Annotated in this window: 78 protein-coding genes; 34 read left to right on the forward strand and 44 right to left on the reverse strand. The window is 66.3% G+C overall.

Annotation, left to right across the window (positions count from 1 at the left end; all coding sequences use genetic code 11):
• Positions 1–245 precede the first annotated feature (245 nt).
• From BMY53_RS25730 to BMY53_RS23335, 4 genes are all read right to left on the reverse strand, one after another.
• Positions 246–1,136, reverse strand: coding sequence for a hypothetical protein (locus tag BMY53_RS25730; RefSeq protein ID WP_143074211.1), 891 nt, complete (start codon positions 1,134–1,136; stop codon positions 246–248).
• 531 nt (positions 1,137–1,667) lie between these two features.
• On the reverse strand, positions 1,668–3,569 hold the full coding sequence (locus tag BMY53_RS23325) for a bifunctional diguanylate cyclase/phosphodiesterase (RefSeq protein ID WP_092949234.1): 1,902 nt from the start codon (positions 3,567–3,569) through the stop codon (positions 1,668–1,670).
• Between the two features lie 26 nt (positions 3,570–3,595).
• Positions 3,596–4,018 (reverse strand): response regulator, encoded by a 423-nt coding sequence (locus BMY53_RS23330; protein ID WP_092949236.1) that lies wholly within the window; start codon positions 4,016–4,018, stop codon positions 3,596–3,598.
• 232 nt (positions 4,019–4,250) lie between these two features.
• Positions 4,251–4,916, reverse strand: coding sequence for an isochorismatase family protein (locus tag BMY53_RS23335; RefSeq protein ID WP_092949238.1), 666 nt, complete (start codon positions 4,914–4,916; stop codon positions 4,251–4,253).
• 326 nt (positions 4,917–5,242) lie between these two features.
• On the opposite strand from BMY53_RS23335, the gene BMY53_RS23340 reads away from it, so the two are divergent.
• Positions 5,243–5,863: a hypothetical protein gene (locus BMY53_RS23340; RefSeq protein ID WP_092949240.1), complete on the forward strand. Its 621-nt coding sequence runs from the start codon at positions 5,243–5,245 to the stop codon at positions 5,861–5,863.
• A 136-nt stretch (positions 5,864–5,999) separates the two neighbouring features.
• Here BMY53_RS23340 and BMY53_RS26765 read toward each other — a convergent pair whose 3' ends face one another.
• The 3 genes from BMY53_RS26765 to BMY53_RS23355 are packed head-to-tail and all read right to left on the reverse strand — an operon-like array spanning position 6,000 to position 8,589.
• On the reverse strand, positions 6,000–7,502 hold the full coding sequence (locus BMY53_RS26765) for a PA domain-containing protein (protein WP_143074212.1): 1,503 nt from the start codon (positions 7,500–7,502) through the stop codon (positions 6,000–6,002).
• A 5-nt stretch (positions 7,503–7,507) separates the two neighbouring features.
• A complete protein-coding gene (locus tag BMY53_RS23350; protein ID WP_092949244.1) occupies positions 7,508–7,918 on the reverse strand; it encodes a post-PEP-CTERM-1 domain-containing protein in 411 nt (136 codons plus the stop codon).
• A gap of 26 nt (positions 7,919–7,944) precedes the next feature.
• Positions 7,945–8,589 (reverse strand): choice-of-anchor J family PEP-CTERM protein, encoded by a 645-nt coding sequence (locus BMY53_RS23355; protein ID WP_092949246.1) that lies wholly within the window; start codon positions 8,587–8,589, stop codon positions 7,945–7,947.
• 492 nt (positions 8,590–9,081) lie between these two features.
• Here BMY53_RS23355 and BMY53_RS23360 point away from each other — a divergent pair, with 492 nt between their 5' ends.
• On the forward strand, positions 9,082–9,639 hold the full coding sequence (locus BMY53_RS23360; protein ID WP_092949373.1) for a Csu type fimbrial protein: 558 nt from the start codon (positions 9,082–9,084) through the stop codon (positions 9,637–9,639).
• A 300-nt stretch (positions 9,640–9,939) separates the two neighbouring features.
• Here BMY53_RS23360 and BMY53_RS23365 read toward each other — a convergent pair whose 3' ends face one another.
• The 8 genes from BMY53_RS23365 to BMY53_RS23400 all read right to left on the reverse strand — a co-directional run bounded on the left by BMY53_RS23365 (position 9,940) and on the right by BMY53_RS23400 (position 19,921).
• On the reverse strand, positions 9,940–11,070 hold the full coding sequence (locus BMY53_RS23365; RefSeq protein ID WP_092949248.1) for an acyl-CoA dehydrogenase family protein: 1,131 nt from the start codon (positions 11,068–11,070) through the stop codon (positions 9,940–9,942).
• 105 nt (positions 11,071–11,175) lie between these two features.
• Complete coding sequence (locus tag BMY53_RS23370) at positions 11,176–11,844, reverse strand: SDR family oxidoreductase (RefSeq protein ID WP_092949250.1); 669 nt, start codon at positions 11,842–11,844, stop codon at positions 11,176–11,178.
• Between the two features lies 1 nt (position 11,845).
• Positions 11,846–13,024 carry an acetyl-CoA C-acyltransferase gene (locus BMY53_RS23375; protein ID WP_092949252.1) on the reverse strand — a complete coding sequence of 393 codons (1,179 nt, stop codon included), beginning with the start codon at positions 13,022–13,024 and terminating at the stop codon, positions 11,846–11,848.
• A 36-nt stretch (positions 13,025–13,060) separates the two neighbouring features.
• Positions 13,061–14,908: a bifunctional isocitrate dehydrogenase kinase/phosphatase gene (gene aceK / locus BMY53_RS23380; RefSeq protein WP_092949254.1), complete on the reverse strand. Its 1,848-nt coding sequence runs from the start codon at positions 14,906–14,908 to the stop codon at positions 13,061–13,063.
• A gap of 30 nt (positions 14,909–14,938) precedes the next feature.
• Positions 14,939–15,637, reverse strand: coding sequence for a carbonate dehydratase (can, locus tag BMY53_RS23385; protein WP_092949256.1), 699 nt, complete (start codon positions 15,635–15,637; stop codon positions 14,939–14,941).
• Positions 15,638–15,665: 28 nt separating this feature from the next.
• Complete coding sequence (locus BMY53_RS23390; protein ID WP_092949258.1) at positions 15,666–16,844, reverse strand: isovaleryl-CoA dehydrogenase; 1,179 nt, start codon at positions 16,842–16,844, stop codon at positions 15,666–15,668.
• 290 nt (positions 16,845–17,134) lie between these two features.
• Positions 17,135–17,602 carry a cyanophycin metabolism-associated DUF1854 family protein gene (locus BMY53_RS23395; protein WP_092949260.1) on the reverse strand — a complete coding sequence of 156 codons (468 nt, stop codon included), beginning with the start codon at positions 17,600–17,602 and terminating at the stop codon, positions 17,135–17,137.
• Positions 17,603–17,626: 24 nt separating this feature from the next.
• Entirely contained in the window at positions 17,627–19,921 is a 2,295-nt protein-coding gene (locus BMY53_RS23400; protein ID WP_092949262.1) for a cyanophycin metabolism-associated ABC transporter, read from the reverse strand.
• A gap of 183 nt (positions 19,922–20,104) precedes the next feature.
• Between BMY53_RS23400 and cphA (BMY53_RS23405) the strand changes: the two genes are divergently transcribed.
• From cphA (BMY53_RS23405) to BMY53_RS23415, 3 genes are read left to right on the forward strand one after another with little or no spacing between them, the layout of a single operon-like run.
• Positions 20,105–22,282 (forward strand): cyanophycin synthetase, encoded by a 2,178-nt coding sequence (gene cphA, locus BMY53_RS23405; protein ID WP_092949264.1) that lies wholly within the window; start codon positions 20,105–20,107, stop codon positions 22,280–22,282.
• A 26-nt stretch (positions 22,283–22,308) separates the two neighbouring features.
• A complete protein-coding gene (gene cphA / locus BMY53_RS23410) occupies positions 22,309–24,897 on the forward strand; it encodes a cyanophycin synthetase (protein WP_092949266.1) in 2,589 nt (862 codons plus the stop codon).
• Positions 24,894–27,098, forward strand: coding sequence for an FUSC family protein (locus BMY53_RS23415; RefSeq protein WP_143074213.1), 2,205 nt, complete (start codon positions 24,894–24,896; stop codon positions 27,096–27,098). Before cphA (BMY53_RS23410) ends, BMY53_RS23415 begins: the two co-directional genes overlap by 4 nt.
• A gap of 130 nt (positions 27,099–27,228) precedes the next feature.
• On the opposite strand, the gene BMY53_RS23420 is transcribed toward BMY53_RS23415, so the two are convergent.
• The 3 genes from BMY53_RS23420 to BMY53_RS23430 form a co-directional block, all read right to left on the reverse strand.
• Complete coding sequence (locus tag BMY53_RS23420) at positions 27,229–27,696, reverse strand: Hsp20/alpha crystallin family protein (RefSeq protein WP_092949270.1); 468 nt, start codon at positions 27,694–27,696, stop codon at positions 27,229–27,231.
• Between the two features lie 48 nt (positions 27,697–27,744).
• The gene (locus BMY53_RS23425) at positions 27,745–28,218 is read right to left on the reverse strand and encodes an Hsp20/alpha crystallin family protein (protein ID WP_092949272.1); all 474 of its coding nucleotides are present in this window, start codon (positions 28,216–28,218) and stop codon (positions 27,745–27,747) included.
• A gap of 216 nt (positions 28,219–28,434) precedes the next feature.
• Positions 28,435–30,375 carry a diguanylate cyclase domain-containing protein gene (locus tag BMY53_RS23430; RefSeq protein ID WP_177201020.1) on the reverse strand — a complete coding sequence of 647 codons (1,941 nt, stop codon included), beginning with the start codon at positions 30,373–30,375 and terminating at the stop codon, positions 28,435–28,437.
• Between the two features lie 180 nt (positions 30,376–30,555).
• Here BMY53_RS23430 and BMY53_RS23435 point away from each other — a divergent pair, with 180 nt between their 5' ends.
• Complete coding sequence (locus BMY53_RS23435; protein WP_092949375.1) at positions 30,556–31,782, forward strand: low temperature requirement protein A; 1,227 nt, start codon at positions 30,556–30,558, stop codon at positions 31,780–31,782.
• Positions 31,783–31,823: 41 nt separating this feature from the next.
• Here the strand turns inward: BMY53_RS23435 and BMY53_RS23440 are convergent, their stop codons facing one another.
• From BMY53_RS23440 to BMY53_RS23455, 4 genes are all read right to left on the reverse strand, one after another.
• The gene (locus tag BMY53_RS23440; RefSeq protein WP_092949276.1) at positions 31,824–33,236 is read right to left on the reverse strand and encodes an efflux transporter outer membrane subunit; all 1,413 of its coding nucleotides are present in this window, start codon (positions 33,234–33,236) and stop codon (positions 31,824–31,826) included.
• A 37-nt stretch (positions 33,237–33,273) separates the two neighbouring features.
• The gene (locus BMY53_RS23445; RefSeq protein WP_092949278.1) at positions 33,274–36,534 is read right to left on the reverse strand and encodes an efflux RND transporter permease subunit; all 3,261 of its coding nucleotides are present in this window, start codon (positions 36,532–36,534) and stop codon (positions 33,274–33,276) included.
• 92 nt (positions 36,535–36,626) lie between these two features.
• The gene (locus tag BMY53_RS23450; protein WP_092949280.1) at positions 36,627–37,859 is read right to left on the reverse strand and encodes an efflux RND transporter periplasmic adaptor subunit; all 1,233 of its coding nucleotides are present in this window, start codon (positions 37,857–37,859) and stop codon (positions 36,627–36,629) included.
• 135 nt (positions 37,860–37,994) lie between these two features.
• Positions 37,995–38,852 (reverse strand): alpha/beta hydrolase fold domain-containing protein, encoded by an 858-nt coding sequence (locus tag BMY53_RS23455; RefSeq protein WP_092949282.1) that lies wholly within the window; start codon positions 38,850–38,852, stop codon positions 37,995–37,997.
• A 316-nt stretch (positions 38,853–39,168) separates the two neighbouring features.
• Between BMY53_RS23455 and BMY53_RS23460 the strand changes: the two genes are divergently transcribed.
• Positions 39,169–40,179, forward strand: coding sequence for a LysR family transcriptional regulator (locus BMY53_RS23460; protein WP_092949284.1), 1,011 nt, complete (start codon positions 39,169–39,171; stop codon positions 40,177–40,179).
• Here the strand turns inward: BMY53_RS23460 and BMY53_RS23465 are convergent.
• Together BMY53_RS23465 and BMY53_RS23470 are read right to left on the reverse strand one after the other, a co-directional pair.
• The gene (locus tag BMY53_RS23465; protein ID WP_092949286.1) at positions 40,166–41,560 is read right to left on the reverse strand and encodes a sensor histidine kinase; all 1,395 of its coding nucleotides are present in this window, start codon (positions 41,558–41,560) and stop codon (positions 40,166–40,168) included. The two genes, BMY53_RS23460 and BMY53_RS23465, sit on opposite strands and share 14 nt — an antisense overlap.
• A gap of 2 nt (positions 41,561–41,562) precedes the next feature.
• The gene (locus BMY53_RS23470; RefSeq protein ID WP_092949288.1) at positions 41,563–42,243 is read right to left on the reverse strand and encodes a response regulator; all 681 of its coding nucleotides are present in this window, start codon (positions 42,241–42,243) and stop codon (positions 41,563–41,565) included.
• A gap of 133 nt (positions 42,244–42,376) precedes the next feature.
• On the opposite strand from BMY53_RS23470, the gene BMY53_RS23475 reads away from it, so the two are divergent.
• The 3 genes from BMY53_RS23475 to BMY53_RS23485 are packed head-to-tail and all read left to right on the forward strand — an operon-like array spanning position 42,377 to position 44,883.
• A complete protein-coding gene (locus BMY53_RS23475) occupies positions 42,377–43,336 on the forward strand; it encodes an alpha/beta hydrolase (RefSeq protein ID WP_092949290.1) in 960 nt (319 codons plus the stop codon).
• Positions 43,320–43,595, forward strand: a complete 276-nt coding sequence (locus tag BMY53_RS23480) for an acyl carrier protein (protein WP_092949292.1) — start codon at positions 43,320–43,322, stop codon at positions 43,593–43,595. The genes BMY53_RS23475 and BMY53_RS23480 overlap by 17 nt, the downstream gene beginning before the upstream one ends.
• A gap of 52 nt (positions 43,596–43,647) precedes the next feature.
• Positions 43,648–44,883, forward strand: a complete 1,236-nt coding sequence (locus tag BMY53_RS23485) for a beta-ketoacyl-[acyl-carrier-protein] synthase family protein (RefSeq protein ID WP_092949294.1) — start codon at positions 43,648–43,650, stop codon at positions 44,881–44,883.
• 15 nt (positions 44,884–44,898) lie between these two features.
• Here the strand turns inward: BMY53_RS23485 and BMY53_RS23490 are convergent, their stop codons facing one another.
• Together BMY53_RS23490 and BMY53_RS23495 are read right to left on the reverse strand one after the other, a co-directional pair.
• Positions 44,899–45,519 carry a response regulator transcription factor gene (locus BMY53_RS23490; protein ID WP_092949296.1) on the reverse strand — a complete coding sequence of 207 codons (621 nt, stop codon included), beginning with the start codon at positions 45,517–45,519 and terminating at the stop codon, positions 44,899–44,901.
• On the reverse strand, positions 45,516–47,495 hold the full coding sequence (locus BMY53_RS23495) for a PAS domain-containing sensor histidine kinase (RefSeq protein WP_092949298.1): 1,980 nt from the start codon (positions 47,493–47,495) through the stop codon (positions 45,516–45,518). The genes BMY53_RS23490 and BMY53_RS23495 overlap by 4 nt, the downstream gene beginning before the upstream one ends.
• A gap of 182 nt (positions 47,496–47,677) precedes the next feature.
• Here BMY53_RS23495 and BMY53_RS23500 point away from each other — a divergent pair, with 182 nt between their 5' ends.
• The 5 genes from BMY53_RS23500 to BMY53_RS23520 all read left to right on the forward strand — a co-directional run bounded on the left by BMY53_RS23500 (position 47,678) and on the right by BMY53_RS23520 (position 52,138).
• Positions 47,678–48,709 carry a TRAP transporter substrate-binding protein gene (locus BMY53_RS23500; RefSeq protein WP_092949300.1) on the forward strand — a complete coding sequence of 344 codons (1,032 nt, stop codon included), beginning with the start codon at positions 47,678–47,680 and terminating at the stop codon, positions 48,707–48,709.
• A gap of 87 nt (positions 48,710–48,796) precedes the next feature.
• Positions 48,797–49,429 carry a TRAP transporter small permease gene (locus BMY53_RS23505; protein WP_092949377.1) on the forward strand — a complete coding sequence of 211 codons (633 nt, stop codon included), beginning with the start codon at positions 48,797–48,799 and terminating at the stop codon, positions 49,427–49,429.
• Positions 49,426–50,754: a TRAP transporter large permease gene (locus BMY53_RS23510; RefSeq protein WP_092949302.1), complete on the forward strand. Its 1,329-nt coding sequence runs from the start codon at positions 49,426–49,428 to the stop codon at positions 50,752–50,754. The genes BMY53_RS23505 and BMY53_RS23510 overlap by 4 nt, the downstream gene beginning before the upstream one ends.
• A gap of 284 nt (positions 50,755–51,038) precedes the next feature.
• Entirely contained in the window at positions 51,039–51,578 is a 540-nt protein-coding gene (locus BMY53_RS23515) for a CC0125/CC1285 family lipoprotein (RefSeq protein WP_143074214.1), read from the forward strand.
• A 44-nt stretch (positions 51,579–51,622) separates the two neighbouring features.
• The gene (locus BMY53_RS23520) at positions 51,623–52,138 is read left to right on the forward strand and encodes a CC0125/CC1285 family lipoprotein (protein WP_092949306.1); all 516 of its coding nucleotides are present in this window, start codon (positions 51,623–51,625) and stop codon (positions 52,136–52,138) included.
• Between the two features lie 152 nt (positions 52,139–52,290).
• On the opposite strand, the gene BMY53_RS23525 is transcribed toward BMY53_RS23520, so the two are convergent.
• From BMY53_RS23525 to BMY53_RS23555, 7 genes are all read right to left on the reverse strand, one after another.
• A complete protein-coding gene (locus tag BMY53_RS23525) occupies positions 52,291–52,875 on the reverse strand; it encodes a hypothetical protein (protein ID WP_092949308.1) in 585 nt (194 codons plus the stop codon).
• Positions 52,876–52,973: 98 nt separating this feature from the next.
• Complete coding sequence (locus tag BMY53_RS23530) at positions 52,974–53,588, reverse strand: hypothetical protein (RefSeq protein ID WP_092949310.1); 615 nt, start codon at positions 53,586–53,588, stop codon at positions 52,974–52,976.
• Between the two features lie 186 nt (positions 53,589–53,774).
• Positions 53,775–54,470, reverse strand: a complete 696-nt coding sequence (locus BMY53_RS23535; RefSeq protein ID WP_092949312.1) for an SDR family oxidoreductase — start codon at positions 54,468–54,470, stop codon at positions 53,775–53,777.
• Positions 54,471–54,702: 232 nt separating this feature from the next.
• Positions 54,703–55,545 (reverse strand): formate dehydrogenase accessory sulfurtransferase FdhD, encoded by an 843-nt coding sequence (gene fdhD, locus BMY53_RS23540; RefSeq protein WP_092949314.1) that lies wholly within the window; start codon positions 55,543–55,545, stop codon positions 54,703–54,705.
• Positions 55,542–55,886 carry a hypothetical protein gene (locus BMY53_RS23545; RefSeq protein WP_255370349.1) on the reverse strand — a complete coding sequence of 115 codons (345 nt, stop codon included), beginning with the start codon at positions 55,884–55,886 and terminating at the stop codon, positions 55,542–55,544. The genes fdhD and BMY53_RS23545 overlap by 4 nt, the downstream gene beginning before the upstream one ends.
• Before the next feature lie 19 nt (positions 55,887–55,905).
• Complete coding sequence (locus BMY53_RS23550; RefSeq protein ID WP_092949316.1) at positions 55,906–58,260, reverse strand: FdhF/YdeP family oxidoreductase; 2,355 nt, start codon at positions 58,258–58,260, stop codon at positions 55,906–55,908.
• 174 nt (positions 58,261–58,434) lie between these two features.
• Positions 58,435–60,105 carry an OFA family MFS transporter gene (locus BMY53_RS23555; protein ID WP_092949318.1) on the reverse strand — a complete coding sequence of 557 codons (1,671 nt, stop codon included), beginning with the start codon at positions 60,103–60,105 and terminating at the stop codon, positions 58,435–58,437.
• A gap of 602 nt (positions 60,106–60,707) precedes the next feature.
• Between BMY53_RS23555 and BMY53_RS23560 the strand changes: the two genes are divergently transcribed.
• The 5 genes from BMY53_RS23560 to BMY53_RS23580 all read left to right on the forward strand — a co-directional run bounded on the left by BMY53_RS23560 (position 60,708) and on the right by BMY53_RS23580 (position 64,122).
• Positions 60,708–61,034 carry a DUF4148 domain-containing protein gene (locus BMY53_RS23560; protein WP_177201022.1) on the forward strand — a complete coding sequence of 109 codons (327 nt, stop codon included), beginning with the start codon at positions 60,708–60,710 and terminating at the stop codon, positions 61,032–61,034.
• 159 nt (positions 61,035–61,193) lie between these two features.
• Entirely contained in the window at positions 61,194–61,904 is a 711-nt protein-coding gene (locus tag BMY53_RS23565) for a YoaK family protein (RefSeq protein WP_092949322.1), read from the forward strand.
• 212 nt (positions 61,905–62,116) lie between these two features.
• Positions 62,117–62,476 (forward strand): hypothetical protein, encoded by a 360-nt coding sequence (locus BMY53_RS23570; protein WP_092949323.1) that lies wholly within the window; start codon positions 62,117–62,119, stop codon positions 62,474–62,476.
• A 37-nt stretch (positions 62,477–62,513) separates the two neighbouring features.
• Positions 62,514–63,365 (forward strand): hypothetical protein, encoded by an 852-nt coding sequence (locus BMY53_RS26115; protein WP_177201023.1) that lies wholly within the window; start codon positions 62,514–62,516, stop codon positions 63,363–63,365.
• 199 nt (positions 63,366–63,564) lie between these two features.
• Positions 63,565–64,122 (forward strand): cysteine hydrolase family protein, encoded by a 558-nt coding sequence (locus BMY53_RS23580; RefSeq protein ID WP_092949325.1) that lies wholly within the window; start codon positions 63,565–63,567, stop codon positions 64,120–64,122.
• A gap of 9 nt (positions 64,123–64,131) precedes the next feature.
• Here the strand turns inward: BMY53_RS23580 and BMY53_RS23585 are convergent, their stop codons facing one another.
• From BMY53_RS23585 to dmeF, 3 genes are all read right to left on the reverse strand, one after another.
• Complete coding sequence (locus BMY53_RS23585; RefSeq protein WP_092949327.1) at positions 64,132–64,359, reverse strand: hypothetical protein; 228 nt, start codon at positions 64,357–64,359, stop codon at positions 64,132–64,134.
• Positions 64,360–64,655: 296 nt separating this feature from the next.
• The gene (locus BMY53_RS26120; RefSeq protein ID WP_177201024.1) at positions 64,656–64,796 is read right to left on the reverse strand and encodes a hypothetical protein; all 141 of its coding nucleotides are present in this window, start codon (positions 64,794–64,796) and stop codon (positions 64,656–64,658) included.
• The gene (gene dmeF / locus BMY53_RS23590) at positions 64,793–65,902 is read right to left on the reverse strand and encodes a CDF family Co(II)/Ni(II) efflux transporter DmeF (protein WP_092949329.1); all 1,110 of its coding nucleotides are present in this window, start codon (positions 65,900–65,902) and stop codon (positions 64,793–64,795) included. Before dmeF ends, BMY53_RS26120 begins: the two co-directional genes overlap by 4 nt.
• Positions 65,903–65,960: 58 nt before the next feature.
• Between dmeF and BMY53_RS23595 the strand changes: the two genes are divergently transcribed.
• The 4 genes from BMY53_RS23595 to BMY53_RS23610 all read left to right on the forward strand — a co-directional run bounded on the left by BMY53_RS23595 (position 65,961) and on the right by BMY53_RS23610 (position 72,036).
• Positions 65,961–66,236 (forward strand): metal/formaldehyde-sensitive transcriptional repressor, encoded by a 276-nt coding sequence (locus tag BMY53_RS23595; protein WP_092949331.1) that lies wholly within the window; start codon positions 65,961–65,963, stop codon positions 66,234–66,236.
• 163 nt (positions 66,237–66,399) lie between these two features.
• Positions 66,400–67,107, forward strand: a complete 708-nt coding sequence (locus BMY53_RS23600; RefSeq protein ID WP_255370350.1) for a DUF1003 domain-containing protein — start codon at positions 66,400–66,402, stop codon at positions 67,105–67,107.
• 62 nt (positions 67,108–67,169) lie between these two features.
• A complete protein-coding gene (locus tag BMY53_RS23605; protein WP_092949333.1) occupies positions 67,170–70,865 on the forward strand; it encodes a CheR family methyltransferase in 3,696 nt (1,231 codons plus the stop codon).
• Positions 70,866–70,932: 67 nt separating this feature from the next.
• A complete protein-coding gene (locus BMY53_RS23610) occupies positions 70,933–72,036 on the forward strand; it encodes a catalase family protein (RefSeq protein ID WP_092949335.1) in 1,104 nt (367 codons plus the stop codon).
• A 79-nt stretch (positions 72,037–72,115) separates the two neighbouring features.
• Here the strand turns inward: BMY53_RS23610 and BMY53_RS23615 are convergent, their stop codons facing one another.
• The 5 genes from BMY53_RS23615 to BMY53_RS23635 form a co-directional block, all read right to left on the reverse strand.
• Positions 72,116–73,189, reverse strand: a complete 1,074-nt coding sequence (locus BMY53_RS23615; protein ID WP_177201025.1) for a GGDEF domain-containing protein — start codon at positions 73,187–73,189, stop codon at positions 72,116–72,118.
• 122 nt (positions 73,190–73,311) lie between these two features.
• Positions 73,312–75,897 (reverse strand): 2-oxoglutarate dehydrogenase E1 component, encoded by a 2,586-nt coding sequence (locus BMY53_RS23620; RefSeq protein ID WP_177201026.1) that lies wholly within the window; start codon positions 75,895–75,897, stop codon positions 73,312–73,314.
• A gap of 40 nt (positions 75,898–75,937) precedes the next feature.
• A complete protein-coding gene (locus BMY53_RS26770; RefSeq protein ID WP_092949341.1) occupies positions 75,938–77,482 on the reverse strand; it encodes a methyl-accepting chemotaxis protein in 1,545 nt (514 codons plus the stop codon).
• A 412-nt stretch (positions 77,483–77,894) separates the two neighbouring features.
• Positions 77,895–78,122 (reverse strand): hypothetical protein, encoded by a 228-nt coding sequence (locus BMY53_RS23630; RefSeq protein WP_092949343.1) that lies wholly within the window; start codon positions 78,120–78,122, stop codon positions 77,895–77,897.
• Positions 78,123–78,319: 197 nt separating this feature from the next.
• Positions 78,320–79,525: a zinc-dependent alcohol dehydrogenase gene (locus BMY53_RS23635; RefSeq protein ID WP_092949345.1), complete on the reverse strand. Its 1,206-nt coding sequence runs from the start codon at positions 79,523–79,525 to the stop codon at positions 78,320–78,322.
• A gap of 445 nt (positions 79,526–79,970) precedes the next feature.
• Between BMY53_RS23635 and BMY53_RS23640 the strand changes: the two genes are divergently transcribed.
• The 4 genes from BMY53_RS23640 (at position 79,971) to BMY53_RS23655 (ending at position 82,952) form a co-directional block, all read left to right on the forward strand.
• The gene (locus BMY53_RS23640; protein ID WP_092949347.1) at positions 79,971–81,020 is read left to right on the forward strand and encodes a ribonuclease T2 family protein; all 1,050 of its coding nucleotides are present in this window, start codon (positions 79,971–79,973) and stop codon (positions 81,018–81,020) included.
• A gap of 226 nt (positions 81,021–81,246) precedes the next feature.
• A complete protein-coding gene (locus tag BMY53_RS23645; protein ID WP_092949349.1) occupies positions 81,247–81,504 on the forward strand; it encodes a hypothetical protein in 258 nt (85 codons plus the stop codon).
• A complete protein-coding gene (locus BMY53_RS23650) occupies positions 81,501–82,067 on the forward strand; it encodes a YceI family protein (RefSeq protein ID WP_092949351.1) in 567 nt (188 codons plus the stop codon). The genes BMY53_RS23645 and BMY53_RS23650 overlap by 4 nt, the downstream gene beginning before the upstream one ends.
• A gap of 210 nt (positions 82,068–82,277) precedes the next feature.
• Complete coding sequence (locus BMY53_RS23655; RefSeq protein ID WP_092949353.1) at positions 82,278–82,952, forward strand: PAQR family membrane homeostasis protein TrhA; 675 nt, start codon at positions 82,278–82,280, stop codon at positions 82,950–82,952.
• 50 nt (positions 82,953–83,002) lie between these two features.
• Here BMY53_RS23655 and BMY53_RS23660 read toward each other — a convergent pair whose 3' ends face one another.
• Positions 83,003–84,019 (reverse strand): LacI family DNA-binding transcriptional regulator, encoded by a 1,017-nt coding sequence (locus BMY53_RS23660; protein WP_092949355.1) that lies wholly within the window; start codon positions 84,017–84,019, stop codon positions 83,003–83,005.
• A gap of 150 nt (positions 84,020–84,169) precedes the next feature.
• Between BMY53_RS23660 and BMY53_RS23665 the strand changes: the two genes are divergently transcribed.
• The 4 genes from BMY53_RS23665 to BMY53_RS23680 all read left to right on the forward strand — a co-directional run bounded on the left by BMY53_RS23665 (position 84,170) and on the right by BMY53_RS23680 (position 90,036).
• Positions 84,170–86,521 carry a TonB-dependent receptor gene (locus tag BMY53_RS23665; protein ID WP_092949357.1) on the forward strand — a complete coding sequence of 784 codons (2,352 nt, stop codon included), beginning with the start codon at positions 84,170–84,172 and terminating at the stop codon, positions 86,519–86,521.
• Positions 86,511–87,905, forward strand: coding sequence for an LLM class flavin-dependent oxidoreductase (locus BMY53_RS23670; RefSeq protein ID WP_092949359.1), 1,395 nt, complete (start codon positions 86,511–86,513; stop codon positions 87,903–87,905). The genes BMY53_RS23665 and BMY53_RS23670 overlap by 11 nt, the downstream gene beginning before the upstream one ends.
• A complete protein-coding gene (locus BMY53_RS23675; protein WP_092949361.1) occupies positions 87,902–88,882 on the forward strand; it encodes an aliphatic sulfonate ABC transporter substrate-binding protein in 981 nt (326 codons plus the stop codon). Before BMY53_RS23670 ends, BMY53_RS23675 begins: the two co-directional genes overlap by 4 nt.
• A gap of 173 nt (positions 88,883–89,055) precedes the next feature.
• Positions 89,056–90,036 (forward strand): aldo/keto reductase, encoded by a 981-nt coding sequence (locus tag BMY53_RS23680; protein WP_092949363.1) that lies wholly within the window; start codon positions 89,056–89,058, stop codon positions 90,034–90,036.
• 53 nt (positions 90,037–90,089) lie between these two features.
• Here the strand turns inward: BMY53_RS23680 and BMY53_RS23685 are convergent, their stop codons facing one another.
• Entirely contained in the window at positions 90,090–91,151 is a 1,062-nt protein-coding gene (locus BMY53_RS23685; RefSeq protein WP_092949365.1) for an NAD(P)H-dependent flavin oxidoreductase, read from the reverse strand.
• Between the two features lie 361 nt (positions 91,152–91,512).
• Between BMY53_RS23685 and BMY53_RS23690 the strand changes: the two genes are divergently transcribed.
• Positions 91,513–92,565 (forward strand): sensor domain-containing diguanylate cyclase, encoded by a 1,053-nt coding sequence (locus BMY53_RS23690; RefSeq protein WP_255370351.1) that lies wholly within the window; start codon positions 91,513–91,515, stop codon positions 92,563–92,565.
• A gap of 39 nt (positions 92,566–92,604) precedes the next feature.
• Here the strand turns inward: BMY53_RS23690 and BMY53_RS23695 are convergent, their stop codons facing one another.
• Positions 92,605–93,537 (reverse strand): amino acid ABC transporter substrate-binding protein, encoded by a 933-nt coding sequence (locus BMY53_RS23695; protein WP_092949369.1) that lies wholly within the window; start codon positions 93,535–93,537, stop codon positions 92,605–92,607.
• A 354-nt stretch (positions 93,538–93,891) separates the two neighbouring features.
• Here BMY53_RS23695 and BMY53_RS23700 point away from each other — a divergent pair, with 354 nt between their 5' ends.
• Positions 93,892–94,134, forward strand: a complete 243-nt coding sequence (locus BMY53_RS23700) for a glutaredoxin family protein (protein WP_092949371.1) — start codon at positions 93,892–93,894, stop codon at positions 94,132–94,134.
• Positions 94,135–94,639: the final 505 nt, after the last annotated feature.

The raw sequence follows: 94,639 nt of genomic DNA on the forward strand, positions 1-94,639 counted from the left end.
GAGGGGGCTGAAGGGCCACCTTGGGGCGGCCCGGCGGTGGCCCTCTGCGCATACCAGAGCCCCGCTTGAACGGCGCTGCGCGCGTTCAAGCGACTCGATGCATAGAGGAGCAGTGGTGGGGACGTGAGCCCCAGGCTGTTCGGGCCTAGGGGCAGTCCAAGGAGCCTATGTCCGTGTCCACGAGGACAGCAGCCGCCAGAATTCTCCTCTGCAGCCACAGAGGCACAGCGAAAACACGTGCCAATTCATTTTGATGTTGTGGCAAGGTCACCCCACCGCTGCTGTCGAATTTTCGCCTCAATCTCAAGAGAAAGGGCCTCGACTTCCTGCCATTGATCCTGCGTTAGGTCATCGCTGTTTGGGCAATTAAGCAATATTGCACACTGATAAAGGCTACGAACTCCACCATCCGGTGATTCACCCAGGAACTTGCCGTATAAATCTTCGGCAATAGCCTGAGTCAGTTTTTTGTTCTCACTAATCCGTGAAGGCAAAAGCTTAGGTAGGTTGGTCTCTAACCACCCATCCAACCCAATCGGGAAAGCCTCTGGATTCGCCAGAACAGTGGTTTCCCATTGATTTGGAGACGTTCCATCCGACACTTTAGGGCCACGCCGGAACTTCATAGATACGCCGTCGATGACAACGCGCTTCTCCCGAATGTCATCCATATAGGCGTCACTGCTGCCGGATCGACAGAAAGCTGCCAACCTCTGGCGGGCTGCGTCAACTTCTACCATCAACCGCTTTTGCCGGTTGGGGTTGCTTTCGACCACTGCGGCCGTTTCTATGTCCATCGGCGTCGTCGGCAAAACTCCACAAAAGCTAGCTATTCGAAGTGCGGCATGCCGAAACTCGGAATCGGGGAAGTTTCTTGCAGCATCGTAGATCTCCCCCAGATTGTCGTTAACAGCCATCGAATTCCAGCCTGATGGAACCTTCCTGTTAACGGAAGATTCTGCGGTACGTAGGCTTGGACCGGATGGTTGCGGAGAAGTCACCAGCGTGTGGCCTCGCTCGGAGCGGTCGGCGAGGCGCACCGCATTGTGCTCAATGGAAGTCATATAAATGACGAGCGCAAAGAAAGAGGCTGCAACGCCACAGATGCCAATCCACCTCCAGCCCCCAAGAGACATGCGCACACTCCGGTCTATTGATAGATTTTAGTGACCGATGCGTAGATGATCCTCACATGAAGTTTTGGGGGAGGTGATGAGCTCAAGAACGCCAGGCAATCCGCAGATCGGTGAAGATCGATCTGCGCTATGTTCCGAAGCGGGCAACCCCTGTGAGTGCTGATGTGGAGAAAGCGGCGCTTTTGCAGGCGTTGGCAACTGCCCCGGGAGTTATGGTTACAGTGCTCATCGGACGGATTCTGAGTCGCCCGGCCGCCATTGCGGCCACGTCGCCACGACTTGCTGAGACGCTTTCCGTTCGCGCGACTCGCCATCCAGCCCCGTGAGTCCCATGTTGGCGATGAACTGGTCCAGCAAATCTCTGTCGATCTCCCAGCGATGTGCGGTGGCCGTTGAGATGCGGCCCGCATAGAGGAGCGGTACGACTAGATGCATGGAGGAGCCTTGGCGAAAGGCTCCTCCTCGATCCACTATCCGCCGAACAGGCCAAGGACCTTGCATGTCCCGGGCGGCTCGTTGGGTCAGGTTGGGTCAGGCCGCTGCGGCCCAGGCTTCTGAGACGGTTTCGGGGACGGGGCGCAGGTGCGGTTGGGTGATGACGCTGATGCGGCCCTTGCCCTTGCGCTTGACCGTGTACATGGCTTCATCAGCCGCACGCAAGACATCACGCCCAATGTCCGCCCCAGTGCCAATAACAGCACCAATGCTGGCGTTGACCGACACCGTCTCGCCCGAATCCAGCTGGATCCGGCGCTGAATCGAGAAGAGCACACGCTGAAGCAGTTGCTCCGCATCGGCAACACGGTTGACACCAGGCAACAGGATGGCGAACTCGTCACCCCCCATGCGCGCCACCACATCCTTGCTGCGCACCAGATCCTGCAGGCGTTGCCCCACCTGCTTGAGCACCTCGTCACCCGCCTCGTGGCCATGCTGGTCATTGACCGGCTTGAATCCATCCAGGTCCAGATAACACAGCGCATATCCCTCGCCCGTCCGGCGCGAGGCCTGGATGGCATCACCCAGGCGGTCTTCCAGCACCCGGCGATTGGGCAGGTTGGTCAACGCATCACGCGTGGCCTGCTGCTGCGCCACTTCCTCACTCATCTTGAGGCTGTCAATGTCAACCAGCATCCACAGCGATTCCGAGTCCGACAACACCGAGCCACTCACGTCCACCCAGAATGCACTGCCGTCCTTGCGGCGCATGCGCAGCTGAGTCCGATAGGGATCCCCGCCACGGATGGCCGCCGAACCCTCTTTGACCACACGCAGGTGATCCTCATCCGACAGGTAGAGCAGTCGCGAATCACGTTCCCGCAATTCACCGGCCTCATAACCAAACATGCGCTCCAGCGCCGGATTGCACCAGGCCGCCCGGCCACCACGCACACGCACCATGCCGATCAGGTAGTTCTGGAGCATGACCTCCTGCTCCTGCGCCAGTTGCGCCAACGCCTGCCGGGAACGGTGTTCGCCGCGCAGATGCCAATGGATCAACCACGAGCAACAAGCCACCGCCAGCGCCACCAGCGCGGCCAGCATGGATTGCTGCCAGACCTGCCGCCACCAGGACACCAGATAGTCCTCGCTGCTCATGCCAGTGAACACCGTGACCGGATAACCGGCGATATGCCGATAAGCCGTGACCCGCTCCACGTTGTCCAACGCCACGCGAGTCAGGTAGACCCCGTGCTGCGCATTCTTCGCCAGATTCTTCAGCAGCTCTTGCGACAGGTTGCGCGCACCAAATCCACGCGTGCTGCCAGGCTCGCTCGCCGAATAACGAGCGATCAGGTTGAGCCCATCCGTGCGCAGGGACACCGCACCGGAACGCCCCAATGCCAGCTGACTGAAACGGTTCACGAAGTGCTGGGAATTGACGGCCGCATACACCACACCGGCAAATTGCCCATCATGGTTCATCAGGCGGCGGGCCAGCACGATGCTCCATGCACCAGTGGTTCGGCCCTGCAAAGGCTCCGAGATCACCATGTCGGCACTCATCATCGCCTGGCTGAAATAGGGGCGGTCGGCCACGTTGTGCGCCTTCTCGTCCTTCGAGAAGCCCGCAATCACATTGCCGTAGATATCCGTGATGCGCAACGAAGCGACCTGCGGCAGCAGGCTGCGCTGCTCCTCGATGATGCGAACCAGCGACTCCTCGTGGTCCTTCGATGCACGCGCGCTGTGAAAACGCAAGGCAATGGTGGAGAGCGCGTTGTCCGCGTTACGCAGCTCGGCACTGACCTCGACGCTCAGGCTCTGGGCCAGGTTGTCCGCAGTATCACGGGCACGCGCTTCCTCGGACTGGAGATGCGAGCGCAGACTGAACGTGGTCATGGCCACCAGGGCAGCCACCACCAGCACATTGCCCATCACCAGCCACATCGTCATGCGGCCCGGACGTTGTTGGATCAGTCGTCGAATCATGTGCCCGCTCCCTGCCCTCGCTGTGGTCAACCGTTGACCACGGCGCGAGCACCATCCATATGGAACATCCAGCGGGAATTGGCAGCGCCGCCGCGCGCCAGTTCACGCAAGTCCACCATCAGCTGTTCAAAATCAAAAGCCTTGTCGTAGAACCCGTCAGCGCCATGACGCTCGCATTGCGCCGCCACGGTGGCCCGGTCACTCGCGCTGAGCACGAAGACCTGTCCGCCAAACGAACGTTGACGGAGACGCTTGAGGACGGAGAAGCCGGATCCCGGCGCCAGATGAATGTCCAGCAGCACCACGTCAGGGGAGGTGGCCAACACGGCCTCCACCGCCTCGTCCTCGCTGGTGGCTTGCGCCACCACGGTCACGCCGGGTTCGTTTTCCGCACGGCGCACCAGAAGGCGACGTACTGGCAAAGAGTCTTCGACAACAGCGACTTTCATGACCGCAATGGTCGCGCTTCGCCCGGCCGCAGACCATGAGGCAGCCGCCGTTTACCGTGAGGTGGAGTTGCCGCGCGTTGGCGTAGGTGATCGGCGGACAAGCTTTTGAACAGGTCCGCGAGGCGCTCCCCCAATAGGGGGACGGGGGCCGAGGGGGATCCATCGGCCCGGGCCGCCGCCAGGGGAGGCGTGCGGCGATCAGTCCATTTCCGTGCCCCAAAGGGGCATCGGCTCAGGCGCCGGATGCCGGGCTGGGCGTGGCGGCCGGCGTGGGCGGCTTGATCATGTCCCGTGCATACGACAAGCCAATGCCGTAGCCACCCGCGTGGGCTTCCACGATGGCCCTTGCCGCGTCGTAGGTCTCGTGGCGGGTCCAGTCTCGCTGGAGTTCCAGCAGGAACTGCAGCCAGCTGGTCATCTCCACACCCGCGTCGCGCAGGCGGTCCAGGGACAGACGGTGGCTTTCCACCGTCGCGCCTCCGCAGGCGTCGGCCACGCACAGGACGCGGTAACCGTCGCGCACGGCACTCAGCGCCGGGAAGCTCACGCAGGCCTCGGTGAGCAGGCCGGCGAGGATGATGGTCTTGCGACCCGTTGCCTGCACGGCTGAACGCACCGCGTCGTCTTCCCAGGCGTTCATCGAGCGCCGGTCGATCGGCTCGATGTCCGGCAGAGCCTGGCGCAGCACGGCGAAGGTCGGTCCGCTGTACACCTTGGTGGCGGAAGTGCTCAGGATCAGCGGAATGGAGAAGGCGCTCGCCGTACGGCCCAACGCCAACAGGTTGTTCAGCAACAGTTGGCGGTCGGTGGACTGCACCGCGAAGGCCAGGCCAGGTTGCGGGTCCACGAGCAGGACGCAGCAGTCTTGCGGCGTCAGAAGGGAGGTCGAAGTGGTCATGAACGGCCTATGGGGGGAAGGACGGGGCCGGCACGGATCGCCCGCGCCTGCGGGCCTCCATCATCCGGGGCGGGGCTGGCGGCGGCCTGCTCCAATCGGGGGAGGCCGGGCGTTCCAGGGTGGGTGATCAGCCTCGCGGCCCGCCTCTATACTGCGCCGCGATCCGCCGACCGTGGGCACGGCGGTTCAGGTCCCACAGCCGCCTCCAGCGGCCGCCGGCGGTCTCTTTCGTTCCCTCAAGGAAAGGCGTGGATGGCGAAAGCGTGTCCGCAGAGGTTGGGCCAAGGATGAGCGGCGCGGGGCTTCCAGCGCCGTCCCGGTCCCGCATGGGCATCGGTCTTCTGGCCGCTGCCTTGATCCAGGGCGCCTGGTGGGGCTTGCTGCGGCTGGAGCGGCCGCGGCAGCACATCGGGAACACGGTCACCGAGATCCGGCTGCTGCCCTTGCCGCCGGACCCGCGTGTGGCCAAGCCGCCGCCGCGTGACGGCCGGCCCACTCGTGCGCCGGTTCCACCGGTCACCGTTCTGGCACCGCCCGCGCTGACGCCTGCCCCTCAGCGCACGACCAGCCTGCTTCCCGACGCCGCCAGCATCGACGCCCCTGCATCACCGACCACCGCGGCACCAGCACCCGGCCAAGCGGGCACCGCCAGCACACTGCGGCTGACCCTGCCGCCCCGCGCCGCGTCTTCTCCCCGCCCGGAATCGATGATGGACCAGGTGCGCAATGACCCCCGTGCGCACACCGAGGCGCGCACCATGGAACATCGGATGGCCGACGCCATGGGCACGCTGCCGATCGTGGTCCAGTCCTCCACCAGCGGCACGGGCTCTACCGTGATCCAGCAGGGCAGCAAATGCACCCGTGTTTATGAGAACCGCATCAAGTCGCTTCATCCGATGGATGACAGACTGAAGGACGCGCCGTCGGTGGCGGGCAACTGCTGAGTTGTCCTCCGGATCGCGGAGCGATCAAGGTTGGAGCGTCTCGGCGGGCCAGATGGGGCAAAGAAAAAGCCCGATGCTTTCGCACCGGGCCCTTGCATGGAATGGGGGGAATGGCCAGCTCACGCTGGCCGGGCCATCACCAGCCGATGTCCTTCAGCAGCGGACGAGTCAGGTCCTTGGGCGGAACCAGAATGGTCGTCAGGTCGCTGTTGATGTTGGGTTCCATCAGCAGGTTGGGGAAGGCCGACACGTCCCAGTGAGAGACGGACGAGCCCGAGGCCAGCGTCGAAGGCGTGTAGAGCAGCGGACGGCCCAGCGCATCAGCACCCGCACGACGCGAGGCATCCACCGCCAGCGACGCCGAGACCAGCCCCGCGGCCTTGCGCGTACCGTAAGGCACTGCAGCGGCGACAGCAGCCTTCAGCGTCGCACCATCGGCCTGCGACACGCTGATGGTCGGGATGACCACCGTCGGATCCGAGCCACCCAGGCCAGGTGCCGCACCACCGGTGTTGTTGGCGATGATCACGCCAATGGCACCCGCGTTCTGCGCATTCTTCGCCTTGACGGCAAAGCCGCAAACCCCACGGTCGATGATGGCAACCTTGCCGGCAACAGCCGCTGCCGTGGCCGCGTCAAACGTCAGGCATCCGCCGCCATTGACCAGGTCCGTCGGCGTCACCGCCAGCGCACCCAACGACAGGCCCGTGGCCACCGACGGCCCGAAGGACGCGGTGTTGTAGGCGTAAAAGCCCGAGTACCCCGGCGCCGACGTGGCCGTCTTGAGCACCGGCAGCGAGGTCAACGTAGTGGCAGCACCCGCCACGGCTTGTGGGCCGATCCAGGCCAGGCCCAGCGCATTGGTGGTCGACACCCGGCGCTCGGCACTGGTCATGTTCAACCACGTCTTGCCAGCCGTGTTGTCGTACATGTACTGTTCCCAGACGCTGGGCAGGCCGCCGCTGGACTGGTAGGCCGTACCGTCCGCATTCAGCCGGTAGCCCACCGCGCTGGACACCGAGCCGGTGTAGACAGTCAGCACCGAGAAGCCCAGGCCGTGGCCCAGTTCATGCAGCAGGGTTTCAACGAAGTTCACCGCTGTGCCGGCGTTGCCGTCCACGCCCAGATAGAACGGGCTGCCGTCCAGGCAGTCGCTCTTGCCGAGGTTGACGTTGAACTGGGTCTTGATGTCGACGTTGCCGTAGCCGCTGCCGTCGTCCTCAATGCCGTCGGTCAGGTTGTAGCCCGCCAGCTTGTTGGCCAGCGCCTGGGGGTACCAGGTGCCGGGCTTCCCGTTGGGGAAGTCGTGCCAGATGTTCCAGGCGGAGGCACTGCCCAGCGTGGCGCTGCTGGCGGTGCAGGTCAGCGCTTCCCAGGCGGCATTCACCGTGATGGTGACGTCGCTGTCGAGCTGCGTTTCCCAGATGTCCGCCACGTAGCGGTAGACATAACGACGCTGTTCACCGAGCGTGGTGCCCGGGTTGCCGCCAACGGGCGCGACCGGCGTCGTGTCGTTGAAGCCCACGCCTGCGGGGTCCCGGCTCGTGACCACGATGGTGGCGGCCTGGGTGGCACCGGCGGCGCACAGGGCGGCCAGCAGGCTGGCGCGCAAAGCGAAAGTCTTGATGCTCTTGTCCATGGTGCTCACTTGGTCGGGAGTTCGGACTTGGTGAAGACGCCCTTGGTGACGGCAGCGTCGGCTTCTTCCTTGGTGGCGAAGCACAGCTCTTCGAGCTTGCCGTCGGGGCGGCGCACCATCACGGAGTAGGACGTCATGTCGTCGGTCAGGCGCACGCCGGTGGCGCCATTGGGATGGCGCTTGACCTGGGGCGTGGCGGCCACGGCACTCAATGCCACCGAGCGCTTCGCAGCGCGCAGCGATTGCAGCGAGGCGCGTTCCTCGTTGGTGGCCGCGCGCAGCTTGCCGGTCTCGGCATCACGCACCACCACCAGGGCGTCCTGGGCAGCTTCGCTGACAGGCAGGCTGCCTTCGGCAGCCGAAGCGGCCAGCGGCAGCAGGGCCGCGACGGTCAGGGTCAGGGTTCGGATCAACATCTGTAGCTCCTTGTGCAACGGGACGCTCAACGCGCCTGACGGCGGCGGCGCACGGCCACCAGGCCGATCAGGCCCAGGCCAGCCAGGGCAAAGCTGCCCGGTTCCGGCACCGCGGTCACCGCCAGGTTGTCCACGCCCACGTAGTTGGAGAGGTCGGCGCTGCCCACATATTCAATGGCGAAGCGAGCGGTCGTGCCTGCGCCCAGGCCGGCCAGGCTCAGCGTGTACTGGCTCCAGTCGCCAGTCACCGTCACCTGCGTGTCCAGCACCAGGCTGGAAGGGTTGCCGGCGGCGTCCACCAGGCCGAAGGCCAGTTGGTCGTAATAGCCGTCGATGATGTCGGCCTTGGCCCAGAAGGTGATAACCAGGTTCTCGGCAGTGGAGAACACTGGGGTGATCAGCCAACTGGCCAGGCTGCCCCCTGCGGCGGCGTTGTTGAAGTTGCTGCTGATGTAGGAGTTGCCGGCACCGCTCAGCGCGGTGAACACCGTCTCGTCTCCTTGCACCCAGGGCGAGGTCAGGCCGGCCGGTGTGTTCAGGTTGAGGATCTGCCACCCGGAGGAGGTCAGGTTGGCGACGTTGTCGAATCCCTCGCTGATGAGGGTGGCGTCGGCGTGCGCGGATGCCATTGCACCCACCAGCGCCAATGCCGCGCAGGCTTGCTTGAACATTGCAGGTCCTTCTGGAGATAGTGGTGGGATGTCCACCCCGTACTTGTTGGAGACGCGCTCACCGTCATGCGGCTGACGCCAGAATTTCCGTGGGACGGTCCGGACTGCCCCATCCCCGGGCCGCTTGATTGTGTGACGCGCTTCACGAATCAACAGCGTTCGGAAACGCCCATTCCCCCCTGGACAAAGGGGTAGTTCTTTCCCTAGTCGGCGGAACCGTTGCGCGCAAAGGGCTGTCGTAGGCCCGGCCTGCATCGCGGGGGGCTCAGCACATCTGCCGGGTGGTGTGGTGTCCCTGGTGAAACTCCGTATGGCACATCCGGATGTGCGGTTTTTCACGGGAAGGCCGCAGGGCGGGCGGGTGGCCCACAGGTGTGAGGAAACCGCCTACAGCGGCTGACGCGGAAATGGGACGGGGCGATGCGCAAGCGCCGTCTGTTGGCTTTCCCCCCCGGAAACGAAGATTCGTTTCATCAACAGGGAGCCACCACCATGAAAACCACCCGCACCATTGCAAGCCCGAAGCAGCAACTCACCACCCGTCTGCTGCAGGGGTCCGTCATCCTGGTCGGCCTGGCTCTGGCGGTGTTTGCGAATCGGGCGACGGCGGCCACGCCCGTCACCACAACCTTCCAGGTCACCGCCACCGTCATCAGTGCCTGTACGGTGTCCGGCTCCTCCCTGAATTTTGGTAACACGCTGGATTCGCTGAGCAGCTCCACCCCGGTGGATGCCACCTCCACCGTGAGCGTCTCCTGCTCCAACACCACGCCCTACACGGTGTCGCTGAACGCTGGCGCCAACGCCGGTGGCGCCTCCAACTACGCAAGCCGCACGATGAAGAGTGGCTCGGACACCCTGGCCTATCAGCTGTATCTGGATTCCGGCCGTTCGACTGTGTGGGGCGATGGCACGTCGTCCAGCTCGGCCAAGAACGGCACGGGCTCCGGCAGCACGCAGAGCCTGACCGTGTATGGCCGTCTGCCTTCGCTGGCCAATGCGGTGCCTGGGAGCTATACCGACACCGTCACGGTGACGATCAGCTACTGATCGCATCACCACAGTTTCTCCCCTGGGCGTTCCCTCCTCGCGCCCGGTCAAAGGCCCCGAAAGGGGCTTTTGCCCGTCTGGCCCTCTGGCCGTCTGGCGTCTGGCCGTTTTGCCGTTTGGAGCGCTTGTCGGGAGCAACGGGAGCGGAGCCAGACAGGCAGCGGGTACATTGGGTCGGAGGTGGCCGGCGGGGTGGTCGCGGGTGATTCAGCCGGTCGTGTCTTTTTCTACGGAGGCTGTCATTTGGCGCGGAATGAAACTATGACCGCGCGGGTGGCAGCGCCGCGCCCTTGTTGAAGCTCAGATCAACGCCCGCCCAATCAGAATCTTCTGAACCTCGGACGTCCCTTCGTAGATCTGCGTGACCCGAACATCGCGGTAGATCCGCTCCACCGGGAAATCGCTCACGTAGCCGTAACCGCCAAACACCTGGATGGCGGCAGAGCAGACCTTCTCTGCCATCTCGCTCGCAAAGAGCTTGGCCATGGCAGCCTCCTTCAGGCAAGGCTGGCCGGCGTCCTTGAGGCTCGCGGCATGCCAGATCAACTGGCGGGCGGCCTCGATCTGCGTGGCCATGTCGGCCAGCTTGTGCTGCAGCGCCTGGTGTTCAAAGATCGGCACGCCAAAGGCGACCCGCTCCTTGCTGTACCTCAGCGCCGCCTCGAAGGCCGCTCGTGCCATGCCCACCGACTGCGAGGCGATGCCAATGCGGCCACCCTCCAGCCCGGAGAGCGCGATCTTCAGCCCCTGCCCTTCGTCACCCAACCGATTGGCCGCAGGCACGCGGCAGTTCTCGAACAGGATCTGGGCCGTGTCGCTGGCATGCTGGCCCATCTTGTCTTCGATGCGTGCCACCACATAGCCCGGCGTGCGTGTCGGCACGAGGAAGGCGCTGATGCCTTTTTTTCCGGCCGCCTTGTCGGTCACCGCCATGACGATGGCAACGTCACCGTTCTTGCCACTGGTGATGAACTGCTTCACACCGTTAAGCACGTATTCGTCGCCGTCGCGCACAGCGGTGGTCTTCAGGCCACCAGCTTCGGATCCCACATGCGGCTCGGTCAGGCAGAAGGCGCCCAGCATGTCACCACGCGCCAGTGGCTTGAGGAATCGCTCCTTTTGATCATCATTGCCAAAGGCCATCAGGATGCTGCACACCGGGCAGTTGTTGACGCTCACCACGGTGGAGGTGGCCCCGTCACCCGCGCCGATCTCTTCCAGGATCAATGCCAGCGAGAGGTAGTCCAGGCCCGCACCGTCGTACTCGGTCGGCACCGCCACGCCGTAGCAGCCCAGCGCCGCAAGGCCCTTGAGCTGTTCAGCAGGGAACTGGTGGCTCTTGTCCCAGGCGGCCGCATGCGGCGCGATCTGGTCCTGCACATAGGTCCGCACAGCGTCCTGCACAGCGCGATGGTCTTCGGAGAGGAGCATGGTCAGCCCTTGGTGTCCTCGGCCCGCTCGTTGTGCGTGCGGGCCTGGGTGTTATCGGCGGTGGTGAAGACGGGGGCCGCCTGTCTTGCGGCGGGCCCGTGGTGCTTACCAAGGCAACGGCTGCCCGTCGTAGTTGAAGAAGCTGCCGTTCTCTCCCGCCTTCAGACCATCCAGCACCTTGCGCAGACTGGATGCACTGGTGGCCACATCAATGTCCGCCTCCTGGCCGCCCATGTCGGTCTTCACCCAACCCGGATGCAAGCTCACGCACAGCGCGCGGCCGTCCAAGGCCAGGGCGATGTCCTTCATCACCGAGTTCACCGCCGCCTTGGAAGCGCGGTAGACCCAGCCCGCCGAGTTGGCGCGCAGTGTCAGCGAACCCATGCGCGACGACACGATGCCAATGCGGGCATCCGGCGCCAAGGCATCCAGCAGCTGCGGCAGCACACGCATGGGGCCCAGCACGTTGGTGTGCATCACCGCATCGAAGTCCGCCTGGCTGGGCGGCTGCAGGCCGATGGTGCGCGGGCCATAGACACCCGCCACATACATCACGCGGTTGAACTGGAAGCCGTCCAGCTGCCACGCCAGCCCGGCAATGCTGACCACGTCCGATACGTCCAGCTTGATGGCCGTGGCGCCCAGCGCGCGCAGGCGCGTCAGGCTCTCCTCGTCACGCGCCGTGGCGACCACCTGGTCGCCCGACTCGCGGTACTGCCGCACCAGCTCCAGGCCAATACCGCGAGACGCACCAATGATCAGCACCTGTGTCATATCAGATCAACTCCACACCAACAGCGGTGGCTTCACCGCCACCAATACACAGCGCCGCCACCCCACGCTTCAACCCACGATGCTTGAGCGCGCCCAGCAGCGTGACCAGAATGCGGGCGCCGGAGGCGCCAATGGGGTGGCCCAGCGCCACCGCGCCACCGTTCACGTTCACGATCTCGTGCGGCAGCTTGAATTCGGCCATCGCGGCCATGGTCACCGCGGCAAAGGCCTCGTTGACTTCCCATAGATCGACGCTCTTGGCGTCCCACTGATTGCGCGCCAGCAGCTTCTGGATGGCCCCCACCGGGGCGGTGGTGAACCATTCCGGCGCATTGGCGTGCACCGCCGTGCCGACGATGCGGGCCACCGGCGTCAAGCCGCGCTGGCGTGCCGTGGATTCACGCATCAGCACCAGGGCGGCCGCACCGTCGCTGATGGAAGAAGAGGTAGCGGCCGTGATGCTGCCGTCCTTCTTGAACGCCGGCTTCAAGGTCGGGATCTTGTCCAGCTTGGCCTTGAAAGGCTGCTCGTCGCGACCAATGACGGTGTCGCCACCCTTGCCGGCCAGCGTGACCGGCGCGATTTCCCAGGCGAAGCTGCCGTCCTCGTTGGCGCGCTTGCTGCGCTCGGTGGAGGAGATGGCGAACTGGTCCTGCGCCTCACGGGTGAAGGCGTACTTGTCCACGCACTGCTCGGCGAACACACCCATGGCCTTGCCGCGCTCGTAGGCGTCTTCCAGGCCGTCCAGCGCCATGTGGTCATACATCTGGGCGGCACCGTACTTCACACCCTTGCGCGCAAACATCAGGTGCGGCGCATTGGTCATGGATTCCATGCCGCCCGCCACCAGCACGTCGGCGCTTTCAGCCTTGAGCGTGTCGTGGGCGAACATGACGGCACGCATGCCGGCACCACACATCTTGGAAAGCGTCACCGCCCCGACCGATTGCGGCAACCCCGCCTTGAGCACGGCCTGGCGCGCGGGCGCCTGGCCCTGACCGGCCATCAGGCAGTTGCCAATGAAGGCTTCGTTGATAGCGTCGCCGGGAATGCCGGCGCGCTCGACCGCCGCCTTGATGGCGACGGCACCCAGCTCCCATGCGGCGAGGCCGGCGAAGTCACCCAGCAGACCGCCAATGGGCGTGCGGGCGGCGGACACGATGACGATGGAATCGGACATGGAGGTCTCCTTGTTCAGCTTTTGAAGCCTGGTTGTTTATTGAATGGGCAGCTCGCGGTGCTCCGGCTCAGGCGCTGACGGCGCGGGGGCGGTCGTCTGCACGTGGAAGCGCTTGTGTGGATCGTACGGAAACACGTCGTGCACGTGGCCGGCGAGGATGCGTTGCTTGTGCGCCTGCCAGAACGCGGGGTCGAGCAGGTCGGCATGGTGGGCCATGAAGGCCTCGCGCACCTGGCCGTGGCCCAGCAGGAAGGGGCCGAATGTCTCGGGAAAGACATCGTGCTTGCCGACCGGGTACCAGACCTCGCCGGAGAGTTCGTCTTCCTCGTTGCGCGGTGCCGGTACTTCGCGGAAGTGGCAGTCGGTGAGATATTCGATCTCGTCGTAGTCGTAGAACACCACCTTGCCATGGCGCGTGACGCCGAAGTTCTTCCACAACATATCGCCGGGAAAGATGTTGGCCGCCACCATGTCCTTGATGGCATTGCCGTACTCCACCACCGCATGCTCCAGCTGCGCGGGCGAAGCCTCCTGCAGGTAGATGTTGAGCGGCACCATGCGGCGCTCGATGTAGAGGTGGTGGATGATGAGGTCGTCCCCGTTCTCCTCGATGAGGCTGGGGCAGAAGTGCTTGAGCTCCGCCACCAGCTCTTCCTCGAAGCGGTGGCGCGGGAAGGCCACGCGGGTGTATTCCAGCGTGTCGGCCATGCGGCCCACGCGGTCATGCTGCTTCACCAGCAGGTACTTGGACTGGATCTGCTCCCGCGTGGTGTCCTTCTGCGGCGGATAGAAGTCCTTGATGACCTTGAAGACAAAGGGATAGGACGGCAGGTCGAACACCAGCATCACCATGCCCTTGATACCGGGCGCAATGCGGAACTTGTCCGAGCTGTGGCGCAGGTGGTTGAGGAAGTCCCGGTAAAACAGGTTCTTGCCCTGCTTCTGCAGCCCCAGCGCAGCGTAGATCTCCGACCTCGGCTTGCGCGGCATCAGGGAGCGCAGGAATTGCACGTAGGCGCTGGGCACCTCCATGTCCACCAGGAAATAGGCCCGCGCAAAGCTGAACAGCATCAGCAGGTCATCCTCGCCAAACAGGGCCGCGTCGATATACAGCAGGCCCGGGTCGCGCTGCGGCAACGCCACCTCGCCCTCGGCCAGCGCCGGCTCCTGATGCAGGATGGGCAGGGCAAACGCCGTCTCGGTAAAGCCGTTGACGATCTTGCCCACGATATAGGCGCCCTTGTTCCGGTAGAACAGGGACGAGAGCACCTGCACCTGGAAATTGGTGCGCCAGCGGAAGTTGCCCAGCTCGCTGCCAATGGCCTTCAGCACGCAGTCGATGTCGCGCTCCAGATCCTCGAACTCCAGATCCAGCTGGAAGTTCCAGACGATGCGCATGAAGGTGTCGCGCAGCGTGTCGTGCGAGGGGTAGTAGCAGCGGTAGGTGGGCTGGGCCGCGGGCTCGTCGTTCTCGATGAATTCGGTCGAGATGGCGGGCCGCACGAAGATGAAGTCGTTGTGGAAGTAGCTGTGGTGCAGCAGCCGGGTGCAGACCGAGTTGAAGAAGGTCTCGGCCAGCTCCGGCTGGCGATGGTTGGTCAGCAGGCCGATGTAGTGCAGCTTCACCTGCTGCCAGACATCGGTGGGTAAGCCGCTGGCCTGGTACCGCGCTTCCAGCAGCGTGGTGGCTTCGTCCACGCGCAGGTCGTAGAACTCGATGCGCTCGCGCTGGGCCAACTGCTGGCCCCGCCAATCCGCCTGCTCGAAGCGTTGCTTGGCACTGGCCGAGGCGGCTCGAAAGAGGCGGTAGTGCTTGTTGAAGCCCTCCAGCAAGGCCATCGCGATCTGGAATGCGCGGGGGTCGGTCAGTTCATGAGGGAACATGGGCCTGCCTTGCTGTTGGAGGGAAATGGGTCAGCCGGCGACTGCCGGCGCCGGGCCGGACCCCATGGCCGCCTCGTAGCGCTGGTGCAGGGCGGCGAGTGCACGCCGATAGGCCGGGCCCACGTCGTCATGACTGGCGGCGGTAATGCTGAGATCCTTCAACAAGCCGTTGTGCAGGCCATAGACCCAGCCATGCACGGCCACAGGCTGCCCGCGGGCCCAGGCGTCCTGCACCACGGTGGTCTGGCAGGCATTGCGGGCCTGTTCCAGCACGTTCAGTTCACACAACGCGTTGACGCGCTGGTCTTCCGGCAGCTTGTCCAGCCAGTCCTGATGGTGGTTGCGAACGTCCTGCACATGGCGAAGCCAGTTGTCCACCAGGCCGACCCGCAGGTCCTTGAGCGCGGCACGCACACCCCCGCAGTTGCTGTGGCCCACGATGATGATGTGCTGCACCTTCAGCTGGTCCACCGCGAACTGCATGACCGACAGGCAGTTCAGGTCGGAGTGCACCACCACGTTGGCCACATTGCGATGAACAAACAGCTCACCGGGCAGCAGGTCCACCAGCTCGTTGGCCGGCACGCGGCTGTCGGCGCAGCCGATCCACAGGTATTGCGGCGTCTGCTGCTTCAGCAGACGCGAAAAGAAGCCCGGAGACTCCTGTTCCGTTTCAGCGGCCCAACGCTTGTTGTTGTCCAGCAGGTCTTGCAGTTCGTTCGTGCTCATGCGGGGGATTTTCTCATCCCGCCGGGACTTACATCGTCTCGGCGAAGAGTTCCCTTCCGATCAGCATGCGCCGGATCTCGGACGTGCCCGCACCGATTTCGTAGAGCTTGGCGTCACGCCACAGGCGGCCCAGCGGATATTCGTTGATGTAGCCGTTGCCACCGAAGATCTGAATGCCCTCGCCCGCCATCCAGGTGGCCTTCTCCGCACACCACAGAATGACCGAGGCGCAGTCCTTGCGCACTTGGCGCACATGCGCGCCGTCCAGGGCGTCGAGGTTCTTGCCCACGGTGTAGCAGAAGGCCCGTGCGGCCTGCAGCACGGTGTACATGTCGGCCAGCTTGCCCTGGATCAACTGGAACTCGCCAATGCTCTGGCCAAACTGCTTGCGGTCATGCACATAGGGCACGACGTTGTCCATCACCGACTGCATGATGCCGATGGGGCCGGCGGCCAGCACCGCACGCTCATAGTCCAGGCCCGACATCAGCACCTTGGTGCCACCACCCACCTGGCCCAGGATGTTGTCCGCTGGCACTTCCACATCACGGAATACCAACTCACCGGTATGGCTGCCGCGCATGCCCAGCTTGTCCAGCTTCTGGGCGATGGAGAAGCCCTTCATGCCCTTCTCGATCAGGAAGGCGGTCATGCCGCGCGCGCCCAGCTCGGGCTCGGTCTTGGCGTAGACCACCAGGGTGTCGGCATCCGGGCCGTTGGTGATCCACATCTTGGTGCCGTTGAGCAGGTAATACCCGCCCTTGTCCTCGGCACGCAGTTTCATGCTGACCACGTCCGACCCGGCCCCCGGCTCGCTCATGGCCAATGCGCCGACGTGTTCCCCGCTGATCAGCTTGGGCAGGTACTTGCGCTTCTGCGCCTCGCTGCCATTGCGCTTGATCTGGTTGACGCACAGGTTGCTGTGGGCACCGTAGCTCAGGCCGACGGACGCTGAGGCCCGGCTGATTTCCTCCATGGCCACCATGTGGGCCACGTAGCCCATGGCCGCGCCGCCGTATTCCTCCGGCACGGTGATGCCCAGCACGCCCAGATCGCCCATCTTGCGCCACAGGTCCATGGGGAACTGGTCGCTCCGGTCAATCTCTGCGGCGCGTGGCGCGATTTCCGCGTCCGCAAAGGCGCGCACCGCGTCTCTCAGTGCCTCGATGTCTTCGCCAAGAAAAAAATTCAGCCCAGGCAGGTTCATCCAGTTGTCTCCTCGACCGCCTCCGCCGGCCCAGGGGCCGTGCAGGACAGATTCTTTGATGTCACAAACGTCGGCTTCACTGCACCACCGCGCGGGCCAGACAGCGGGGCACCGCCGACTTGACGTATACGGGAGACAGTTGACGTTCGCGTCAATTCTAAGCGGAGGTTTTGGACCTGGCGACCGAAGCTGAAGTCCGGGGCCAGGACCACCGTGCTGAATCCATGATCAGACGGTCAGAAGACTGGAAGGCTGGGAAGCTTGAATGGAAGGCTCGGCAGCTCAAGCCGTCACAGGAAGCGCTCCAGCAGCTTGCGGGAGTGGCGGTCGAGCGCGAAGCGATCCGGCACCATGAAATGGATGCCGTGGCTGCTGGCGATCAGCAACCGGCCTTCACCCAGGCGCCGGATGTCTTCTTCGCTCTTCAGGATGAAGGCGGTTTCGCCACGGTCGGTCTCCACCGTCCACTCGCTGGGCGTAGAGAAGGTGGACACGTTCAGCAGCCGCTGCACCGTCGGCATCATCTCGCGGTTGGCGAATTCCTCGCGCAGCAGCGTGCGCAGGGCCTCGGGCAACTGGTCCAGGTGGTCGACCCAGGCCAGTTCATGACCGTCCTCGCCCACCAGGGCGATGCCCTCGTCCGGTGCGCTCAGCGGGTGGGCGCGAACCGGGGTGACGTTCTCATGCGTGCGGCCCTGCAGGTCCACCAGCAGCAGGCGGCCCAAGGCGTTGCGGGCCAGGTGTTGAATGTTGCTCATCAGATGAATACTCCTGGCAAGGCCTCAGGCGTTGGCGGTATGGGCGTTGGCATTGGGGGTGACCACAACCACGCTGTCCTCGGCCTCCTGGTCCACCCGGCGCGCCTGCGCCTCCCACAGGCGCCAGTAGGCGCCCTGCTTGGCGATCAGTTCATCATGCGGGCCCACCTCCACGATTTCGCCACGGTCCATCACCACCAGGCGGTCCGCCTTGCGCAGGGTGGACAGGCGGTGGGCAATGGCGATGGTCGTGCGGCCCCGCACCAGGTTGTCCAGGGCCTTCTGGATTTCCTTTTCGGTTTCGGTGTCCACCGCCGAGGTGGCCTCGTCCATGATCAGGATGCGGGGGTCGATCAGCAGTGCGCGGGCGATGGAAATCCGCTGGCGCTCGCCACCGGACAAGCCCTGGCCCCGCTCGCCCACCAGTGAGTCATACCCCTGCGGCAGGCGCAGGATGAATTCGTGGGCATGGGCAGCCCGGGCCGCCGCCACGATTTCCTCGCGGGAAGCGTCCGGCTTGCCGTAGGCAATGTTCTCCGCGATGGTGCCGAAGAACAGGAAGGGCTCCTGCAGCACCAGGCCGATGTGGCGGCGGAAGTCCGCCAGCTGGAAGCGGCGCAGATCCACGCCGTCCACCTTGATGGCGCCTTCGGTCACGTCGTAGAAGCGGCAGATCAGGTTCACCAGGGTGCTCTTGCCCGAACCGCTGTGGCCCACCAGGCCGATCATCTCGCCAGGCTTGATTTCCAGGTTCAGGTCACGGATGACCGTGCGATTGCCGTAACGGAAACCGATATCTTGCAACGTGATGCCGCCCTCCACGCGTGGGAGCTTCACTGGGTTGGTGGGCTCGGGCACGTTGGACTGATGGTCCAGGATGTCGAAGATGCGCTTGGCGCCAGCCGCCGCCTTCTGCGTCACCGACACGATGCGGCTCATCGAATCCAGCCGGCCGTAGAAGCGACCGATGTAGGCCAGGAAGGCCGTCAGCGTACCGACCGTGATCTGCGAATGGGCAATCAGGTAGATGCCGAAGGCCCAGACCACCAGCAGGCCGATCTCGGTCAGCAGCGCCACGGTGGGCGAGAACAGGCTCCAGGTGCGGTTGAGCCGATCGTTCACCTCCAGGTTGTGCGCATTGGCCTCCTTGAAGCGCTGCGCTTCACGGCGCTCCTGGGCAAAGGCCTTCACCACGCGGATACCGGGGATGGTGTCCGCCAGCACCGAGGTCACCTCGCCCCAGACACGGTCGATCTTCTCGAAGCCGGTGCGCAGTCGGTCTCGCACCAGGTGGATCATCCAGGCAATGAAGGGCAGCGGCACCAGCGTCGCCAGGGCCAGCCAGGGGTTGGTGCTGAACAGGATCACGGTGATCATGCCCAGCATCAGGCAGTCGGTGATGAAGTCCAGCGCGTGCAGCGACAGGAAGACGCTGATCCGGTCGGTCTCCGAGCCGATGCGGCTCATCAGGTCCCCGGTACGCTTGGAGCCGAAATACTCCAGCGACAGGCCCAGCAGATGCTGAAAGGTCGCCGTGCGCAGGTCCGCCGCGATGCGCTCCGACACCAGCGCCAGGATGTAGGTCTTGGCCCAACCCAGCACCCACGACACCAGCGCAGCGCCAAACAGCCCGCTGAGGTAGAGCGCCACCAGGCTGGTGTCGATCTGCTGGCCCTGCTGGAAGGGAATCAGCACCTTGTCCATCAGCGGCATGGTCAGGTAGGGCGCGACCAGCGTGGCGCCGGTGGCCCCCATCATCAGCAGGAAGCCCAGCAAGAGCTGACCCTGGTAGGGTCGGGCAAAGCGCCACAGCCGCAGCAGCACCCAGGTGGACGGGGGGGTGTGCAGCTCCCGGGCGCAACTGGGGCACTCCTCGCTGTCTTCCGGCAGCACGGCCTGGCAGCTGGGGCAGAGTTCGGGCTCCTCGCGCAGGGCGGCCACGGGCTCGCCCCGGGTGTTGAAGGCGTCCTCGAAGCGCTGGGCCTGCAGGTTGGCACGCATGGTGAAGCGCCACTGGGCCAGCCGGCTGCGGCCGTCGGTCAGCTCCAGCAAGCCCACGCCCGCGTGGTCGGACAACACCAGGCGCAGCTCGGGCGCCCCCGCCAGCGCCCATTCCTGGACCCCGCCGGCGGCGGACTCCCGGGCCAGCAAGCGCTGATCCGTGAGTTGCAGCACGCCCGCGCCAAAGCGCAATTGCGTGTCGAGGTCAACCTCCAGCGTCGCCCGGACGTTTTCGCCAGGGCGCAGATGCGCTTGAAGTGCCTCCGCCGACGCCACCGTCGATGGACCAGCCGATACGACAGGATGTGAATGCTGCATTGTGATTGTTCTGAAGAAATGACCTCAACGGTATGGCAGGATTTTCTCCCAGGAAACCTCCGCAGAGGTTTACTGGTGAGCCCGCGCCCTTGACCCCGGCACCTGGTGCCACCATTTCTTGGGCGCACAATTGCGCTTTGCTCCATCTTCCTGTAGCCGGTCCCCCTCCACGACTCCCCCCAAATGAGCCGACACGACGACATCAAGCTCCTGCGCATCAACTACCTGCGCGGCCCCAACATGTGGACCTACCGTCCGGTGCTGGAAACCTGGCTGGACCTTGGGGACCTGGAAAACCACCCCTCCAACCTGCTGCCCGGGTTCACCGAGCGCCTGACCCAGCGCTTGCCGGCCCTGGTGGAACACCATTGCGGGGTGGGTGAGCGCGGCGGTTTCCTCCAGCGTCTGACCGAAGGCACCTGGATGGGCCATGTGCTGGAGCACGTGGTCATCGAGCTGCTGAACCTGGCCGGCATGCCCACCGGCTTTGGCCAGACCCGCTCCACCTCCACCACCGGGGTCTACCGTATGGTGTTTCGCGCCCGCGACGAACAGGTCGCCCGCGAAGCTCTCGGCCAGGGTCATGCCTTGCTGATGGCCACCATCAACGACCAACCCTTCGATGTGGACGCCGCTGTCCATGCCATCCGGGACAAGCTCGACGACTGCTACCTGGGCCCCTCCACCGCCGCCATCGTGGCCGCCGCCACGGATCGCCGCATTCCGCACATCCGCCTGAATGACGGCAATCTGGTGCAGTTGGGCTACGGGGGCCGCCAGCGCCGCATCTGGACGGCCGAGACCGACATGACCAGCGCCATTGCCGAAGGCATCGCGCGCGACAAGGACCTCACCAAGGACCTGCTCAAGGCCGTGGGTGTGCCCGTGCCCGCCGGCCAGGCCGTGAAGACGGCCGAGGAAGCCTGGGAGGTCGCGCAAGACCTGGGCCTGCCGGTGGTGGTCAAGCCGTCCGACGGCAACCACGGCCGGGGGGTCACGCTGGACCTGCGCCAGCAGCCCGATATCGAAGCCGCCTTCCGACTGGCGGACCAGGAAGGCTCGGAAGTGTTGGTTGAAAGCTACATTCCGGGCATGGAACACCGCCTGTTGGTGGTCGGTGGTCAGGTGGTCGCGGCGGCCCGGGGTGAAGAAGCCTGGATCACCGGCGACGGCAGCCACACCGTCATTGAACTGATCGACCTGCAGATCAACACCGACCCGCGCCGCGGCCTGACCGAAGACTTCCCGCTCAACCGCATCAACATCCAGGACGACGCGGTTGTGCTGCTGGAATTGCAGCGCCAGGGCCTGACCGGCGACGGCGTGCCCGAAGCGGGCCGCCGGGTGCTGATCCAGCGCAATGGCAACGTCGCGATCGACTGCACCGCGCAGATCCACCCCGAGGTGGCGCACGCCGTGTCGCTCGCGGCGCGCACCATCGGCCTGGACATCGCTGGTGTGGACCTGGTCACCAGCGACATCAGCAAGCCGCTGTCCGAAACCGGTGGGGCCATCGTCGAAGTCAATGCCGGCCCCGGCCTGCTGATGCACCTGAAGCCGGCCGAGGGCATGCCCCAGCCGGTCGGCCAGGCCATCATCGACCACCTCTTTGCCGAGGACGAAAGCGGCCGCATCCCCATCGTCGGCGTGGCCGGCTCGCGGGGCACCGCACAGGTGGCCCGACTGGTCGGCTGGCTGCTGCATCTCAATGGCCGCCATGTCGGCCTGGCCTGCGGCGACGGCCTCTTCCTGGGCACCCGCCGCGTGGAGCGCAAGCCCAGCGCCAACTGGGCCGCCAGCCACCGCCTGCTGATGAACCGCTCGGTGGACGCCATCGTGGTGGAGAACAGCGCCGGCACCGTCCTGAGCGACGGCCTGGCCTATGACCGCTGCCAGGTGGGCGTGGTCACCGACATGGGCCGCGTACCCGAACTGGACCAGCACGACGTGCTGACCGAAGACCAGCTCTACAAGGTGCTGCGCACCCAGGTGGACGTGGTGCTGTCGGACGGCGTGGCGGTGCTGAACGCCGAAGAACCCCGCCTGGTGGAAATGGCGCCGCTGTGTGATGGCGAAGTGGTCTTCTACGCCCACGACGCCGGCAACGCCGCCCTGGTGGAACATCGCGCCAAGGAAGGCCGCTGCGTGTTCCTGCAAGGCGGTGCAGCGGTGCTGGCCCATGGCAGCACCGAAACCGCCGGCGCCAACGTGGAAAGCCTGCAGGTCCGCTTCAAGGCCACCGGCCAGGACATCACGGCCGATGCCGTGCTGGCCGCCGTGGCCACGGCCTGGGCCCTGGGCATTTCCCCTGAACTGATTTCCGCCGGGCTCGATACCTTCGTGCCCGAGCTGCCCCAATAAAAAAACAGACGAACGAAAGACGACAGATGGAAGTCTCTCGCACCCGCGCCCTTCGCGGCCCCAACATGTGGAGCCGCCACACCGCCATCGAGGCGGTGGTGGAATGCACCGAGTCGGAACTCACGATCGCCGGCCTGGAAGGCTTCGAGGCCCGCCTGCGGGCCCTCTTCCCCGGTATCGGCCCGCTGCGTCCTGCCAGCAGTGCCAAGACCCCGATCTCGCTGGCCCATGTGCTGGAACAGGCCGCCCTGGCGCTGCAGGCCCAGGCCGGCTGCCCGGTCACCTACAGCCACACCCACACCACCTCGGAACCGGGCACCTACCAGGTGGTCGTTGAGTACAGCGAGGAAGACGTCGGCCGAAAGGCCTTCGACAAGGCGGTGGAACTGATCAATGCCGCTGCCGGCGGCGGCACCTTCGACGCCGATGCCGCCGTTCGCGATCTGCGCGAGACGGACGAAGACATCCGCCTGGGCCCCTCCACCGGTTCCATCGTGGACGCCGCCTGCAAACGCGGCATCCCCTTCCGCCGCCTGACGCAAGGCAGCCTGGTGCAACTGGGCTGGGGCGTGAAACAGCGCCGCATCTGGGCTGCCGAGGTGGACGCCACCAGTGCCGTCTCCGAATCCATCGCGCAGGACAAGGACCTCTCCAAGCGCCTGCTGCAGTCGGCCGGCGTGCCGGTGCCCATCGGCGCACCGGTGGACTCCGTGGACGAAGCCTGGACCGTCGCGCAGGACATCGGCCTGCCGGTGGTGGTGAAGCCGCTGGATGGCAACCAGGGCAAGGGCGTGACGGTCAACGTCGCCTCCCGCCAGCATCTGGAGATCGCCTACAAGGCGGCCGAGGACATCGGCCAGGTGATGGTCGAGAAATTCCTGCCCGGCAGCGACTACCGCCTGCTGGTGGTGGGCGACAAGCTCGTGGCCGCTGCCCGCCGTGACCCGCCCAACGTCACCGGCGACGGCACGCACTGCGTGCGCGAGCTGGTCGCCAAGGTCAATGAAGACCCGCGCCGGGGCGATGGCCACGCCACCTCGTTGACCAAGATCCGCCTGGACGACATCGCCATTGCCCGGCTGGACCTGCAGGGGCTGACACCGGAGTCCGTGCCCGAAAAGGGCCGCCGCGTCATCCTGCGCAACAACGCCAACCTCTCCACCGGTGGCACCGCCACCGACGTCACCGACGACGTGCATCCGGAAGTGGCCGCCCGTGCCATCGCTGCGGCGCAGGTCGTGGGTCTGCACGTGTGCGGTGTGGACGTGGTGGCCGAGAGCGTGCTGCGTCCGCTGGAAGACCAGAACGGCGGCATCGTCGAAGTGAATGCCGCCCCGGGCCTGCGCATGCACCTGAGCCCTTCCTACGGCAAGGGGCGTGACGTGGGTGAAGCCATCATCACCAGCCTCTACGGCCATGGCGCCCGTGGCGACAAGGGCGAGGACGGCCGCATCCCCATCGTGGCGGTGACCGGCACCAACGGCAAGACGACCACGTCGCGCCTGGTCGCCCACATGTTCGCCACGCAGGGCCTGCGCGTGGGCATGACCAACACCGACGGCGTCTATGTGGAAGGCCGCCAGACCGACAGCGGTGACTGCTCCGGCCCCCGGAGCGCCCGCAACGTGCTGATGCATCCGGACGTCGAGGCGGCCGTGTTCGAGACCGCGCGCGGCGGTGTGCTGCGCGAGGGTCTGGGCTTCGACCGCTGCCAGGTGGCGGTGGTGACCAACCTCGGCGAGGGTGACCACCTCGGCATGAACTTCCTCAACACCGTCGAGGAACTGGCGCTGGTCAAGCGCGTGATCGTGCAGAACGTGGCGTCCAACGGTTATGCCGTGCTCAACGCGATGGACCCGGTGGTCGCCAACATGGCTGCGGTCTGCCCTGGCCAGGTGATCTTTTTCGCCAGCGACCGCCATCACCCGCTGATGGCCACGCACCGCGCGCAAGGCAAACGCAGCGTCTATGTGGATGGCGACAGCCTGGTGGCCGCCGAAGGCGCCTGGCGCGAATCCATCCCGCTGCGCGACATCCCCTTCACCCGGGGCGGGGCCATCCCCTTCCAGGTGGAGAACGCCATGGCGTCGGTGGCGGCCGCCTGGGGCGTCGGCCTGGACTGGGACACCATCCGCCGCGGCCTGTCCAGCTTCATGAGCGACCCCGACAGCGTGCCGGGCCGTTTCAACATCATGGATTACCGGGGCGCCACCGTGATTGCCGACTACGGCCACAACGGTGACGCGATGAAGGCCCTGGTAGCGGCCGTGGAGGCCCTGCCCGCCAACCGCCGCTCGGTGGTGATCTCCGGTGCGGGCGACCGCCGTGACGAGGACATCCGCGTGCAGACGCAGATCCTCGGCCGTGCGTTCGACGACGCCATCCTGTTCCAGGACGCCTGCCAGCGCGGCCGTGAAGACGGCGAAGTGCTGGGGCTGCTGCGTCAGGGCCTGGAAGGCGCCTCCCGCACCCGTCATGTGGAAGAAATCCGCGGCGAGTTCGTGGCCATCGACCGCGCCCTGGAACGCCTGCAGCCCGGTGACCTGTGCCTGGTCCTGGTGGATCAGGTGGAAGAAGCGCTGGCCCACCTGGCCCAGCGCATCAAGGAAGCTTGAAACCGCACCGCCTCCCCACCGGACCTCGCCAGCAGCGCGGGGTGCTGGTCCTGCCGGGCGCCGCTGACACCTCCATCGCCTGGTTGCTGGGCCGGTGGCGGCAATGGCCGGTGCACTGGTGGAACGGGCTGACGGTCGCGCTGGGGGTGGCGCTGGTGCAGATGGTGGTGTCGCGCCTGGCGCCGCCGGCGCTGGCCCACATTGCCTCCCAACTGGCCATGGCCTGCGCCATCTGCGCCAGCCTGGCCGACCTGCCCGGCAACATCAGCCGGAACTTCAAGCGGGTGGCACTGGCCGGGGGGCTGGCCCTGCTGGCCGTCGCCGCCGTGGCCCTGCTGCGCCACCATCATGGCTGGATGGGCGCGCTGGTGGCCGTGATGGCGTTCAGCAGTGCCCTCATGCTGAGCTGGGGCCTGCGTGCGGCCGCCGTCTCGTTTGCACCCATCCTGGCGATGGTGTTTGCGCTCGCCTGGCCGCCGGAGCCGTTGCCGGTGGTGCTGGCCAGCGGCGCGGCGGGCATCCTCATCTATCTGGCCTGGGCGGTCATCAGCGGGGCGTTGCTGCAACGGCGCTTCCGCCGCCTGGCGCTGGCCGAGGCCCTGCGCGGCCTGGCCCAACTGCTGCATGCCCGGGCCGAACTGCTGGGCAGTGGCGGTGCGGCGCATGCCATGCACGACTGGCTGGGCAACGAAGCCCAACTGGCCGAGGTGCTGCAGACCGCGCGTGACCAGATCTTCCCGCATGTGCAGGACGATCCGCGCAGCACCGCCGTGCTGCTGCATGTGATTGAGTTGCGCGACCTGATGCTGGCCAGCCGGCTGGATCTGGAGCTGATCGGCGAAGACCCGATCGGCCAGCAACTGCGCACGGCCCTGGTGGAACGCCTGAAGGCGCTCACCACTGCCATGGAGCACTGCCGGCAAGCGCTGCTGAACGAGGATTCGCCCAGCTCGCTGGTGCTGCCACCGGTGTCCTGGCCCACCGTGCCGGCCCAGGACCCGCGCGGCCGCCTGCAAGCCCTGCTGCAGGACCGCCTGGCCCACCTGGACGGCGAAGTACTGGCCATTGCCCGCGCCCTGGACCGTGAACTGCCGCTGCCGCCGCTGCCGCTGGACCTGCTGCAGCTGCATCAGTTCGTCACGCCGGAAGGCTGGCCCATGGGGCTGCTGAAGGCGCAGTGGCATCTGGATTCACCGGTGCTGCGCCATGCGTTGCGCAGCATGCTGGCGCTCTCCAGCGCCTTCTACATCGCACTCGCGCTGCCCTGGGCCTCGCATCCGCACTGGCTGGTGCTGTCGGTGGCCGTGGTGCTGCGCGGCACGCTGGACCAGACCCTGGCACGCCGCAACATGCGGGTGCTGGGAACGGCCATCGGCTGCGGCTTGATCTTGCTGCTCTCGCTGGTGCCCAACCTGCTGCTGTGGATCCTGGTGCTGCAGGTGGCGGTGGGCATTGCCCACGCGTTCACCACCCGGCGCTACCTCATCACGGCCATCGCCGCGACGATGATGGCGTTGCTGCAGGCACATCTGGCGGACCCCACCCATGGCGTGGCGGTGGCGGAGCGGCTGGCGGACACGGTGCTGGGCGCCGCACTGGCCTGGGGCTTCAGCTATGTGCTGCCGGCCTGGGAGCGCCGCAACCTGCCCCGTGCGCTCAAGCGCGCGCGCGGTGCCTTGCAGCTCTACGTCCGGCAGGCCATGACGGCGGAGCTGACCCCGGCCGGTGCCTTGAGCCAGCGGCTGGCCCGGCGCCAGGCCTATGACGCGCTGGCGGCGCTGTCCGCCGCCCTGCAGCGCAGTGCGGCGGAACCCCGCCGTGTGCGCCCGCCGCTGCAAGAACTCAACACCATGCTGGACCATGGCTACCGGCTGATGGCCCATCTGTCGATGATGCGGCAGACCCTCATGCGCCGCGCTGCCGAGCTGGGCCCTGAGGGCCTGGCCCTGATGCCGCCACATGCCGAACGTCTGGCCCGTGCACTGGCCGGGCAGGAACCCGTGCCGCCCACACTGCAGTTGCTTCAGGACTGGAGCCTGCTGCCGGACGTGGGCCCGACCGAGGACATCCGCCCCTGGATGCGACGCCGCCTGCAGGTCAGCATGGACGACGCCGCCCGCGCCGGGCAGGCTGCGGAATCCGCGCTGATCGCGATGGGCGACGACCCGCTCGCGGCGCCGGTGACCCGTGCACCCGGATGACGGGGTGACAGGGTCACCGGGTAACCAGCTGACCGGGTAACCGGGTAACTGGATAGCCGGCTGACGGTGCCCGAGATGGGCGCCGCCCACGGCGGGGTCCGTTCCGTGCGGGCCCTGCGGGTTTTCAGCTTCAGCTCAGCGCCACCTGGATCTTGCGCGGCTGCGCACGAGCGGTCTTGGGCAGACGCACCTGCAGCACCCCGTTGCTCAACTCGGCGCTGATCTGGTCGGCGTCCAGTTCCTTGCTGAGCGTGAAGCTGCGGCGGTAGTGCTGACGGGTGACTTCCGCATGGCCTGGCCGCAGCCCGTCGGGCTGGTCCAGACGCATCTCGGCTTCGATGATCAGTTGATCACCATCCACCCGCAGGTTCAGCAGCTCACGCGGCACGCCGGGCAGGTCGGCATACAGCGTGATGCCTTGCATGTCCTCAACCACATCCACCGGGGGCACCAGCGCCTGGCCGGCACGCTGGCGAGTGGATGCCTGGGTGCCCGGTTGGGCGGAGGTGGCTGCGGCTGCCGCATTGGCGGCTGCGGCGGCATTGGCGGCCGCTGCAGGCAGGGCGGTGGTGGAGGAATGAACGGCTTGGGTGCTCATGATGTGTGCTCTCGAAGTCAGTGGGGTCGGTGGACGCCGTGGGCGATCTCAATGAATGTCGATACGGCGGGGCTGGGCGGCGGCGCGGCGCTGGATGCTCACGCGCAGCACGCCATCGCGGTAGCTGGCCTTCACCTGATCCGGATCGATGTCATCCGGCAGATTCACCACACGGCGGAAACGTCCCGTGAAGCGTTCGTTCTGATGGCGAATGGTCTTGGCCGCGCTTGCCGCCTCCGCCGCACCTGCCTCGCCAGCCGGTGCGGATGCGGCCGATGCCGCCTGGGTACGCTCGCCGGACAGGCTCAGCACCCCCCGGTCCAGGTCCACGCTGACGGTGGCCGGGTCCAGCCCCGGAGCAAAGGCATATACCTCCACCGCCTCGGGCGACAGGCCGACATTCAGTGCCGGGTAAGTGCCCTGGCCGCTGCGGCTGGGCTGGACGTCAAAGGCGTGGCTGACCTCGCGCTGCAGGCGCTCCAGGTCGTTGAACAGGTCACGGGCAAACAGACGTTGGTACATAGGGGCCTCCTTCACGGACGGTGGGGGATCTGATCGGCGGCTGCGTGCCGCCATGGATCCAAGCTTTGGTCGGCCCAGGCGTTCTTCAAGATCTTGAAATCAGGGGTGGTACGCCCCCATATCGCCCGCCGATCCGCCCGTCCGCCCGTCCGCCCATCCGCGCCCCGCCGCTCCTCGCTCCTCACTCTGGCGCCATTGGCGCGCGGCTGCCCAGGCTCAATGGCGCCGGTCCGACCCCGGCCAGTGCTGCACCGCAAAGCGGTTCCGCCCTGCCCGCTTGGCCTCGTAGAGCGCCCGGTCCGCCAGTGCCACCAGCTCCCGTGCGGGCACCTCGGCGTCGATCACGGTCGCCACGCCGATGCTGGTGGTGACCGTCAGCCCGGCCATGGCCTCGCTGCGCACCGCCTCCAGGATCTTGGTGGCGACCTGGGCCGCCTCGTCCGGATGGTTGAGGCCCTCCAGCACCGCGATGAATTCGTCACCCGCCAGCCGCGCCACCAGGTCGCTGGCCCGGACGCTGCGTCGCAGACAGTCCGCAAAGGCGCACAGCACCTCATCGCCAACGCTGTGGCCGTAGGTGTCGTTGATCGACTTGAATCCGTCCACGTCCAGGAACACCAGCGCCATCGCGCCGCCGTCCCGCGCCCTGCGCCGCTGGCGGGCCAGCGCCCGTTCCAGGCCACGGTCCAGTTCCCGCCGGTTGGGCAGGCCGGTGAGCGCATCCGAACTGGCCAGTTGCGCCAGTTGCGCCTCAGCCTGCTTCATCGGCGTGATGTCGATGGACAGGGTGTACACCCCCACCACGTGGCCGCCGGGCCCGACGTCCGGCAGGTAGATGTTGCGCAGGTGGTGCAGGCGGCCCAGCAGCGTCGACGCCACCTCAAACTCCACCCGCTCCCCCTGCAACGCCCGCATCAGATGCGGCCGGCGCTGCGCATACAGCTCCGGGCCCATCAACTGCTCCACCGTACTGCCCACGATGTGGGCGGGGTCCTGCCCCAGCCAGGTCCGTATCGTCTCGTTGACATAACGGACCCGCTGGTCCGCGTCGACGTAGGAGATCAGCACGGGCAGGTTGTCGGTCACCGCCTTCATGCGCTTTTCGCTGCGGGCCACCTCGTCGGCATGCCGCTTGCGATCAGTGATGTCCATGGAGACGGCATAAAAACCGTCCACCGCGCCAGCACGATCCTTGGCCCCGTGGCTGATCGGATGATCGGGCACAAAACACTGATGGAAGTGGCGCAGTTCCCCTGCCACCAGGAACTCGATGTCGAACTCCACCCGCTCGCCACCCAGCACCCGCTCCACATACGGCAGCAGCAGCGCGGCGTCCTGGGGGGTATGCAGCTCCTGCATGTCCTGGCCGACAACCGCCTGAGGGTCGAAGCCAAAGACACGCCCGGCCTCGACATTGGCAAACAGCAGCCGGCCATGCCGGTCGAACTGGCCGATCATGGCCGGCACGTTGTCCGCAATGCCGCGCAAGCGGTGCTCCGAGCGTTCCGCGTCACGGGTGCGGCTGATGACCTGGGTGACCGCCAGGACCGTGAAGACGGTCAACGCGCCCAGCCCGACGAGCAGCAGCAGTTCCGCCTGCCCCGTCTCCTTCTGCAGCCTGGCATTGATCGCCCCCCGTTCGGCCTGCATGTCCGCCAGCACTTCACCGATCAGGTCGCGGAATTCGTCCATGTGGCGCTGGCCCTGGTCGCTCATCACGAGTTCCAGGGCCTCCTCGTGCCGGCCGCTGTCGTGCAGCCGCAGCGTCTGGCCCAGCTCCTGGAGCTTGAGCAGTGCCAACTCACGGATCCGTTGCAGGCGAGGCTCGCGCAAGGGGTCGGGGTTTCGCTGCACGAGCTCGTTCAGGCGTTGCTCCAGGCCCAGCATGGCATCACGGTAGGGCTGCAGATAACTGCCCTTCTGGGTAAGCAGGTAGCCGCGCTGGCCGGTCTCCGCATTCAGCAGGTCTTGCGTCACCCGGTGCAGCTGCGGCAGGCTGCGGTTGATCCGGTCTGCACGTTGCAACAGGCTCACCGTGGTCTGGGCCCGCCAGGCCAGCAGCCCGGAAAGCACCGCGATGGCGGCCAGCGACAGCAACAGCAGCCCCACGCCGCGACCCATCATGGTGCGCAGGGTGATGTCGGGAGAAGATCGCATGAAGTCGCGGGCTCGATGCGTGGCGTCATGCCTCGCGCGGGCAATTATCAGTGCCGCGTTGTTGCCCCCGTCAAGGCCGTCCCCCGTTGTGCGGGACACAGACACCCCTGCGGTATTTGCAACAAGGACCCCGCCCCAATGGCGGACGCGCGACCGGCGCAGCACGCCTACAGTCCGCCCATGCACCCCTCTTTGCACACGCTCAGGCCCTCCCACCGCCCCTCGCTGCTCCGTGCGCCGGACCCGCAAGGCCACGCCAAGGTCAGCTTTGCCGAGCTGTTCTTCGACCTGGTGTTCGTGTTTGCCGTCACCCAGCTCTCCCATCGCCTGATCGGCCATTTCTCGCTGGCGGGCGTGGCGCAGACCCTGTTCCTGATGCTGGCGGTCTGGTGGGTCTGGGTGTTCACCTCCTGGGTGACCAACTGGCTGGACCCGGACCTCACGCCGGTGCGGGCCTGCCTGTTCCTGTTCATGCTGCTCGGGCTGATGATGTCCGGCGCGATCCCCGACGCCTTCGACGACCGCGCCCTGATGTTTGCCGGCAGCTACACCGCCATCCAGGTGGGGCGCACGGTGTTCTTCCTCTGGGCCGCACGTGGGGGCCATGCCTCGCTGGTGCGCAATTTCCAGCGCATGCTGGTCTGGCTGGCCACCAGTGCCGTGTTGTGGTGGTGCGGCGCGCTGGAAGAGACCTGGCGCCTGCCCTGCTGGGTGGCGGCACTGTCCCTGGAATATGTGGCACCTTCACTGGGCTTTGCCGTGCCGGGGCTGGGCCGCTCCGCCACGTCCGACTGGAACGTCTCAGGCGGGCATCTGGCCGAGCGCTGCGCGCTGTTCGTGATCATTGCGCTGGGGGAATCGCTGCTGGTGACCGGCGCGACGTTTTCCGCGCATGCCATCACCGCCGCATCGGCGCTGGCCTTCGTGGTGGCCTTCGCCGGCAGCCTGGCCTTGTGGTGGCTGTACTTCGACACGACCAATGAGTTCGCCACCGGCCGCATCGCCCACAGCCAGGACCCCGGCCGACTGGCCCGTCTGAGCTACACCTACCTGCACCTGCTGATCGTGGCCGGCATCATCGTCAATGCGGCGGGTGACGAGTTCGTGCTGGCCCATCCGCTGGGACACACCTCGCTGCAGACCGCCGTCTGCGTGCTGGGCGGCTTCGGGCTCTACATCCTGGGGGTGGGGCTGTTCAAGTGGTCGGTGATGGGGCGGTGGCCGTGGTCACATGCGGTGGCCATTGGCTCACTGGCGGTGGCGAGCCCGTGGGTGCAGGCCTGGCCGCCAGTGCTGACCAGTGCGTTTGCCTGTCTGGTCCTGGTCATCCTGGCCGCATGGGAACGCCACACGCGTGCGGCATGCGTGCCGCAGGTGCCGGTGGCAAGGACGCCACCGGTTGCTTGAGGAAATCGGCAGAAGGGCCGCGGGTCGCCGCCCTCCTGCGTTCAGGCCGCCGGTGTCCAGCCGCCGCCCAGCGCCTTCACCAGCCCCACGGTGGCCTGGTACTGCAAGGCCTGCACCTGCAGCGCCACACGCCGGTTGCGCAGTTCGCTGCGGCGAGCGTCCAGCAGGTCCAGCTGGCTGATGAAGCCATTGCGGTAGCGTGAGTCCGACAGGGCGGTGGCACGCGCGGCGGATTCCACTGCCTGGGCCTGCACCTCGGCCTGGCGCGACAGCAGCTGCAGCCCGCTCAGGCTGTCTTCCACTTCACGCAGGGCCTGCAGCAGCTGCTGGCGGTAACCCGCCATCGCCAGGTCCAGGCCCGCCTCGGCGGATTCGATGCCGGCCTTGCGGCGGCCACCATCGAACAGCGGCAGCGACAGCAGCGCATCCACCGACCAGGCACGGGCCGACCAGCGGAACACATCGCTCAGCTCGGGCGAGGCGTAGCCGCCGGTGGCGGTCAGCGTGAGGCTGGGGAACCAGGCCGCCTGGGCCACGCCCACGCGGGACTGGGCCGCCAGCAGGCTGCGCTGGGCCGCCGCCACGTCGGGACGGCGGGCCAGCACGGCGCTGGGCAGGCCGGCCGGGATGGCGGGCAGCGGCGAAAGCGTCTGGTCCTCGGCGAGCGAGAAGCCCGAAGCCGGCTCACCCAACAGCACCGCGAGCGCGTTCTCCAGCTCCGCACGGCGGCGGTCCAGTGCCACGGCTTCGGCTTCGGTGGAGGCCACTTCCGTCTGCACGCGGGCCAGGTCCAGCTCGGCCACATCGCCCGCCTGGTAGCGGCGCTGGGTCAACGCGAGCGTTTCGCGGTAGGCCGTCACGGTGTCACGCACCAGTCGGCGTTCCAGGTCGGTGAAGCGCAGCGACAGATAGGTCTGCGCCACGTCGGCCTGCACCATCAGGCGCGTGCTCTGCAGCAGCGCTTCACGGGCCTGGGTGTCCAGTTGGGCGGCACGGCTGGCCTGCGAGAGGCGCCCGGTGATGTCCGCTTCCCAGCTGGCGTTCAGGCCGGCGCTGTAGACCGGCGTGAGCGCGGGGCCCTGGCCGGCCGTGGTGCCACGGTAGGCACCGGCCGAGGCGCCCAGCTGCGGCAGCCGGTCAGCATCGGCGCTGCGCGACAAGGCCCGGGCCTGTGCCAGCCGCGCGGCGGCCGATTGCAGGTCGGTGTTGTTGCGCAGTGCGCGCTGCACCAGGTCGTTCAAGCGGGCGTCACCAAAGGCGAGCCACCAGTCGCCACGTGGTTCGGCATCGGCCGGCGGCACCACGGCCCAGTGACCGTCGGCCACCGCAGCACTGGACTGCCCGGCCTTGAAGGCGGTGGGCGTGGCCGGCAGGCGCGACTCGTCGATCGGGGGCGGCGTCGCGCAACCGGCCAGCACCAGCGCGGCCAGCAGCGTTGTCATCATCAGTTTCATGGCAATGATCCTTGTCTTTCTTGGCGCGAGGCTCGCTTCATTCGTGGTCATGACGCGGGGCGGCCGGGTGCGGATGGGCACCGGCACCACCACCAAAGTCATGTCCCGCGCCCTGCTCGGGCTGGGCAAAGGCCTCGATATGCGGCGTCTCGCCATGCTGCTTGAGCGGACGGTTGCCGGAGAGGCGGCGCATCAGCACATAGAACACCGGCGTCAGGAACAGGCCAAAGGCCGTCACGCCGATCATCCCGGCGAACACCGCCACACCCATGGCGTTGCGCATCTCGGCACCAGCGCCATGCGCCAGCACCAGGGGCAGCACACCCATCACAAAGGCCATGGAGGTCATCAGGATGGGGCGCAGGCGCAGGCGGCTGGCTTCGATGGCGGCCTGCAGCGGGCTGCGGCCGGCAAATTCCAGCTCCCGGGCGAACTCCACGATCAGGATGGCGTTCTTCGCAGACAGCCCCACCAGCACGATCAAACCGATCTGGGTGAAGACGTTGTTGTCCCCATGGCTGAGCCACACCCCGGTCATCGCGGCCAGCAGGCCCATCGGCACGATCAGGATGATGGCCACCGGCAATGCCAGGCTTTCATACTGGGCGGCCAGCACCAGGAACACCAGCAGGATGGCCAGCGGGAACACCCACAGGGCGGAGTTGCCGGCCAGGATTTCCTGGTAGGTCAGCTCGGTCCATTCATAGCTGATGCCAGGGGGCAGCGTTTCAGCAGCAATGCGAGCGATCGCGGCCTGCGCCTGGCCGGTCGAGAAGCCGGGCGCGGGGCTGCCGTTGATGTCGGCGGAGAGGAAGCCGTTGTAGCGCATGGCACGTTCCGGGCCGAAGCTCGGTTCGACCTTCATCAGCGCGGAAAGCGGCACCATCTCGCCGGAGGCGGAACGCACCTTCAGCTGGCCGATGTCCTCGGCACGGGCACGGTAGGGCGCATCCGCCTGCACACGCACGGTGTAGGTGCGGCCGAACTTGTTGAAGTCGTTCACATACAGGCTACCGAGGTAGATCTGCATGGTGTCAAACACGTCGGTCACCGCCACGCCGAGCTGGCGTGCCTTGGTCCGGTCCAGGTCCGCATAGAGCTGGGGCACGTTCACCTGGTAGCTGGTGAACAGGCCGGCCACCTCCGGCGTCTGCGCGGCTTTGGCCATGAAGGCCTTGACCGCACCGTCCAGCGCCTCGTAGCCGAGGCCGCCACGGTCTTCCAGCTGCAGCTTGAAGCCGCCGGTCGTGCCCAGGCCCTGCACCGGCGGGGGCGGGAACATCACCACAAAGGCGTCCTGGATCTGGCCGAACTGGGCATTCAGGTTGCCCGCGATCTCGCCCGCGGAGAGTCCCTTGCCAGTGCGCTCGTCGAAGGACTTGAGCGATGCGAAGACGATGCCTGAGTTGGAACTGTTGGTGAACCCGTTGATCGACAGGCCGGGGAAGGCGATGGCGTGGTCGATCCCCGGCGTCTTCAGCGTGATGTCGCTCATGCGACGGATCACGTCCTCGGTGCGGTCCAGCGTGGCACCGTCCGGCAGTTGCGCGAAGCCGATGAGGTATTGCTTGTCCTGCGCCGGCACGAAGCCACCGGGCACGGCCTTGAACAGGCCCACGGTCAGCGCCACCAGGGCGGCGTAAAGCACCAGCATGATCGCCTTGCGGGAGATCACGCGGGCGACACCACCGCTGTAGGCCTTGGCACCGCGGTTGAACAGGCGGTTGAAGGCCCCGAAGAAGCGGCCCAGGACACGGTCCATGCCGCGGGTCAGCGCATCCTTGGGTTCATCATGGCCCTTGAGCAGCATCGCGGCCAGCGCAGGCGACAGGGTCAGCGAGTTCACCGCGGAGATCACGGTGGAGATGGCGATGGTCAGCGCGAACTGGCGGTAGAACTGCCCCGTCAGGCCGGTGATGAAGGCCAGCGGCACAAACACCGCCACCAGCACCAGGGCGATGGCGATGATGGGGCCGGACACTTCCTGCATGGCGCGGTAGGTCGCGGCGCGCGGGCTCAGCCCCGCCTCGATGTTGCGCTCCACGTTCTCCACCACCACGATGGCGTCGTCCACCACGATGCCGATGGCCAGCACCAGGCCGAACAGCGACAGCGCGTTGATCGAGAAGCCGAAGGCATGCATCACCGCGAAGGTACCGATGATGGACACCGGCACGGCCAGCAGCGGGATGATGGAAGCGCGCCAGGTCTGCAGGAACAGGATCACCACCAGCACCACGAGAGCCACGGCCTCCAGCAGCGTGTGCACCACGGACTCGATCGAGGCCCGCACGAATTGCGTCGGGTCATAGACAATTTCGTAGTTCACGCCTTCCGGCATGCTCTTCTTCAGCTCCGCCATCGTGGCACGCACGTTGTCGGAGATCTCGATGGCGTTGGAGCCGGGCGCCTGGAAGATCGGGATGGCCACGGCGGACTTGTTGTCCAGCAGCGAGCGCAGCGCGTATTCCGCCGCACCCAGCTCGATGCGACCGAGGTCGCGCAGGCGGGTGACCTGACCGTTGGCACCGGTCTTGACGATGATGTCGGCGAACTCGTCTTCGTTCTTGAGGCGGCCCTGCGCATTGACGGGCAGTTGCAGATCAATGCCCTGCAGGCCGGGCGACGCGCCCACCACACCGGCGGCGGCCTGCACGTTCTGCTCGCGGATGGCCTGCACCACGTCATTGGCGCTCAGGCCATGCTCGGCCACCTTCTGCGGGTCCAGCCAGACGCGCATGGAATAGTCGCCGGAGCCGAACAGCTGCACCTGGCCCACGCCCGGGATGCGGGCCAGCCGGTCCTTGACGTTGAGCACCGCGTAGTTGCGCAGGTAGGTCATGTCGTACCGGTCATTCGGCGAGAGCAAGTGCACGACCATGGTCAGGTCGGGGCTGCTCTTGACCGTGGTCAGGCCGAGACGGCGCACTTCTTCCGGCAGGCGCGGCTCGGCTTGCGAGACGCGGTTCTGCACCAGCTGCTGCGCCTTGTCCGGGTCGGTGCCCAGCTTGAAGGTGACGGTCAGCGTCATGTTGCCGTCGGTGTTGGCCTGGCTGCCCATGTAGAGCATGCCTTCCACACCGTTGATGGCTTCTTCCAGCGGCGTGGCCACCGCTTCGGCAATCACCTTCGGGTTGGCGCCGGGGTATTGGGCGCGCACCACCACCTGCGGCGGCACCACTTCCGGATATTCGGAGATGGGCAGGACCCGCAGGGCCAGCAGCCCCGCGACGAAGATCAGCACCGACAGCACACCCGCGAAGATCGGGCGGTCGATGAAGAATTTGGAGAGATTCATGGCAGTCTTTCTTGGCGACTGTGTTGAACAACCGGGACATGGCTGACGCTGGCGCGTCCCTTCAGGACGGCGCCGCGCCGGTCACCGGAAGATCAAGATTTGTCAGTCTTGGGCGAGCCGTCCTTGGCCTGCAGTTCAGTCTTGGCGTTCATCGGCACCACCTGCGGCTGCACCAGTGCGCCAGGGCGCACGCGCTGCAGGCCGTTGACCACCACCGTCTCGTTGGGCTTGAGGCCCGCGGTGACGATGCGCAGGCCATCCACGCTGGCGCCCAGCTGCACCTCGCGGTAGGACAAGGTGTTGTCCTTGCCCACCACCATCACGAAGCGCTTGCTCTGGTCGGTACCCACCGCACGTTCATTGACCAGCAGGGCCGGACGGCTCTTGGACTGGCCCAGGCGGATGCGGGCGAACTGGCCCGGCATCAGCGCGCCGTCCTTGTTGTCCAGCACGGCGCGCACGCGCACGGTGCCGCTGCGGGCATCCACCTGGTTGTCCACCAACTGCAGGCGGCCGGTGTAGGGGGTGTCGGTGGTGGCAGCCGTGCCGATCTGCACCGGGATGCGGTCCAGCTGGCTGCGCGCGCCGCCACCGCCCGGCAGCTCGGCCAGGGCACGGGCGACGGTGCGCTCGTCAGCATCGAAGCTGGCGTAGATCGGGCTCACCGAGACCAGCGTGGTCAGCACAGGCGCGCTGGGGCCGGCAGCCACCAGGTTGCCCTGCGTGACTTCAATACGACCAACACGACCGGCCACCGGGGCCCGCACCTGGGTGTAGCCCAGGTTGAGGCGGGCGGATTGCAGCGCGGCCTGGGCGGCACGCAGGTTGGCATCGGCCTCGCGGGAGGCGTTGCTGCGCTCGTCCAGCTCACGCTGGGCGATGGCGTGCTCGCTCCACAGCCGGGTGGACCGCTCCAGCTCACTCTTGGTGTAGCTGACACGGGCCTGGGCGGCCACGACCTGCGCATCGGCCCGGTCCACCTCGGCCTGGAAGGGCGCGGGGTCGATGGTGATCAGCAGCTCACCGGCCTTGACCAGCGAACCCTCGCGGAAGTTCACCGACTGCACCGCGCCGGCCACGCGGGACCGCACGTCCACGCGCTCCACGGCTTCCAGGCGGCCGGAGAACTCCTCCCAGGCGGCAACGTCCTGGGTGGTGACGGTGGCCACCGAGACAGGGATGGCCTGGGGCGCGGCCGCAGGCGGATTGGCTTCCGCCTGCTGGCTGTGCAGACCCACGACACCAGCGGCCACAACGGCGGCGATGGCGGTGAGGGAGGTGGCGGTGATGGCGAACGGGCGCCGGCGGTTGAGCAGGTTCTTCATTGTTGTGACTCCGTAGACGATTCGAGCAATTCAGGGGATGCGGGAAGACGGCAAGTGATTGAGATGGGCGACGGTGGTGGACATCGCCGCAGGGCGCTTTTCAGGAGGGGCCTTTGGTTCATCCATCACCTCCCGTCAGGCCGGCTGAGGCCGTGAGCCGCGCGACGAGGTCAGCGGCGGGAAGGCGTTCAGGAAATCGAAGAGGCGTTGGCGCAGCGCCTTGATCCAGGGCGGCTGCAGCACCTCCAGCGAGGGCAGTTTCATCAGGCTGCAGGGCCAGCCGGTGGGGCCGGGCAGGATGGTCTGCTGCACCTCCACGCCGGCACGCTGCATGGCGCGGGCATAGGCCACCGCTTCATCACGCATCGGGTCGTCGTCGGTGCTCAGCACCAGGGCCGGCGGCAGGCCGGCCAGGCGGTTGGTACAGGCGGGGGCGGCATAGGGGTGGTCGCCTTCTTCGCATTCCCCCAGGTAGGCGCGCCAGCCCAGGGTCCAGCGGCACTGGCCGCTGCCGGCTTCGGCCTGGCGCAGGGAGGCGGTGGCCAGGCAGGGGTTGAGCATGGGGCTCACCAGGATCTGCCCTGCCAGCTTGTGGTGGCCCTGGTCGCGGGCCATCAATGCCAGTGCGGCGGCGAGGTTGCCGCCGGCCTCCTCGCCCGCCACCAGCACCGGGCTGGAACGCCCGGACAGACGGGCGCGGCTCTTGTAGAGCCCTTGCAGCATGGCGTCGAGGGCCTTCAAGGCGGTCGGGAAGACCTTGTCCACGCCGGTGGGGTAATCCACATCCACCACCACGGCGCCGGCCTCGGCCATCAGGCGCGACATCAGCTCGCCGCTGTCCAGCGAGCCGCTGGTGAAGGCGCCGCCGTGAAGATGCAACACCACCGGCGCATGGGGACGCCGGGTGGCGCCCTTGTAGACGCGCACCGGCATCACGCCGTCGCCGGCGGGCAGCAGGTCGTCGTGGCAGGAGGTGAGCGGCAAGGCGTCCATGGCCGTGAATCCTTTGGGGGAAAGCTGCGGAGACAGCAAAGGCCTGCACGCACAAGGGGCAGGCGTTCATGTTGCAATGCAGCGAAATTTAGAGATTCCGACCGTTTCGATAAATGGGCGCCGCTGCGAATCAATGTTTCGCCGGCGAAACAATGGGTCGGGCAGGATGGCGACCTCGCGCGCACGTACAGAAATGGCGAGGCCCCGCGTCACTGGCGTGGGGAAGGCGGGGTTCGGCACGAAATCAGCGTGAAATTCAGCGCGAAGTTCAGCGCGAAGTTCAGGGGTCAGGCAGGAAGAGGAAGAGGAACGTCGAATGGACAAGCTCAATGCCATGCAGGCTTTTGCACGGGTGGTGGAGGCCGGCACCTTCACCAAGGCGGCGGAATCGCTGGACCTGCCCAAGACGGCAGTGACCCGGCTCATCCAGTCGCTGGAGGAGCACCTGAAGGTCAAGCTGCTGAACCGCACGACGCGCCGTGTCACGGTCACGCCCGATGGCGCTGCGTATTACGACCGTGTGACGCGCCTGCTCTCCGACATCGAGGAACTCGAAGGCTCGGTCTCGCATGCGCGCGCCACGCCGCGTGGCCGCATTCGCGTGGATGTGGCCTCATCTGTGGCGCGGATGCTGATCATCCCCGCACTTCCGGAGTTTTATGCAAAGCATCCGGACATTCAGATCGACCTCGGGGTGTCCGACCGCCCGGTGGACCTGATCAGCGACAACATCGACTGCGTGGTGCGCGGTGGCGAGATCACCGACCAGTCGCTGGTGGCCCGGCGCATCGGAGACTGGGGCTACGGCTGCTGCGCCTCGCCGGAGTACATCCGCCGCCACGGCCTGCCGCAGCATCCGCTGGACCTGGAGTCGGACCAGCACTTCGTCGTGAGTTATTTCTCGGCCCGCACTGGCAAGCGCTTCCCTTTCGACTACAGCAAGAACGGCCAGCGTTACGAGGTCTACGGCCGCTACCAGGTCTCGGTGAACGACGGCAACGCCTACATGACGGCCGGCCTGACCGGGCTGGGCGTGATCCAGGCCCCCTATTTCATGATCAAGCCCCACGTCGATGCGGGTGAGCTGGTGCCCTTCCTCTGCGACTGGGAGTCGGACCCGCTGCCGCTGTACGTGGTGTACCCGCCCAACCGCCACCTGAGCACCAAGCTGCGCGTTTTCGTGGATTGGGTGGCGGACCTGTTCGACCGGCACACGCAGTGGCAAAAGCAGCTGCTGGCCAGTTGCGATGCCAAGGCCGGCACCACGGCGGCGGTGACGCCGGTGGCGCCCAACGGTGCGAAGCTGGCGGTGCTCAGCGCGGCTTGAGGGGTGCCTGACTGCGCCGCGGCATGCTCAGCCGCACGCGCAGCCCCTGCCCCGCCGTGGCATCCAGCAGCTCCAGCCGGCCGTCATGGCGCTGGGCGATGTCCACGGCAATGGCCAGGCCCAGCCCACTGCCGGTGGCCTTTGCTTCGCTGCCGCGCTGGAAGCGTTGCAGCGCGCGCGCACGTTCCGCCGGCGCGATGCCAGGCCCGTTGTCTTCCACCTCCAGGTGGGCCCAGTCGCCTTCGGTACCGGTGCGCACGGTGATGCGGGCCCCCGGTCCGGCGTAATTCAGGCTGTTGTGCAGCAGGTTCTCCAGCAGCTCTCGCAGCAGGAAGCCCTGGCCCAGCACGGCCGCCTCGCTCAGCTCGAAGCCCAGGTCCATCCCGGTCTCCAGCATCCGGGGAACCCAGTCCTCGGCCACCTGGGCGGCGATGTCACGCAGGTCCAGCGGCCGGTCCCGTTGGGCGGGCTCGGCCTCGGCGCGGGCAATGGAAAGCATCTGCTGCGCCAGGCGAGCACTGCGGTCGACCGACTTCTGCAGGCGCTTGAGCAGCGGCTCCACCTGAGGGTCATGCGGCTCCAGCAGGGCCAGGTCGATGTCGGTGCGCAGCGAAGTGAGCGGCGTGCGCAGCTGATGGGCCGCGTTGGCCAGGAAGTCCTGTTGCGCCGACGAGGCGCGGCGCAGGCGCTCGAAGAGCCGGTTGAAGGCCGCGATCAGTGGGCGCAGTTCCCCGGGCACGTCCGGTTCGAGCGGATCCAGCCGGGCCAGGTCGCGCCGTTCCAGTTCCGCGCTGAGGCGGGACAGGGGGCGCAGCCCCTGGTGCGTCGCCCACCAGCCCGCAGCCGCCAGCAGCACCGCCATGCCGCCGATCAACAGGCTGACCACCACCACCAGTTGCTGCTGCAGCTCGTCGCGCTTGTGCAGCGTTTCCGCCACCAGGATCTGGCAGGTCTGGGCAAAACCGCAGGCCGCGCCCAATACCGCCACCCGAAGCGCCTCGCCGTCCAGGGTGGCAATGGTGAAGTACCACTCCCCGGCAGCGCGGTGCGGCAGGGTCAGGCGCTTGAGGGATTCGTCGCCGTGCAGGGGCCGGCCATCGGGGTCCAGCACCAGGTAGTAGACGCTGTCGGTGCGGTCGAAGCGCAAGGCGCTGTCGGTGGGGCCGGACACGTCCACGATGATCTGCCCGTCCCGCTCATGGATCAGGCTGGCCACGGCCAGGGCGGTGTCGCCCAGGGACTGGTCGAGCCAGGAGATGGCCGTGTCGTGCATGACGCGGTAGAGCACCGCGCCCCCCAACGGCACGGCCACCAGCACGGGCACCATCAACCACAGCAGCAGGCGCTGCTTGAGGCTGAGGCGGGCGCGGCTGGTCGTCACGCTCAGCGCTTGGCCGGAGGCACTTCCTCCAGCAGATAACCCAGGCCACGGACCGTGCGCAGTTGCAGGCCGGCAGGTTCGATCTTGGCGCGCAGGCGGGAGACGCAGACCTCGATCGCGTTGTCGCTCACGCCCTGCTCCCAGCCATTGCTGGCCGAACCGATCTGCTCCTTGGCCACCACCTTGCCGGCCCGCGCCAGCAGGAAGCCCAGCACATCCCACTCACGGGCGGAGAGTGCCAGCGGCTCCTCGGCCACGTAGGCGCGGCGCGCTTCCAGATCCATGCGCAGCGAGCCCAGGTGCAATTCGTTGCCGGAGCGCGCCTGGCTGCGCCGCACCAGGGCACGGGCCCGGGCGATCAGCTCGCTGAGAGCGAAGGGTTTGACGAGATAGTCGTCCGCCCCGCCTTCCAGGCCCCGCACCCGGTCTTCCACCGCGTCCCGCGCGGTCAGCAGCAGCACCGGCACGGTGCTGCCCTGGGCACGCACACGCCGCAGCGTCTCGAAACCATCAATGCCGGCCAGGCCGATGTCCAGGATCAGCAGGTCGTACCGGTCCTCGCGCAGGGATAGCGGAACGGGCTCCCCGCGAGCGCTGACATCAACCACCCAGGATTGGGAACGCAGCGCCCGGGCCGTGGATTCGGCCAGGAATTCATCGTCTTCGACCAACAGGATGCGCATGCCGTCAGCATAAGGCCTGTGTCTTGCAACGGTCATCCGGGTGGCTTGCAGAAACCTGAGGGCAACGGCGGGGACAGCTTTCTGCAAGCTTGACGACAAGTCCGCAACAGCGACCACCGCCAGACTGCCGGACATGGTTGCTTCATTCAATCCTCCGCCCCCCGCTGCCGGCACCCGCCGCGACCAGCGCCCCGCCGTACTGCTGCTGCACGGCCTGTGCGCCAATCCGCTGGAGTTGATGCCCCTGGCCCGCACGCTGCGTGCCGCCGGCTATGTGGTGGAGGCGCCGGCCCTGCCTGGTTACGGTGTCCCCGCCGAGCAGCAGGACCGCATCCCTGTCACCCGTTTCGAGGACTGGCTGGCCCTGGCCGTCCAGCACTTCGACGACCTGGCCGCACGCCATGAACGCGTGGTGGTCGGCGGCCTGTCGATGGGGTCGGTGCTGGCGCTGGCAGTGGCCCTGCGTCGCCCGGCGGCCGCCCAGTTGCTGGTCTCCACCTCGCTGCACTTCGACGGCTGGAACGTCTCGCCATGGCGCCGCCTGCTGCCCATCGCCTTTGTGCCGCCCCTGCGCCAATGGCTGACCTTCCGCGAGCGCGAGCCCTACGGCATCAAGAATGAACGGCTGCGCGCCTGGGTGGCCCAGGCGATGGTGTCCAACCACGTCTCCGCTGCCGGCGCCGACACCCTGCCCGCCACCTCGCTCTACCAAGCCTGGCGAATGATCCGCTTCGTGCGGGCCGGGCTGCCCCACCTGGATGCACCCACGCTGATCCTGCATGCCAGCGAGGACGACGTCAGCGGGCCGCGCTCGGTGCATGAACTGCAGCGCCGCCTGGGCACCCGGCCTGAAGACATCGAAGTCCACTGGTTCCATCACAGCTATCACATGCTGACGCTGGACAACGAACGCAGCGCAGTGGCCAACGCCGCCCGCGACTTCCTGCTGAACCGCGTGCCGGTGGCGGGAGCGAACCAAGACCTGAGCCTGGGTCTGACCCCGGACGCCCTCCAAAACAGGGCTCAAAACCCGGGCCAAAACATGGCCCCAACCCTTACCCAAGAGGAGCACCTCCATGAGCAACATGCTTGAATCCCTGCGCCAACTCGCTTCCCGTGAACTCGGCGTGGCCGAAGCCGAACTCGACAGCAACGCCAACTTCGCCGCGCTCGGCCTGGACTCCCTGATGCTGGTGGACTTCATGTTCGCTGTGGAAGACCAGTACCTGATCCAGATCGACCACGACACCGCCATGAAGACCCCGACGCTGGCGGGTTTGGCCACGCTGGTGGAGCAACTGGTGGCGGCGCAACCGCAACTGGCTGGCCGCGGCACACCGGTGGTGGCCTGAGCCGCCCTGTTCATCGAATCCGTCGAATCCGACATCTGGGGACACCACGGCCATGAGCGGAGAAGAGATATGGATCACCGGTATCGGCGCCTGCAGTGCACTCGGCCCGGACGCCGATGCGCTCGCCGAGGCCCTGGAGGCGGGACGCTCTGGCGTGCGGCTTCATCCCGGCGAACCGTCACGGGGGCTGATGCCCTTCGCGGCAGCCGCGATCGACTCGCCGCTGGGGCAGGACATGCCACCCGCGCAACGCAACCTGTACGACCGGCACAGCCTGATGGCGCTGCAGGCCGCCGCCCAGGCGTGGACGCAGGCGGCCCTGCCGGCGACCGTGAACACGCCGGCGCGCGCGGCGGTGGCCTGGGGAACCGGGCTGGGTGGCTCCAACTCGCTGCAGCAGTCCTATACGGAAGTGCTGACGAAGGAGACACCCCGGGTGCACCCCTACACGGTGGTGCGGGTGATGAGCAACTCGGCGGCCTCGCATCTCGCGATGCGCTACCAGCTGCGTGCAGCGATGCTGACCTTCTCCAACGCCTGCGCCTCCTCTGCGCAGGCCTTGGGCGAAGCGCTGATGCTGATGCGCCAGGGCCGGGCGGATGTGGTGCTGGCCGGCGGCTCGGAGTCGATGCTCAACCCGGGATCGGTGATGGCCTGGCAGGCGATGGGCGTGATGGCACCGCCGGACGTGGACGATCCGTCACGGAGTTGCCGGCCCTTCGACGACGCGCGTCGCGGCCTGGTGCTGGGCGAAGGAGCGGCGGCGCTGGTGCTGGAAACGGCCACCCACGCCCGCGCACGCGGCGCGTCGGCGCTTGCCGTGCTGGCCGGCTATGGTCATAGCGTGGATGCGGTGCACCTGTCGCGGCCGGACGCCGACGGGCAGGAGCGCGCACTGCGGGCAGCCTTGGCGGATGCGGGGCTGACACCGGATCAGGTGGGCTACGTCAATGCCCACGGTACGGCCACGGAGGTGGGCGACGCCGTGGAAGCGGACAGCCTGGCCCGTGTGTTTGGCGTCCGCGGGGTGCCGGTGAGCGCCACCAAGGCATTGCATGGACACTTGATCGGCGCCGGCGGCGCGCTGGAACTGGTCGCCTGCGTACAGGCGCTGCGCCGGAGCCGCCTGCCGGTGAGCGCCCATGTGCGCAACAGCCAGCTGCGCGAACGCGTGGACCTCATCGAAGGCTCACCACGCGCCCTCCCGCCGGGCCTGGCCGTGGTGTCCAACTCCTTTGCCTTTGGCGGCAGCAACGTCTCGTTGGTGGTCAAGGGCGCCTCTGCATAAAGCGCGCGAGCCGTCTCATTTCAGCTCGAAGCGCTCCAGCAGCGTTGCCAGTTCCGCCGCCGAGCGCAGCCCCAGCTTCGTGAAGGCGCGGGCGCGGTGGACTTCCACCGTGCGGATGGCAATGCCGAGTTCATCGGCCACCTGCTTGTTCAGCTTGCCCGCGGCGACCCTGAGCGCCACCTCACGCTCGCGGTCGGTGAGCGTGGCCAGACGATGGGCGGCATCGGCATGCGCCACGGCCTCGCGGTGCCGGTGGGTGTCCAACGCGAGCGCACGTTGAACCTTGTTGACCAGCGCCTGATCGTTGAACGGCTTCTCGACGAAATCCACCGCCCCCTTCTGCATGGCGTCCACCGCCATCGGGATGTCGCCGTGACCGCTCAGGAAGATCACCGGCAGCGTCACGCCCCGGTTGATGAGTTCGTCATGCACCTGCAGGCCGGACAGTGGCTCCATGCGCACATCCAGCACGATGCAGCCCATGGGGTCCGGCTGGGCATCCAGCACGTCCAGGAATTCCTGCCCGCTCGCATGCGCCTGCACGCGCAGGCCATGGGAGCGCATCAGGAAAGCCAGCGCGTCCCGCACAGCCGCTTCGTCATCCACCAGGTGGACCGTGGACTGGATGTCCGTCATGGGGTGTTCTCCTTGTTCGCCGACGGAAGGACGGGGGCCGCTGCATCCTCCGCCACACCCTCCGCCAGGGCCACCAACGGCAGCGTGAAGCTGAGCCGCGCCCCTCCCAGGGGCCCGGTGCCCGCTTCCATCCCGCCATGGTGCGCTTCAATCACGGAGCGGCAAATGGCCAGCCCCATGCCCATGCCTTCCGGCTTGGTGGAGTAGAAGGCCGTCGTCAGCTGCTCGATGCCGCGCCCCTGCAGGCCCGGGCCGTTGTCGTCCACATCCACCCGCACGAAGCGCTGGCCCACCGCTGCAGCACTGATGCGGATGTGCGGCCGCGGCCCCGGCTGGGACCGCGCCTGCAACTCATCCGCGGCGTTGCGGATCAGGTTGATCAACACCTGCTCGATGAGCACGGCATCCGCATTCACCAAGGGCAGGTCCGCCGGCAAGGCCTGCTCCACCCGCAGACCACGCAGATCGCGCTTGAGCAGCGCCAGCACACGCGCCACGATGTCCGACATGGCACAGACCTCGGGCTGCGGTGCGCGGCGGGTCAGGAAGGCGCGGATGCGCTGCACGATGCGGCCGGCCTCTGCCGCCTGCTCACCCAGCCGGCGCAGCGCCTCCATCACCATGTCGTCCGTCGGCCCCCCCCGCTCCAGCGTGCGCAGTGCCCCCGCGTTGTAGCCAGCGATGGCGGCCAGCGGCTGGTTGAGCTGATGCGCCAGCGCCGACGCCACTTCGCCCAAGGTGCTGAGCCGGGCCTGGTGGGCCAGCGCTTCGGTCTGGCGCCGCTCGCGTTCCTCGGCGAGCTTGCGGGCGCTGATGTCCACGATGGAGCCCATCCAGCCGATCTGCCGGCCGCCAGCATCCACCAGCGGCGCCTCGAAGATCATGACCTCGATCACCCGGCCGTCGCTGCGCAGCCAGCGGGCCTCATACCCTTCACGCGGTGCGCCCCCTGCCATGTTGCGCTGGTGGCGGCGCAGGCTGTCTTCCATCTCGTCCGGCAGCCAGTACGGCATCGGCGGCAGGCTGCCGAGCAGTTCTTCGGGGCTGTAGCCCACCAGGTCGCAGAAGGCTCGATTGACGTGGGTGACGCGGCCCTCCAGGTCGCGCCCCCGCAGGCCCACGGTGAGCGAATCCTCCACCGCACGGCGCCACGCCGCTTCGGTTCTGGCCTCGCCTTCCGCGCGACGCACCTCCTGCATCTGGCGCCGCAGCATGGCACTGGCCAGCCCGGACAGCACGATGAACACACTCATGAGCGCCGCCGCCAGCGTGGTCCACCAGGGAATGTGACGGTCGCGCGTGTTGAGCTCCAGCCAGGTCTCGCGCATGGCCGGGTCCACACTGAGGCGGTAGCTCTGGGTGCCCACCGGAACGTCCTCGTTGCCGACCTGGGCCAGGCGCTGCCCCAGGCCATCCACCAGACGGACGTCGTATTTCTGGGCCAGCCACCAGGGCAGCGTCTGGCGCAGCAACGCGGTGGGGGCGAACCGAACCACCAGGCGGCCACCACCCGGGCGATCTGCGCTCCAGTGAGCGGTCACGCCGCCCTCGTCCAGGCTGACCCCGGCGCGCTCGCGTCGCGGGGCGATGGGCTGCGGGGCGATGGCTTGGGGCGGGAGTTGCGGTACATGCGCCACCACGCGGTTGTTGGCGTCCAGCACGGTGACGCTGACCCACAGCCGGCGCAAGCCCTCCGCCACGGCAGGATGGTTCAGCAGCACATGGTCATCCACGCCATGAGGCAACTGGGTGGCCAGCCGGTCCACCACCGCGTGCTCGGCGTTGAGCCAGTCGCTGATGCGCGCTTCCAGCGTCAGCGTGTCGGCAATCAGGGTGAGACGTTCCTCTTCCAGGTCCTGCGCATCGCTGTGGCGCAGCCAGGCCGCCACGGACGCGGCGAAGGCCAGCGCCAGCAGCAAGGGCAGCGCCCAACTGGCGCGCCGAACGGCCTCATATCCGGGGAACAGCAATCGCATGTCAAAAGTGTAGGGAATCTCGGTGGCGGGGCCGTTGCGCGCAACCCCGTGGAGCTGCAGTGTCTCGCGAGGCGGGCGATTGGTACGCCGAAATCCCCGCTCATGTGGAAGTCCACAACTGGGCGGCAGCGCGTGAGATTTTCACAATCCGCCGCATTCCCAGAATTCCAACGGAGACCTCCATGTCCGCTCCCCTGTCCACCCTCCTGCCCCGTCGCCTGCTGTTGTCCGCTGCCCTGGCGGTGGCGGGCCTGGCCACCGGCGCTGGTGCCTTCGCCCAGGCGCCCATCGTGATCAAGCTCAGCCACGTGGTGGCCCCGGACACGCCCAAGGGCAAGGGCGCCCAACGCTTCAAGGAGCTGGTGGAGGAGCGCAGCAAGGGCCGGCTGAAGGTGGAGGTCTACCCGAACAGCCAGCTCTACAAGGACAAGGAAGAGCTGGAGGCGCTGCAGCTGGGCTCGGTGCAGATGCTGGCACCGTCCCTGGCCAAGTTCGGTCCGCTGGGGGTGAAGGAGTTCGAGGTCTTCGACCTGCCCTTCCTCTTCAAGGATGACGCCGCCTTCCGCAACACCACCCAGACCCTGGGCATGGAGCTGTTCAAGAAACTGGAGCCCAAGGGCATCAAGGGCCTGGCCTTCTGGGACAACGGCTTCCACATCATGAGCGCCAACAAGCCGCTGCACCATGTGGCGGATTTCAAGGGGCTGAAGATGCGCATCCAAAGCTCCAAGGTGCTGGACGCGCAAATGCGCGCCCTGGGCGCCATCCCGCAGGTGATGGCGTTCTCCGAGCTCTACCAGGCGCTGCAGTCGGGTGTGGTGGACGGCACCGAGGGTGTGCCGTCCAACTTCTACACGCAGAAGACCTATGAAGTGCAGAAGCACACCACGGTCAGCAACCACGGCCACCTGGCCTATGCGCTGATCATCAACAAGAAGTTCTATGACGGCCTGCCGGCCGACCTGCGTGCTGTTGTGGACAGCAGCGTGAAGGACGCCACCACCTACGCCAACGCGATCGCCGCCACCGAGAACCAGCAGGCCATGGAGAAGATCAAGGCCAGCGGCAAGACCACCGTCTACACCCTGACGCCAGCGGAAGTGAACGAATGGAAGCTGGCGCTGATGTCCGTGCACAAGGACATGGAAGGCCGCGTGGGCAAGGCGACGATCGAATCGGCCTACAAGGCCTCCGGCTTCGTCCTGCCGAAGTAAGCACCTGAGCGCATCCCGGCGAGGGCCCCTGGATGCATCCAGGGTGCGCAGCGTTTTGCCGTATTGATATTGGAGGGACCGATGACCTTGAAATGGTTGGATCGGATCGAGGAGACGCTGATCAGCGTTCTCATGGGGGCGGCGACGCTGGTGATTGCGATGGCGGTGCTGCACCGCTTTCTCGCGGGCGTGCCCGTGCTGCAGGACTGGATCATCCGCATCGACGTGAGCTGGGCGCAGGAGCTGTGCATCTACATGTTTGTGTGGATGGCCAAGTTCGGCGCGGCGTACGGCGTGCGCGCCGGCACCCACGTGGGTGTGGACGTGGTGGTTCGCAAGCTCAAGCCCGGGCATGCGAAGTATCTGGTGATGTTCAGCCTGCTGGCTGGCGCGGTGTTCACCGCCACCATCGGCACGCTGGGCGCCACCTTCGTGTGGGAGAACGGCGCGCATTACGCCTTCCTGCATGCCTTTGGCATGGACACCGGTGAGATTCCGGAAGGGCCGACCTCGCCGGACATGGAGATCCCGACCTGGATCGCCTACGCCTGTGTGCCGCTGGGCAGTTACCTGATGGGCTTCCGGTTCCTGCAGGTGCTCTGGCACTTCATCCAGACCGGCGACGTGCCGCACGCGGACCATGGCCATGTGGAGGGCGTCGACGACAACCCCTCCCTCGCCACGCCGACCGCGCTCGCTCAGGAGGAGCTCAAGCCATGAACACCCTGATCATCTTCTCGCTGCTGGTGCTGCTGATGCTCACCGGCATGCCGATCTCGATCTCGCTGGGCCTGACGGTCCTGACCTATCTCTTCACGATGACCCAGGTGCCGATCGAGTCGGTGGCGCTGAAGCTGTTCACCGGCATCGAGAAGTTCGAGATCATGGCGGTGCCCTTCTTCATCCTGGCGGGCAACTTCCTGACCCATGGCGGGGTGGCCAGACGGATCATCCACTTCGCCAGCACCATGATCGGCCATTGGTATGGTGGGCTGGGCCTGGCGGGCGTGCTGGCCTGCGCCATGTTTGCCGCGATTTCGGGCTCGTCCGTGGCCACCGTGGTGGCCGTGGGTTCCATCATCCTGCCGGCCATGACCAAGCAGGGCTACCCGAAACAGTTCGGGGCCGGGGTGGTGACCACGTCCGGCGCGCTGGGCATCCTGTTCCCGCCCTCCATCAACCTGGTGATGTTCTCCATCGCCACGGCCGGCATGTCGGCCACCGGCCCGCATGGGGAGATGGTGGGCACGGCCTCGGTGGGCCAGCTGTTCATGGCGGGTGTGGTGCCGGGCCTGGTGCTGTCGGTGCTGCTGGGCGTGACCACCTGGTACCGTGCCAAGAAGTATGACTACCCGCGCATGCCACGCGCCAGCTGGGGCGAACGCTTCCAGGCCTTCCGCGAGAGCTTCTGGGGCCTGATGCTGATCGTCGTGGTGATCGGCGGCATCTACAGCGGCAAGTTCACGCCGACCGAGGCCGCCGCCGTGGCCGCCGTGTACGCCTTCATCATCTCGGTCTTTGTCTACAAGGACATGGGGCTGAAGGATGTGCCACGGGTGCTGCTCAAGGCTGCCGCCATGAGCTCCATGCTGCTGTACATCATCACCAACGCGGTGCTGTTCAGCTTCCTGATGGCCTCGGAGCAGATTCCGCAGACGATGGCGGCCTGGATGTCCGCGCAGGGCTTTGGCCTGGTGGTGTTCCTGCTGCTGGTCAACATCATCCTGCTGGGTGCCGGCAACTTCATGGACCCGGCGGCCATTGTGCTGATCATGGCGCCCATCCTGTTCCCGGTGGCTGCCAAGCTGGGTGTGGATCCGGTGCACCTGGGCATCCTGATGGCGGTGAACATGGAAGTGGGGCTGTGCCATCCGCCGGTGGGGCTCAACCTCTACGTGGCGTCGGGAATCACCAAGATGGGGATCACCGAGCTGACGATGGCGGTGTGGCCCTGGCTGCTCACGATGCTGGGCTTCCTGGTGGTGGTCACTTACTGGCCGGCACTGTCGCTGATGCTGCCGAGGGCATTGGGATTGATGGGCTGATTGGGATGATGGGGATGATGGGGATGATGGGCTGACGCCCAGCATTGCCACACGCAAGACACGGGGGCCGCTGATGCGGCCCCTTTTTCTTGGGCGCTGCCGCAGTGCCGCCAGCGCCACCGCAGGGGCGTTGGTGGAGCCTCGGCGGGACTTGCCATGCAGCCGCCAAAGCGAAACAAGCTGTGACAGCTCGACTTCCAGCCGTGAAGATGTCGGCGCATGGCCGCCCCTGTGCGTTGAGGAGCCTGCGCGGGCCGCTGCTAGAGTGCCCGCCGGGAGGATTCATGAAAAGACTTTTGACCGCATGCGGCCTCGCGGCCTTGCTGAGTGCCTGCTCGATGTTCTCGCCCTACATGCGGCTGACACCTGGCGGCCAGGGCTATAGCGACGCACAGGTGGGGCCTGACACCTTCAAGGTCACCTTCCTGGCCACGGATGCCGGCGGCATCACCACGGCCAACGACCTGGTGCTACTGCGCAGCGCGGAGGTCACGCTCACCCATGGCTTCCGCTACTTCGTCGTCACCAGCGAGGACCGGGACGTCAAGACGAGCAGTTTCGACATCGCGGCCCAGGAGACGACCCAGTCGAAGACCCAGGTCGTCAAGCGCGAGGAACCGGGCGTCCGCGAGCGCACAACGACCACCACCACGACCTACACGCCGGCCAAGACGGTGGTGCTGAATCATCCCGAGGTGACGCAGTTGATCCGCTGCTATACCGAGCCGCCGAAGGACGCCGGGGGCCGCATGGTCTACGACGCCGACTTCCTCTGGAAGGAAATCGGCCGGACGTACAAGGTGGAGCGCCAGCCGGCGCGTTGAGAAGAAGCATTGCTGCAGGCCCGCAGCGGGCCGGGGAGGATTCCATGAAGAAGTTGATCGCGATGTGCTCAGCCGTGCTGCTCGGGGGCTGCATGTTGGGGCCGTATTCGAAGCTGCTCGCCGGCCATGGCTATACCGATGTGCGGCTGGCCCCGGATGTCTTTCGGGTCACCTTCCTGGGCGGTGGCCTGGATGTCGGCCCGCGGATCGACGACCTGGTGCTGCTGCGCAGCGCGGAGGTGACATTGGCCCATGGCTACAGCTACTTTGTGGTCACGAGCGAAGAACGGGAAACCCGTGTCGGCAGCTACGACGAGCCTGGGGTGTCAACGACCACGGAGGTGGTGACCCGCAAGAAGGACGGCGAGCGCGAGGCGACCTCCAGCACCACCGCCACGGCCGCCAAGACGACCGAGGTCAAGCTGCCACGCGTGATGCAACTGATCCGCTGCTATACCGACGCCCCCAAGGATGCGGGCGGCCGGGTGATTCATGACGCCCGGGCGGTCTGGGCGACGGTGGGCGCGCGATACGGTGTGAAGCGGGCGCCGGAGCGTTGAGACCGTTGCCCCGCAGCCGCGGCTGCGGCTGCGGCTGCGGCTGCGGCCCCAAGGCTCAGTCTTTATCGATCGGTAGTAAAAAAAGGCCGCATCGCGGCCTCTTTCGATCACCCACCCCGCTGTCACGATGACAGCGCGGGCCGGTCAGTTGGTCAGCGCTTCACCGCAGCGCGGAAGTCCGCGTCATCCAGCAGCTTGCCGACCAGGCTCTTGTACAGCGCGCCGTATTGGTTGATGGCTGCCGGGATGGCAATGGCGCCCACGAAGGACGAGTCCCACTTGGCGTCCACAGCAAGTTCCTTGTCGAAGACGACCTTGCCATCGCGCTTCACGCTGAAGCGGGCGGCCAGACGACCCGTGCCGGTGCCGATGGCAGCATCCACCTGGCTATCGGTCAGCAGGCCTTCGATGATCACCGGGCTGGCGGGATCCAGCAGACCGGCGGCCTTCAGCTCAGCACCGAGTTCTTCACGCAGTTGCAGCGAGAACGTTCCGGCGGAAGGCGACACGGACGAACCGCGCAGACCACCCACCGTGGTATCCATGTCCGCAGGCTTGCCCGGTGCCAGCTTGAAGACACCCAGTTGGGCCGGCCCCGCCGAAGCGGCACGCAGCTTTTCAACATTGGCAGCGCTCGCCACGGGCGGCGGAAGCTTTGCGGTCACACAGGCGGACAAGGCGGCCACTGCGGACAGGGCGAGAAGCAGGCGGGCAGCACGGATCGTTGACTTGATCATGATTCAGAATCGCTTGATGGAGAGGAAATGACTAAGGTGGGCCTCCCCGCCGTACGGCGAGGAGCGCCGGGAAACAGCCTGACGAGTCGCGGGCTGGATTACTTGAAGGCGGTGTCGTGGGTGACGTCGTTCAGCACCTGGCTCACGACCTGGCGCATCATCAGCGTGACGGCTTCTTCGGCACTGGCAGCCTTGGTACCGTTCGCCGGGGTACCGGCGGTGGCGCCCATCGTCGTGTAGATGGCGTGACGCGCCTTCTTCACGATTGGCTCTGTAGCGCCCGGTGCCCGGTAGGTGGCCGTGCAGATATAGCCGTCACCAACCTGGGACCCGGCCAGCCCGAGAGTCAGGCCTGTCGCGAAGCCTTTGCTGAAGGCGTCGTCGGTCAGAACGACATTGTTCAGAACAATGCTTAGCGACGCGCCTCCGGCCACAGGGCCTTCAGACACCTCGCTAAAGACGCCGCTGCCCCGCACCTGGTCAGCCAGGCGTGCCTTCAAATGGGCCGAGGCCTGCTGGTTCAGCACGCCTTTTGTCTGGAATTCAAAGAACAGTTGGACAGGCTGAGGCTGCGCCGGTTTTTGATAGGCCGAGACCGGCACCTCAGGCGTCGCGTTGTCGACATAGAAGTTGGCGCAACCGGTGAGGCTGGCTGTCATCACGACAGCAGCGAACGCCCGCAGGATTCCCGCGCGGCGAATGATGGCAAGCATGTGTTTTCCCTCGCGCCGCGGTTCAATTGTGTCTTGATTGAAATAACCGGGCGGACGCGAATATAGCGTCCCTGCCATCTCCATCAACAGCTGCCCATCGCTATTGGTTGGGATGCCACGACACCACCCCGAAGGGTGATTGCCGCTCCCCGCAGAATCGGAGAGCGGAAGTGATGCAGAGCTTGCTCAGACCTCGCTGCGGTAGCTACCCGCCGACAGCCCGGCTTTCACGTTGCGGCTGAGCTCATCCGCCGCCACCTCATCGCGGCCTTCCTTCAAGGCCTGGAGCACCTGGCGTGCCACATCGGCCGGATCGGTCTTGGGACCCTGGGCGCCAGCGGCCATGTCGGTGTCCATGTAGCCCACATGCAGGCCCAGCACCGCCGTGTGCTGCGGCTTCAACTCCTGACGCAGGCCGTTGGTCAGCGACCAGGCCGCCGCCTTCGAGGCGCTGTAGGTGGCAGCGCCGGCCACATTCAGCCAGCTCAGCACGGACAGCACATTCACGATGGCACCACCGCCCTGCTCCGCCAGCACGGGCGCAAAGGCCTTGCTGAGCGCCAGGGGGCCGAAGAAGTTGGTCTCGAATTCATCGCGGGCCGCTTCAATGGCGTTGTCCGCCAGGAAGGACACGGCGCGGAAGATGCCCGCGTTGTTGATCAGCAGGCTCACGTCCGGGGCCGCCTTCACGGCAGCGGCCACCTGGTCCGCCTTGGTCACGTCCAGCTTCACCGGAATCACGCCCGGGATCTTGATGCTGGCCGGATCCCGCGCCGCCGCGTAGATCTTCTGGACGCCCGCTTCCTGCAGGGCACGGACAAAAGCCAGACCCAGGCCACGATTGGCACCGGTCACGAAGGCAACAGAACGGGAGAGATCCATGACGATTCCTTTTAAATGTCGTTCGACATGATTAATATAGGTCGACCATCATCAAAACGGCGCGCGCTGCCGGTTTGGCCCCAACCCAATGAGGGTTGAAGACGTAGCGACCCAGGGCAACGCTGGTAGATGGTAAGACGCGCGCGGGTGGCGCTTCTATAGCCTTCGATGGGGGGCGGGACCGTCCGTGAGGCATCCGGCAGCCATCCCTGGCCAGCCTGTGCCGACAGCGTCAGCTGTAGAGCGTCGCCCGGCCTTCGCGGACGAAGCCCGCCAGGGTCAGCCCGCAGGCCTGGGCCGTGCGGATGGCCAGATGCGTGGGTGCGGAGACAGCCGCCAGCAGCGAAATGCCGGCGCCCGCGGCCTTCTGGACCATCTCGAAACTGGCCCGGCTCGTAACGGCCGCAAAGCCCTGCGCGGTGTCGATCTGCGCACGTGCGAGCGCACCGACCAGCTTGTCCAACGCGTTGTGGCGGCCGACGTCCTCGCGCACCATCAGCACTTCGCCCTGCGGGCTGCACCAGGCGGCGGCATGGATGCCCCCACTGCGCTGCTGCAGGGGCTGTGCTTCGGCCAGCTCACGCATGGCCCGCGAGAGCACGGGAATCAGCTGCTCGCGGTCCACGGGGACTGGCGGCAGGGGTCGTGTCGGCGGACGGAAGACCTGGTCCAGGCTGTCCGTGCCGCACAGGCCGCATCCGGTCCGGCCCGCCAGGCTGCGGCGCCGTTCCTTCAGCATCAGTTCACAGCGCGCGGTCACACGCAGCTGCAGCGCCACGCCTTGCGGCCGTGCCTGGACTTCAACATCCAGCAGGTCCGCCGGCGAGGCGATGAGGTTCTCGCTGAGCGAAAAGCCCAGCGCAAAGTCTTCGAGATCCAGCGGCGTGGCCAGCATCACCGCATGGGACAGGCCGTTGTATTCCAGGGCGATGGGCACTTCCTCCGCCACCCATTCCTCGTCACCCCGCGCCGGGCCGCCCAGCCGCGTCGGGCGCACGGACACCAGCGCAGCCGGCAGCGGCGCGTCATCAGCGTCAGGGAGCCCGCAGGCGGGAACGGAAGAACTGGTGCTCATGGCGACGAATGATCCCACTGTTCAGGATCCCCGCGCCCGGCGGCCGTCATGCTCGCCATCCAGCGGCCGTCCTCTTCCAGCGCCAGCCGCACCCAGCCCGGGCCGGCCTCGTCGCCCACCCGCGCATCGCTGAGCAGGGTGAACAGACGCAGCAATACGCTGACCCGCAGGCCGGTGCGTTTGGCCAGGCGAGGCAGGGAAACACCCCGCCCGCCGTCCAGTTCAGCCAGGGCCTGCAAGGCCAGGCGGGCCTGGGTTTCGAACGCCGCGCCGTCGCCACCGTCTGCCGAGTCATCGGCGTCCGGCATGGCCTCGGGGTCCTTCATGCCCGGCTGGGTCATACGGCCTGGCCTGCCGCCATCAGGCGGTGGCCCCCTCGACGGAACGTGCCTGGTCCTGCGGGATCGGCGCGTCCTGCGGACGCAGCGTGAGCACCACCGGGATCGACTTGGAGGTCGGTGTACCGGCGCCAATGGAGACGCTGGACAGCGGCACCAGGCCATTGGTTTCGGGGAAGTAGCTGGCCAGGCAGCCGCGCGGGATGTCGTACTCGATCAACACGAACTTCTCGGCCCGGCGCTCTTCACCATCGCTGTAGACGCTGGTGATGTCCACCCATTCACCGGCCTTCATGCCAATGGCCTTCAGGTCTTCGCGGTGAATGAACACCACACGGCGATGGCCCCAGACGCCGCGGTAGCGGTCATCCATGCCATAGATGGTGGTGTTGTACTGGTCGTGCGAACGCACGGTGGCCAGGTTGAACACCACCGTCTTGTGCTCACGCAGACGCTCGCGGGCCTGATGGACCGGCGTGTCGGTGGGCAGCGCGTAGGTGATGAAGTTGGCCTTGCCCGTCGGCGTGGCCCAGACGCGCTCGCTGGCGGTGTTGCGCAGGCGGAAGCCACCCGGCGTCTTTATCTTCTCGTTGAAGCCCTTGAAGTCGTCGAACACTTCTTCGATCTTGTCGCGGATGCGGCTGTAGTCCTCCACCAGCCACAACCACGGCGTCTTGCTGTGCTTGAGCGTGGCGGCCGCCATGCGGGCCACGATCATCGGCTCGGACAGCAGGTGCTCCGAGGCCGGTGCGTTCATGCCGCTGGAGATGTGCACCATGCTCATCGAGTCTTCCACCGTCACGCCCTGCGGGCCGCCGGCCTGCATGTCGATCTCGGTGCGGCCCAGGCAGGGCAGCACCAGGGCGTCCTTGCCATGGATCGTGTGGCTGCGGTTGAACTTGGTGGTGACATGCACCGTCAGCTCGGTGTTGCGCAGTGCCTTCCAGGTGGCGGAGGTGTCCGGCGTGGCCGAGGCGAAGTTGCCGCCCAGCGCAATGAACACTTTGCCCTTGCCGTCCAGCATTGCCTGGATGGCTTCCACCGTGCCATAACCGTGCTTGCGCGGCGGCTCGAAGCCGAAGACCTTGCCCAGGCGGTCGAGGAAGGCCGGGGCCGGCTTCTCATAGATGCCCATGGTGCGGTCACCCTGCACATTGCTGTGGCCGCGCACCGGGCAGGCGCCTGCGCCTTCGCGACCCAGGTTGCCGCGCAGCATCAGCAGGGCGGCAATGTGCTGGATGGTGGCCACCGAGTGCTGGTGCTGGGTGATGCCCATGCCCCAGCAGATGATGACGCTTTTGGCCTGCGCGTACAGGTCACCCGCAGCGTGGAGCTGCTCCTGCGAGAGGCCGGATTCGGCTTCCAGCGTGGCCCAGTCTTCCGCGCGGATGCTGGCAGCGAAGGCATCGAAGCCGTCGGTGTGCTGCGCGATGAAGTCCAGATCCAGCACGCGTTCACGGCCTTCGGCCACGGCCACGTCGTCCAGTTCCAGCACGCGCTTGCACAGGCCCTTCATCACGGCCATGTCGCCGCCGATGCGGACCTGGAAGTAATGCGAGGAGATGGGCGTGCTGCCCATGGTCGCCATCTCGATCTTGCTTTGCGGGTCGGCAAAACGCTCCAGCCCACGCTCACGCAGCGGGTTGAAGCTGACGATCTTGCAGCCGCGCTTGGAAGCCTCACGCAGCTCACCCAGCATGCGGGGGTGGTTGGTGCCCGGGTTCTGCCCGAACACGAAGATGGCGTCCGCCTTCTCGAAGTCGTGCAGCGTGACCGTGCCCTTGCCGATGCCGATGGTGGGCTTCAGGCCCTGGCCACTCGGCTCATGGCACATGTTCGAGCAGTCGGGGAAGTTGTTGGTGCCGAACTCGCGCACGAACAGCTGGTACAGGAAGGCGGCTTCATTGCTCGCACGGCCCGAGGTGTAGAACATCGCCTCGTCCGGATGGGCCAACGCGTTGAGCTTGGCGGCAATCAGTTCGAAAGCGGCGTCCCAGGCGATGGGCTTGTATTTGTCCGTGGCGTGGTCGTAGACCAGGGGCTCGGTGATGCGGCCGAAATTCTCGAGGTCGAAGTCCGACTGTTCCGCCAGCCAGCTGACGGTGTGTGCGCTCAGCACATCGGGCGTGGCGCGGTGCGCCGTCGCTTCGGCGGCGATGGCCTTGGCGCCGTTTTCGCAGAACTCGAAGGTGGAGCGGTGATCGCGGTCCGGCCAGGCGCAGCCGGGGCAGTCAAAGCCGTCCGGCTGGTTGGCCGACAGCAGTGTCTTGGCGCCCTTCACGGCGATGCCTTGCGTCTGCAAGGTCTTGGCCACGCTACGCAGCGCGCCCCAGCCACCGGCAGGGCCCTTGTAGAAGTGAATTTTCTGGTCGCTCATCCGGTCCTCGGCTGTGGCGTCTCAAGCTCAATGAACGTCGCCCCGGGGCGCCAGAAACAGGCCGCCAACGGGGCGAAGTGAAGAATAGCCGCGAGCACTGGAACGCGCTCGCGGAGGGTCATGTTCCGACTGCGCCGCCATGAAGTGTTTCCAGGCGGCGCAGTCGGCGCGTCGTCAGTTGAAGAACTTGGCGACGGTCAGCAGCGTGCGGTAGATACCCCACACCAGCGGGATCGCCACGGCCGCCCAGGCCAGGGCCACCAGCACGGTCGGCGTGGCCTTGCCGGCGCCAGGGCCGCTGCCCACTTCGTTGGCGGCGGCACGGTCGCTGGCCAGTTGCTTCTCGACGGCCAGTTCCTCGTCGCTCATGAAGTGCTTGTCGGCGATCGGACGCACCAGCAGGTTGGCGATCAGGCCAATCACCAGCAGACCCACCAGGATGTACATGGTCTGGTTGTAGACCTGTTCACGGGGGATGCCCAGACCCAGTTGGTAGTCGCGCATGTAGTTCACGACGATGGGGCCCAGGATGCCGGCGGTGGCCCAGGCAGTCAGCAGACGGCCGTGGATGGCGCCCACCATCTGGGTACCGAACAGGTCACCCAGGTAGGCCGGCACGGTGGCGAAACCACCGCCATACATCGACAGGATCACGCAGACCGCGCCCACGAAGGCCAGCTTGTGGCCAGCAGCAGCGCTAGCCGGCAGGCTGGCGTACAGCAGGCCACCCAGCACGAAGAAGACCGTGTAGGTGAGCTTGCGGCCCAGCTTGTCCGACAGCGTGGCCCAGACGAAGCGGCCACCAATGTTGAACAGGCTCAGCAGCGCGGCGAAACCGGCGGCGATGCCAGCGATGGCGGCCAGCTGGGTCTTGTCCAGGTCGGCGAACTTGGCGTCCACACCGATCAGGGAACCACCGAAGATTTCCTGCAGCATCGGGCTGGCCATGCCGATCACGCCAATACCGGCGCTCACGTTCATGCACAACACCAGCCACACCAGCCAGAACTGGGGAATGCCCCAGACCTTTTTCACGTGCACGTGGCGTTGCGTGATCATGGTGTTGGACGCTTGCGCGGCAGGCGCGGTCCAGCCTTCAGGCTTCCAGCCCGACGGCGGCACGCGGTAGCCCAGGGCACCGGCGACCATGAACACAAAATAGATCAGCGCCATGACGACGAAGGTCTGCATCACGCCCGGATCCGTCGGGGTGGCAAAGTTCTTCATCAGTTCCACGGCCAGCGGGGAACCGATCATCGCGCCGCCGCCAAAGCCCATGATGGCCATGCCGGTGGCCATGCCACGACGGTCAGGGAACCACTTGATCAGCGTGGACACGGGCGAGATGTAACCCAGACCCAGGCCAATGCCACCGATCACGCCCGAGCCCAGGATCATCATCCAGAGCTGGTGGGTGTGGATGCCCAGGGCCGAGAACAGCATGCCGCCGCACCAGCACAGCGCACTGACCAGACCCGCCTTGCGGGGACCCGCGCGTTCCAGCCAACCGCCCCAGATCGCCGCAGAGCAACCCAGGAAAACGAAGAACAGCGTGTACATCCAGCCGAGGGTGGCGACGCTCCAGTCGCACTCCGTGGTGAACAGCTGCTGGAAGAAGCTCACATCCTTGCCGCAGGCCGCGCCGGTACCGGCGGTCTGCATCAGCTTGGACAGGGGCAGCCAGAACACCGAGAAGCCGTAGGCCATCCCGATGCAAAGGTGAATGGCAAGGGCACTCGGCGGCACCAGCCAGCGGTTGAAGCCGGGGGCGGCAATCGTGCGCTCCTTGCTCAGCCAGCTTGCGCCGCTGGGCGCGACGCTCGGGTCGGTCAGCACTGAAGACATGGGTCCTCCTGGGAAAAGATGAATGGCCGTGGGCCTTTTCTTCGGTTACTACACCGGCGCACGGAACCCTCCTCCCGCTGCCGGCCACGGCGCGATCTTGAAGGCTTGCGACCCCCTAGACATACGTAAAACCCCGACCCGAAAACCGGTCCGACGGCTCTTTCGTTAGGAATCACTCACTCGTTACATCCGGTAAAGATTGAGCTCTTCTGCGCGCGACCGCACATATTGACGGCAAGGTTTGACGAAAGCCTACAACCCCACAGCACGTACGGACGTATATCGCCCGCATGCGACAACTTGTGCACGTTTGTTAAGTGCCGGGCGCTACGCAGATGCACCGAACAGGCGCGCGCGCCTCGCTTGCTTTTGACGGGTTCGGAAGGCGCACTGGCCGATGGCAGCGGGGATAGACGGGGTTGGCCCGTCTGCACCAATTTGATTGTTCTGATGGCCACAACGATGCATTGCAGAGGCAACCATTTATGGGCCTAGGGGTGATGCCTATTGTTCAGCCATCGACAAACGACTTGCCGACAACAAGCCTCCCAGACCCACCCCGCCGCGAAGCCCCGCTTCACGGACACCGAAAGGACACTGTCATGAGCACCACCAAGACCCTGATCGCCGCCGCCCTGATTGCTGTCGGTGCCGCTGCCGCCCCTGTGTTCGCCCAAAGCTACAGCCACCTGGAGCCAATCACCACGACCAGCCAGAAGACACGCGCCGAGGTATTGGCGGACCTGCAGATCTACCGCGACTCTGGCCTGGCCCTGGTGGACAGCACGGAAGAGCTGGGGTTTGACAACACCCGTCGCCAGCAGGCCCAGGCGCGGTATGAGCAGCTGCGCAACTCGCCCACCTATGCCGCGCTGGTGAAGCGCTTCTCGGAAGAGGAAGCCGGCAAGAAGCACGTGGCCGCCCGCTGATTGCTGCACTGAGCTTCGCATCGAGCTTCGCCAACGCCGCCCCTCCAGGGCGGCGTTGGTGTTTTCAGGGCTCCCAGCCTGGCACCATGCCCGTTTGGGATAAGACGGATGGCAGGCAGCCATGCACGATGACGGTTTTGAACGTCACTCGCAGTACCCATGAGCGCTACGCCTCCTTCCCTCATTCCCGTGCCCCAGGGCACGGCCCCCCTCTCATCGAACACCAGTGCCACCCTGCTGGCGGCCGTGGGCGGGTATGTCGACACCATCGGCTTCGTGGCCTTGTTCGGTCTGTTTACAGCCCACGTCACCGGTAACTTCGTACTGATCGGCGCGGAGCTGGCTCGGCCTGGGCATGGCGTGCTGCTCAAGCTGCTGGCCTTCCCGGCCTTCATCCTGGCGGTTGCGGCTTCCCGTGTCATTGCCCTGTGGTGCGAGCAGCGTGACCGCCCCGCCATCCGGCTGATCCTGGCGCTGCAGGCGGTGCTGCTGCTGGGCTTCATGCTGGCGGGCTTTTATGGGCATCCGATGCGGGGCTCCGAGCATCCGCTGGCCATCACGGCAGGCCTGCTGGGTGCCGCCGCCATGGGCCTGCAAAATGGCGCGGGCCGGTTGCTGCTGAGCAAGCTGACGCCCCACACGGTCATGACCGGCAATGTGACCCAGCTGGTGCTGGACGTCACCGACCTGCTGCTCGGACATGGCGGCGCGGACATTCGGAGCCGGGTGCACAAGATGCTCTGGCCCATCGTCGCCTTCGGCAGCGGCGCCATCCTCGGCGCGTTGGCCTTCGTGAACTTCGGCTGGGCGGCCTTGCTGCCCGCGTTGCTGACGGTGCTATTCCTGGCTTGGCGGGGGATTGCCGCCTAGGATCACCAACTAGAGCCTCTCAAAGGCCAGCGGTCGGAGGGTGTGCCGTACGGTGTCATCCCGGCCGTCAGGGATGTATCCACCTGAAATTTTCCGTTTGTCCTACAAGCGCTGACGGCATCAACTCACGCACATCGGCCGTCCCACGGTCCACAGTTAGTCCTACCCGATCCAGCGATCGGCCTAGCCTTCCAAGCCTAAAGGAGAGACTGATGAACCCGACCAAATCCCTTGTGACCGGTGCCGTCGCCCTGACCGCTTTCGCCAGCGTGCTGGGCTTGGCCTATGCCCAGGTCGAAAATCCGACGGACGCCACGCAGACCCCAGTGGTGCAGCAAGAGCAGTCGTCGCAATCGACCGAAGCGGCCATGCCGGCAGACCAACCGGCCAGTGACGTGAACGCGCAATCGCAATATCAAAGCGAAGCGCAATCGACCCAGTCGAACACAACCCAGCAGCCGCAATCGCAGGACAACGCCTGGCAAAACCAGAACGCCGCGTCCCAGCAAGACCCGCTGCCGACCGAACCGACGTCTGCCGGTGCACCGGCTCCCCGCGCTGACCGCAACTAAGCGGCCAGGGTCTGCCCTGCCAGCCTGAGGTCGCCCCATGCTGCGTGCTTCGAGCGGATACTTTTCCGGCGGTGAACCGCCGGAGCCGACCCGCAAACCGGTGTCGGATTCGTTGCGCGAGCGCGCAGGGTGGGCGGCTCAAGGCCTGGCTCTGGGGCTGGTGGCCGCGCTACTGGCGTGGCCGGCTGCCACCTACCTGATGAAGCAGGCGCGTCCTGCAAAACCGCCAAGCGTGGTGCAGGCTCCTGGTTCACTCCGGGCTGCGGGTCATGTGCCCCCACGCCATGCGCCTGTGATCCTTGGCGGCAAGGCGGACTTTGGGAAGACCAAGGCCTCGCCACAAGCGCGCCAATTGGCCGGCTGGGTAATGGCAGGCTACGACCACGGCGGCCGTCCGTTTGCCATTCTGGACAAGCGTCAGGCGCAAGTCTTTGTCTTCTATCCAGACGGCAAGCTCGCCGGCAGTACCCCTGTGCTGCTGGGTTATGCGGCCGGTGATGACAGCGTTGCGGGCATTGGTCTGCGGCCCATCGCAGAGGTTCGCCCCTCCGAACGCACTACCGCTGCAGGCCGCTTCGTGGCTCAGCCGGGGCGTAATGCGCTGAACGAAGATGTGCTGTGGGTGGATTACGACGCAGCCGTCTCGATGCATCGAGTGCGCGTCACCAACCCGGCCGAACGTCGTTTGGAACGACTGGCTTCTCCCACTCCCAAGGACAACCGGATCAGCTTTGGCTGCATCAACATGCCGGTCAAGTTCTTCGAGAACCAGCTGTGGCCCATCCTGGGCAAACGCGGCGGCATTGTTTATGTACTGCCGGAAAAGAAGTCGATGGAGCAGGTGTTTGGCCCGCAGATGCAACGCGCCAAGGCGGGTTTGCCCACCTGAACGACCTCTGCGTAACTCCCGCGCCCCAAGGTGGCCGGAGTTTCCCTAAGCCTCGCCTGAGCGCGGCATAAGAGGCCGGGCGTCATTCGCGCCGCCGCGACTTCTCGATATCACGCCTAGTTAGGGGTAGCTCTGCATCAGCGAAGCCCTTGTGTGGACTTATGCTGGACCATCCAACTTCGGACAGAGCCCCCAACCCATGGCACCCCGCACTGCCTTACTCGTCATTGACGTTCAACGCCTTCTTTGCATCGGCGATTACGCCTGTCACGACATCGAGAATGTGATCGCCCGCATCAATGGGCTGATCGAGGATGCTCGGGCGGCAACAGTGCCGGTCATCTTTATTCAGCATGAGGAAGCCGGCGAACACGGCTTGCGCCACGCCACGGACGGCTGGCAACTCGATTCCCGGCTGGATGCCCAGGCAGGTGACCCGCGTATCCGCAAGACTGCGGCCGATTCATTTCACCGCACCGACCTGGATGCACTGTTGCGGATGCTGGGGATCCGCCACCTGGTGATTTGCGGCCTGCAAAGTGATTTCTGTGTGGACACGTCCGTCCGGCGAGCCTTGTCCATGGGCTATGACGTCACCCTGGTGGAAGACGGACACAGCACCCTGGACGACGGCGGGTTGACGGCCGCGCAGATTTCCGCGCACCACACCCGCGTTCTGCGCAACCTCACCAACTTCGGGCCAGCTATGACCGCGCTACCGGCGGCACAAATCCGGTTTTACAAGCAGGAAGGTTGAGCGCGCTCGCTAGCGGAGCGCCTCCTGCGTGCTCATAGCCTCTGCCCAATCGTCCCAAGTGGACTCGGTGACCTCCAGGCCATCCAGTGACGGATGTTCCGGCTCATTGGCCTGCCCGCCAGCGGCGGCCTGACGCCGCTGCATCAACACCTCCGTCTGACGGAGGATGCGCTGCATCACCAGACTGAACTGGTGGTGCTGCAACGCCACAGGATGGTTGGCGAAACGGTGCCGCATGTCTTGATCTCCCCTCATGTCGCCACTATCGGGCGGAGCCGATTCACATGCCATCCCACCATAGGGTGTACCCGGCAAGCCGCCACCCCGTCGGGATGGACGGCAGGTGCGGCCAGCTGGAAGGCACGGCCGCCTGTTCCGGGCAGGCGGGATGCCTGTCGGGCGCTGCAGGAAAGTGGGGTTTAGCGCAAGATTTACGGCGAACCGTGGGGAATCAACGGGAAATCAGCGCGGAGGGAATGAAAGCCGGCATCCGACGAGCGGAGCTGCCGGGTTTCCGGCCATCGGGAGGCGGTTCAGATCACCTGGCGCAGCAGCGCATACAGCGCGATCACGGCTGAAATGATGCAAAACACCGTTTTCATGGACCGGCTGCTGATGAACGCGCCAATGGTGTTGGAGACCAGGATGGCGGCAAGGAGATAGTTGGTTTTCATAGGGGCGCGATTGTGGCGCGATTCACTTCCACCGTGATGTGAACCAGTTCCTCGTGCACCGAGAGCAGACGCTTGAAGTCCGCCGGCTGGGCGTCGGAGGCCGTCACCAAGGCCACGATGCAGGCGTACTGGCCGCGCCCGACACGCCACACATGCAGGTCGGAAATGGTGGCCGGCCAAGGGCTGGCCTGGATGACCTCGCGCACCTCCTGCACCACCGGAGTGTCCATTTCGGCGTCCAGCAGCACGCGGCCGGTCTCCGCCAGCAGGCTGCGGGCCCAGACCAGCACCAGCGCCGCGCCCACCACCCCCATCACCGGGTCCAGCCACGCAGCCCCCCAGCGCCAGCCGGCCAGCAGGGCCACGATGGCCAGCACCGAAGTGGCCGCGTCAGCCAGCACATGGATATAGGCGGCGCGCAGGTTGAGATCGTGATGCGGGGCACCGCCCTCAGCACGGCCCTCAGCCCCGTCATGGCCGTGGGGGCCTGCATGCGTATGGGCGCGGTGGGCGCCGGAGTGGGTGGCGAGGTGATCAGCGCGGTGGTCGGCATGGGCATGGGCATGGGCATGTGAATGGGCATGTGAATGTCCGTGTCCGTGTCCGTGACCATGCGCATGATGGTGCCCATGCGCGTGTCCATGGTGATGCCCGCCGCGCAGCAGCCAGGCGCACAGCAGATTCACCAGCAGGCCAACGGCCGCCACGGCAACGGCCTGCTCATAGTGAATGGGCGAGGGCGAGACAAGCCGCTCCACCGATTGCACCAGCATCAGTCCCGCCACGCCCACCAGCAGCAGCGCGCTGCTGAAACCACCGAGGATCTCGATCTTCCAGGTGCCGAAGGCGAAACGTCCGTCCCGAGCCCACCGCCGGGCGGCGCCATACGCCAGCACGGACACGCCCAACGCCACCGCGTGGGAACTCATGTGCCAGCCATCGGCCAGCAACGCCATGGAGTTGAAGACATAACCACCCGTGATCTCGGCCACCATCATCAGCACCGTCAGCAGCACCGCCCAGCGGGTGTTGCGCTCGGCCAGAGGGTTGCCTTCATCAAAGACATGCGTGTGCTCGAAGGGGGCGATGGAATGGGCGGTGGGCATCGGGAGGGCCTTGTACAAATACTCCCCCCCAGTATATTGCCCAGCCTAAAATGCGGCCATGGCACACACCATCACAGGGAAAAAGAAGCTGCTCGGCCGCATCCGCCGTATCCAGGGGCAGGCCACGGCGCTGGAACGCGCGGTGGACGGCGAAGCCGACTGCCTGGCGGTTCTGCAACAGATCTCCGCCATCCGCGGGGCGGTCAACGGGCTGATGGCCGAGGTTCTGGAAGGGCACCTGCGGGAGCACCTGGCCGACCCCTCGCTGGACGATGAAGCCCGCCGGACGGAGACGGACGCGGTGGCGCAGGTGCTCAAGTCCTATTTGCGCTAGGGGAGCTCGGCATCACTGCAGCGAGGCGTGATGCCGAGGTTCCCAAGGGAACAAACCCTTTCTGTCCTACACGCAATAACGCCGTAAGCCGACGCCACAGGGGCGGCGGCCAGCGCACCATCGCGGCACAGCGCTGCTACGCCAGCGCCCTGAGGAGATATTGGTGACCGTCGCCCACGTGCCGCATGCCCCCCGCCGCCCCACAGCCCCTCCGTCCGGCCGCCGCTCCCGGCCCGAAATCATCGATGACGCCGGCGGCGACAACGATGAGGACCTGGCCAGCCTCACCCGCGAGAACATCGCGGCCGTGGCCCGCCTGGAGGCCGCGCTGGAAGGCCAGGCCACGGGCGCCGACCGGTTCGCGGATCAGATCCGTCGCTTCTGCTCCAGCACTCAGTTCATTGCCATGCACGTGATCTGGTTCGCGGGCTGGATCCTGTGGAACACCCTGCATGGGATGCCGCACTTCGACCCCTACCCCTTCACCTTCCTGACCCTGGTGGTCTCGCTGGAGGCGATCTTCCTGTCGGCCTTCGTGCTCATCAGCCAAGCCCATTCCGGACGCCTGGATGAACAGCGCAACCGGCTGGACCTGCAGATCAATCTGTTGACCGAGCAGGAAAACACCAAGATGCTGGTGATGCTGGACCGAATCGCGGAAGCCGTGGGCGTTCCCACGCAGGACGATGCCCGGTTACGCGCCATGCAGCAGGCTGTCGCGCCCGGGGAACTGGCCGAACAGATTGCGGAGGCGATCCAGGCAGGCGCAGCCGCGAAACGGGCCGGCCGGAAAGACACTGAGAAAGACGCAGCGAAGGACGCCGACGAGGCCGCCAGGCCCGGTGAAGCGCATTCGCCTCGCGCCCGCTGAGCCGCCCACCCTCCCACGACGGTAGACTCGGCCGGCGAGAGACATGAATAAGGGGCGTTGGGGTGGATCCAGATCAGAATCCGGTGGTTCGCGTAGTCGTACTAGGCGGCTCGGCGGGCAGCATCGATGTGCTGGGCACGGTGCTGTCGGGCCTGCCGCAGCAGCCGGGTTTTGCCGTACTCGTCATCACGCACCTGCCATCGGATACCGTCTCCCACCTGGACGATCTGCTGAAGAAGCGCACCGACCTGCCGGTGGAACGCCTGCAGCACCTCACCAAGATCGAACACGACCACGTCTACGTGCTGCCTGAGGACGCCTGTGTCCAGGCGCTCGATGGGCACTTCCGGCTGACGCGGCGCCAGCCTGGCCCGCACCTGCCACTGGATTTTTGCCTGGCCTCGATGGCGCAGGACCCCGACGTGCATGCCGCCGTGGTGGTGCTCTCCGGCTCCGGCCGCGACGGCGCCAATGGGCTGGCGGATCTGCGTTCCGCCGGGGGCCTCGTGATTGCGCAGGCGCCCAACACCGCCGAGCACGACGGCATGCCCACGGCCGCGATCAACACCGGCCTGGTCGACCAGGTGCTGCCGCCGGCCGAAATTGCCCCTGCGCTGGTCAGGCGTTTTGGTGATCCCAGCCACGACACCGATGACGGCCCGATGCAGACCAATGCGGACGCACTGGAAACGGCGCTGGCTATCGTGCAGCAGAAGACCGGCGTGAACCTGGGCTACGTCAAGGACGTCAACCTGCGACGGCGCTTCCTGCGACGGGTGCTGCTGCAAAAGAACCGCGACGTGGCGGCCTACCTTCAATTGCTGCGAGGCGATGCGCAAGAGGCAGCAGCCCTGCGGGATGATGTGCTCATCGGCGTGACCGCGTTTTTCCGAGACACGGAGTTCGTCAACGTCCTGCGGCAGACCGTCATTCCGAAGTTGCTGGAGCTGCGCCACGACCCCATCCGTGTCTGGGTTCCCGCCTGCTCGACCGGCGAGGAGGTCTACACCATCGCCATGCTGATTCGCGATGCACTGCAGGCCGAAGGGCTGAGCCGACGCGTGCAGATCTTCGGCACCGACATCAACGAAGCCTCCATCGAAACGGCGCGTGCCGGCCGCTACAGCGCCGCCTCGGTCGAGAACGTGCCCCAGCCCATCCGCGACACTGCCTTCAACGCCACCGCCAGCGGCTACCTGGTCAGCAAGGACCTGCGGGAGATGTGTGTGTTTGCGCGGCACAACCTGCTGACCCACGCGCCCTTTTCCGGCATGGGCCTGATCAGTTGCCGCAACATGATGATCTACCTGCGCAAAGAGGCGCAGCAGCATGTGCTGGAGGTGCTTCACTACGCCTGCCGGCCCGATGGCTTGTTGATCCTGGGCCGTGCCGAGGCGGCCTCCCAGGCGGATGGATTCGAACACGCGGGTGCGCCGCACCTCTACCGCAAGCTCACTTCGGCGCGCCGGCAGCGCTCCTTGTTCCCCATTGACGCCCTGCGGCCTTGGGCCAGTGAAGGCAGCGCGCCGCGCCCGACCCAGCCGCCGGCACCGGATCTCATTGCGGAGGCGATCAACCGGGTGGCCCTGGCGCGATATGCGCCGCCAGGATTCGTGGTGGACGCCAATGGCGATGTGGTGCAGTTTCGCGGCGACGTCGCGGCTTTTGTCGCCCCCGCCACCGGCGAAGCCACGCTGGCCCTGCCCCGCCTGCTGCACGCCGAGCTCAACGTGCCGGTACGCACGGCACTGATCGAGGCCAAGCGCACCGGCCAGCCTGTGCGCCGCGAACGTGTGCAGTTCATGGAACGCCGTTACGTGCTGGAGGTGCTCCCGGTCGACACCAAGGAGGCGATCCTGCACTTCCTGGTGACCTTGGCGCCGCAGCTGGACGAAGCCGGCCCCACCATCTTGCTGCCCTCCCAACCGCCCCGGGCGCGGATGGATGAGCTGGAACGCACGGTCACCACACTCTCCGATGAGCTGGAAGCCACCCAGCTGCAATTGAAGACCCTGGTGATCGAGTTCGAATCCGCCAACGAGGAACTGCGTACGGCCAACGAGGAGATGCTCAGCACCAACGAGGAACTGCAGAGCGCCAATGAAGAGCTGCAGAGTGCCAAGCAGGAGCTGGAGTCGGCCAACCAGGAGCTGGTGTCCCTCAATGAAGAGCTGAAGTCCCGCAATGATCAGCTGGACGTGGTGAATGACGATCTCAGCAACCTCGTGGAGGGCATCCCCTTGCCAGTGGTGCTGCTGGACCGCCAGTTGAAGCTGCGGCACGCATCACCGCCGGCCGCGCAGCTGTTCGGTCTCTCTGCGGAACACATCGGCCAGCCGCTGAGCGCTGTGAGCAGCCGCTTCTCGGTGGGCGACCTGGAGCAGCTGGTGCAGGCGGCCGTGCAGGGCCTGACCGCCATCGAACACGAATACCAGGACAACGAACAACGCTGGTGGATGGTGAACGTACGGGCCTACCGTACAGCGGACGAGCGCATTGACGGCGCGGTCATTGCCTTCCAGGACATCCATCAGCTCAAGCGCGCGGTGGACCAGGCGCAGCACGCACGAGGTGATGCGGAGCGCGCCAACACCGCCAAGGACGACTTCCTCGGCATGGTCTCCCACGAGCTGCGTGCGCCGCTGAACGTGATTTCCGGCTGGGCGTCCGTGCTGCGGCAGGCGCATGAGCGCCATGCGCTGGACGAGGCTGCCACGGGACGGGCCATCGCCACCATCCTCAAGCATTGCCAGGCGCAGGCGCAATTGATCGACGATCTGCTGGATGTGTCGCGCATCACGTCGGGCCACCTGGCACTGGAGATGCGGCCGATCGACCTGGCGGCCAGCGCGCGGGCCGTGATCGAAGGGCTGATGCCAGCCGCCCAGGCCAAGCAGCTGACGCTGGTGGCGAGCGGCTTGCAGGACGTCTTGCGCATCCAGGGTGACGCGCGCCGCGTTCAGCAGGTGGTGTCCAACCTGCTGGGCAATGCGCTCAAGTTCACGCCTTCGGGCGGCCGCATCACCCTGAGCCTGAGCCGCGTGGGGGCCATGATCGAGCTGGCTGTGGCGGATACCGGCATCGGGGTCGGCCCCGAACTGCTGCCCCACCTGTTCGACCGGTTCACGCAATCGGACATCAGCCGCACTCGTGAATATGGGGGATTGGGGCTGGGGCTTTCCATCGTCCGGCATCTGGTGCAGGCGCATGGGGGCACCGTGGCGGCCCATAGCGACGGTGAGGGGCGGGGCACACGGTTGACGGTGCGCTTCCCGGCCGTGGATGTGGTGCAGGAGCTGTCGCCGATCACGGCAGCCGCCAGTACGGGGCCGGTGGACCTGGTGGGCTTGCAGCTGCTTCTGGTGGACGACGATCCCCATGCCTTGGAGGCACTGGAGCAGCTGATGCGTATGGCAGGCGCCTCCGTGCGCACGGCGGGCTCCGTCTCGGACGCACGCGACCTTCTGGCGCAGCAGCGCTTTGATGCGCTGGTGAGTGATGTGGCGATGCCCGGGACCGACGGGTATGCGCTGATCCGCGAACTGCGAGAACAGGAACATCGGCAACGGACCGGAACCAACGGTGCCGAGAGCGCCCTCCCTACGCCGCACGACCGGGTGACCGCCATCGCCCTCAGCGGCCTGGCCACCCTGCAGGACCGCGACGCCGCCATCTCTGCGGGCTTTGACGATCACCTGCCCAAGCCGGTAGATGTGGACCGCTTGATGGAGCGGCTGGCGCTGGCGCGGGGGCGCTGAGGAAGGCGCACTCCCCAGCAGGCATGCACCTTGCCGCGCCTCCCCGGAAGCACCCGGGAGCCCGCGCATGAGTTCTTTGCCCGATATCCAGCCGGTCGTGTTCTCGCCAGAGATCGAACAGACCGCGCCGGACGAAATCAACACCATCGCCGAACTGGTCGAGGTCTTCCTCGGCATGGCCCACACGGTGGCGGACTATGAAGGCCACGCCTTCAGGGCCGTCCACGCCAAGGGTCATGCCTTGCTCCGCGGCAAGCTGACCGTGCGCGAAGGCCTGCCCGCCGTCTACGCCCAGGGGCTCTTCGCGCAGCCGGGCGAGTACGAAGCCATCATGCGCATGTCTTCCCCGCCAGCGGAACAATTGTCCGATCAGGTCTCCACCCCACGCGCCGTGGCCCTCAAGCTGATGCGTGTCCCGGGCGAGCGGGTCCCTGAATCACGGGACCACGATACGCAGGACTTCCTGATGGTCAACGGTCCCGTCTTCACCCGCCCCGGCCCCAAGGAATTCCTGCGGGATGCCAAGCTGCTTGCCGCCACCACCGAGAAGGCGCCAGAGGCCAAGGAAGTGTTCTCCAGCGTGCTGCGCGGCGCGGAGAAGGTCATCGAGGCCTTGGGCGGAGAGAGTGAAACGCTCAAGGCCCTCGGTGGCGAGCCGGCAACGCACCCGTTGGGGGACACCTTCTACGCACAGACGCCCTTCCTCTACGGGCCGTACATCGCCAAGTTCGCCCTGGCGCCCGTCTCGCCTGCCCTGACGGCGCTCACGGATCAGCCGCTCCAGAGCGAAGATGAGGATGCCCAGCGCCACGCCATCTCGGCCTTTTTCCACGACCGCGACGGTGCGCCGGTGGAGTGGGAACTGCGGGTCCAGCTCTGCACCGATCTGGCGCGCATGCCCGTCGAGGACGCGTCCGTCCAGTGGCCGGAGGCGCTCAGCCCCTTCGTGGCGGTGGCCTCGCTGGTGGTGCCACCCCAGCAGAGTTGGCTGCAGGGCCGCAGCCAGGTGGAAGAAGATGAGCTGGCCTTCGACCCCTGGCACACGGTGGCGGCGCACCGACCGCTGGGCGCGGTCAACCGGGCCCGCCGGGTGGTGCTGGCCGCCTCGCGGCAGTTCCGCGGTGCGTTCAACCGCTGCCCGATTCACGAGCCGAAGCTGCGCCGTGCCTGAGGCGGCCACCCGCCATGGCCAATAAGAAGCCGCGCCTTGATGCAAGGACGTCAGCAGCGGGTGATCGATAGGGCCGTCGTCAGTTGGCCGTCTCGGACGGCGATGCCAGGCCTTGCTGCTGCCGCGCGCGCTTGACCTCATACATGCGGGCGTCCGCCAGCTGCAACGCTTCTTCCGCGCTGAGGCCCACCGGGTTCAGTGCAACCACCCCGACGCTGGCGCCCGCGTACTGAACCGCCTGGCTACCCAGATCAAAGCGCCCCACAGTGGCCAGCGTGGCTCTCTGCTGCAGCGTTGCCGCCGCCTGCAGGGCTTCGCCTCGTTCAATGACGGTGCCGGCATTGGCCGGCAACGCACGCATATCCAGGCCCGGGCCCACCACGACAAATTCGTCGCCGCCCATGCGGGCCAGCATGTCCGACCCGCGCATTTCCAGCGCCAGCCGCTGGGCCACTTCCTTCAGGAACAGGTCTCCCGCCTGGTGGCCCAGCCGGTCATTGATCGCCTTGAAGCCGTCCAGGTCGATGCAACCCACCAGCAGGCAACTGCCGTCTCGGCTGGCACGCTGGATCAGCCGCTGCAGCTCATCGAACAGGGCGCGGCGGTTGGGCAAGCCGGTCAGGACGTCGGTCAGGGCAAAGGTGGCCAGTTGCTCGTTGGCGGCCCGCAGCTCGGCCATCAACTTCTCACGCTGGATGAACTGCCCGACCAGGGACGAGAACAGGGCCAGGACGGAATGGGCCTGCGGCTGGATGTCCTGCCGACGCGCGCTGGCGGCGCACAAAGTACCGATCAGTTCGCCATCGTCGGTGCGGACCGGGGTGCTGACATAGGTCTGGATGCCCAGTTGGCGCGCCGCTTCGCTGTCTCCCCAGCGGTCGGGAACGTCGTTGGTGGCCATGCGGCCTTCATCCAGCGCGCGTTTGCACAGTGTGTCTTCCCACGGAAGCGTCAAGCCTTCCGGGATCTGCAGCACCCCTTCGTTGCGGGCCAGCCGCACCTGCTGCTGGCCGGCGTGCAGGTCGACCGTGGTCAGGTAGGTCGATTCAAGTCCGGTGACCTCGCCCAGCATGTCCAGCAGCGGGCGGGTGAGTTGTTCGAGGTTGCGGGCCGCTGGGACGGAGGAAGACAGCTGGGCAAGCAGGGCATCCAAGATGTGTAACGCGCAAAGGTAGTCTGGCGCGGCGATCTTAGCCGAGCGCGCTCCGCCCCCCTATGCGTAGTCTCCGACCCCGTGGAAGCGGGGGGCGCGAGCAAGTAGCGCGGCGCCCGGCCTCAGGGCTCCGACTCCCCGATGGCCCGTTCCACCAGCGCCCGCTGTTCCTCGTGATGCAGGGCGTAAGAGGAGGTGGCGCCGGACGCTGATGGAGGCCGGGCCACGCAGCGCAGCTTCACCCGGGGTGGCAGCAGCGGTTCCAGTTGCTCCCGGACGAAGCTCCAGGCGCCCTGGTTGCGGTGCTCTTCCTGCACCCAGGTGAGCTCCACCGTGGCCGGATAGCGCGCCAACAAGGCCGCCATGGCCTCCGCCGGGAAGGGGTACAGCTGTTCCAGCCGCAGCACCGCCAAGTCCGCCCGGACCACGGCATGGCGGGCCTTGTCCAGGTCGTAGAACACCTTGCCGCTGCACAACAGCAAACGCTCCACCTGGGCAGGCCGCTCTACCTGCGTGTCATCCAGCACCGGCAGGAACCGGCCCGTCACCAGTTCGTCCAGCGCGGCGTGCGAGGCCTTCTGGTGGTAGAGCGTCCCCTTGGGCGACATCACCACCAGCGGCTTGCGGTGCGCCGACAGCCCCTGGTGGCGCAGCAGGTGGAACCACTGCGCTGCCGTGGACGGGAAGGCCACCCGCAAGTTGTCTCCACCGCACAGCTGCAGGAAGCGGCTCAGGTAGGCACTGGAGTGGTCCGGCCCGACGCCCTCGTTGCCGTGCGGCAGCAGCAGGGCCAGGGCGGATCGGTAGCCCCATTTGTCCTCCCCCGAGCTGATGTATTGGTCCAGGAAGACCTGGGCCCCGTTGACGAAGTCGCCGAACTGGGCCTCCCACACGGTCAACGCCGCCTGGTTCTGCACGCTGTAGCCGTATTCGAATCCGAGTACCGCTTCCTCGGACAGCGGTGAATTGAAGATGTCGAAACGCGCCGCCCCCTCCCCCAGTTGCCGCAGGGGCACAAACTCCTGCGGCGGGTGGTCTTCCCCTTGCGAGATCCACACCGCCTGCCGGTGCAAAAAGGTGCCGCGCCGCACATCCATACCAGAAATGCGTACCGGCACGCCGCTGGTCAACAGGGTCGCGTACGCCAGGCTTTCCGCCAGCGCCCAGTCGGCGCGCATGCCCGTGCCGCCCGGCCGCACCACCTGCTGCCAGTGGTCCACCAGCGTCTGCACCATCACATGAGGCTGGAATCGATCTGGCAGACCGGTCATGGCCGCCACCAACTGCCGCAGTTGCACGTCGCTCAGCGCGGGCTGCTCCAGATCCTCCACCTGCCTGCGGGCCTGCGCCTGCCATGGCGGCAGGTGCGGGTCGGAAAACGCCTGGTGCGCCTTCCAACGCCGACGCGCCACGTGGCTGTCCATGTCCTCGCCGGCCGCCACGTTCTCCGCCTTCAACCGCGCGGCGTATTGGTCGGCCACCGTGGCATGCCGTTGCGTCATGGCATGGATGCGGGGCCGTGTCAGGGCGGGTACGTCGCTTTCGGAGTGACCGAGGCGGCGGTAGCCGATCAGGTCGATCACCACGTCGGACTGGTAGCGCTCACGCCAGTCCAGTGCAATGGCCACGGCGCGAAGGGCCTGCTCGGGGTCGTCCGCATTCACCCGCAGCACCGGTGCATCCACCATGCGGGTCACGTCGGTACAGGTCTGTGGCGGCCAGCGGGTCATCGGGTTGGGCTCGGTGAACCCCACCTGGTTGTTGATGATCACGTGCACCGTGCCCCCCACGGTGTAGCCCGGCTTGCCCCCCAGCATCAGGCTTTCCATCACCACGCCCTGGCCGGCAAAGGCGGCGTCGCCGTGCAACATCAGCGGCAGCACACGGCGGGCACCGTCGGGTCCCAGCGCGTCTTGCTGCGCCCGGGCCATGCCCAACAGCACGGGGTGCACGCTTTGCAGGTGAGACGGGTTGTGAGCCAGCGTCAGGTGGACCTTGCCCTGCGGCGTGGAGAGTTCGCGCTCGCCGCCCAGGTGATAGACCAGGTCGGTGTGGCGCTCCGGATGTGGCGACTTCGAGTCGAAGAAGTCCAGCACCTGCGCTGGCGGCAGCCCGAGCAGGTTGATCATCACGTTGACCCGCCCGCGGTGCGGCATCCCCATCAGTATCCGCTCCACGCCGTGCGCCGCAGCATCCGCGCACAAGGCATGCAGCAACGGGATCAGGGTCTCGTTGCCTTCCAGCGAGAAGCGCTTCCCATGCGGGAAGTGCAGCGCCACGTGCTCCTCCCAGGTCTGGGCGCGGATGAGGTGTTCCAGCAGCGCCAGCCGCTCCTGGTTGCCCTGGGGCGTGGGCGGTGCACTCTCCATGCGCTGGAACAGCCACTCGCGTCGTTCATCGTCGCGCACCGCCGTGGCATCCAACGCCAGGGTGCCGCAGTAGATGGCCTTGAGGCAGCTGTCCAGATCCGCCACCGTGCGCGCGCTCCACAGGGGCGTGCCGGCGGCATTCAGCCAATCCGACGGTGCGAGCCCGAAGGCGCGGGGGTCAAGCGCCGCGAGGTCGGCGGGGCGGCTCAGTTGCAGAGGGTCGACATGGGCACACCGGTCGCCCAGCCGGCGGTGCGCATCGATGAAGGCCAGAACCTCCGGGCGGAGGCGGGAAGGCTGTGGCGCCTGGATCCCCACATGCCGGTTGATGTCATTCATGAGATCTCCATGACGCGCCTGCGCCGGCGCGCCGGTCAGGTCACAACACGAAGGTGCGGACCGCATCGTTCAACTGCGAGGCTTGCTCCTGCAGTGCACGGGCGGCCGCGGTGCTTTGCTCCACCATCGCCGCGTTTTTCTGGGTGGTGTCGTCCATCTGCATGATGGCGGCGTTCACCTGCTCGATGCCCAGGCTCTGTTCGCGGCTGGAGGCGCTGATCTCCGCCACCACGCCGCTGACCTGTTGAATGCCACTGACCACCTGCTGCATGGTGGACCCGGCCAGCGTCACCAGACGGTTGCCCGTGCTCACCTGCTCGGAGGAAGCGTCAATGAGGGATTTGATTTCCTTGGCAGCGCCGGCCGAGCGCTGCGCCAATGCGCGCACCTCGGAGGCCACCACGGCAAAGCCGCGGCCATGCTCGCCGGCACGTGCCGCCTCCACGGCGGCATTCAAGGCCAGGATGTTGGTCTGGAAGGCGATGCCATCGATCACGCCGATGATCTCGCCAATGCGCTGGGAGGAGGCCGAAATCGAGTTCATGGTGCTCACCACCTCGCCCACGGCCGTGCCCCCCTGGCTGGCCACCTGCGATGCCGAGACCGCGGTGGCACTGGCCTGGTTGGCGTTGTCCGCGCTCATGCGCACGGCGGCGGTCAGTTGCTCCATGGCAGAGGCCGTCTGCTGCAAGGCACTGGCCTGCGCCTCGGTGCGGGCAGAAAGATCCGCGTTGCCCTGGGCCACTTCATGCGCGGCGGCGGAGATGGTTACCGCGCCATGCCGCACGTCCGAAACGATGCGGTGAAGACTCACCACCATGTGCTGCAGCGCCGAGATGAGCCGGCCGATCTCGTCACGGCTCTGTTCCAGCGGGCGTTCCGTCAGGTCGCCCTTGGCCACGTCCTCCGCCAGCTCGATGGCGCCGTTGATGCGCGACGTGATGGAGCGGGTGATGCTGTAGCCGGTGAGCATGCCCAGCAGGATGGCCACCACCGCCACGGCCCCCATCAACAGCTTGGAGCGGCGGGCATCCTCGTTGGCGCGGGCCACGTCGTCCTGCATGGCCTTGGCCTGGTAGTCCACCATCTTGTCGATGAGGGCGTAATAACGCACCTGCTCCTGCGCCATCTCGCCCTGGTAGACGGTCATGGCCTGTTCCCGCTGGCCGGCCGCCACCAGGTCGAAGAGCTTGCGGACTGTGGCGCCATAGGCTTTGCGCGCGACCGACTGTTCGGCAAAGATGGCCTTCCCCTCGTCGGTATTCAGCATCTTCTCGAACTTGGCGAAGTTCTCGGTATTCGCGGTTCGAACCTTGGCGTAATCGTCCATGTAGCGCGTGCGCTGTGCCGGGTCGGTGGAGAGCAGCAGACGGCCGATCACGATCACCCCCTGGGCACCCACATTCTTGATGTCGTCACTGACGGCGATCTGCGCGTAGCGGTCTTCCACAACCTGATCCATTGTGTGGCTGATACGGTTGAGCACCGAGAACGCCACCGCCACGGCCACCAGCAGCAGCACCAGGACAATGGAAAAGGCAGCGGTGAGCCGCGTGCCGATATTGAGATCGGACAGTCTTGCCATTTTTTTCTCCCTTGGACCCATGCACGAGGCGGACGCTGGCTTCATTCCCAATCGGCCGTGGGCGTCCGTGGACCTGGAAGAGTCGCGGCAAAACCAATGCCCGTGTACCGCGCCACTCCTGTGCCCTGAGGCCGACGCCGCCTGCCTGCGTGAGGGTCTATGGATTGCCGCATCGAAGCCGACTGCCGGCAATGAAAGACCGCGTTGCGTACCGGGAATCCAGTACCCGATGCCGTCAAATGGCGTCAAAACCACCGCTTGACGACGATCTCGCAAGATCCCAGGCCTGCCCAAAGATTGCTCGTGGCATGCCCGAGGAATGCTGGTTCAGTGCCCGGGGATAGACCAATGAATGTGCGCTGCTACGCAGAGCAATGGGGCAACGGCCCGAAGGCCAGCGGTCGGTGACCGGTCAGGCCTGGTCCACAAAGGTCGTGATGTACTGGCGCGCCACCTCGTCGGCGTGGGTCAGCGCCTCCGCCTCGCTGGACCATTCATCGTCCAGCTCATGCCAGCTGGTGTTGTCCAGGTGGCCGTCGCCTTGGCTGCGCAGGATGAAGCGGCCCTGGAACGGACCGTTGCCCCGCGCGGCAAGGACATAGGTTCGACCTTTGTGATGGCGAGTGGTCTGTGGCTGCATACACAACGGGCCCGGGGCCAACGGTCCACAGGCGGTATTGCAGCGGCGTCGGGTCGATGCCGCCAGGGGCTCGTTGTACAACGCATCGGGTGACCACAGTGTGAAACCCCCGCTGGAAAAGCGTGATGCGGCGCAGCAATAGGTGGACTTTTTGATGCTTTTCTTGAGGGCCGAGATCGGCTCATCTCGCTTCTGCGTTAGCTGACCGATGCCTCCGGCGCCAACGCCGGCGTGAGGCCGGGCACCAGCACGACCTTGCGGCAAGCGTCCTCCTTCTTGTTGAAGATGTCGTAGCCATACGCGGCCTCGCTCAGGGCCAGACGGTGGCTGATGATCACCTCGGGCCGCAACTCACCGGCCGCGATGCGCTGCAGCAATTCCGGCATGTAACGCTGGACATGGGTCTGACCGCTGCGGAAGGTCAACCCCTTTTCGAAGGCGTCGCCGAACAGGAAGCCGTGGATGAAGCCCGCATATACACCGGGCACGCTCACCACCCCGCCTCGTCGCGTGGCGGCAATGGCCCAGCGCAGGGCGGTGCCGCTGGAGCCCTCCAGTTTGAGCGTGGTCAGCACCGTTTCGACCGCGCTGCCCTTGGCCTCCAGGCCCACGGCGTCGATGGAGGCATCGACGCCACGGAAATCGGTCTGGTCGATGATGAAGCCGGCCGGGTCATCGACCTGGTCGAAGTTGATCGGCAGGACACCGTAAGCCTCGGCGGCAAAGGCCAGCCGATAGGCATGGTGGTCCACCATGAAGATCCGGCTGGCCCCCAGCATGCGGGCGCAGGCGGCGGTCATGAGGCCGACCGGGCCGGCGCCGAAGATGGCCACGGTGGCGCCGGGGCTGATGTCGGCATTCAATGCGGCCTGGTAGCCGGTGGGCAGGATGTCGGAGAGGAACAGCACCTGCTCGTCCGCCAGGCCGCTGTCCGGAATGAGCAGAGGCCCCACATTGGCCTTCGGCACCCGCACGTACTCCGCCTGGCCACCCGCATAGCCCCCATAGAGATGGCTGTAGCCGAACAGGCCGGCGCCCGAGCGCGCGTCCTTCTTGTTGAGAAGGGCACCCCGGCCGGTGTTGGTGGTCTCGCACCCCGCAAACAGCGCGCGGTTGCAATAAAAGCACTGGCCACAGGCGATGGTGAAGGGCACGACCACGCGGTCCCCGCGCCGCAGCCGTGTCACGGCCGGGCCGATGTCCTCCACGATGCCCATGAATTCGTGGCCCAGGATGTCCCCGTTCTTCATGCCTGCCGTCCTGCCCCGGAAGATGTGCAGGTCCGAGCCGCAGATGGCGGTGGCCGTGACCCTCAGCAGGATGTCGTCCTCCGCCACCAGGATGGGGTCCGAGACCGTTTCGACACGAACATCGTGGGCACCGTGGTAGGTCAGCGCTTGCATAACATCCTTGTGAGGCGTCCCCAAGGGACGGGCTGGCGAGGGGGAAGCAAAGACGACCGAGGGCGGCCGGCGGGTGGTCGGTGGACGGCAAGGCTCATGCCACCCTCACCGCGTCGTCTGGCGCCCGGCCCCAAGCCTATTGTTGTTTTGTCGTGAGCAGGTTGCACGCAGGGTCCCCTCGCATGGGGGAGCGCGATCTTCCGCGCACGAACCGGGGACATTGCTGAAGTGACATGGAAAGTGCCCCCCCAGGGGCAGGAACCGCACGCTGCGGCCGAGGAACTCAGCGGGCTGGAACTGGCGGATGGCAGGATGATTTTTGAAGCGGCGAGCAAAGGCAACAACAGCGCGGCGCACGCGGGTCTTTCTGGAAAGAAGTGGTTCACAAGCTCATCGAGGCCAAGGCGGTGCCCGGCGAGCTTTCAAAGACGGAACTGGTGACGCCATGCTGACAATCTTTCAGTCGAATCTATGGAGGCGGCTGCAGTGGCGGACCGTCATGGCCAGCGCCTGGATCGTTCTCGGCACCTCCCTGATATCACTATCGCCCATACCGGCACAGGCTAGCGCGCAGGCCACGGGAACGTTCACCGCAAGCCGGGCGTGCGATGCCTATCTCTCTTTCCGAAAGGGAGCCAACCCAGGGGCGGTGCGTGTAGCGCCGGGCCTGCAATACGAAGTCCGGGAAGTGAATGACGAGGCCAGAAACTGGCTGCGCGTCGAGGTGCCCGGCATCCCGGAGTTCAGGTGGGTGGCCGCAGAGTGCGGCGTTGTGCAGGATCTCCGCGTCGACGCGCAGGGCAGCGGGCCATCAGGCGGCGCAAGCGGTGGTCAATGCAGCGTCGCGGGCCAGCAGGACAGCTACGTACTGGCCATCACTTGGCAACCGGGGTTCTGTGAGCACGTCAAGTATGGTGGGGTCAAGCCCGAATGCGACCACATGGCGGACGGCCAACTGGTGGTGTCCAACCTGACACTCCATGGCCTCTGGCCCAATCGCAAGGATTGTGGAACGAAGTACGGCAATTGCGCTGGCGCCGATCTGAGCCTTACCGAAGACACGGTCTCGTACATCAGCCCCTGGATGCCAAACTTCTTCTACGAGACCAAATTCGGAAAGTACGAGTGGAAAAAGCACGGTACCTGCTCGTCGATGGACGCCGACACGTACTTTCGCCGTGCGGTGGATTCGGTGCGAGTAGTCAACGACTCGAGCGCCGGAAAGTACCTCGCCGGCAACATCGGAGGGACCATCTCGAAGAAGACCTTCTACGAGCGTCTGGCCGCGGACGCCGGCAGCTCTAAAGCCGTCAACAGTGTCACCCTGCTTTGCTCGAATGAGTACTTGATCGAAGTTCGCATTCGATTACCTCTTGACTTCAAAGCCGGCGGCACGCTCGGCGACCTGTTGGGCTCGCCCCTGCCCGTCACTCGCGAGCCCGACTCGAAGGAGTGTTCGGACGACGAGATTCGAATCGAGGCGAGCGGGCGGTAGGTCTCTAAGGGCTGCACCAGCGGCTGCCTCTCGTGGTCCCCGAAACCGCGCTGTTCGGGAGTCGTTCTGTTTGCAAGGGCCGATCCGCGCGGGTGCACGGGTGCCCGGGTGTGCGGGTGTGATGGTGGGTTCCGTGCCATTAGTCCGCTTTGCAGCGCACGCAGAGGTCGTGATGCAGGATCAGGCGTCGCGCTGTTAACCTCTGGGCCCTGTCGAAGAGTTCCCCATGCAGCACATCTCCCCCGTCAAAATCGTCGCCGGCATCGCGGCCATCATCCTGGCCGTGACTGTCGTGTTCTACGGATCCAAGGCCCGGCAGGGCGTGTCGGACATCCTCTCGGTCACACGCGTCAGGGCACCGGCCGCGAGCACACAGACGTCTCCACAGGCCGATGTCGGGGCGAGGCCGTCCGGCACCCGGGTCATCCCGATCGGCGTGGTCGCTCAGCCAAGTTCTGGACCTTCTCACAAGGACAATCAATGAAATCGCTGTTCCTCTTGGCGGCCCTGCTCGCGGCCACCGCACAGGCGGCACCGGTCACCTACGTGATCGACCCCACGCACACCTACCCCAGCTTCGAGGCCGACCACATGGGGATGTCCTACTGGCGCGGCAAGCTGAACAGGAACGCCGGCACCATCGTCTACGACAAGGCCACGGGTGCTGGCAGCGTGGACGTGAACATGGACCTGTCCAGCATCGACTTCGGCCTGGCAGCCATGAACACCTGGGCTACCGGCAAGGACTTCTTCAACGTCGAGAAGCACCCGAGTGCCACCTTCAAGGGCCGCTTCGACGGCGCCAAGGCCGGCGTGCCGACGCAGGTGGTGGGGGAGTTGACACTGAACGGCCAAACCCAGCCGATGACCCTGACCATCCACCAGCTCAAGTGCATGCCGCACCCGATGTTCAAGCGCGACTTCTGCGGCGCCGACGCCTCGGGCAGTTTCAACCGCGAAGAATTCGGCCTGGGCGCGGGCAAGGACTGGGGCTTCAAGATGGACGTGAACCTGCGGATTCAGGTGGAGGCGGTGGCCAAGGAGTAACAGGGACCCGCATGCGGGGATGTGCCTTGGGGTGTGCGATGGCGATGCGCTCCGGCATTGACCAGAGTCGCCTCCCCGGCTTCAGAATGCGCGCAGAATCATGGAAGGATTAGCGTCGCCTTCACGCTGGGTGCGTCTTTTGCCAGAGTTCCTCAGCGTCCTCCCGACTCCCTGCTGCCTCCCCAGATCCCCTCAGGTTCCACCCGTTTCATGACCCATCCTGCTCTCGCCAACGGCGACCGCCCGCAGACCCTGGGCGAAGAGATCGCCAACGCCATCAGCCACGGCCTCGGCGCCCTGCTGTCCATCGCCGCCCTGCCCATCCTCGTGTCCCGTGCCATGGGCCATGGCGGCACGGCCGATGTGGTGGCCGCCGCCATCTTCGCCAGTACCGGCATCCTGCTGTATGGCATCTCCACGCTGTACCACGCGCTGCCCGCCCGGCTGGCCAACGGCCGCCTCAAGGCGTGGCTGATGCGGCTGGACCATGCCGCCATCTATGTCTTCATTGCCGGCAGCTACACGCCCTTCACCCTGGGCGTGCTGCACAGCGGCCCGGGCGTGGCGCTGCTCATCGCCGTCTGGGCAGCAGCCGCCTTTGGCGTCACCATCAAGCTGCTGAACCGGCTGCGGCACCCGCTGGTCTCCACCGCGCTTTATCTGGCCATGGGCTGGGTGGTGGTGTTGGCCATCGGCCCGCTGGTGGAGCGTACCCCCGGCCCGGGCCTGGCGCTGCTGGTGGCCGGTGGCCTCAGCTACACGCTGGGTGCGGTGGTCTTCCTGCTGGACAACAAGCTGCGTTACGCCCACTTTGTCTGGCACCTGTTCGTGCTGGGCGGCAGCATCTGCCACTTCTTTGCGGCCCTCTTCTACGCCTACGCTTGAATGAATCGGCGTGAGGGGTGCTGCAACAGCGGTGCGGCCGCGCTGACGCCTCAGGCACTCTCCCGGCTCATCAACTCACACGGCAAAGACACCTGCCTGGGAGGTGTGCGCCCCTCAGCCAGGGCCAGAATGTGCTGGGCCGCGCATTCCCCGATCTCACGCGCAGGTGGGCGGATGGTGCTCAAGCTGGGCAACAGCTTGTCCGCAAACGCGTAGTCCCCAAAACCGAACAGCGCCACATCGCCCGGTACGGTGAGGCGCCTGCGCTGGGCCGCCAGCACCGCACCACAGGCCAAATTGTCGTTGGCAAAGAAGATGGCTTGCGGGCGCGCCCGGCTTCGGTTCATCAAGGCCTCCAGGGCTTGCGCCCCCGCCTCCAAGGGGCCGATCTCCGCAGCGGGGGTGTACAGAATCGGTTCCAGACCCCGCTCCTTAAGCGCCTCGATGTAGCCCTCACAACGCTCCTGCGCACTCAGGTCGCCCGCTGCGCTGTTGTGCACAAAGGCGATGCGCTTGTAGCCCCGCGCCGTCAGGTAACCCACACCGTCCCGGCCCACCTGCCGATGTGAAAACCCGATCTGGTAGGGCTGGCGGCGCTGCGCCAGATCCCAGGTTTCGATCACCGGCATGCCGGCCGCTTCGATCAGGCGCTCCGTGCCCGTGCTGTGGTGGCGGCTGGTCAACACCAGTGCTGCGGGCTGCCAGCCGAAGAAGGCACGCACCGCGCGCTCCTCCGCTTCCAGTGAGAAATAGCTGGACGCCAGCAGCAGCTGATAGCCGGCCGAGGAGAGCCCGTCGGACAGCGACTGCAAGGTGTGCGCAAAGATGGGCCCCGAGATGTTGGGCACCACCATGGCCACCACCTTGTTGTGCGCGGACGCCAGCCCACCGGCCGCCAGGTTGGGCACGTAATTCAGCGCCTCCACGGCGGCCTGGATACGGGCACGCGCCTGCTCGCCCACGCGCGCCGGCTCGTTGAAGAAACGCGACACCGTGATGGAAGAGACGCCGGCCTGCGCCGCCACATCTGCCAAGGTGGGCCTGTCTGTGGCGCGGCGCTTACGCATGGGAATCCTGACTGCGACTGCGGAATTCGAGTAACCAAATCATCTTTTCTGCTTTGACGCTGGGTAACGCCTCTCTCGATGATGCGGATCATGTTAGCGCTAACACAGCGCGACCGTCATTGATCGCTTCTGCAAAAAACGGAGATCGCCATGCGTCCCACGTCTATCGGGTCCTCTTCCTCCAGCCGGGCAACCGAGGGCCCTGGCTGGCGCGTCAACCAGCTGCTGGGTGCCGCCTTGCTCGCCACCCTGGTGGTGTCGCCGGCGGCGGCGCTGGCCGAGCCCGCCGCCGCATCCACCACATCGGCCCAGGCTGATGAAAACGGCCAACTGCCCACGGTGACGGTCACGGCGGCCAAGCGCAGCGAGTCCCTGCAGCAGGTGCCGGTGGCTGTCTCGGTGCTGGAGGGAGAAGCCCTGGAGCAAGCCAACCGCAACACCCTGGGCAGCCTCACCAGTCAGGTGCCCAGCCTGAACTTCCGCACCGGCGCTTCCAACAAGGACACCTCCCTGTTCCTGCGCGGCGTGGGCACCATCTCCACCTCCCCGGGGGTGGAACCCACGGTCTCCACGGTCATCGACGGCGTTCCCCTGGCGCGCCCGGGCCAGAGCACGCTGGACCTGCTGGACGTGCAACGCATCGAGGTGTTGCGCGGCCCCCAGGGCACGCTGTTTGGCAAGAACGCTTCGGCGGGTGTGATCAATATCGTCAGCCGCGAGCCGGCCTCCGAGCTGGAGCGCTTCATCGATGCCAGTTACTACGGCTTCGGCAACGAAACCCGTCTGCGGGCCGGCATCTCCGGCCCCATCGCACCAGGGCTGCGCGCCTCACTGACCGCACTGGCCGGCCATGAAGACGGCAATGTCACTAACGTCTACGACGGCAGCCGTGTCAACGGCTATGACAAGCGCGGCGTGCGCGGCCGCCTGGTCTGGGACATCGACCGCGACAGCAAACTCAGCCTCAGCGCCGATTTCCTGAAGTCGCGTGACGACATCCCGACCGGCGTCGTCACCCGCACCAGTCTCATCGCCTACCCCAGCGGCACGGTGAGCACCTACCCGGCCTTTGCCGCCGCGTTGGGCCCTGTCCAGGCCAGCGACGACAACCGCCGCATCAACACCAACCTCGCCACCCAGGTGGAGGACCGCAATCGCGGCGTGGCGCTGCAATACGACCGCAAGCTCGGGGGCGGCCATCAGTTGACGGCCATCACCGGTTGGCGCGCCTGGAACAACGACCAGTTGCAGGACGGGGATCGGCTCAGCGCCGCTGCCGTGGGCCTGCCCCAGTCCCACGACCATGGTCAGCTGGACTTTGAACAGCTCTCCCAGGAGGTGCGCATCGCTTCTCCGCTGGGCCAGAACTTCGGGCTGCCCATTGACTACGTTGCGGGCTTGCTGACCTTCCACACCAAGGACAAGGAAATCTATCGGCGCGATGTGCTGCGCGTGGTGGCCAATGGCACCGACTACAGCGACTGGGGCGAAGCCCACTACGGCAGCAACAGCCACAGCACGGCCGTGTTCGGTGAAGGCCGCTGGCACTTCTCGCCCAGCTGGCGCGCCATTGCAGGCGCACGCTGGACGCAGGACCGGCTCGATTTCAACCACGAGCGCGAGCGCAGCACACCGGACGCCCAGTTCAACGGCGCCATCCCCGGCGTCAACCCGGCAGTCTCGATCAATGGCGACACCAGCGCCATCGGCCGTTCCGGCCGCCTGGGCCTGCAAAATGACCTGAGCGAATCGGCCACCGCCTATCTGACCTACACCCGCGGCTACAAGGGCCCGGCCTTCAACGTCTTCTTCAACATGCTGGCGCGGGATGCGCTGGCACTCAAGCCCGAGACCTCCAACAGCGTGGAGCTGGGCCTGAAGTCGGAATGGCTGGACCGGCGTGTGCGCCTGAACGTGGCGGCGTTCTCCACGGACTACAAGAACTACCAGGCCAACTTCTACGACACGGTGGACGGCACGGTGGTCACCCGGCTGATCAACGCCGGTGAAGTCTCCAGCCGTGGCCTGGAGATCGACCTCCAGGCCCAGGCCACCCGGCAGCTGTCGGTCTCCGCCGCGCTGGCCTATGTGCATGCCCGCATCGACCAGTTCAACTGCCCGGCAGGCGCGGCCGCCAGCTGCGATGTGAATGGCAAGCCGCTGCCCTTCTCGCCGGACTGGAAAGCCAGCGTGCAGGCCAGCTACCGCATCCCGCTGGCGGAGGGCCGCCAACTGGAGCTGGGCACGGACTACGCCTGGCAGAGCAAGGTCCAGTACGACATCGGCCAGTTCGCCGACACCATCCAGGGCGCCTACGGCATCTGGAACGCCAGCATCGCGGTGGCACAGCCCACCAAGGGCTGGCGGGTGGCCCTGCTGGCCAAGAACCTGCTGGACAAGTCCTACGCGCCCTTCCTCGGCCGTGGTTCCACCTTCGTGAACCGCTGGGTGCCGCGTGATGACCAGCGCTATTTTGGTGTGCAGGCCCGTTATGACTTCTGATCGCCTCCACGACAGCCCGGCGGGGAACAAGCCTCGCCGCATGCACCTCGGCGCCTTCCTGCTCGAGTCCGGGCACCACGTGGCCTCCTGGCGCCATCCCGACGTGCCGCGCGCCGCCGGGCTGGACCTGGCGCTCTACCAGCACCTGGCACGAGAGGCGGAATCCGCCGGGCTGGACGCGATCTTCCTGGCCGACTCGGTCGCCACCGAAGACGGCCCCGGTGCGGAGCGTTTCTCCCGCTCCACCCGCTTCGAGCCCATCACGCTGCTGTCTGCGCTGGCCGCCTCGACCGAGCGGATCGGCCTGGTGAGCACGGTCACCACCAGCTACCACGAGCCCTATTCAGTGGCGCGCCAGCTCGCCTCGCTGGACCAGCTCTCCGGCGGGCGCGTCGGCTGGAATGTCGTCACCTCGGACAACGCCAGCGAGGCCGGCAACTTCGGCCGGGAGACCCACCGCGCCCACGGTGACCGCTACGCCCGCGCGGCCGAGTTCCTGCGTGTGGTGCAAGGCCTGTGGGACAGCTGGGAAGACGACGCCCTGCTGGACGACCGCCCAGGCGGCCGCTTCTATGACCCGGCCAAGCGCCATGAGCTGCGCCACCGTGGCGCCCACTTCTCCGTACGCGGGCCGTTGAACGTGGCCCGTTCACCGCAGGGCCAGCCGGTCATCGTGCAGGCGGGTGCCTCGGAGGCTGGCCGCCAACTGGCCGCAGCCAGTGCAGAGCTGGTCTTCACCGCGCAGTCCAGCAAGGCCGCGGCCCAGGCGTTTTATGCGGACCTCAAGTCCCGTACGCAAGCTGCCGGCCGTTCGCCGGACGCCATCCGCATCCTGCCGGGTGTCTACGTCGTGGTGGCCCCCACCCGCCAGGAGGCGCAGGACCGCCAGGCTGCCCTGCAATCGCTGGTGCACCGCGACGCGGCCCTGGGCCTGCTTTCCCGCATGATCGGCAATATCGACCTGCGCGGCTATGACTGGGACCAGCCCCTGCCCGAGCTGCCGCAGACCGACAGCGGCCAGCGCAGCCGCCAGCAACTGCTGACCCAACTCGGCGCGGACAACGGCCTGACACTGGGCCAGCTGGCCACGGCCGTCACGGGCGGGCGCGGCCATCTCTCGCTGGTGGGTAGCGTCCAGGAGGTGGCCGATGTGCTGCACGACTGGTTCGAATCCCGCGCTGCCGACGGCTTCAACCTGATGGCGCCCGTACTGCCCACCGGCTTCGAAGCCATCACCCGCCTGCTGGTACCGGAACTGCGCCGCCGCGGCCTAGTCCGCGAACGTTATGAGGGCCGCACCCTGCGCGAGCACCTCGGCCTGGCCCGCCCCGCTCACCGCCCCCCGGCGGCCCACGTGGCCGCCTTCCAGGAGCCCTCCGCATGAAACGACGTCATCTGCTTGCCACCCTGCCCGCGGCGGCTGCCGCCCTTCACGGCCTGCCCCGCGCGCTGGCGGCCGACACCGGCAAGGTGCTTCGTGTCGGTTTCCAGAAAGGGGGCCTGCTGCTGCAGGTGAAGGCCCGCGGCGTGCTGGAGCAACGGCTGGCGCCGCTGGGCTGGCAGGTGCGCTGGCTGGAGTTTCCGGCCGGCCCGCAACTGTTGGAGGCTTTCAACGTCAACGCGATCGACATCGGCACCACTGGTGCACCGCCACCGATCTTTGCGCAGGCGGCCGGTACGGACTTCGTCTACTTCGCCGCCGAGCCCGGCCAGCCGCACAGCGAGGCCATCATCGTCAAGCCGGAGAGCCCGCTGCGCAGCCTGGCCGACCTGAAGGACCGGCGCATCGGGCTGCAAAAGGGTTCCAGTTCGCACTACCTGCTGCTGGCCGCGCTGGGCAAGGCGGGCCTGGGCTGGGCCGACGTGCAGCCGGTCTTCCTGGCACCGGCCGACGCCCGCGCCGCCTTCGAGCGTGGCGCCATCGATGCGTGGGTGGTGTGGGACCCCTACCTGACCTTTGCGCAAGCGGCCACGAAGTCCCGCGTGCTGGTGGACTTCAGCGCCTTTGCACCGGTGGCGCCACCTTGGAGTTTCTATGAGGCCCGCAAGGCGTTTGCCGCCGAGCAGCCCGCGCTGCTGCGTGACCACGTGGTGCCCGTGCTGGCCGAGGCGGGTGCCTGGGCCAATGCCAACCCGCAGGCCGCCGCCAAGCTGCTGGCACCGTTGTTTGGCATGGATGAGGCCTTGCTGCTGCAGCTTCAGCAACGGGTACGGTTTGGTGCGCGGCTGCTCAACGACACCATCGCTGCGGACCAGCAGCGGGTCGCCGATGCATTCGCCTCGCAGCGGCTGATTCCGAAGCCCATCCGGGTTCGCGAGGCCTGGGCGCCTGTCTTGTATCCGGCTGCCACCAAGGCTTGAACGGCGGCGGATCATCCGCCGACTGGCGTCGCCATCTGGTTCATGTTGGGGTCAACTCGGGTCCAGGGCGAGGTTCAAGTCCCGTCCGTGAGCTGTTCAAAAGACCGGCCACAATGCGGGTCGCCGCGCCCCACCGTGCGCGCGTGCGACCCACAACAATGCCTGAGACGAACATGCCGACGACGTCCATCCCCCTGCAGCGCTTTCTTCCCTCCGCCAGTCCCCTCGCCTTCGGCTGCATGGGGCTCGGCGGTCACTGGGACCAGACGCCCTACACCGAAGCGCATGTGGCCCACGCCCATGCCGCCGTCGAAGCTGCGCTGGAGATTGGCGTCACGCTGTTCGACCATGCAGACATCTACACCTTCGGCAAGGCCGAATCGGTCTTTGGCGAGCTGATGCGCCGCCAGCCCTCGCTGCGTGACCGCGTGGTGCTGCAGAGCAAATGCGGCATCCGTTTTGCGGATGCCGACGGCCCGAAGCGTTTTGACCTGTCGGGCGCCTACATTGTGTCGGCGACGGAAGCCAGCCTGAAGCGCCTGGGCACCGAGCAACTGGACATCCTGCTGCTGCACCGGCCGGACCCGCTGTGGGAGCCCGAGGAGATTGCCCATGCCTTCCGCCATCTGCGCGAGCAAGGCAAGGTGCGGCACTTCGGCGTCTCCAACATGCAGGCGAGCCAGATCGCATGGCTGAGCCGTTCGCTGGACCAGCCGCTGGTGGCCAACCAGCTCGAGATCGGCCTGGGCCATCTGGAACCGATCGAAGCCGGCACCACCTTCAATGATCGTCAGGCCGCTGCACGGCCCGGCAGCCTGGCCTGGGGCGGCACGCTGGAACATTGCCAGCAGCATGGCATCCAGCTGCAGGCCTGGGCATCCCTGGCACGTGGCCGCTTCAGCGGCGAGACCACCCAGGACCCCGCAGACGAACCGGCGCGCCAGCTGGTGCATGAACTGGCGCAGCGCCACGGCGTGAGCCCGGAGGGCGTGCTGCTGGCCTGGCTGATGCGCCACCCCGCCGGCATCCAGCCGGTGATTGGCACCAGCCAGCCCGCGCGCATCCGCGCCTGTGGCGATGCGCTCAAGCTGACGCTGAGCCGTGGCGAGTGGTACGCGCTGTATGAGGCAGCCCGGGGCAAGGCACTGCCCTGAGGGCAGCCTGGCGTCGGGTTGTGACGCGTCAAGTCACGTCACGGCTCGTCTCGTCAAAAAGCTTGCGCCAGCTCAGCCACCAGCGCGGCTGCGCCAACCTCCTTCAGGCCGGTGAAGTTCTGGCCCGCCCACAGCGGAGAGAAGTCCCCGCTGCCTTGCGCTTCGGCCTTGGCCCGCAGCGGCGCCAGCGCATTGCCCGCCAGCGGGAAGGCCGGTGCCAGCTCGTTGATCGGCCCGACCTCGCGCATCAGGCGGTTGACGATGCCCCGTGCGGGACGGCCGGTCATGAGATTGGTCACTGCCGTGTGATGGCCCTGCGGTTCGCGCAGAACCTGCCGGTGCGGCGCACTGGTGAGTGCCTCCTCGCACAGCATGAAGGCGGTGCCCACCTGCACGGCGCTGGCCCCTAGTGCCAGGGCCGCCTGGATGCCCGCCGCAGTCACGATGCCGCCGGTCGCAATGACCGGCACGCTCACGGCGTTCACGATCTGCGGCAGCAGCGCAAGGGTGCCGGCCTGACGGGTGAGGTCAGTGCTGAGGAAGTGGCCGCGATGACCGCCCGCCTCCCATCCTTGCGCGATCACCGCGTCCACGCCATGCGCCTCCAGCCAGACGGCCTCCTCCACCGTGGTGGCACTGGAGATGACACGGCTGCCCCAGCCCTTCACCCGGGCCAACAGGTCCGGCGCGGGCAGCCCGAAGTGGAAACTGATCACCGGTGGCTTGAAGGCTTCCACCACGTCTGCCACCGCATGGCTGAAGGGTTGCCTGCCCACACCCGCGACAATGCTGCTGGCATCCACGCCGAACTCGCTGAAATAAGGCGCCAGCCGTTCGCGCCAACGCGCCTCCCGCGCCGGGTCCGGCAGCGGCGAGACATGGGCGAAGAAATTGACATTGAATGGGCGATGCGTGCCGGCCCGCAGTGCCTCGAGTTCACGTTGCAGTGCGTCCAGCGGAAGCAAGGCGGCGGGCAGTGAGCCCAGGCCCCCGGCCTCGCTCACCGCGATGGCCAGGCCGGCGGCCTGCACCCCGGCCATGGGTGCCTGGATGAGCGGGAGGTGTGTGCTCAGCACATCGGCAGCGAAGTCGAGGGGAGACAGCGAAGTGGTCATGGTGCGAGAACCCTTAACGGACGGAGATGACAGCAACCTCGGCTTGCAGGAGTGATGCAGAGGTTCCCTGGCCATCATCGCAAAAACGGATTCACCCTGGCCGGCCCTGGCGACCACAGGGACAGCACAAGGCGACCGAAGAGGCAGCTGAGGGCGACATGAGCACGTTGCCCCACTCGCGGCGGACGCGAGCGCCTCCCGCCGCTGCGGCCCCGTCAGGCCGGCGGGCACGCAAGGCGCTCACTCACCTCGGGGGGCTGCCTTCCGGCCGCAGAGGTTTAGACTGGCCGCACCGCCAGAGAACACCTCGCATCAGAGGTTCCGACGGGGTCCAGGGAGCATCTTCCGTATGGTTTCGTCCATGCCGAACCCTGATGCCCTGCTCCGTATCATCGATCTGCATGCCCAGGTCGCCCAGTTGGGCTTGGACCTGGCCGGTGTGATGTCCCTCGCGGTGAACGGCACGCTCTCGCTCGTGCACGCGGATGGCGCTGCCATCGAGATGGCCGAAGGCGACGAGCTGGTGTATCGCGCCGTGGCCGGCAGTGCGGCCAATCAACTCGGCGCCCGGGTCTCGCGGGACAAAAGCCTCTCCGGCGTGTGCCTGAAACGCGGCGTGCCCTTGATCTGCGACGACGCCGACGCCGACCCGCGCGTGGACCAGCGCGCCTGCCGCCGCGTGGGGCTGCGCTCCATGGTGGTGCTGCCGCTCATGCACATGGGCTCCCCGGTGGGGGTGCTCAAGGCTTATGCCCATCAGCCTGGCCGGTTCGGACGGGACGACATTGACGTGCTGGAGCTACTGGCCAAGCTGATGGCGGCCACCATGTACTGGGCCACGCGCTATGGCCGGGACGACCTGTTCCACCGCGCCACGCACGATGAGCTCACTGGCCTGGCCAATCGATCGTTGTTCATGGACCGCGCCCGGCATTCCATCGCAGAGGCGGAGCGCGGCATGCCTGCGGTGGCCGTGCTGCTGCTGGACATGGACGGGCTGAAGACCATCAACGACACGCTGGGCCATGCCGCCGGGGATGCGGCCCTGATCGAGTTCAGCCGCCGGCTGTCAGTGGCCACGCGGGATTCGGATACGGTGGCGCGCCTGGGTGGCGATGAGTTTGCCGTGCTGCTGGGCCGGGTGGAAACACGCGAAGCGCTGGCATTGACCGTGGAGCGGCTGCAAGGCGCCGTGGACGGGACCATGGTGCTGAACGGCCAGACGGTGCCGCTGCGCGGCAGCGCAGGCGGGGCGCGTTATCCGGAAGACGGGATGGAGGCCACGCTGCTGGTGGAGGTGGCCGACCGGCGGATGTACAGCGCCAAGCGGCGCCGCAAGGCGGAGCAACCCGCGCCAGCGTGGCCGCCCGCCGCCGCAGACGCGCTGGACGGGCGCTGGTCATCCATGCATTGAACCGACGCAGCCGGGCCATGCCGGCTGGCGGCTGTCACTTCAGATGGAGTAGCCCAGCAGCATTGCCACGCCGGCTTCCTTGTTGGGGCGCACGAAGCTGTCCCGCGTGAGGCGGTTCATGGGGATGGTGAGCGCGGGGGTCTCAAACCACTTCTTGTAGAGGGTCTGGATGTCACCGCTGGCGTAGACGCGGCTGAGGCTGCGGTCCACGATCTCGCTGAAGCGGGTGTCGCCCTTGCGCATCATGATGCCGTAGGGTTCCACCGAGAAGGCCATGGTGGAGAGGCCCAGTGTGTCGAGCGCCTTTTCCTTGGAGGCCAGGCCTTGCAGCAGCGCGTCATCCTGCGGGAAGGCGCGGGCCTTGCCCTCACGAAGCGCCTTGAAGGCCTCGTTGTTGTTGGCGTATTGCACCAGCTGCATCTTGGCTTCACCGGAGCTGTTGAGCTGGGTGAAGAGCTTCTCGGAGGTGGTGCCCTTGCTGAGGGCGACGGTCATGCCGTCCAGGTCCTTGAGCGTTTCGACGCTGGTGCCGCGCGGCACCAGCACCTTCATGCCGGCCACAAAGATGGTGTAGCTGAAGGCCACCTGCTCCTGGCGAGCCTTGGTGTTGGTGGTGGAGCCGCACTCCAGATCGATCTCTTCCTTCTGCAGCTTGGGGATGCGGTCTGCGCCTGAGACGACCACATAGTTCACCTTGAGATCCGGGAGCTTGAGCTCCTTCTTGATCTCGTCCACGGCGGCCAGGCAGAGGTCGACGGAGTAGCCGACCGGCTGTTTGGCTTCGTTGAGGAAGGAGAACGGGCGCGCGGCTTCGCGAACGCCCATGTTGAGGGTCTTGGTCTCGCGGAGGCGGGAGATGGTGTCCGCCTGGGCGGAGACACCAGTGGCCAGGGTGGCGGCCAGGCCCAGTGCGGTGAGCAGGAGGGGCCGGCCCAGAGGGCGGGCAAGCTGACGGGAAATCGAACGGATCATGGACGCTCTCAAACAAAAAACTACAGCACGGGCAAGAGCGGCTGTCGAGGCGCCGGGACGGCGCGACCGATGCACGTGGAGCGACACCAGCCCCCCGCAAAAATGAGCGGGAAGTTCGCGTGTCGGCACGGACGATGCACGGTACCTCAGGCCGGGGATGATGCCATAGGCCGGCGGTGGTGCCGGCGCTGCCGTTCGTCGGAAAGTGCCGATGGACAGGGGGTTTTGCACGCGAGGCGGGTGTGAAGTTCGCGCGAGAATCGCCCTTGGGTTTGTGCGATTTCAGGCCAGAATTCTTGTGGAAATATAGACAGACTTTTTAGGGAAAATTCCGCAGCGGCTACAGTTGCTGCCATGGAACTCAAGATCGTCGTTTATTCAAAGTCGGCCTGCCCACAATGTGAGACAGCCAAGTCTGTGTTGAAGTCGAAAGCACTCCCGTTTGAGGAGATCAAAATCGACGACGAGGCAGAGCGCCTGGCCTTCTACGAGAAGTGCGGGCCGGCGGTGCGGCAGATGCCGCAGGTGTTCATCAACGACCAACGGGTCGGGGGGGTGAACGGCCTTCAGGCAGCGTTGAAGCAGCTCAGTCTGTAGTTGTCGGTTTCGTTGGGCGAGCGGGCTGTTCTCGCTGGTTGCGGCCACCGGTTGGCTGTCACGGTTGGCTGTCACTGGCTGCTTTCCACCGGCTGCGTTCCACCGGCTCCCGCGCCGGAAAGGAGAGGGCTGGGGGGTATTTGCTCCATGTCCCTCCTGTCTCGCTCCGCGAGCCATTCCTTCCTGATACTTTCCCTCCTGCTTCCTTCGCGCTGATGGAAGCCCGCCACGTGACCCTGGATACCTTCCTGGGTTCTATCCCGAAGTTAAGAGTGGGGCACGTTGGTCGGATTCGACGCTGTAGCTCGGACGGTGTCTTGGGGCGCCGCCGGTGTTTGCCCGGCGGCGACCTCGCGTATCAGGATGCGCATGTCGAATAGGCGCGCTCATTGAGGAGGTTGGTCATGACTTCGATGGTGGGGGTGGACGTGAGCAAGGCCAAGCTCGACGTCGCGTTGTTGGACGAGAAGGGGAAGTACCGCTCCAAGGTGTTTCCTAACAAGCC

The sequence above is a fragment of the Roseateles sp. YR242 genome, assembly GCF_900109745.1.
Taxonomy (GTDB): Bacteria; Pseudomonadota; Gammaproteobacteria; order Burkholderiales; family Burkholderiaceae_C; genus Roseateles.

Excerpts from the sequence above, each read along its gene's own strand:
- BMY53_RS25730 (WP_143074211.1), bottom strand. The coding sequence starts at position 1,136 with ATGTCTCTTGGGGGCTGGAGGTGGATTGGCATCTGTGGCGTTGCAGCC.
- BMY53_RS23325 (WP_092949234.1), bottom strand. The coding sequence starts at position 3,569 with ATGATTCGACGACTGATCCAACAACGTCCGGGCCGCATGACGATGTGG.
- BMY53_RS23330 (WP_092949236.1), bottom strand. The coding sequence starts at position 4,018 with ATGAAAGTCGCTGTTGTCGAAGACTCTTTGCCAGTACGTCGCCTTCTG.
- BMY53_RS23335 (WP_092949238.1), bottom strand. The coding sequence starts at position 4,916 with ATGACCACTTCGACCTCCCTTCTGACGCCGCAAGACTGCTGCGTCCTG.
- BMY53_RS23340 (WP_092949240.1), top strand. The coding sequence starts at position 5,243 with ATGGGCATCGGTCTTCTGGCCGCTGCCTTGATCCAGGGCGCCTGGTGG.
- BMY53_RS26765 (WP_143074212.1), bottom strand. The coding sequence starts at position 7,502 with ATGGACAAGAGCATCAAGACTTTCGCTTTGCGCGCCAGCCTGCTGGCC.
- BMY53_RS23350 (WP_092949244.1), bottom strand. The coding sequence starts at position 7,918 with ATGTTGATCCGAACCCTGACCCTGACCGTCGCGGCCCTGCTGCCGCTG.
- BMY53_RS23355 (WP_092949246.1), bottom strand. The coding sequence starts at position 8,589 with ATGTTCAAGCAAGCCTGCGCGGCATTGGCGCTGGTGGGTGCAATGGCA.
- BMY53_RS23360 (WP_092949373.1), top strand. The coding sequence starts at position 9,082 with ATGAAAACCACCCGCACCATTGCAAGCCCGAAGCAGCAACTCACCACC.
- BMY53_RS23365 (WP_092949248.1), bottom strand. The coding sequence starts at position 11,070 with ATGCTCCTCTCCGAAGACCATCGCGCTGTGCAGGACGCTGTGCGGACC.
- BMY53_RS23370 (WP_092949250.1), bottom strand. The coding sequence starts at position 11,844 with ATGACACAGGTGCTGATCATTGGTGCGTCTCGCGGTATTGGCCTGGAG.
- BMY53_RS23375 (WP_092949252.1), bottom strand. The coding sequence starts at position 13,024 with ATGTCCGATTCCATCGTCATCGTGTCCGCCGCCCGCACGCCCATTGGC.
- aceK (WP_092949254.1), bottom strand. The coding sequence starts at position 14,908 with ATGTTCCCTCATGAACTGACCGACCCCCGCGCATTCCAGATCGCGATG.
- can (WP_092949256.1), bottom strand. The coding sequence starts at position 15,637 with ATGAGCACGAACGAACTGCAAGACCTGCTGGACAACAACAAGCGTTGG.
- BMY53_RS23390 (WP_092949258.1), bottom strand. The coding sequence starts at position 16,844 with ATGAACCTGCCTGGGCTGAATTTTTTTCTTGGCGAAGACATCGAGGCA.
- BMY53_RS23395 (WP_092949260.1), bottom strand. The coding sequence starts at position 17,602 with ATGAGCAACATTCAACACCTGGCCCGCAACGCCTTGGGCCGCCTGCTG.
- BMY53_RS23400 (WP_092949262.1), bottom strand. The coding sequence starts at position 19,921 with ATGCAGCATTCACATCCTGTCGTATCGGCTGGTCCATCGACGGTGGCG.
- cphA (WP_092949264.1), top strand. The coding sequence starts at position 20,105 with ATGAGCCGACACGACGACATCAAGCTCCTGCGCATCAACTACCTGCGC.
- cphA (WP_092949266.1), top strand. The coding sequence starts at position 22,309 with ATGGAAGTCTCTCGCACCCGCGCCCTTCGCGGCCCCAACATGTGGAGC.
- BMY53_RS23420 (WP_092949270.1), bottom strand. The coding sequence starts at position 27,696 with ATGAGCACCCAAGCCGTTCATTCCTCCACCACCGCCCTGCCTGCAGCG.
- BMY53_RS23425 (WP_092949272.1), bottom strand. The coding sequence starts at position 28,218 with ATGTACCAACGTCTGTTTGCCCGTGACCTGTTCAACGACCTGGAGCGC.
- BMY53_RS23430 (WP_177201020.1), bottom strand. The coding sequence starts at position 30,375 with ATGCGATCTTCTCCCGACATCACCCTGCGCACCATGATGGGTCGCGGC.
- BMY53_RS23435 (WP_092949375.1), top strand. The coding sequence starts at position 30,556 with ATGCACCCCTCTTTGCACACGCTCAGGCCCTCCCACCGCCCCTCGCTG.
- BMY53_RS23440 (WP_092949276.1), bottom strand. The coding sequence starts at position 33,236 with ATGAAACTGATGATGACAACGCTGCTGGCCGCGCTGGTGCTGGCCGGT.
- BMY53_RS23445 (WP_092949278.1), bottom strand. The coding sequence starts at position 36,534 with ATGAATCTCTCCAAATTCTTCATCGACCGCCCGATCTTCGCGGGTGTG.
- BMY53_RS23450 (WP_092949280.1), bottom strand. The coding sequence starts at position 37,859 with ATGAAGAACCTGCTCAACCGCCGGCGCCCGTTCGCCATCACCGCCACC.
- BMY53_RS23455 (WP_092949282.1), bottom strand. The coding sequence starts at position 38,852 with ATGGACGCCTTGCCGCTCACCTCCTGCCACGACGACCTGCTGCCCGCC.
- BMY53_RS23460 (WP_092949284.1), top strand. The coding sequence starts at position 39,169 with ATGGACAAGCTCAATGCCATGCAGGCTTTTGCACGGGTGGTGGAGGCC.
- BMY53_RS23470 (WP_092949288.1), bottom strand. The coding sequence starts at position 42,243 with ATGCGCATCCTGTTGGTCGAAGACGATGAATTCCTGGCCGAATCCACG.
- BMY53_RS23475 (WP_092949290.1), top strand. The coding sequence starts at position 42,377 with ATGGTTGCTTCATTCAATCCTCCGCCCCCCGCTGCCGGCACCCGCCGC.
- BMY53_RS23480 (WP_092949292.1), top strand. The coding sequence starts at position 43,320 with ATGAGCAACATGCTTGAATCCCTGCGCCAACTCGCTTCCCGTGAACTC.
- BMY53_RS23485 (WP_092949294.1), top strand. The coding sequence starts at position 43,648 with ATGAGCGGAGAAGAGATATGGATCACCGGTATCGGCGCCTGCAGTGCA.
- BMY53_RS23490 (WP_092949296.1), bottom strand. The coding sequence starts at position 45,519 with ATGACGGACATCCAGTCCACGGTCCACCTGGTGGATGACGAAGCGGCT.
- BMY53_RS23495 (WP_092949298.1), bottom strand. The coding sequence starts at position 47,495 with ATGCGATTGCTGTTCCCCGGATATGAGGCCGTTCGGCGCGCCAGTTGG.
- BMY53_RS23500 (WP_092949300.1), top strand. The coding sequence starts at position 47,678 with ATGTCCGCTCCCCTGTCCACCCTCCTGCCCCGTCGCCTGCTGTTGTCC.
- BMY53_RS23510 (WP_092949302.1), top strand. The coding sequence starts at position 49,426 with ATGAACACCCTGATCATCTTCTCGCTGCTGGTGCTGCTGATGCTCACC.
- BMY53_RS23515 (WP_143074214.1), top strand. The coding sequence starts at position 51,039 with ATGAAAAGACTTTTGACCGCATGCGGCCTCGCGGCCTTGCTGAGTGCC.
- BMY53_RS23520 (WP_092949306.1), top strand. The coding sequence starts at position 51,623 with ATGAAGAAGTTGATCGCGATGTGCTCAGCCGTGCTGCTCGGGGGCTGC.
- BMY53_RS23525 (WP_092949308.1), bottom strand. The coding sequence starts at position 52,875 with ATGATCAAGTCAACGATCCGTGCTGCCCGCCTGCTTCTCGCCCTGTCC.
- BMY53_RS23530 (WP_092949310.1), bottom strand. The coding sequence starts at position 53,588 with ATGCTTGCCATCATTCGCCGCGCGGGAATCCTGCGGGCGTTCGCTGCT.
- BMY53_RS23535 (WP_092949312.1), bottom strand. The coding sequence starts at position 54,470 with ATGGATCTCTCCCGTTCTGTTGCCTTCGTGACCGGTGCCAATCGTGGC.
- fdhD (WP_092949314.1), bottom strand. The coding sequence starts at position 55,545 with ATGAGCACCAGTTCTTCCGTTCCCGCCTGCGGGCTCCCTGACGCTGAT.
- BMY53_RS23545 (WP_255370349.1), bottom strand. The coding sequence starts at position 55,886 with ATGACCCAGCCGGGCATGAAGGACCCCGAGGCCATGCCGGACGCCGAT.
- BMY53_RS23550 (WP_092949316.1), bottom strand. The coding sequence starts at position 58,260 with ATGAGCGACCAGAAAATTCACTTCTACAAGGGCCCTGCCGGTGGCTGG.
- BMY53_RS23555 (WP_092949318.1), bottom strand. The coding sequence starts at position 60,105 with ATGTCTTCAGTGCTGACCGACCCGAGCGTCGCGCCCAGCGGCGCAAGC.
- BMY53_RS23560 (WP_177201022.1), top strand. The coding sequence starts at position 60,708 with ATGAGCACCACCAAGACCCTGATCGCCGCCGCCCTGATTGCTGTCGGT.
- BMY53_RS23565 (WP_092949322.1), top strand. The coding sequence starts at position 61,194 with ATGAGCGCTACGCCTCCTTCCCTCATTCCCGTGCCCCAGGGCACGGCC.
- BMY53_RS23570 (WP_092949323.1), top strand. The coding sequence starts at position 62,117 with ATGAACCCGACCAAATCCCTTGTGACCGGTGCCGTCGCCCTGACCGCT.
- BMY53_RS26115 (WP_177201023.1), top strand. The coding sequence starts at position 62,514 with ATGCTGCGTGCTTCGAGCGGATACTTTTCCGGCGGTGAACCGCCGGAG.
- BMY53_RS23580 (WP_092949325.1), top strand. The coding sequence starts at position 63,565 with ATGGCACCCCGCACTGCCTTACTCGTCATTGACGTTCAACGCCTTCTT.
- BMY53_RS23585 (WP_092949327.1), bottom strand. The coding sequence starts at position 64,359 with ATGCGGCACCGTTTCGCCAACCATCCTGTGGCGTTGCAGCACCACCAG.
- BMY53_RS26120 (WP_177201024.1), bottom strand. The coding sequence starts at position 64,796 with ATGAAAACCAACTATCTCCTTGCCGCCATCCTGGTCTCCAACACCATT.
- dmeF (WP_092949329.1), bottom strand. The coding sequence starts at position 65,902 with ATGCCCACCGCCCATTCCATCGCCCCCTTCGAGCACACGCATGTCTTT.
- BMY53_RS23595 (WP_092949331.1), top strand. The coding sequence starts at position 65,961 with ATGGCACACACCATCACAGGGAAAAAGAAGCTGCTCGGCCGCATCCGC.
- BMY53_RS23610 (WP_092949335.1), top strand. The coding sequence starts at position 70,933 with ATGAGTTCTTTGCCCGATATCCAGCCGGTCGTGTTCTCGCCAGAGATC.
- BMY53_RS23620 (WP_177201026.1), bottom strand. The coding sequence starts at position 75,897 with ATGAATGACATCAACCGGCATGTGGGGATCCAGGCGCCACAGCCTTCC.
- BMY53_RS26770 (WP_092949341.1), bottom strand. The coding sequence starts at position 77,482 with ATGGCAAGACTGTCCGATCTCAATATCGGCACGCGGCTCACCGCTGCC.
- BMY53_RS23630 (WP_092949343.1), bottom strand. The coding sequence starts at position 78,122 with ATGCAGCCACAGACCACTCGCCATCACAAAGGTCGAACCTATGTCCTT.
- BMY53_RS23635 (WP_092949345.1), bottom strand. The coding sequence starts at position 79,525 with ATGCAAGCGCTGACCTACCACGGTGCCCACGATGTTCGTGTCGAAACG.
- BMY53_RS23640 (WP_092949347.1), top strand. The coding sequence starts at position 79,971 with ATGCTGACAATCTTTCAGTCGAATCTATGGAGGCGGCTGCAGTGGCGG.
- BMY53_RS23645 (WP_092949349.1), top strand. The coding sequence starts at position 81,247 with ATGCAGCACATCTCCCCCGTCAAAATCGTCGCCGGCATCGCGGCCATC.
- BMY53_RS23650 (WP_092949351.1), top strand. The coding sequence starts at position 81,501 with ATGAAATCGCTGTTCCTCTTGGCGGCCCTGCTCGCGGCCACCGCACAG.
- BMY53_RS23655 (WP_092949353.1), top strand. The coding sequence starts at position 82,278 with ATGACCCATCCTGCTCTCGCCAACGGCGACCGCCCGCAGACCCTGGGC.
- BMY53_RS23660 (WP_092949355.1), bottom strand. The coding sequence starts at position 84,019 with ATGCGTAAGCGCCGCGCCACAGACAGGCCCACCTTGGCAGATGTGGCG.
- BMY53_RS23665 (WP_092949357.1), top strand. The coding sequence starts at position 84,170 with ATGCGTCCCACGTCTATCGGGTCCTCTTCCTCCAGCCGGGCAACCGAG.
- BMY53_RS23670 (WP_092949359.1), top strand. The coding sequence starts at position 86,511 with ATGACTTCTGATCGCCTCCACGACAGCCCGGCGGGGAACAAGCCTCGC.
- BMY53_RS23675 (WP_092949361.1), top strand. The coding sequence starts at position 87,902 with ATGAAACGACGTCATCTGCTTGCCACCCTGCCCGCGGCGGCTGCCGCC.
- BMY53_RS23680 (WP_092949363.1), top strand. The coding sequence starts at position 89,056 with ATGCCGACGACGTCCATCCCCCTGCAGCGCTTTCTTCCCTCCGCCAGT.
- BMY53_RS23685 (WP_092949365.1), bottom strand. The coding sequence starts at position 91,151 with ATGACCACTTCGCTGTCTCCCCTCGACTTCGCTGCCGATGTGCTGAGC.
- BMY53_RS23690 (WP_255370351.1), top strand. The coding sequence starts at position 91,513 with ATGCCGAACCCTGATGCCCTGCTCCGTATCATCGATCTGCATGCCCAG.
- BMY53_RS23695 (WP_092949369.1), bottom strand. The coding sequence starts at position 93,537 with ATGATCCGTTCGATTTCCCGTCAGCTTGCCCGCCCTCTGGGCCGGCCC.
- BMY53_RS23700 (WP_092949371.1), top strand. The coding sequence starts at position 93,892 with ATGGAACTCAAGATCGTCGTTTATTCAAAGTCGGCCTGCCCACAATGT.